The organism is Egbenema bharatensis FJBBOT/2019, assembly GCF_048077055.1.
In the GTDB taxonomy this organism is placed as follows: Bacteria; Cyanobacteriota; Cyanobacteriia; order Elainellales; family Elainellaceae; genus Egbenema; species Egbenema bharatensis.
Genome location: NZ_CP182236.1, coordinates 173,014 through 260,000 on the forward strand (window position 1 = coordinate 173,014; position 86,987 = coordinate 260,000).

At 50.4% G+C, this 86,987-nt stretch carries 91 protein-coding genes, 1 tRNA gene, 2 rRNA genes and 6 pseudogenes (2 of these 100 only partly in view); 55 read left to right on the forward strand and 45 right to left on the reverse strand.

Going from position 1 to position 86,987, the window contains the following annotated elements:
- The 3 genes in view from ACM1PF_RS00695 to ACM1PF_RS00705 are tightly spaced (at most 31 nt apart) and all read left to right on the forward strand, a layout consistent with a single transcriptional unit that may run on beyond the window.
- Nucleotides 1-326, forward strand: partial view of a hypothetical protein gene (locus ACM1PF_RS00695; RefSeq protein WP_416671524.1) — the end only. 802 nt of this gene lie to the left of the window's left edge; 326 of the gene's 1,128 nt are visible here — the last part of the coding sequence; its start codon lies beyond the left edge, outside the window; the stop codon is at nt 324-326.
- 29 nt (nt 327-355) lie between these two features.
- Complete coding sequence (locus tag ACM1PF_RS00700) at nt 356-895, forward strand: hypothetical protein (protein ID WP_416671526.1); 540 nt, start codon at nt 356-358, stop codon at nt 893-895.
- 31 nt (nt 896-926) lie between these two features.
- A complete protein-coding gene (locus ACM1PF_RS00705; RefSeq protein ID WP_416671527.1) occupies nt 927-1,352 on the forward strand; it encodes a hypothetical protein in 426 nt (141 codons plus the stop codon).
- A gap of 72 nt (nt 1,353-1,424) precedes the next feature.
- Here ACM1PF_RS00705 and ACM1PF_RS00710 read toward each other — a convergent pair whose 3' ends face one another.
- The 9 genes from ACM1PF_RS00710 to ACM1PF_RS00750 all read right to left on the reverse strand — a co-directional run bounded on the left by ACM1PF_RS00710 (nt 1,425) and on the right by ACM1PF_RS00750 (nt 9,594).
- Nucleotides 1,425-1,727: a hypothetical protein gene (locus ACM1PF_RS00710; RefSeq protein ID WP_416671529.1), complete on the reverse strand. Its 303-nt coding sequence runs from the start codon at nt 1,725-1,727 to the stop codon at nt 1,425-1,427.
- A 599-nt stretch (nt 1,728-2,326) separates the two neighbouring features.
- The gene (locus tag ACM1PF_RS00715) at nt 2,327-2,491 is read right to left on the reverse strand and encodes a hypothetical protein (RefSeq protein ID WP_416671532.1); all 165 of its coding nucleotides are present in this window, start codon (nt 2,489-2,491) and stop codon (nt 2,327-2,329) included.
- A 31-nt stretch (nt 2,492-2,522) separates the two neighbouring features.
- Nucleotides 2,523-3,677, reverse strand: coding sequence for an Arm DNA-binding domain-containing protein (locus ACM1PF_RS00720; protein ID WP_416671534.1), 1,155 nt, complete (start codon nt 3,675-3,677; stop codon nt 2,523-2,525).
- 423 nt (nt 3,678-4,100) lie between these two features.
- A complete protein-coding gene (locus tag ACM1PF_RS00725) occupies nt 4,101-4,619 on the reverse strand; it encodes a hypothetical protein (protein ID WP_416671536.1) in 519 nt (172 codons plus the stop codon).
- The gene (locus ACM1PF_RS00730; protein WP_416671537.1) at nt 4,616-5,239 is read right to left on the reverse strand and encodes a hypothetical protein; all 624 of its coding nucleotides are present in this window, start codon (nt 5,237-5,239) and stop codon (nt 4,616-4,618) included. The genes ACM1PF_RS00725 and ACM1PF_RS00730 overlap by 4 nt, the downstream gene beginning before the upstream one ends.
- Nucleotides 5,240-5,241: 2 nt before the next feature.
- Complete coding sequence (locus ACM1PF_RS00735; RefSeq protein WP_416671539.1) at nt 5,242-6,780, reverse strand: hypothetical protein; 1,539 nt, start codon at nt 6,778-6,780, stop codon at nt 5,242-5,244.
- Nucleotides 6,780-8,591 carry a hypothetical protein gene (locus ACM1PF_RS00740; RefSeq protein ID WP_416671540.1) on the reverse strand — a complete coding sequence of 604 codons (1,812 nt, stop codon included), beginning with the start codon at nt 8,589-8,591 and terminating at the stop codon, nt 6,780-6,782. Before ACM1PF_RS00740 ends, ACM1PF_RS00735 begins: the two co-directional genes overlap by 1 nt.
- Nucleotides 8,588-8,785 (reverse strand): hypothetical protein, encoded by a 198-nt coding sequence (locus tag ACM1PF_RS00745; protein ID WP_416671542.1) that lies wholly within the window; start codon nt 8,783-8,785, stop codon nt 8,588-8,590. Before ACM1PF_RS00745 ends, ACM1PF_RS00740 begins: the two co-directional genes overlap by 4 nt.
- Complete coding sequence (locus ACM1PF_RS00750) at nt 8,785-9,594, reverse strand: hypothetical protein (protein ID WP_416671545.1); 810 nt, start codon at nt 9,592-9,594, stop codon at nt 8,785-8,787. Before ACM1PF_RS00750 ends, ACM1PF_RS00745 begins: the two co-directional genes overlap by 1 nt.
- 170 nt (nt 9,595-9,764) lie before the next feature.
- Here ACM1PF_RS00750 and ACM1PF_RS00755 point away from each other — a divergent pair, with 170 nt between their 5' ends.
- From ACM1PF_RS00755 to ACM1PF_RS00785, 7 genes are all read left to right on the forward strand, one after another.
- Nucleotides 9,765-10,118, forward strand: a complete 354-nt coding sequence (locus ACM1PF_RS00755; protein ID WP_416671546.1) for a hypothetical protein — start codon at nt 9,765-9,767, stop codon at nt 10,116-10,118.
- Nucleotides 10,119-10,192: 74 nt separating this feature from the next.
- Nucleotides 10,193-10,774, forward strand: coding sequence for a hypothetical protein (locus ACM1PF_RS00760; RefSeq protein WP_416671548.1), 582 nt, complete (start codon nt 10,193-10,195; stop codon nt 10,772-10,774).
- Between the two features lies 1 nt (nt 10,775).
- Nucleotides 10,776-11,081 carry a hypothetical protein gene (locus ACM1PF_RS00765; RefSeq protein ID WP_416671549.1) on the forward strand — a complete coding sequence of 102 codons (306 nt, stop codon included), beginning with the start codon at nt 10,776-10,778 and terminating at the stop codon, nt 11,079-11,081.
- Nucleotides 11,035-11,376, forward strand: coding sequence for a hypothetical protein (locus ACM1PF_RS00770; RefSeq protein ID WP_416671551.1), 342 nt, complete (start codon nt 11,035-11,037; stop codon nt 11,374-11,376). The genes ACM1PF_RS00765 and ACM1PF_RS00770 overlap by 47 nt, the downstream gene beginning before the upstream one ends.
- A complete protein-coding gene (locus tag ACM1PF_RS00775) occupies nt 11,373-11,612 on the forward strand; it encodes a hypothetical protein (protein ID WP_416671552.1) in 240 nt (79 codons plus the stop codon). Before ACM1PF_RS00770 ends, ACM1PF_RS00775 begins: the two co-directional genes overlap by 4 nt.
- A 52-nt stretch (nt 11,613-11,664) precedes the next feature.
- Complete coding sequence (locus tag ACM1PF_RS00780) at nt 11,665-12,336, forward strand: hypothetical protein (protein ID WP_416671554.1); 672 nt, start codon at nt 11,665-11,667, stop codon at nt 12,334-12,336.
- A gap of 21 nt (nt 12,337-12,357) precedes the next feature.
- Nucleotides 12,358-13,071: a D-Ala-D-Ala carboxypeptidase family metallohydrolase gene (locus ACM1PF_RS00785; RefSeq protein ID WP_416671556.1), complete on the forward strand. Its 714-nt coding sequence runs from the start codon at nt 12,358-12,360 to the stop codon at nt 13,069-13,071.
- Here the strand turns inward: ACM1PF_RS00785 and ACM1PF_RS00790 are convergent.
- Nucleotides 13,068-13,523 (reverse strand): hypothetical protein, encoded by a 456-nt coding sequence (locus ACM1PF_RS00790; RefSeq protein WP_416671559.1) that lies wholly within the window; start codon nt 13,521-13,523, stop codon nt 13,068-13,070. The genes ACM1PF_RS00785 and ACM1PF_RS00790 overlap by 4 nt on opposite strands.
- A gap of 128 nt (nt 13,524-13,651) precedes the next feature.
- On the opposite strand from ACM1PF_RS00790, the gene ACM1PF_RS00795 reads away from it, so the two are divergent.
- Complete coding sequence (locus ACM1PF_RS00795) at nt 13,652-13,813, forward strand: hypothetical protein (RefSeq protein WP_416671561.1); 162 nt, start codon at nt 13,652-13,654, stop codon at nt 13,811-13,813.
- On the opposite strand, the gene ACM1PF_RS00800 is transcribed toward ACM1PF_RS00795, so the two are convergent.
- Nucleotides 13,814-14,056: a hypothetical protein gene (locus tag ACM1PF_RS00800; protein ID WP_416671563.1), complete on the reverse strand. Its 243-nt coding sequence runs from the start codon at nt 14,054-14,056 to the stop codon at nt 13,814-13,816.
- A gap of 160 nt (nt 14,057-14,216) precedes the next feature.
- Here ACM1PF_RS00800 and ACM1PF_RS00805 point away from each other — a divergent pair, with 160 nt between their 5' ends.
- Genes ACM1PF_RS00805 through ACM1PF_RS00825 form a run of 5 tightly spaced genes read left to right on the forward strand, consistent with a single transcriptional unit; the run spans nt 14,217 to nt 17,610 of the window.
- Nucleotides 14,217-14,729, forward strand: a complete 513-nt coding sequence (locus ACM1PF_RS00805; RefSeq protein WP_416671564.1) for a hypothetical protein — start codon at nt 14,217-14,219, stop codon at nt 14,727-14,729.
- Between the two features lie 41 nt (nt 14,730-14,770).
- Nucleotides 14,771-15,112 (forward strand): hypothetical protein, encoded by a 342-nt coding sequence (locus ACM1PF_RS00810; RefSeq protein ID WP_416671566.1) that lies wholly within the window; start codon nt 14,771-14,773, stop codon nt 15,110-15,112.
- Nucleotides 15,109-15,615 (forward strand): hypothetical protein, encoded by a 507-nt coding sequence (locus tag ACM1PF_RS00815; protein ID WP_416671567.1) that lies wholly within the window; start codon nt 15,109-15,111, stop codon nt 15,613-15,615. The genes ACM1PF_RS00810 and ACM1PF_RS00815 overlap by 4 nt, the downstream gene beginning before the upstream one ends.
- Nucleotides 15,612-15,971: a hypothetical protein gene (locus ACM1PF_RS00820; protein ID WP_416671569.1), complete on the forward strand. Its 360-nt coding sequence runs from the start codon at nt 15,612-15,614 to the stop codon at nt 15,969-15,971. Before ACM1PF_RS00815 ends, ACM1PF_RS00820 begins: the two co-directional genes overlap by 4 nt.
- A 10-nt stretch (nt 15,972-15,981) precedes the next feature.
- Nucleotides 15,982-17,610, forward strand: a complete 1,629-nt coding sequence (locus tag ACM1PF_RS00825) for a hypothetical protein (RefSeq protein WP_416671570.1) — start codon at nt 15,982-15,984, stop codon at nt 17,608-17,610.
- Between the two features lie 377 nt (nt 17,611-17,987).
- Here ACM1PF_RS00825 and ACM1PF_RS00830 read toward each other — a convergent pair whose 3' ends face one another.
- A complete protein-coding gene (locus ACM1PF_RS00830) occupies nt 17,988-18,185 on the reverse strand; it encodes a ribbon-helix-helix domain-containing protein (RefSeq protein WP_416671571.1) in 198 nt (65 codons plus the stop codon).
- A gap of 192 nt (nt 18,186-18,377) precedes the next feature.
- On the opposite strand from ACM1PF_RS00830, the gene ACM1PF_RS00835 reads away from it, so the two are divergent.
- The 7 genes from ACM1PF_RS00835 (at nt 18,378) to ACM1PF_RS00865 (ending at nt 21,698) form a co-directional block, all read left to right on the forward strand.
- The gene (locus ACM1PF_RS00835) at nt 18,378-18,593 is read left to right on the forward strand and encodes a hypothetical protein (protein WP_416671572.1); all 216 of its coding nucleotides are present in this window, start codon (nt 18,378-18,380) and stop codon (nt 18,591-18,593) included.
- A 16-nt stretch (nt 18,594-18,609) separates the two neighbouring features.
- A complete protein-coding gene (locus tag ACM1PF_RS00840; protein WP_416671574.1) occupies nt 18,610-18,939 on the forward strand; it encodes a hypothetical protein in 330 nt (109 codons plus the stop codon).
- Nucleotides 18,940-19,010: 71 nt separating this feature from the next.
- A complete protein-coding gene (locus tag ACM1PF_RS00845; RefSeq protein ID WP_416671575.1) occupies nt 19,011-19,295 on the forward strand; it encodes a hypothetical protein in 285 nt (94 codons plus the stop codon).
- A gap of 58 nt (nt 19,296-19,353) precedes the next feature.
- Complete coding sequence (locus tag ACM1PF_RS00850; RefSeq protein ID WP_416671576.1) at nt 19,354-21,021, forward strand: hypothetical protein; 1,668 nt, start codon at nt 19,354-19,356, stop codon at nt 21,019-21,021.
- Nucleotides 21,021-21,209, forward strand: a complete 189-nt coding sequence (locus ACM1PF_RS00855; protein ID WP_416671578.1) for a hypothetical protein — start codon at nt 21,021-21,023, stop codon at nt 21,207-21,209. The genes ACM1PF_RS00850 and ACM1PF_RS00855 overlap by 1 nt, the downstream gene beginning before the upstream one ends.
- Nucleotides 21,206-21,385, forward strand: coding sequence for a hypothetical protein (locus ACM1PF_RS00860; RefSeq protein WP_416671579.1), 180 nt, complete (start codon nt 21,206-21,208; stop codon nt 21,383-21,385). Before ACM1PF_RS00855 ends, ACM1PF_RS00860 begins: the two co-directional genes overlap by 4 nt.
- A complete protein-coding gene (locus ACM1PF_RS00865; RefSeq protein ID WP_416671580.1) occupies nt 21,378-21,698 on the forward strand; it encodes a hypothetical protein in 321 nt (106 codons plus the stop codon). The genes ACM1PF_RS00860 and ACM1PF_RS00865 overlap by 8 nt, the downstream gene beginning before the upstream one ends.
- On the opposite strand, the gene ACM1PF_RS00870 is transcribed toward ACM1PF_RS00865, so the two are convergent.
- The 3 genes from ACM1PF_RS00870 to ACM1PF_RS00880 form a co-directional block, all read right to left on the reverse strand.
- The gene (locus ACM1PF_RS00870) at nt 21,622-22,713 is read right to left on the reverse strand and encodes a site-specific integrase (RefSeq protein ID WP_416671582.1); all 1,092 of its coding nucleotides are present in this window, start codon (nt 22,711-22,713) and stop codon (nt 21,622-21,624) included. The genes ACM1PF_RS00865 and ACM1PF_RS00870 overlap by 77 nt on opposite strands.
- Nucleotides 22,714-22,932: 219 nt before the next feature.
- Nucleotides 22,933-23,232, reverse strand: coding sequence for a hypothetical protein (locus ACM1PF_RS00875; protein ID WP_416671585.1), 300 nt, complete (start codon nt 23,230-23,232; stop codon nt 22,933-22,935).
- Nucleotides 23,225-23,515 carry a hypothetical protein gene (locus ACM1PF_RS00880; protein ID WP_416671588.1) on the reverse strand — a complete coding sequence of 97 codons (291 nt, stop codon included), beginning with the start codon at nt 23,513-23,515 and terminating at the stop codon, nt 23,225-23,227. Before ACM1PF_RS00880 ends, ACM1PF_RS00875 begins: the two co-directional genes overlap by 8 nt.
- Before the next feature lie 281 nt (nt 23,516-23,796).
- Here ACM1PF_RS00880 and ACM1PF_RS00885 point away from each other — a divergent pair, with 281 nt between their 5' ends.
- The 6 genes from ACM1PF_RS00885 (at nt 23,797) to ACM1PF_RS00910 (ending at nt 28,299) form a co-directional block, all read left to right on the forward strand.
- A complete protein-coding gene (locus tag ACM1PF_RS00885) occupies nt 23,797-24,027 on the forward strand; it encodes a hypothetical protein (protein WP_416671591.1) in 231 nt (76 codons plus the stop codon).
- Nucleotides 24,028-24,064: 37 nt separating this feature from the next.
- Nucleotides 24,065-24,544 carry a hypothetical protein gene (locus ACM1PF_RS00890; protein WP_416671592.1) on the forward strand — a complete coding sequence of 160 codons (480 nt, stop codon included), beginning with the start codon at nt 24,065-24,067 and terminating at the stop codon, nt 24,542-24,544.
- Between the two features lie 3 nt (nt 24,545-24,547).
- Nucleotides 24,548-24,997 (forward strand): hypothetical protein, encoded by a 450-nt coding sequence (locus ACM1PF_RS00895; RefSeq protein ID WP_416671594.1) that lies wholly within the window; start codon nt 24,548-24,550, stop codon nt 24,995-24,997.
- Nucleotides 24,994-25,311 carry a hypothetical protein gene (locus ACM1PF_RS00900; RefSeq protein WP_416671597.1) on the forward strand — a complete coding sequence of 106 codons (318 nt, stop codon included), beginning with the start codon at nt 24,994-24,996 and terminating at the stop codon, nt 25,309-25,311. The genes ACM1PF_RS00895 and ACM1PF_RS00900 overlap by 4 nt, the downstream gene beginning before the upstream one ends.
- Before the next feature lie 276 nt (nt 25,312-25,587).
- Nucleotides 25,588-25,893, forward strand: coding sequence for a glucose-6-phosphate dehydrogenase (locus tag ACM1PF_RS00905; protein ID WP_416671599.1), 306 nt, complete (start codon nt 25,588-25,590; stop codon nt 25,891-25,893).
- A 171-nt stretch (nt 25,894-26,064) separates the two neighbouring features.
- Complete coding sequence (locus ACM1PF_RS00910; protein ID WP_416671601.1) at nt 26,065-28,299, forward strand: hypothetical protein; 2,235 nt, start codon at nt 26,065-26,067, stop codon at nt 28,297-28,299.
- On the opposite strand, the gene ACM1PF_RS00915 is transcribed toward ACM1PF_RS00910, so the two are convergent.
- Nucleotides 28,296-28,583 (reverse strand): hypothetical protein, encoded by a 288-nt coding sequence (locus ACM1PF_RS00915; RefSeq protein ID WP_416671603.1) that lies wholly within the window; start codon nt 28,581-28,583, stop codon nt 28,296-28,298. The two genes, ACM1PF_RS00910 and ACM1PF_RS00915, sit on opposite strands and share 4 nt — an antisense overlap.
- A gap of 91 nt (nt 28,584-28,674) precedes the next feature.
- Nucleotides 28,675-29,040, reverse strand: a complete 366-nt coding sequence (locus tag ACM1PF_RS00920) for a hypothetical protein (protein ID WP_416671606.1) — start codon at nt 29,038-29,040, stop codon at nt 28,675-28,677.
- A gap of 155 nt (nt 29,041-29,195) precedes the next feature.
- On the opposite strand from ACM1PF_RS00920, the gene ACM1PF_RS00925 reads away from it, so the two are divergent.
- Together ACM1PF_RS00925 and ACM1PF_RS00930 are read left to right on the forward strand one after the other, a co-directional pair.
- Nucleotides 29,196-29,609: a hypothetical protein gene (locus tag ACM1PF_RS00925; protein WP_416671609.1), complete on the forward strand. Its 414-nt coding sequence runs from the start codon at nt 29,196-29,198 to the stop codon at nt 29,607-29,609.
- Nucleotides 29,610-29,661: 52 nt separating this feature from the next.
- Entirely contained in the window at nt 29,662-29,901 is a 240-nt protein-coding gene (locus tag ACM1PF_RS00930) for a hypothetical protein (RefSeq protein WP_416671612.1), read from the forward strand.
- Here ACM1PF_RS00930 and ACM1PF_RS00935 read toward each other — a convergent pair.
- Nucleotides 29,880-30,104 carry a hypothetical protein gene (locus ACM1PF_RS00935; RefSeq protein ID WP_416671615.1) on the reverse strand — a complete coding sequence of 75 codons (225 nt, stop codon included), beginning with the start codon at nt 30,102-30,104 and terminating at the stop codon, nt 29,880-29,882. The genes ACM1PF_RS00930 and ACM1PF_RS00935 overlap by 22 nt on opposite strands.
- A gap of 187 nt (nt 30,105-30,291) precedes the next feature.
- Between ACM1PF_RS00935 and ACM1PF_RS00940 the strand changes: the two genes are divergently transcribed.
- A complete protein-coding gene (locus tag ACM1PF_RS00940; RefSeq protein WP_416671618.1) occupies nt 30,292-31,206 on the forward strand; it encodes a hypothetical protein in 915 nt (304 codons plus the stop codon).
- 26 nt (nt 31,207-31,232) lie between these two features.
- On the forward strand, nt 31,233-32,129 hold the full coding sequence (locus ACM1PF_RS00945; protein WP_416671619.1) for a tyrosine-type recombinase/integrase: 897 nt from the start codon (nt 31,233-31,235) through the stop codon (nt 32,127-32,129).
- A 168-nt stretch (nt 32,130-32,297) separates the two neighbouring features.
- On the opposite strand, the gene ACM1PF_RS00950 is transcribed toward ACM1PF_RS00945, so the two are convergent.
- The 7 genes and pseudogenes from ACM1PF_RS00950 to ACM1PF_RS00980 all read right to left on the reverse strand — a co-directional run bounded on the left by ACM1PF_RS00950 (nt 32,298) and on the right by ACM1PF_RS00980 (nt 40,252).
- A tRNA-Phe gene (locus tag ACM1PF_RS00950) sits at nt 32,298-32,370 on the reverse strand.
- Between the two features lie 206 nt (nt 32,371-32,576).
- On the reverse strand, nt 32,577-32,996 hold the full coding sequence (locus ACM1PF_RS00955; RefSeq protein WP_416671620.1) for a peptidase: 420 nt from the start codon (nt 32,994-32,996) through the stop codon (nt 32,577-32,579).
- A gap of 250 nt (nt 32,997-33,246) precedes the next feature.
- The gene (sat, locus tag ACM1PF_RS00960; RefSeq protein ID WP_416671622.1) at nt 33,247-34,434 is read right to left on the reverse strand and encodes a sulfate adenylyltransferase; all 1,188 of its coding nucleotides are present in this window, start codon (nt 34,432-34,434) and stop codon (nt 33,247-33,249) included.
- Between the two features lie 198 nt (nt 34,435-34,632).
- Nucleotides 34,633-37,451: pseudogene (locus tag ACM1PF_RS00965) on the reverse strand (cation-translocating P-type ATPase).
- Nucleotides 37,452-37,544: 93 nt separating this feature from the next.
- The gene (locus ACM1PF_RS00970; protein WP_416671626.1) at nt 37,545-37,811 is read right to left on the reverse strand and encodes a TIGR03643 family protein; all 267 of its coding nucleotides are present in this window, start codon (nt 37,809-37,811) and stop codon (nt 37,545-37,547) included.
- A gap of 118 nt (nt 37,812-37,929) precedes the next feature.
- Entirely contained in the window at nt 37,930-38,991 is a 1,062-nt protein-coding gene (gene psbA, locus ACM1PF_RS00975; protein WP_416671627.1) for a photosystem II q(b) protein, read from the reverse strand.
- Between the two features lie 226 nt (nt 38,992-39,217).
- Nucleotides 39,218-40,252: an adenosine deaminase gene (locus ACM1PF_RS00980; protein ID WP_416671628.1), complete on the reverse strand. Its 1,035-nt coding sequence runs from the start codon at nt 40,250-40,252 to the stop codon at nt 39,218-39,220.
- A 290-nt stretch (nt 40,253-40,542) separates the two neighbouring features.
- On the opposite strand from ACM1PF_RS00980, the gene ACM1PF_RS00985 reads away from it, so the two are divergent.
- The 3 genes and pseudogenes from ACM1PF_RS00985 (at nt 40,543) to ACM1PF_RS00995 (ending at nt 42,478) form a co-directional block, all read left to right on the forward strand.
- Nucleotides 40,543-41,364, forward strand: coding sequence for a tetratricopeptide repeat protein (locus ACM1PF_RS00985; RefSeq protein WP_416671629.1), 822 nt, complete (start codon nt 40,543-40,545; stop codon nt 41,362-41,364).
- A gap of 342 nt (nt 41,365-41,706) precedes the next feature.
- Nucleotides 41,707-41,955: a hypothetical protein gene (locus ACM1PF_RS00990; RefSeq protein ID WP_416671630.1), complete on the forward strand. Its 249-nt coding sequence runs from the start codon at nt 41,707-41,709 to the stop codon at nt 41,953-41,955.
- Between the two features lie 116 nt (nt 41,956-42,071).
- Nucleotides 42,072-42,478: pseudogene (locus ACM1PF_RS00995) on the forward strand (Fur family transcriptional regulator).
- Between the two features lie 169 nt (nt 42,479-42,647).
- Here ACM1PF_RS00995 and ACM1PF_RS01000 read toward each other — a convergent pair.
- Nucleotides 42,648-43,169, reverse strand: a complete 522-nt coding sequence (locus tag ACM1PF_RS01000) for a thylakoid membrane photosystem I accumulation factor (protein WP_416676528.1) — start codon at nt 43,167-43,169, stop codon at nt 42,648-42,650.
- A gap of 286 nt (nt 43,170-43,455) precedes the next feature.
- On the opposite strand from ACM1PF_RS01000, the gene ACM1PF_RS01005 reads away from it, so the two are divergent.
- Nucleotides 43,456-45,063: a M16 family metallopeptidase gene (locus tag ACM1PF_RS01005; RefSeq protein ID WP_416671632.1), complete on the forward strand. Its 1,608-nt coding sequence runs from the start codon at nt 43,456-43,458 to the stop codon at nt 45,061-45,063.
- Between the two features lie 77 nt (nt 45,064-45,140).
- Nucleotides 45,141-46,645 (forward strand): annotated as a pseudogene (locus tag ACM1PF_RS01010) (M16 family metallopeptidase).
- 84 nt (nt 46,646-46,729) lie between these two features.
- On the opposite strand, the gene ACM1PF_RS01015 reads toward ACM1PF_RS01010, so the two are convergent.
- From ACM1PF_RS01015 to ACM1PF_RS01055, 9 genes and pseudogenes are all read right to left on the reverse strand, one after another.
- Nucleotides 46,730-47,584, reverse strand: a complete 855-nt coding sequence (locus tag ACM1PF_RS01015; RefSeq protein WP_416671635.1) for a manganese catalase family protein — start codon at nt 47,582-47,584, stop codon at nt 46,730-46,732.
- A gap of 340 nt (nt 47,585-47,924) precedes the next feature.
- Nucleotides 47,925-49,027 (reverse strand): annotated as a pseudogene (aroB, locus tag ACM1PF_RS01020) (3-dehydroquinate synthase).
- Nucleotides 49,028-49,142: 115 nt separating this feature from the next.
- Entirely contained in the window at nt 49,143-49,487 is a 345-nt protein-coding gene (locus ACM1PF_RS01025; RefSeq protein WP_416671637.1) for a hypothetical protein, read from the reverse strand.
- A 309-nt stretch (nt 49,488-49,796) separates the two neighbouring features.
- A complete protein-coding gene (petE, locus tag ACM1PF_RS01030) occupies nt 49,797-50,177 on the reverse strand; it encodes a plastocyanin (protein ID WP_416671639.1) in 381 nt (126 codons plus the stop codon).
- 110 nt (nt 50,178-50,287) lie between these two features.
- A complete protein-coding gene (psbV2, locus tag ACM1PF_RS01035) occupies nt 50,288-50,734 on the reverse strand; it encodes a photosystem II cytochrome PsbV2 (RefSeq protein WP_416671642.1) in 447 nt (148 codons plus the stop codon).
- A gap of 137 nt (nt 50,735-50,871) precedes the next feature.
- Nucleotides 50,872-51,303 carry a lactoylglutathione lyase gene (gene gloA, locus ACM1PF_RS01040; protein WP_416671645.1) on the reverse strand — a complete coding sequence of 144 codons (432 nt, stop codon included), beginning with the start codon at nt 51,301-51,303 and terminating at the stop codon, nt 50,872-50,874.
- A 186-nt stretch (nt 51,304-51,489) separates the two neighbouring features.
- The gene (locus tag ACM1PF_RS01045; RefSeq protein WP_416671648.1) at nt 51,490-51,882 is read right to left on the reverse strand and encodes a hypothetical protein; all 393 of its coding nucleotides are present in this window, start codon (nt 51,880-51,882) and stop codon (nt 51,490-51,492) included.
- A 267-nt stretch (nt 51,883-52,149) separates the two neighbouring features.
- Nucleotides 52,150-52,713, reverse strand: coding sequence for a hypothetical protein (locus tag ACM1PF_RS01050; protein WP_416671651.1), 564 nt, complete (start codon nt 52,711-52,713; stop codon nt 52,150-52,152).
- Nucleotides 52,710-53,413 (reverse strand): IS1 family transposase gene (locus ACM1PF_RS01055; RefSeq protein ID WP_416665731.1). Its coding sequence is split into 2 segments (ribosomal slippage): nt 52,710-53,075 and nt 53,078-53,413, totalling 702 coding nucleotides; the frame shifts between segments, so codons are not numbered across the junction. Before ACM1PF_RS01055 ends, ACM1PF_RS01050 begins: the two co-directional genes overlap by 4 nt.
- A gap of 212 nt (nt 53,414-53,625) precedes the next feature.
- Between ACM1PF_RS01055 and ACM1PF_RS01060 the strand changes: the two genes are divergently transcribed.
- Together ACM1PF_RS01060 and ACM1PF_RS01065 are read left to right on the forward strand one after the other, a co-directional pair.
- Complete coding sequence (locus tag ACM1PF_RS01060; RefSeq protein WP_416671654.1) at nt 53,626-53,817, forward strand: hypothetical protein; 192 nt, start codon at nt 53,626-53,628, stop codon at nt 53,815-53,817.
- 368 nt (nt 53,818-54,185) lie between these two features.
- The gene (locus tag ACM1PF_RS01065) at nt 54,186-54,386 is read left to right on the forward strand and encodes a hypothetical protein (protein WP_416671656.1); all 201 of its coding nucleotides are present in this window, start codon (nt 54,186-54,188) and stop codon (nt 54,384-54,386) included.
- Between the two features lie 180 nt (nt 54,387-54,566).
- On the opposite strand, the gene nadA is transcribed toward ACM1PF_RS01065, so the two are convergent.
- Entirely contained in the window at nt 54,567-55,535 is a 969-nt protein-coding gene (nadA, locus tag ACM1PF_RS01070; protein ID WP_416671659.1) for a quinolinate synthase NadA, read from the reverse strand.
- Nucleotides 55,536-55,740: 205 nt separating this feature from the next.
- On the opposite strand from nadA, the gene ACM1PF_RS01075 reads away from it, so the two are divergent.
- Nucleotides 55,741-55,983, forward strand: a complete 243-nt coding sequence (locus tag ACM1PF_RS01075) for a hypothetical protein (protein WP_416671661.1) — start codon at nt 55,741-55,743, stop codon at nt 55,981-55,983.
- A 127-nt stretch (nt 55,984-56,110) separates the two neighbouring features.
- Here the strand turns inward: ACM1PF_RS01075 and ACM1PF_RS01080 are convergent, their stop codons facing one another.
- Nucleotides 56,111-56,329: an NfeD family protein gene (locus tag ACM1PF_RS01080; protein WP_416671664.1), complete on the reverse strand. Its 219-nt coding sequence runs from the start codon at nt 56,327-56,329 to the stop codon at nt 56,111-56,113.
- Nucleotides 56,330-56,781: 452 nt separating this feature from the next.
- Between ACM1PF_RS01080 and ACM1PF_RS01085 the strand changes: the two genes are divergently transcribed.
- From ACM1PF_RS01085 to ACM1PF_RS01105, 5 genes are all read left to right on the forward strand, one after another.
- Nucleotides 56,782-60,393: an NB-ARC domain-containing protein gene (locus tag ACM1PF_RS01085; protein ID WP_416671667.1), complete on the forward strand. Its 3,612-nt coding sequence runs from the start codon at nt 56,782-56,784 to the stop codon at nt 60,391-60,393.
- A gap of 96 nt (nt 60,394-60,489) precedes the next feature.
- Nucleotides 60,490-61,215 carry a Uma2 family endonuclease gene (locus tag ACM1PF_RS01090; RefSeq protein WP_416671669.1) on the forward strand — a complete coding sequence of 242 codons (726 nt, stop codon included), beginning with the start codon at nt 60,490-60,492 and terminating at the stop codon, nt 61,213-61,215.
- A gap of 136 nt (nt 61,216-61,351) precedes the next feature.
- Complete coding sequence (locus ACM1PF_RS01095) at nt 61,352-61,903, forward strand: L,D-transpeptidase (protein WP_416671671.1); 552 nt, start codon at nt 61,352-61,354, stop codon at nt 61,901-61,903.
- Nucleotides 61,904-62,067: 164 nt separating this feature from the next.
- A complete protein-coding gene (locus tag ACM1PF_RS01100) occupies nt 62,068-62,970 on the forward strand; it encodes a cell division protein FtsX (protein WP_416671672.1) in 903 nt (300 codons plus the stop codon).
- 260 nt (nt 62,971-63,230) lie between these two features.
- Nucleotides 63,231-63,782, forward strand: a complete 552-nt coding sequence (locus tag ACM1PF_RS01105; RefSeq protein ID WP_416671675.1) for a late competence development ComFB family protein — start codon at nt 63,231-63,233, stop codon at nt 63,780-63,782.
- 148 nt (nt 63,783-63,930) lie between these two features.
- Here the strand turns inward: ACM1PF_RS01105 and abc-f are convergent, their stop codons facing one another.
- Complete coding sequence (abc-f, locus tag ACM1PF_RS01110; protein WP_416671677.1) at nt 63,931-65,541, reverse strand: ribosomal protection-like ABC-F family protein; 1,611 nt, start codon at nt 65,539-65,541, stop codon at nt 63,931-63,933.
- A gap of 887 nt (nt 65,542-66,428) precedes the next feature.
- On the opposite strand from abc-f, the gene ptsP reads away from it, so the two are divergent.
- The 8 genes and pseudogenes from ptsP (at nt 66,429) to ACM1PF_RS01150 (ending at nt 77,414) form a co-directional block, all read left to right on the forward strand.
- A complete protein-coding gene (gene ptsP, locus ACM1PF_RS01115) occupies nt 66,429-68,993 on the forward strand; it encodes a phosphoenolpyruvate--protein phosphotransferase (RefSeq protein ID WP_416671678.1) in 2,565 nt (854 codons plus the stop codon).
- 97 nt (nt 68,994-69,090) lie between these two features.
- Nucleotides 69,091-69,870: pseudogene (nagB, locus tag ACM1PF_RS01120) on the forward strand (glucosamine-6-phosphate deaminase); the annotation flags it as partial.
- 186 nt (nt 69,871-70,056) lie between these two features.
- Nucleotides 70,057-71,235, forward strand: a complete 1,179-nt coding sequence (nagA, locus tag ACM1PF_RS01125; protein WP_416671680.1) for an N-acetylglucosamine-6-phosphate deacetylase — start codon at nt 70,057-70,059, stop codon at nt 71,233-71,235.
- A 447-nt stretch (nt 71,236-71,682) separates the two neighbouring features.
- On the forward strand, nt 71,683-73,158 hold the full coding sequence (gene ptsG, locus ACM1PF_RS01130) for a glucose-specific PTS transporter subunit IIBC (protein WP_416671681.1): 1,476 nt from the start codon (nt 71,683-71,685) through the stop codon (nt 73,156-73,158).
- 8 nt (nt 73,159-73,166) lie between these two features.
- Nucleotides 73,167-73,544: a PTS transporter subunit EIIB gene (locus ACM1PF_RS01135; protein ID WP_416671683.1), complete on the forward strand. Its 378-nt coding sequence runs from the start codon at nt 73,167-73,169 to the stop codon at nt 73,542-73,544.
- Between the two features lie 143 nt (nt 73,545-73,687).
- Nucleotides 73,688-74,374, forward strand: coding sequence for an urease accessory protein UreF (locus ACM1PF_RS01140; protein ID WP_416671684.1), 687 nt, complete (start codon nt 73,688-73,690; stop codon nt 74,372-74,374).
- A gap of 246 nt (nt 74,375-74,620) precedes the next feature.
- Nucleotides 74,621-75,748: a serine/threonine protein kinase gene (locus tag ACM1PF_RS01145; RefSeq protein WP_416671685.1), complete on the forward strand. Its 1,128-nt coding sequence runs from the start codon at nt 74,621-74,623 to the stop codon at nt 75,746-75,748.
- 217 nt (nt 75,749-75,965) lie between these two features.
- Nucleotides 75,966-77,414, forward strand: a complete 1,449-nt coding sequence (locus tag ACM1PF_RS01150) for a serine/threonine protein kinase (protein ID WP_416671687.1) — start codon at nt 75,966-75,968, stop codon at nt 77,412-77,414.
- On the opposite strand, the gene ACM1PF_RS01155 is transcribed toward ACM1PF_RS01150, so the two are convergent.
- The 4 genes from ACM1PF_RS01155 to ACM1PF_RS01170 all read right to left on the reverse strand — a co-directional run bounded on the left by ACM1PF_RS01155 (nt 77,379) and on the right by ACM1PF_RS01170 (nt 82,734).
- Nucleotides 77,379-80,012, reverse strand: coding sequence for a GAF domain-containing protein (locus ACM1PF_RS01155; protein ID WP_416671688.1), 2,634 nt, complete (start codon nt 80,010-80,012; stop codon nt 77,379-77,381). The two genes, ACM1PF_RS01150 and ACM1PF_RS01155, sit on opposite strands and share 36 nt — an antisense overlap.
- 147 nt (nt 80,013-80,159) lie before the next feature.
- A complete protein-coding gene (locus tag ACM1PF_RS01160) occupies nt 80,160-81,842 on the reverse strand; it encodes a glycoside hydrolase family 3 N-terminal domain-containing protein (RefSeq protein WP_416671690.1) in 1,683 nt (560 codons plus the stop codon).
- Between the two features lie 131 nt (nt 81,843-81,973).
- Nucleotides 81,974-82,459 (reverse strand): 30S ribosome-binding factor RbfA, encoded by a 486-nt coding sequence (gene rbfA, locus ACM1PF_RS01165; protein WP_416671692.1) that lies wholly within the window; start codon nt 82,457-82,459, stop codon nt 81,974-81,976.
- Between the two features lie 71 nt (nt 82,460-82,530).
- Nucleotides 82,531-82,734: a DUF751 family protein gene (locus ACM1PF_RS01170; protein ID WP_416671694.1), complete on the reverse strand. Its 204-nt coding sequence runs from the start codon at nt 82,732-82,734 to the stop codon at nt 82,531-82,533.
- Between the two features lie 121 nt (nt 82,735-82,855).
- Between ACM1PF_RS01170 and ACM1PF_RS01175 the strand changes: the two are divergent.
- Nucleotides 82,856-83,703, forward strand: a pseudogene (locus ACM1PF_RS01175) (DNA adenine methylase).
- Nucleotides 83,704-83,749: 46 nt separating this feature from the next.
- Here the strand turns inward: ACM1PF_RS01175 and ACM1PF_RS01180 are convergent.
- From ACM1PF_RS01180 to ACM1PF_RS01190, 3 genes are all read right to left on the reverse strand, one after another.
- Nucleotides 83,750-85,342 (reverse strand): hypothetical protein, encoded by a 1,593-nt coding sequence (locus ACM1PF_RS01180; RefSeq protein ID WP_416671695.1) that lies wholly within the window; start codon nt 85,340-85,342, stop codon nt 83,750-83,752.
- 96 nt (nt 85,343-85,438) lie between these two features.
- Nucleotides 85,439-85,555 (reverse strand): 5S ribosomal RNA (gene rrf / locus ACM1PF_RS01185).
- Nucleotides 85,556-85,629: 74 nt separating this feature from the next.
- Nucleotides 85,630-86,987 (reverse strand): 23S ribosomal RNA (locus tag ACM1PF_RS01190); it runs 1,525 nt beyond the window's last position.

An 86,987-nucleotide genomic window follows, 5' to 3' on the forward strand; every position in this document is an offset into this window, starting at 1 on the left:
TGGCTGAGGCAGTCCGGCAGACCTATTGGCAGGCGGTCAGCATCTACCTGCAAGATAATCTGCTCAAGCAGCTTGCTGAGCGTTCGGTTGATATTATCGTCAGTGGTGGGGCTGCCTCGGTGCTGCGGCAAACGATTCATCAGTACTTTGAGCAGTTGGGACTGGGCCAACAAGTCTACTTTGCTGACCAAATGCAGGAACGGCTCGCAGAGGTGGTCAGCCAACTGCCAGAAGCCAATTTCAACCCCACGTTGCCGCTACGCATGGCAGATGGTTACGGCTTGTTTCAGGGATTGATGGGCAAGTCGAGTCAGATTGCGGTGTAGTTGTTTTGTATTGTAAGGAGCCAGGATAGATGCCTCGTAAACCCCAGCCGCCCAAAGAGGAACGTCAACGGATTCAGTTTGCCTACAATGCCGATGTCGATTCTCCCACGGGCGTGCTTTTCCAATATCTGATCAAGAACGAACGGGCCCGCAGCCGCGAGGGCAAACACAAGGGGATCGATGCCATCAGTGCCTTCTGGAAGCCGTTCGCCTATCAAGAACAAGGACAACTGAGTGAGGAAGAACTCAAGGCGATCGCCCGTGAGTCGATCGAGCTGTTGAACCGTCAGATGATCTTGATCAGCGATACCTTTGAGATCGCCTCTCCTACTGCGGCTGCAATGGACCTCAAACAAGAGATCCGCCAAGCCGTCACTCAGGCGGTGACAGAAACCGTTCAGCAGTTGGCAGCGAGTGGCAAGCTGGTGAGCGGGGCAGCCGCAGAGTCAGCCGGGACACCGCCCGGACGGATACCAACAGGCAGTGATCTGGACGACAGCGAAGGGGTAGACTTTGATGAGGATGCCCTGCTGGGAACCCTACTGGATGATGCCACCATTGCCGCATAAGTCGGAACGAATTCTTTGACAGAACTAGTCTATGGCAGCAGCAAAACCGAAAGAACCCGAAAACGAAGCAGGCAAGCACGCCCGACAGCAGTACCTGGAGCAGGCACGGCGCGTCATCGGTGAAGCGAACCTCGATTACTCTGCCCTCTACCAACGCTTTGCCCAGAATGATTGGGCAGCCATTAAGCTGGATGACACCGTTGCACTGACCGCACTGAAGGCAGGATACTCACCGAAAGAAGTGGTAGGTATCCTGCATCAGAGTCCCTATTTACAGCATCAGGTGCATGTCAACAAAGTGCCCTTAGCACCCATGAGCCAGTATGTGCGATCGACTGTGATGAAGGCGGTGCAGCGATTGGAGAAGGTTCAGGGAGTGCAGAAGACTCAGGGGCGTTCACGTAGTGTTCCCGATGGGAAATCAACTCAACGGAAACCTGGAATGGAAGTAGAGTAAATCCGCTTGAATATATCCCTTTGAGAAATAGCGATTGGTTCCCGTCCATCTGCCAACCTGAATTGATGAGTGTCAGCTACGGCGTACTTTCTTGTTGGAGAGCAGCATGGCTTGATAAGCTTCGATCGCTCTGTGATGTGCTTGTGGATCATTGATATTCTGAAGCCAATCCATAATCAAGGGAACGTTGTAGAGAACAACTTTGGAATTGACTCTAATCCAATGAATATCTTCGCATAGGATTCCTGAAAGGCGATATTTCTTGAGGGTGTCTCCAGAGAGACCTGTTAGCTTTGAAATCTCCCGCTTCTTGACAAAGTGAAATGGCTCACGACTTTGTGATGAATGTCCTGCCGATTGATTAGATGGACGCATAAAGCCTCTGTTTCAGTTGCTTAATTTCTGTCAGTTGAGCGCAGCAAAAAATTAATGAGATTTAGCCTGTAGCTTGCTCGTGCTCTGTAATAAAACTAAATTGACTGTCTCTATTCCTTTTCTACAAACTGATAGAATGCAACCTGCTTAATTTTTTGGCACTAGCTTGACAATTTATCCTTACTCTCACAGCTCTTGGCACTAACCTTGAATCTAAGAACTACAGCTTATTTTTAAAGTGGATAAAATTGGTTAAAATTTAATCCATTTGGTTATAGAAAGATGGTATCAATCAACTATCGCAACGTCAACTCGTTGAGGGTTAAGTTTTTGAACCGAAAGCTCTATCAATTAAGAAGGTTCTTGTACCAGAGCTTGTTCTGGTTGCTTATTTCTAACCAGCCAGAATTATTTCTAACCAAATTTATCCTTTGATCTCGGTTCTCACGATCACCAATAGAGTCATAGTTTCCGGAATTCACACCAGTCCGAGCAATTGCAGTAGGGCGAGTGATTGATTAGCTATTGGAGCGAACGCAAAGCTACAGCCTACAGCTAGGAGAACTACTAAGGAGAACGATCGCCCCTTAATAAGTTGACTATGAACGTCGCTGCCAATGTTGAATTTCAGATAAGGCTCTCGCAATCTGCTCTGAACTGACTTTGGGTAGCCGATTGCTGATGTAGTCCTCGAAGATTCCGGTTTGTTCACTGAAATCTTCGTCCGTTGCACCCCCATTGCAGGACAGCGAGAAAGGAAGCACTGCTCCCTTTCCCTACCAGTAGATGATTCTATCAGGAGAGGTCAGGTGGTCTCAGATTCGTGAAGTTCGTTGCCCCATAGTGCTTGTCAATCATCTTCGCACTCGTGCCAGTCCATCGACCGATCGCTGTGCTGTTGATTCCTGCTTCAATACAAAGGCTGATGAAGGTATGGCGGGTCTGATAGCTCTTGCGATACTCAATCCCACATTTCTTCAAAATTGCCTTCCAAGCCCGATTCAAGAAATTATGCTGGTCGAGGAATTTCCCTCTCGGACTTTTAAAGAGAGAGGCATCGGGGTTGACTTGGGCAGGTTTGATAGTGTCGAGGATGGCTTGGAGTTCTGGTGAGATCGGAAAGTCACGCCTTTTCTGGGTCTTCAACCCTTCCTTCCGAACTAAGCCATCCTCAGAAATCACCACTGATTCTCGAAACTTAACGGCACTGCTGGTGATGTGTTTCCACTTGAGGGCAATCGCCTCTGAAGGGCGGCATCCTGTAAAAAACAGGAACCGAACGTAGTTGGTGTAATGGCGATAGTAGCGATCGGTCTCAAACGCCTGAATAATGCGATCGCGTTCCTCTTTGGTAAAGGGATTGATATCCTCATCTTCACTCAAGCCTTTGGGAGCCTTGATCTTCATGCTGACGAAAGGATTCGTATCAATTAGCCCATCTTCTACTGCCCAGTTGCAGCAGGCTTTCAAGTAATTCAGGCAGCGTTTTGCCGCATCCAGCGTGAGATTTTCGAGTAGGTAGTCGCGGATCAGCAAAGCGTCATTCAAAGAACGAGCGGGCAGGCGGTTAATGTGGTTACGGCACTTGATGTAGTCCTTGACATAGGTGCTAGGACTGATCTGGGGCTTCTTAAACTCGCTGTACTTTGCCCAAAGCTCGTCTAACTGCGGCTTGGCTTTGGTAGTAGGTGTAGTGGGTGTAACTGTACTGAGAGCAGATTGGGGTTTGTACTTTTCGAGGGTGGGATCAAGCCGCTCGTAAAGGATATCCTTTTCGATTTCCGCTGCTTTCAATTCAGCCAGTTTTCGATTGGCAACGGTATCAGGCAGTCCCAGCGTTACATAGTGACGCTTGCCACCATAGCTGAAGCGAAGCTGGAGGCGATCGTGGGTGTTGATGATAGAGACAGAACCTTTGGAGGCTCGACCCGTAGGCGTTCTGGAGAACATCGTCCTCTCCTTTTCCTAGTGGCTAGTTACGTTATAGCACCTCCACCACTTCCACCAGTTTTCCACCAGTTTTTGCCCCAAAGTCCCCCAAAAGCCCCCAAAAAATTGACCCAAGATCTCCGGCAAGGAAATCTTGGGTAAGCTAAAACCCTTGCTAGCCGTAGCTTTTCTTGATTTGCTTTGAATGCCAGGAGGCGGACTTGAACCGCCGACACGAGGATTTTCAGACCTATGCACATAAAAACAGAATCCTCAACAGAAAAGGAATTCAGCCATTATGCCAAAGCCCTTGCTTAAAGCTTGCTTAAAACTGCTGATTGATTAGAAAAAATCTGAGTAGAGAAAATGCACTTTTTACCGAAAATCGATCGGCTCACCCTGGTAAACCGATCGACTCGTAAACTCTTTCACTGCAACAGAGAGTTACCCCTGTAGGATGCCCGCATTTGCCGTCAGCGTTCCCTCTGAGGAGAGGGTGAGGGGTAAGTGGTAGGTTTGGATGCCCTGCTGTAGGGTGGCAATTGTGGGGGCATTCAGGAGGGATGCGATCGATAAATTCCAGAAGGCAACCAGATCGCCGGTTTCTCTGGAGAAGTCTGGATCGCGTCGTCTACCGAACAACGTCATGAGAGCGGTGGCGATCGTCGTATTCTGGGATTGCCCAATCAGTCCGAGCAACAGCATTTGATGAGCCTGGTAGAAGGCATCCCACTGGGCAGCGGGTCGAGGCGGTTGGGGCGTGTGAGCCTGAGCAGTGGTTTGAATTTGGCTGACGATTTCAGAGGGTAACTCAGTTTGAGTTGAAATTTGCACAAAGTTACTGTTTCCCTGAATCACTAAGGGTTGCCATTCATCTGTAGGGCGAATGGCAGGAATTTGGGCGATCAACTCGTCATAAAGTTGATTGATGTTTGTTGGGGTTTCTGATTCAAAAACAATCATAGGAATAGTTGAGAAACAGCAAGGCTTGTGCCAGATGTAATTGATAAAGAAGCACCGCTATTTTGAAAGGCTGCCAATTCAATAAAATCACCATTGAAACAGCGATGAATCGCAGCACAGCATAAAGCTGGCGCAATCATTGCCGGTAGTCTAGATTCTGCCAATCGTGTCGTAGTGCTTCCTGATGTGCGATTAATTCGGGCAAGTCTCGCTGTCCCATTGCTGTTGTCCTGCCAGTATACCTGGGCAACAATTAAATAAATTCCATCGTGGCGAATGGTGATTCTAGCAGGTGTAGAAACGTTTAACATGAATAGTTCACTACTCACCAGAGGGTGATGAGCTGTTTCACTCCAATTGATTGGAGTTACAACATTATTTGGAATTGCTTGGTCAGATCCTCTAAGTCCTTTAGCGTGAAAAAATCGTGGCTTGTAATCAAACCCATTTTTAGCATCGTTGATGATGACTTCAGGGTTTTGTGAATTCGTGTCAGTGGGAATGGTGGCAAACCCTAACATCGGTAAGACTGAAGCACCATTTGGCTGTGTGATAAGCGATCGTCCAAAGGCAGAAGTTTCAAGCTGTGGTGGAATTGGTGGAGGGTTGCTGATTGGCATAATTAAATTCCTGCTAACGGTGACAGTTGACGAACGATCTCAAACTCCTCTGGCTCCTCGTCAGTCCAGAGATCAAAACGGATGCTCTGCTCATCCCAGGTGTTCCCGTCAATATCGACTCGCCCTTCCCGATCGCGTGAGGGAATGCGAATCAGCATAGAGCCGGTTGCAGGGTAGAGCATTGTGGGGGACTTCCTTAAGCGTGGGTCTCGTTCCTTTTCCTCAGATACGCTCAACGTTACCAGTTCAGCGGTAGAGAGGTCTAAGAGGTCTTTGAGCTTCAGCTCTGCCTCTTGGGGAGTAGCTCCATAGACCGCCATCTGACGGCCGTTATCGAGGTTTGCTGTGGCTCTAAATTTGCCCCAGGTGTAGAACTTGGCAGCCCGCTTGATTTGGTTCCAGCTCAGGTTGGGTTTGGGGTCAGGGATGGCATAGGTGGCTGATTTGATTGGGCCTTCCCGGCGATAGAAGGGAGGGCGTTCAACGCTCTTAAAGATGATAGTGAGTTTACGGCGCTGGGTCTTAGCTCTGACCCAATCGGTTTCTGGGGCCCCCACAATTTGCCCTACATCGCGGTTCTGAATTGTGCGATAGCTGTTGAGGTAGGTTTGGATCTCGGTTTGTACCTCTTCCTCTGCCCCGGCAAAGGTTGCCACCTCACCCTCAACCCGACTATCGGGCTGGATGGTAACGACGCGCTCTTGTCCAGCGGCCAGCTTGTTTCCTGCCTTCGCCTGGGCAATGGCTGAATCGAACTCAGACGCGATTAGATAACCTGCCTCGGTGAAGCTATCCCACGCCTCATCAAAAAATTCTTCCCAGAATGCCTGAGCGGTGGGAGGGAGTTCTTCCAGTGCATTCTCAAACTGTTCAGCAAAGGAGATATTTGGTTCTCCCTCATTCCCCCAATAATGCTTAATAAATTTGGCTGTTTCTTCTCCGAATACTGTTCTCAACATTGATTCAGGCGCATTCTTTAAGAATCGCCTTGTCCCCATGTAAGCGTTAATCACAGCCCGGTTTGCTAGTGAGCCAAGGGTGACGCGAACCGCGCTCTGAAAGTAACTACCAATCTCCTCCAATGCCTCTGGGAGGACGTTGGATGCGATCGCCTTTGCCAGGGCCGCTCCCCCAATCACTGGGCAGATGTAGGCGATACCATAGCCAACGGCGATGGTAGAGAGCCAGCCAAACGTTCCCCCAAACGCCCCCCCCCAGGCGGCGGCGATGCCAATATTTTGGGCTGAGATTGCGGCCAGTAGTTGTTCGTCTGTAGCATTCCAGTTGAAGTTCCAGACCTGTTGCCACCGGGCAATCAGCCAGCCAAACACGGCGGACACAGAAAAGGATACTCCCCCCACGATCGCAGATAGAAAGCCCAGTAATCGCCCCCCCAGGTTGAGGATTCTGTTAATAATCCCCCCACTCTCCTGGGATTGAGACAGGTTCCTGAGATTGATTTTCCTGACTCCGTTCTGCACAAGGCCGCTACGAGTGGCACGGCTGATTAAATTATTGGCAGCAATTGTAATCCCAGCCATTATCCATTCCCCTGTGTGGTGTTGTTGGGGTTTGTGGGGAAGTTCTCTTCCTGAGATAGGGAATAGTCGGTGACAACCGGAAATGTAAACGAATCTCGGTTAAATCCACTTTCAGGGTTATTCAGTTCATTGATAAATTCTCGCCATCGTTCCTGTTGCTGCTGTCTTTCCGGGCTGTTTGGATCGGTTAGGTCTGCGATTTCACTAATCAAGTCTTCTGCCTGGTCACGTCTCCGCATGAATACCGCTTTAATGATTCCAGCGGAAAACATAATTTTCTGAAGGAAGTCTACAACCGATTCTTTATCATCGTTTTGCCAGCCGATTACCTTCTTTTTAGATTCCCGCAAAATTTTATCTAAACTCTCTACACCTTCCGGGTCAAACGCATAATCAATCTCTCTCGCCTTTGGATTCCCGCGATACCCTAAAAAGGATGCGTTAGCCCGTGCATAATCCTGGGTGACAATGGCAGCGTTTTTAGTAGAAATTACCTCGCTGGCAAGGCGGGTCAAAAAGTTAATTGCAATATCACTATTGACGCTGTTCTTAACAGTAAGCCCGTACAATTCTGCTAAAGTCTCAGCCAAATTAGGAAGCTTAACTTGTTGCTCCTGATTGCCCTCCGTTAGCGGGTCAATATCCTCTATGGTGATATCAATTGGGAACTGTCCAAATAGTCCATCCATCTGCTTGACGAACCAGGCAGTTAATTCAGTTAACGACTCGTGAGTTTCCTCTGACTCATCATCAACCATCAACCATTTTGGGGTTTGAACCGGATAGGAATCAGTCCCCAGGCGACGGGCGATCAGGCGCAATAACTCTTCATTTTCAGCACAGCAGCTCATATCGTCGTCTCCGGTGGGTGGTGGTGGTGGGATGGGGCGGGGGTCTTCTATGATGCAGGCCCGCTGGTCTGCTTCCTCTTCAGATATCCAGATTGAGGAAATCCGAGGCGGGGGAATAGATGCAGCAATTGCGGCCCGCTGCTCTGGGGTGTAATTCCCCTGAATCGTTGCACCCCACAGCAAATAGTTCGCCAGAGATAGTCCTTGCGGGGTTTGGCGATAGGTCGCTGCTTCCCAGGTTGTGGAGCCGGGGAAACGGAAAGCTCGCAGTCCGATCGGTCGTCCAGAGACTCTCATGGGATTTCGCTCAATCCACTCGATCGAGCCATCTTCTCTCCGCACATGAACAAAGCTGACGGTGTAGAAGTAAACGCAGCCGGGGGCAAAGTTCCTGGAGTCAGCCGGAACCCAGACGGATTCACGCCCTGGGTCATCCGGTAGATCCGGCACGGGTGGATCCGGTTGCCGGGGACGGGCCCAGGGCGCACGGTAGCAGACATCAAGCTGGGGCGTGGAGACCCCAAACAGGCTCATTCCGGTTGAGACACAGAATTCTGAAAGGTCTGGGTTTGTGGCAAACGTGGGGGTGATGCCGATCGGTGAAGCATTGGAAGCGGCGATCGGGTCAAATCCACTGCCCCCACAGTAGGGACTATTGGCAAACCGGCTGCAATCAGTTGGGTCTACTGCTTCATTAGGAGAGATGTAGAACCCACTGCCCCCAATTGGCTCCATCCAATCAGGGATGATGTGATCCTCGCGTGGGATGCTGGCTCTGCCAGTCAATTGATCGCCTATATCCAGGGCCCATTGAGCTGGGCCCATTGCCCCCACCGGACGAGCAAAATTTTGAGAACCTGGACGGCGATCATTACCGTATTTCAAGGCTCGATTGCCGGGGGAACCGTTGAGGATTTCCGGTGAAGCAACATCAGGCGGGGGCGTTCGACGGAAGCTCATGGCAGCAATCCCCCCATTGTGGGCTGGAGAAGCCAGTAACTTTCCTGGGGTTGCCAGCGATCGTGGGCAACCTGCAACGCCTCTTCCTCAGCCTGGCCCCGCTGCCATCGATGGGGCTGGATGATGGAGCCATAAAGCTGTTGCCTGACCTGGTTTTCCTGTTCAATCATCAGCCATTGTTTGAATGCAAACATTAGACACACTCCAAGCCAGCGAGTAGGGTTCCCGATGCGGTGGCGATCGCGCTGATGACTCCCTCGTAGGGGTTGGTCAAATTGATCTCATAACTCCCACCAGGTAACAAAGCGATGCCCTGTCCGGCTACAGCGGTATTGCCGTAATTGATAAAAACCGTAGCGGTGGTGGAGCGGTTAACCAGGGTGGTTTGGAGCCGGTTGGGGTTGCTGGGCAGGATTTGTAGAGACGTAGTTCCGATCGTCCAGCTATGGGGCTGGCAATACTGGATCGTGCGCTCATTCTCTGGCAGGGTGGTCACTTCCTCTTTAACGCTGCCAAAGCAGACAACCTCATCGTTGGACTGTAGCAGTCCCCATCCAGCATTCACGATTCTCCCCAGGATGCGACAGTCGCTTGAAATGTTCAAAATCCCGTTATCGGTGAAGTAGGGCAGCAAGTTGATGTGATAGTACGGCTGACGATTCAATAGGCTGATGCTGGCCACATGGACTGATGACTGAGTGGAGGTCTCTAGAAATAGCTGAAATTCCTTGCGGGGGCTGTTCCATTCCATGTTTCGGACGGCTGCTAATCGCTCTGCCCTGGAGGAGGTGATATCCAGGTTGGGGATCTGGGATTCAGCAATGGAGCTGATCTGAACCTTGAGGCGGAAGTCGGACACAAAGCCGTAGTAGCGCGTGGTTGCCACCAAGTCCCAGGGCGTGACCGCCGATGGCTCGTAGAGAAGGATCATGGTGTTGCCAGATTGAGAGGAGAACCGTTTAAGAATGTTGGCTGAACGGCTGTAGATCGCTTGGTTTGGCATGGGTTGTAAAACTTTACAAAAACTTTATGGAGGGGGCTTATAGATGCAAATCGGTTTAAGAACCCTATGGATTTATCAGTGCATTCTTAGTCATTTTTCCCCCCTGTGAGCCATCCCAAACATTTGGGAAGTGTAGTTTTACACAAGGTTATTACTGAGCTTTTTCAACTATGGCTGATTTATCTCCTGCAAATGTATTAGCAAAGCTGCCGGCAAACTCAATCATCGAAGACCTGGCGAACAACGATGTGAGAATTTCGATGAAAGCTGTGATGGGCGAGGCTTCTGTAGATTTAGATGATGAAAAAATCGGTGAATTCATCACTAAGTTCCTGGATGCTTGCGCTGCGGCCCAGGTGGAATACAACCAATCCCCTGATCCTGATCTGCGGTCTTACCCCAACCCCACTGCATCGGCTCCGATTCGCAACGCCACGACGGGTGAGTACGCCTCTACCTTCACCTATACCGTCTCTCTCGCCATTCCCCTGGATAAGAGCGTGGTGACGGCTCTGCAAATCTAACGGACGCTTGGTTTGGCATGGAAATTCAGGGGGTTTTTACACCCCCTTACTACTAACTAGGATGATTTTAAGCAATGGCAGAACGTAAACGGGTATCGGTTAAACCTTCGCAACGAACCAACTTTGGGTATGGGTTTTACACTTCCCTCGATAACGCAGAACAACAAGTGCTGGGACATGCTCCGATTACAGGGGCATTGTCTGAAGGCGTTGTTTGGGGGGCAAACAGTCCTAAGCCTGGTCGGATGCGGCGAGTTCGAGACACAGGACGCTCTACGTCCAGCTTTGTAAGCCATGACGCTCGCGCTAACGCGATCGCTAATGGCTGGAGAATTGTTAAGCCTGCACGGGCTTCCACCGGCCGCGGTGGAGCCTTTACAAAGGCGGTCTATGTTCGCCTTAGCGTTGGCTCTGTCGTGATTCAGTATGCCTGGAGAATGCCCCTGACCACCTACAACGCGATCGGCGGTGAACGAACTGTATTGGGGGTTCGGGACGTTACCGCTACGGAAGATCCGTTTGATCTGGTGTTTGGTTCTACACCGAAGCCACCTCGGGCCCAAAAGGTGATTGCTGGGGGCACGGTTAGCACCTTCTTTGACCCTGATGTCGATCTACCGGCTGGCTGGAATGCTGTGGGCGGGATAATCGACTAATATGCTGATTCTTCCCGGTGATCCTGAATTCGATCGGACGCTGGCTTCTCCGCCTCCCAACTGGCGAGAAGTGGCAGCGCGGAACTCTGGGGAATACGCATTTGTGGCGCGATCTGGCTCTGGGCTACTGGAGCCAGTTTCCTTCAGAGAATTAGATGACTACCTGGAGGGGGGCGAATACGCTCAACGGCTTCAGGAATCTGATCAAACGGACTGTTATTGGGATGCCTTTGGCGATGAAGATGAGATAGAGGGTTACTATGCTGACCTGGAGGACACTGGGGACGATTACCCCAGCGACGTTTAACTGGCAGCTCTACGATCAGCCCACAGCCGCATCCGTTTTCCGCTTCACGTTTCAAGGAAATTTGAACCGGGTCTGGTACTACGCCAGGGTTCGTCAATACTTTTACGCTGGCGATGTTGGGGTTTCTCAACGGCTCTACCCCAAGTCTGAAAGCGTGATTTTAGAGATGCCCATTCCTGCTGAGTTGCTTGACGCGGGGATGGTGATTCGCTATCTCGGAATTGCTAAATTTCCCCTGCGGCGGCGAACGGTGGCGGATGGTGACTGGTCGGTGCGGATTGAGGAGCTGCTATGAATTCTGACGATGAGAAAGGGGACTCTCCCAGCCATTCGGGGGCTGTGCATCAAGGCAAGGTAGCCGCCTATGCGTTTTCGCTGCTGTGTGCGGTGTTTCTGGCGTTCCAGTGTGTGAGTTACGAGCGCAAAGGGAGAGAGGTTCCCGCGACGGTTTGGATGCCCGTATTGGTGCTGTGTGGGGTGGGATTAGGGGTGCAGATTGATCCAAAAAATCTGGTGGGATGGCTGAAATAATGTGCGAAAGGTACACCGATGGGTTAAGCGATTCGTGCGATGGGTGCAGGGATTGCTTGGATCCCCGCAACTTAACCAACGACGAATCATTGAAGAATACTACTCCGATCGCTGTGCCCTGCAACGCCTGGACGATACCCGGATCCCTGGATGCGTGGACTACTGGCGAGTTCGACACCTTGACGGACGGGGAACGTTCTTCATTATCCTGCTCAGTAAGTCCCAGTTGGCTGAGGAGCTGGGAGGGGCAAGTCGCAACGGCGATCGCCTCGAACCTGAGTTCAGAGGTCTCGCCAGAGATTTGGAATCTCAGCTCCAAAGCCAGTCCCATATCGAAGCAACCCACTACTGGGTTACGGGCTGGCTCTATCCTACGAACCGCGTTGATTCAAAGGGTAGACCTTACCAGGCTTTGGATACTCGCAGGCTTAATCTGCTGGCTTGCGATTTACAGGGGGCATCTGGGCCATGGATGGGCAATGCTTACGCCCTCCGCATCATCAGAAAGGTTGCCCTTCGCCTCGCCACGAGCGTTGATAACCGATCGTATTTCTCCTATAAGTCGCCCCAGGACTGGGAAGCCGTGATTCAGGGGATTGACTGGGTGAAGTGGCTAGAGGGCTACACGCGATCGGAGAAGGGGGGCATCTATCCTGACCACGTTTTGCAGCCGCTCAAACCAGACAGACGGAAGCTGGGGGGCAAGTATCGCTTAGATGGCTGAATTTTATTAAAAGGTGGACTAATGACTGTTCTAAAGATTTTGAGTGATACGGTGCTAAAACAGCAGCCGGTGCAGTCTTCTACGTTGAAGGATGCTCAGAAGGCTACTATCCTTGCAGGGCGTGAGTTTAAGCTTCATTCCCATGCCCTCGATCGGGTGAGTAACCATGTGCGGGTTGCCTTCGCCGGCGAGTTCATCAACGGGCGAAATACCTGGTGGGCTTACATTCCCCACGTTCAAATCATTGAAGCTATCCCTCGTCAGCCAGAAGCTCAACCGACGATTAGCTTTAACCCGCAATTCCGGGAAGCAACGCTGGGTAAAAGCTTTACAGCGGCGGGTCAGACGTTTTACGCCAATCAGCCGATCGGTAGAAGTAAAAATTTCTTCTGGTACGAGGCAACGCACGGGTTGTCTCGACTGCCTCAGACCCAGACTGAGGTTGCTGGCATTATTCGCATCGCAGAGGCGGCCCAGGAAGCCCGCGATCGCATTGGTCTACCCTTCCGGATCACGAGCTGGTTTAGACCACCTCACATTAACCGGGCTGTGGGGGGAGCCAGCCAGAGCCGGCATATTGTGGGGGATGCGATCGATTTTTATATTGGCGATTGGAGTCCCTGGGCAATGTATCAGGCGTTTAACCCCTGGTGGCGTGGTGGGTTGGGCAAGTATGCCCATAATGAAATTTGCCACCTCGATGCCAGAGGGTGGAACGCTCGCTGGTATGACTAAACCCCAAGTTTACGACGGAGCCGGCGCTGCCTGACCCAGGCATCGTAGTGGTAGAGGTAGGCTGCAACGGTGATGGAAATTACGGTGTACCAGTGGGTCTGGGTCTGAATGCTGAAGTAGGCTGGCTCAGTCAACGCCAGGGGGAGGACGATCGCCACTGCAACCCCAACGGAAATCAGGCTAACGATGAACGCATTCAGGGCAGTTTTCCAGCTTGCCCATCTGGGGAGCCAATGGGGGGCGATTTCTTTACCTAATAGAATGTGATGGGCAACTGCAATCAAGAGAAATGGGCATACTAAGCCCAGAGCAGCCGGAATAATGCTGAGGGAGAATCCACTTCCCATCACTCCCCAAAACAGCGTTATCCGTATGCAAAAACCCAAGTAAATCAGCAAACTAATTGCCTTCAGCCACGCGCTGGGGTAAGGAAACCACTTAGGATATTTCATTGAATTCTTGCACCTTATTACCTATTTTTCAGACTGCCTATGTCAAGGGGCAGTCTTTTTTTAGAATTCCCTTTTCCCAGGATTTTTAGATTTCCTCTCTACACTGGAAACACGATCGGGGACTGACTATGCGCTTCACTGAATTGATGAACAAGCCCGACAAAACAGAGACGGAGCTAGCGTTGGTGCAATGTATCGCTGCACTATTGCTAACTCCGACGTACTCGAAACTTTCAGCGGATGACCTATTTGAAATGATGAAGCGATCGGGCTACCAGACAGGGTGGTGATCACTCGCTGAGGTCATCAGATAGCCACTCAGTAGTCAATTCATCTAGCGTTTTGCCCTGATATTTGGCAATGGCTTCTAACTCTCTCTCTATCTCATTCCAATTTGCTTCAATACGAGATTGGATAATGTTTGAACTTAAAGTAGCCCGATTTGTGCCCTTGAGTTTTGCCCATAGCAGCAACTTTCGATAGTACCAGTCGGGTAAAGAGACAGAGAATCGAGCCATTTCGGGGAAAGCCATACATCCATCCAATCCTATCTGTATTGATTCACTAGAGCATCAAGTTAGCACAATTGATTCACAGATGATTCACTGCTGAATCAATTGTGCTATAGTCTTTTGTCATAGGCTTCCCCGAAGCCTTCCGAGAAACTTCTACGAACCTTCTCAGAAATTTGTCATGCCAAAAACCACAGAGGATTTGGCGACAGAGCTTTGTGTCTCTGCTCGTCAGGTTTTGAATTACAAATCCGCAGTCGAAGCCCATCTGCAACGACCGATTACCTTCCGTCAAGGCAAGCAGCACTTTTACCACGATAAATACGTGCCCCTGGTGGTCATGTATGCCAAAGGTGAACCGCTGCCCCCCGTCGAAGAACAGACCACCCTCTCACCTGCGAACCCGTTCCATTTGGAGGAGGAAAGTCGGGGGGGTGGTCGTATCGTGTTGCAAACTGAGGTTCTCTCCGCTCCCCAGCCGATCGACCTGGTGCCCGTGCAGCTCCGCACCGTGGACACCGCAGCCCTCGACACCACTACTGACCAAAACTGGGAACGCCTGGACACTTTCAAACAGAACATTCGCAGCAAGGTGTTGTCCGAGGCTGAGGCGTTTGGCAACGAATTGGCCGCTGAGGTAAAGCATCTCGTCTCTCGCAAGGTTGCAGGGGCATATCGGGAGGTGATTCGCTGAGTGGCACGGTGCAACAAACCCTGATTTTTTGAGGATGCTTTATGACTGGAATTGCACTTTTAGAACCCGATGATGAGTTCGAGCGGTTCTCCTCCCAATTCACCAACCTGGGCATTGATGACGATCGCGCTAATGCTCTGGGGCGAATCTTTGTTAGGGAATCAAAAGATCCCTTGTCCGTGTTAGAGCGATCGGATGAGGACTGGGATCTAATCTCAGGCGTGGTGGACGACCTGGCGGCTCTGCTGCCTAATGAGAATGTCTTACCCTCAGAGCCAGATTTCTTGGAGTTCGACTCTCCCTCAGTCTCAGGCAACTTGCTGGGGACAGACCCAGAACTCGATCGGATTTTGTGGGGTGTTCCCTGGGAGGGCGAGCTATGACAGGAATCGTAGGACTATTTCAAGGCAATCAATCCAGCCGTGATACCGGAACTGCGAACGAATTAATGAACGCAGCCCAACAAACCGATATTGTCAGCACGGCAAAGCCTGTTACCAAGTATCGGAATATTGAAGATGGGGAGGTGAAGCAGGCAGAGGAGCAACTGAAACGAGAGCAGAAGTGGACAAAAAACTGGGCTAAGTTTTTGCAACTCAACCTCAGACACCAACAGCTCGACACCCAAAGAACCCAGGATTGGGCCCAATGGCGGGTTGGCACGACCAATGAGCTGGCCAACAAGGCCCTCATCATTGCCAAACAGGGCAGCCAGCAAGCGGTGATCGCGGCTAAATACGCCTCTGGTGTGCAAACGATCGGGGCACAAACCCAGGCTCAGATCGGGCTGATTCAGGCAGGCACTCAGAGCCGAATTCAGCAAATTCAGCAGCGGGCCAATGAAGCGCGATCGAAACTGCAATCGAGGGGAGGGGGCGATCGATGAATTTCTTCAATCAGTCCGAAGTGCGATCGCAGGATAACGAACAGTTGGTGCAGAAGTTTGACTTTGCCCCTCCTAAGCTGGTGGTCTACGCCATTGCAGGGCTATGGGCCAGCATCATGCACGGCTATCTCCTGTGTGCGTTCCAGTTCACCAAAATCGTGATCTGGGGGCTGTGGGCAATCTGGGGAATTGTGCTGCTGTTTGCCTTCCTCTCAATGTGGGGGAATGCCCAGGCGGGTAGACCTCCGATCGGAGCCTCTGAAGCGCGAGTTGTCTTTGTCCTATTGGCTCTACTGGTTGCCACCGCCGTTGGGTTTGGGCTGGAAACCGTTCGTGGACACTTTTGTTTGAACTGAGGAGGAATTAATGCTGAATAGTCTCCGCCTGGTTGCCATCAATGCCCTGAAAACCAAAGCCTTCTGGTATCTCGCCTCTGTTTCGGCGGGGGCTGCCCTCACGATCGCCCCAGTGGGATTGCGCTGGGGCAATCGAGCAGCGGGGTGGAGCTACCTGGGGGCTGGAGTGTCGTTAGCCGTTGCCTATCCCCTGTCCAGATCCGTTTCTAAAGATGTGACCGCTCTATCAGTCACTCGCCATATGGGATGGCTGGCAGAGGTGGAAGATACGGTAAGCGCGTACAACACGCTGAAAGCCTGCAACGCTGCCATGATTCGCCAGATCAGCGGCAATCTCACCCTGGCAGAGCTGCAAGAGCAGATGAATTCCAGCATGGTGCAGATGACCGGGGCGATGTCCTTGCTCACAGGACAGCCCCCCCGCGATGCCCTCCCCGCTGCGACTTCCCTCCCAGTAGTAGACGTGGCAGAGCTGGCGGCCAACTGCCTGTTGGACTCTGAAAGCGGTGGGTCTGTTCTCGCAGCCGCCCCCAGGCGAACGGGGAAGAGTGCCCTGCAACGGGCCACCATTCGCCGCATTCACCATAAAACTCAAGGCTTGGTCGATTTCAAGGTGTTTGCTGGCAAGTATGGCGAAAAGTTCTGTGGGTTGGAAAAATCGCCCCAGGACTACATCTTCAGTGGCAGCGTCTCCGCCGTCCCTGAAGTGTGCGATCGGCTGTCTGTCTATGCAAACCTGGTGGAGCGTCGAAATGGAGAGGGTTTGCCCACGATTCTATTCTCGGATGAGCACAACAATTTACTGGGAGCTGCTGGGAGCCTGAAGGATAACCCAGAGGCAGACCAGAAGCTAAAGAAGGCATCCAACCTCGTCAACTACCAGACCGCAAGGATTGTCACTCAAGGTCCATCCAAGCGGGTGAATTCTTTCCTCACCAGCCATTCCCCCCTGGTGACAGACATCGGACTCAATACCCAGTTGCAATACTCCATCAAAACGCTGATCCTCGCATCCCACCTGAACGCTGAAGCATTGGAGGGGGTTCTGTTTGGCACGGGCACAAAGACGCTCATCAGTGATAAACAAATCCGAGATGGGTTAGCAGAGCGATATAAGGGCTTCACCCAGAATGCTCCCAAACAGTGGTTTGTTTGCCTGCACAACTTTGGGGGAGACTGGCAGCTCTGCCAACTGCCCGACTATGGCAAGGAAGAGAAAGCAGCCCCGCCGATCGCCTGGTCGTTCTGCAACCGCGACAACTGGGAGGAGGACTCTCCCCAACCAGACCCGATCGATTCTCTCCCCACAGAGGAGCAAATTGCTGATTGGTTTTCGGCTGAGGACACAAAGCGACAGGAGCAGATCCGATCGCTCGAATCACTGCTGAAAGCTGACCCAACAGAGCAGCTATCTCCCCCAGCCAGGGCAATCCTCGATAAGTACGTCCAAAAGGAAATGTTTGGGGTTTGGATCGATGCCAAATGGGTTAAAAACTATGTGTTTTATACAAAGGAGCTAAAAGACTTTTCACCTGCCCAGGTTCGCGGTTTTTTGAAAGAGCTTGCGGCAACGGGTAGAGGATTCCTGGAGGGCGACGGCGAGGCGGTTTGCTGGTATATGGAGGCAAATCAGGCTTAACCTCTACTGACCCTCTACCGTATACAGGGCAATCGGTAGAGGGTTCTACCAAAATCCTCTACTGACCCTCTACTGGTAGAGGATCCTCTACCAATCCTCTACCAGCCCAAAAAAGCAAAAAGACCAGGAATAAATTCCCGGTCTAACTGTTAGGAGAATGAAACATAAGCTTTAAACGTAAAAGCCCAACGCTAAAACGCTGGACTGTCAGTTCCTTGAGTCTGACCCTAACTCTGAATCTAAAGACTTACTACTCTCTTGCCACTCTCTCAGGACTTCTTCTAATCCGTTCTTTTCAGACTCCAATTCGTTAGCGATTTCTAAATTCCTCTGAGATTCTTCCCTATATCTGGCTATCTGACGGGCAAGTGAATTTATCAGATAGCCGAGAGTTTTTCCGTCAACACGCTGTCGGAGTTGTCCTCGATCAATCCCCTTGCGAACTGTTCGACCAACTCGGAACGGCTGACCCCCATCCTCTCCGCCAGGCGATCGAGACTCGTGATCGCTGTTTTGGTTAGCGAGAGATTCACCTTCTGGGTGAGTTCGTCGTACTTTGTTTTTCTCCCCATCATTTCCCTCCATAATGCCAGTCCCCTGATTTTATCCGCATAGTATGCACTAATTTTATACGCAAAAAAATGTAAATATCTGTTTTGTGTATCGTAAACGATTTATGATTGCAGAAAGCTAAAAAGCAGTCCTCACCGCTAAGTAAGAGACTGCCTTTAGTTCAAATGTATTGAAATTACCCAGAGGATATCACAATGCAAACCCTGAAGGTTGGCGATCGAGCAATTGAGCTGGAGGGTCTTGCCTCTCAGCGATGTGGCACGGTTGTTGAGTTCAAGCCGTTGTCTGGATGCCCAGAAATCTATTACCCGATTGTTCGTTGGGATAGTGGAGCGTTGAGCTATTCCAGCCCAGATTTAGGAATTCGCCCACTTGAGCCAGTCGAGCAACTTTCTTTGTTTACTTACTAGTTCTCAGGAGGAAACTTTGACCCACTGTAGAGACTGCAAATTCTTCTCAATCGAGGGCTGTGCTGTTGCCCCCGGTTACTGGCAAGCTCAAAAGCTCCTCAGCACAACAGATGAGAGCTTTCGGAAGAAGCTAGCCCCTGCCATTCAACCCTGTCCAGAGTGGCAGCAATCAGAGCAGCAAACCTTAAGTCTCACTCTGTCTGAGACCTGGTGGAAGCTCTCCGTCGATCGCCGATGCCCTGATTCACTTTCACGAAAAATCCTGGAGGAGATGGAACGTCAAATCCGATCGCAATTGGGCTTACCAGAGTCCCAATGCTCCAAATCCGATGACCTTCCTTTCTAAAAAGAGCAGCCCCCACCGCCAAGTAGAGACTGCCCTAATTTGTATTTTTTTACCAACCAGAGGATATCACAATGCCAACGCTTACTCAGACCAATCTGATTCTGGATTTGACCGATCGCTATGGGGTCTACCTCGACACCCTCAGCAGACAGCAAAAGCTGTTCATCATCTCCTGTCTATCAGAACATCTGCGAACCCAGTCCCCCCTGGAAGACCTGTTCGACGCTTTAGACCCTAACGCCCTGATTCCAAACCACCTAACTGATGCCCTCAGCCGGTCGATCGAACTTTGCCCAACCAGGAAAGTTCTAGAAACCATGCTGTACAGCGTCATGGCGGTTCTCTCAGAAGGCTAACCGTAAACAAGGCGTAGCAGTTTTGCCCTTTGCTACGCCTTACTCAATTAGTTGTGCCATGAATGTAGCACCTTCTTTTACTCCTGTCTCATCGAAATTTACATTCATTCCAGAGTGGGATGAGTTCCTATCGCTTTTTCCCCATCGTGGCTCCTACCTCTGGGCCCCCAAGCCCTCCCCCGGTAAGTCCCCTGAATGGCATACCGAAACCCGCCATTTGTTGAGCGATCGCCTCATCAACCAGAGCAGCTATCTCTATGGAGTCCGGTTTGGCAAACAAACCAACTACCTGATGCTGGACATCGATCGCAAGAGTCACTATCACCCCTACCGTGACCCATTCGCCATTTGCAGAATATTGGAAGCCCTGGAGCCACTGGGCTTAGTTTCCTTTGTCTCCATCACCAGCTCCTACAGCGGCGGGCTTCACCTGTACTTTCCCTTTATCCAGGCTCAACCCTCCTGGAAGATTGCCCATGCCGCCAAAGTCCTGCTGGAGAATCGGGGCTTCAAGTGCGATCGCGGTCAACTCGAACTCTTCCCCAACGCCAGGCGGTGTGATGGAGCTGAGTACAACGGCCACCGGCTCCCGTTGCAGGATGGTTCTTATCTGTTAGATGAGGACTGGCAACCGATGTACAGCACCCCTGAGCTATTTGTCCAGCACTGGAACCACTCCAGCTACAGAAACGATTGCACTGAAGCAGCGATCGACCTGGCTCTGAGAAAGAACGAACGACGGCTGGTGAAGAAACTGCCCCAGAAGGCTCAAAAATTTCTGGCTGACCTCAACGCTGAAATTGAACCCGGCTGGACAGGCTACGGGCAAACCAACCACCTGCTCGGTCGCATTGCCATGAGAGAGTACATCTTCCATCACGCCCTCTACGGCGGCCACCCCCTGACCGGAATTGCCTTGCAGATGAGAATCCTGGAGGTTGCCACCCAGCTCCCCGGCTACCTCGATTGGTGCAGGCATCAGCATGACATCCACAACCTGGCGGTCTACTGGGCCCGGTCGATCGAACTCCACGACCGCTACTACCCCTATGGAGGAAACGCTGTGCTAGACCCACCACAGAAAACAACCCTACCCTCTCCCAACGAACAGAGGGCGATCGATGCCAGGGAAAGAATCAGGCAAGCCGTGCAGGAACTTAGTGAATTAGGGCAGTTCCCTAAGCTCTCTACACACCGGTTTAAAGCCCTCAAACAGAAAGGCATAGGAAGTGACACTTTATACAAAAACAAAGACTTGTGGTACGCAGGAAATAGCGTCAAACCCTTGCAGGATGAAGAGTTCCGCGCAGTCGGTGAGGAGGGGGGTGATCAGCGATCGCCAGAACCCTTGAAAAATGAAGAGTTCCGAGCGATCGCTCCAATAAGCTTTGTGACTCCCTCCGTATGCCCTCCCCAAGAGGGCGATACGGAGAGTCAAAGTGATCTGGCTGTTGGGGGAGCGCGAGGGGGTTTTCCACAGCCCACAGCCCCGACTCCCCACTCCCCACTCCCGACTCCCCCCGAAAACGCTGCTGAACCCCCTTCCACTCTCCCTAAGGAGCTGGACATGGTGAAAGAGGTCTTAAAGCGCATCAGGGAGGAAAAGAAGCAGCAGAGACAGGAAATTTTTAGCAGCCCTCCCCCCGATCAGCACTGGTGGAGGCAAATGCAAATTGAGCTGGAAATGGAGCAAATGGAGCAAGCGTACCTGATGGAGGACGGGTGATGCCTCTCAGTGGCAACCAGCTATCGCTTCAAGAAGCGATAGCTCCCTATCCCATTGCCAACCCACCCCCCAAACCATGCACCCATCCCCGCTTCATGCCCGGACTGGATGCCCACTACTGCCCCGATTGTGGCAAGTCCATTAACGCCACAACCACTGAATACAAAGAGCTTTTGAGAAGAAGATGATGCCCCCCAGTAAATATTATTTTGGCGACCTGGTGAGAGTCCCCGGCGGGGAAGTCGGGGAAGTGGTTGGAATTTGGTATCGCTGCGATGTTTGGCTGTACAGGCTCTCTGGATTGAGCCGTATGGGTGCTGCCTGGTGGAACGAAGGACAGTTATTGAGGTTGAGTGATGACTAAAACTAAAAAACGAGGGCGATCGCCCTCCCCAGATGGCTTTGTTCCTACCAGCGAAATTTGTGCAAAGCTCTACATTTCCCGCTACACATTGCAGCGGTTGAGAGAGCAAAAGGTGCTGAAAAATGGTGAGCATTGGATTGATATCAATCCTTATTCTGCCCCTCGCTATCGCTACCACCTGGAGAACTGTAAAACACGGTTGATTGAGCTGCGAGAGGAAAACGAACCGTCTCACATCAAACAGGGGGAGGTTGGGGACGATCGCCCCTCAGCATCAACACATCAAAGGCCCGCTGGTGAGTCTCAGCCGTAATCCAATGGTGGTAAATCTTCTCATGCACCGTCACACTATGCCCCATCTGCTTGGCAGCATGGGAATCAGGCAAACCGAATTCCAGAGTCCTCACTGCCCATCGATGCCGCAAATCATAGGGGCTAAAGGGCACTTCATAACGGCTAAATTGATTCGTGACACGATGCCCATACGCTGCATGGCTACCACTCTCCCCTGGTGGGAGCTGCCCATCGCGTAGCCCAAACTGTTCTACCCACTCTGGGTAAAACGCCCAAACCAAATGCTTACATGACTTGCTGGACTGTACCTCAACCCAAAATTTTCCCCGCTTCAGTGGTTCTGTATCGAGAAAGAATGCCTCATGATTCCTTAGCCCAAACGTAGCCAGCAGCCCATAGACATATCGCCATTGTGGGTTAGGAACCTTGTAAAACCACTCTGCCACCTCTCGATCGGTGGGCAGAGTTCGCGGGTCTACCTCGGTGTAAGAGTAGTTGCCCTTCAAGGGCTTCACGTTTAATTCAATCCCGGCAAACTGGGCTAACCGTGCAAGGGTTGTGCAGTACCGCTTCCGGTTGCGAGTATGGTTCTCCGTTTGGGCGATCGCCTCCAATAGCACATCAGCACTTAGCACCTGGTCGCTGGGCAATCGGCTGAAAACCTGCTGGTATTCAGTCCTCCAGGTTGTTTCGCTAACTGTAGTCCTGACCTCGGTTTCAAATCGCCTAATCCATTCCCCGACTGAATCGCTAGAGCCGGTTGCAGTTTTAAGGTAAGGCATCCAGTCAAACTCACCACAATCTCTCAGGGCCCCAACCTTGCGGGCCTCCTGTTCTGCCATCTGCACTCCCCTCGGATGGGCCCCAATGCCTAAAGCAATTCGCTGTTGGTGTGGCTTCGATTTGTGGCTACCTGGTTTAGCGGGGAGAGTGGCTTGTAAATAAAGCTTCTCTCCCATTTGCTCAATCCTCACGCCCACACGATGCGCTTTGAGCCGTCCGTTAGCCTGTGCCAGTTTTCCGGTAATATCCACTTGCTTAAATCTTGCCTAAAAAGTGAGCCTCAATTATCAACAACTAGCAACAACTAGCGACAATAAGTAAATATGCTCTAACAACAAAAACCTTGATTTCTCAAGGTTTCGAGACGTTTTTAGACATTAAAAATATGCCAGGAGGCGGACTTGAACCGCCGACACGAGGATTTTCAGTCCTCCTGATATACTCTGACTAGAGATAAATACAGCCTATCCCTACCCGACAACCTCAAACTTTAGCGACTCTCCCAAGTTGCGATAGGCCAGCATGGGATTGTTGGTCAGCAACTCTTTGATCAGGAGTAGGGACTGCTCGATCGCGTCAATCTGCTGAGATAGGTTGTTCACCTCATGGGCTTTTTCTGGGGATAGTTGCCCCTGGAGACTCTCAAACGTTAGCTGATCCCGTGCGCGAGATAGCATCGTGAAGGCATCCTCGATCGTTTCAAATGACTCGCTGAAATCATCGATGGCGATGGCCGTCCTGGCAGATTGGCGGTAGCGTTCCTTAAGCATGGGTCTGACTCCAGGTGGTGAAGGCATCTAAAAACATAGACAACAGCCGATCCTGTTGGGTCATACCCAGTTTTGTGAACACCGAGGTTCCCAAGAACGCTGCAACGTAATCAGCCCGATAAACGATCTTCAATGGGATGGGTTGTTCACTCTTCCCCATCCCTTCGATCCTACCAAGTTTTCGCACGGTGTAGCCCTCTTCCGTCAGCATTTGAGGGTGAAGCGTTTGCCGATAAGGATTGCCTAAAATCTCTTTCCAGGATACTTCTTTTTCAGGTTGCATTGTCTTAGTTAGGTGTGTGCTGAACAAACTAACTGTAGAGCTTCAAAAGGGTTTTTCGTATAAGTATTGCTGAGTATTTTTAGACAAGAACAAAACCCTACAAGCGGTGATTTTACATAGGTCTGGAGTTTTTGAATAAACTTTATCGGATAACTATCTAAGCATAGCTGACTGTTCTTGGGCCTTAGGGTCGAAGGAGAGTTTTCGCCACAAACTATTGGCAGTTATTCAATAAGGTTTTTATCAATGAGATATCCAGTTTTTTTACACAGGAACTCATTATGGCTTCTCCCGTTACCCTTACCTCTACTAGCCTTGAAGGTCAAGTTTTAGAAGTTGCGGCCGCAATGCAGGTGGCTGAAGCGTCCACTCCGATCGAAACTCGGCAAAACCTGATCAGCATCACCCCTAACCCGGATGGCGGATTTGTAACCATCGTTGCCAACATTCCCGCTACGATCGCTGTTTCCGGCAACGGGTTCACGATCGCCGCTACTCCCTACGCTTCGTAGTCTCTAGGAAATCTTGGAACCATAGGAGACTAAAACAATGGCAAACCTACCGATCGGTAGTGATGGCGGAAACAACCAGGGCGGAGGGGGCAACGAATTCCGTCGCCGGGAACGCAAAAATTATTACGTTGCCCTCAACATTGGACGGACGGGCACTGGGGAAGGGCCAGCGTCCGCCGGGGGTGGACTGCTCAAGATTCCCTTCCGAGGTGTTGAAGCTCTCTACGGTAGCATTAAGGACAAGTTGGGAGTGCAACTCGTTGCAGAAAACGATAACGTTCTGTCTGACCTCTATGGGCTGGCTGGAAAGACCCTTCCTAAGTTGCGGTTGGGGCTGTCTGGAGGTGGACTGAACACGGGCACGGGCAACCAAGCACAGCAGGACAGTTCAAAGTCAGCAACCTGTTTTGTCAACCCTGACAAAATCTCCTCAGCTCTGCGAGATTTGCAAGGGTCAACCGCTTACGGTATGCGGATCACTACGGTGAGAATCCCACGCCGGCGCGTCTACATCTAACTGATGGATCGGCAATTTCCCCAACTATCAGAGGGGATTGAGTGGAACCTGGTAGCTCGTAGGGATCTAGAGGGAACACAGGTAAACGGCAATTTTCTGTACCCTCCACAGTCCTTTCTGATTGATAGCTACGTTTGCCAGATTGGCCTACGCAATCCCCGTTCTCCTGGCCACTGGTTTTTAGGTGGTTGGGCTAGTGCATTGCTTCCCTTCTCTCCCAGTTCCACCACTGAATTTGTTTCAGCCGTTGCGGTCGAAAACAGGCGGCTTCGCTTGGGAGTGTTGAACTTGTTCATCGTTCCCAAGCTGATCAAGCCTTGGATTTTAGAAATTAAATTCCCACGATGGCACGAGCAGATGTATCTAGAGGTGTGGCAATACGATGGTGAGGATATTGATCTGTTTCAGCGTATCGATCAACTACAACCCACAATTCCTGATGGTGATATGTGAACGTACCCAATGAAGTTATCGCGTTTGCTTCTTTTTCCGTGCCTATCCTGCTTTGGGTATGGAAGGCAAGCAATTCAGTTTCTAGAGTGCAATACAACCTTGAAAGTGCAATCAATGAACTGAATCACAAATTAGATAAAAAGGATCTGCAATTGCAAGCTTTACAGGATAAAGCGATCCTTGCAATCAATGGCTTATCTGAGAAAAATAATCACTTAGCAACTCGCTACAAAACAGATGTGAAGGATCTAGATAGCAGGTTGGATCAGATTGAGAATTTTTTAGCGAAAGAGTCAGGGTTTATTCGTCGCTAATCGTTTTTCTCTACAATCCACCATACCCCAGCGTGTTTAAACGCTTTCACTTGATGATTCCTGATCCAATATCTCACAGTTGCGGGTGAAACGTATTTCAACGATGCGTATTGCTTTACAGAGTAGTGGATCAGGTTTTCCGCTTCAGCCGTTTGTTTTGAAATGATCGTCTGAGTCAGTGTAGGCAGATAGATCCGGGTTTTTCCCATAAGTTGACAGTTAAAGAACAAGGTGAATAGAACCATTCTATTCACCTTACTTTGAATCCTCAACGAAATGACTGCAATCAATTTAGCTACAGACATCCCATCACAAATTAACACGCTCGAAAAACTGACAGCGTGGTGTCAGCTAACATTGCAACACATTAACCCACAGATGAGAGCGATCGAAGGTGTGGGATATGAAGAACGAGTTGCACAAGCTGGGATCTTCTATGTTGCAGCAGATAACAAGTATCGCTTGCTCGGTCGGACATCAATTCAAATCTCTGCTGACTACTTAGCAGGCGGGATGAAGCAATGGCAATATGCACAGGAGTTAAGCACTACTGCCATTCCCGCAACATTTAGAAGTAATTAGTTTTCAGGTTGGGTAGTGTGGGCACTGATCATCAGTGCCTTTTTTTTTGATCTGAGGCTGTGAGCATGGATTACGGATTTCAGGAAGCCCAAACGGGTTTTCAGAGCATTGATATTGATTTTGGGCAAACAGGGGGGAACTCTTCCGGCCCCTGGGAGCGTTCCCGCGCGCGTGTTCGATCCGACAACTGGCAGTGTGGATGCCCTGACCGACACGATGGCTGAGTATGCGGTGAAGTCTCAGGCTGCATTTGAGGCCAGAGCTTGGGTTGATGGAATGTACCAGAATCATCCCCATTTACGGAATGTGGGGATATCTGTCGATGCTGAAGTGCTTGCCCCTGAAACTTTTGATGAGATGTTGGCGAATCGGGGAATGCGATCCGCACGTCCGATCGATGAAATGCCCCCAGACTTGAGTGATGTGTTTAGCCGTCGCCCGTCGTCTAACAATGGTCTGAATCGTGGGGCCGCGGCTGCCAGTGATGATGTGATCGATGTAGTGGCAACGCCCGTCAGGAGGGGAACTACAGCATCTCGTCAACTGCCTACACCTCTGCGAGTGTTGCGGCATCCCCTCACAGGCGGGCTGATTGATTTTGGGGCCGGCATTGCATCGGGGGACTCTGTCCCCAGGGCAGCAGCCGGGGCGATCGGTTCTACAGCCGGGGGAATGCTCGGAGGGCACATTGGAGGGCAGTTAGGAGGGGCTGTAGGGTCAGCCATTCCGGTTGTGGGTACGATCGCCGGTGCAGGGGTTGGGGCCGCCATAGGAGGGGTTGTAGGTGGGATGTTAGGAGGGGATCTCGGACGAGCGGCCTATGATGCCATGTTCCCTGATGCTCCTCAAGCCCTGAGAGATGGCTTGAATCCTGAGCCAAATTACCTACCTTTCAGAGGTGGGCAAATGGCAGGGGTATCCTATCGGATCGATGTCAATTACCGTTATTTTGGCTCAAGTACGGGTTCAACCTCAATAACTGGAGTCTGGGGGCCAATTCGGACGATCGCCATGAGGCTGACCACTTCCAGTGGTGGCACTCAAGGATATCAAATCTACGCGATTGGCTCTACCTCAGCCAGTAATTTAGAGCCGCGAGAGTATCACATTGCAGGGGGATCAGGGAATGGGGCCCATGATTCAGCCCTGCTCGGATCGAACATCACCCGTTCTGGAGGTTTGCCTGACACTGGGGGCAATCCCCCAGCTCTCCCCACTCGACCGATCGCCCCTGGCAACCCACGCTTAAGGCATCCTGGAAACAGCCCGTACAACGATTACTACCCCAGCTCATCTCCACAGGCTCAACCGAGGGGCGATAGCCCTTACCATGCCCCCTCAGCCCGTCCAGCACCAGGGCGTACCCCTGTGATGGATCGGCCACCCGTCGCAACCTTACCCGCATTGAGTGATCCGAAAACTGGCAGTCCAGCAACACCGACACCGACACCTCGAATCCCCCCCCAAAATCAAATCACCCCTGATCCTGAGTTGGGATGGGTTCCCATGATCGCCCCTGGAGTGGGAGTCGGTCTAGCTCCTGCTCCCAATGCTCCACCGACGCGGATTCGTTTCCCCCCCCTGGTGAGTGCCCCTGGTTTGCCACTGACCCAAACGAACACCGATAATGATACACCAACAGGAACAAGGCGAACACCAATAGCTATTCCCGCTACTGGGTTAGGAACAGGAACAGGAACACAAACTGGAATTACAACAACTATTCCTACTACCGTATTAGATTGTGAAGCATTAAAGGAATGCTTAGGGGATTGTGACTGTGCAGATACTAACAAACGATTGAAGCGAATAGAGGATGCTTTATTACAAATCACTACGCTCAAACTTCAATACAATCCTTGTGAAGGTGAAGCGGAAAACATTGTGATTGAGCAACCGAGAATTATTGCAATAGCGAGAGGGATAGAAGAGGCTGACAAGCTGAATGATAAACGCGCTCATCATGCTTGTGATGTTTCATCTGCTATCCCTGAGAGTTGGGCAAGAAAAGTACATCATATACCACAATTAGTTGTACAATTTGCAGAGGATGTAACACCTAAGAAATCCTCACGATGGAGCTTTTCTATCCCTCATTATAAGTATGACTCAACCCATGAACCGGATATTCCTAAATACACACGTGGGAATCTAATGGGAACACTTATTCTGAATGATAATTCACAGTTTATTGCAAACTGCAAGGATGAGGAGGAGTGGCAAAACTTACTCAGGAAAATACTGCTTTTGATTGATAGAGACTATCTACAGGGTGCATATGATAAGACCACAAAACGGAATGGTCACGAGATTGAATCGAAGAAGGTCAAGCCTGTTTATGGGAAGTTTTTTGGAACGGGTCAAAAGGATGTTGTCCCCGACTGGATCATCACCTTCCCCGACTAATGCCCTCTGTCTCGCTTGATGTCCCCGATCGCCTTCTCATAGTGGTAGTCGATCGGCTTGCCGGGTTCCCTGCTCTGAGATAGTGCCACCAGCCGATCGGCTGCTCCTCTGTCACCATTGAGCAATTTCATTAACTGCTTAACCAAGTCTGGAGAGGGGATAGAGGCTGAGGAGGGCTGAGGGGTGAAAGTTTGAGCCGATGGAGCCGGGGAAGCTGTAGCCGGGGAGGTGGGGTGAAAGTCGCTACTGGGGAGAGTTTCTTTAGTGAAGCGGTAGACAGACATGGGCATAATCCTATAAACACTACAAAACCCCTGTGGACTTGCTCCATAGGGGTTATTTCTAGATTGCCCAATTAGATTTATCGGATAACTTCTACTCTTCAGATGGTTCAATTTGTGGCGGGTCTGATTGTTGCCTCAATGCCTGTAGCTGCTTGAGGTTGTTCAGCCGTTCCTGATGCTTTTCCCGTTCTCGCTCGTACCACTCGATGCACTCTACTGAGCTTTGCAACTGATCCTCAGCATCTTGAATCAGTTGCTCTAGGATTCCCCCAGTGATAGCTGAATCTGCTTCCTTCCCAGCCGCTCCAGCAATTCCGACACCGAAATTCCCATCTGTTGGGCTAGTTCCTCCAGTCCCTCCTTCCCATCTGGAGTAATTCGAGTCCTCAGCCACTCCGACTTGTTCTGTCCGTGTTGACCGTGTTTTGCCTTCGGCATTTTTCGCTTTAGTACCCATGAAACTTGCTCCTATTGTATCCTCAATAATCACCAAATATTGTTTTCACAATAGGGTTATTTTAACTAAATTGGCAATACAATACTGAAAGATGAATAACCTTTGAGGGAAGCAAAGCAGGGCAATTCAACGGTGAGCCTTGCCGACGGCTTGCGGTGCAACGCCGCATTCCCTCACCCCAGGGCGATCGTTTCCCCTGGCAGGGCGATCGTCCTCTCTCACCCACTAAGGAGGAAATTTTGAACCACTGTAGAGACTGCAATGTTTTCTCACCGGAAGGCTGTGCTGTAAATCCTGGTTACTGGAAAGCTCAACACCTTTTGAGCAAGGCTGACAAAGATTTTAGACAGGCTATGGTTCCAGCTATCAAACCTTGTCCAGATTGGGAACTGTCAGAACCCAAAACATTGAGCTTGACCCTACCGGAAACCTCATGGCGGCTATCGGTCGATCGCAACTGTCCAAGCGAGATTGCAAAAACAATTCTTTATGAGATTGAGAAGCAAATCCGATCGCAATTAGGACTACCTCCAGGGATGGATTCTGACTACGACGATATTCCTTTCTAGCTAAGAGAGGACTGTTCAAACTCTCAGAAAGCCCTTCTTAAAGGAGTCATGAATGCACATCACTGACTATCGCACCTTGCCAACAGACGTAAAGCGAGAACTGGTTTTCGACTATTTGAAGTTCAACAAAGCTTGCGTCGCCCTGGCTGCAACAGACAACACCTCACCAGAGCAGTGGTCACAAACGATCGGCTGCCTTGCCCTTCAGCAACTAAAGGAGATGCACCCATCTGACATCGAAACCGTAATCAACCTGATTTACCAAGCCCGTTACAGACAGGAGAATTCATGAATCAAGACGCGATTTGGAACATTTACCGAGATGATTGCCTCTGCGCTACAGCCCCCAGCAGGCGATCGGCTGACAGCATCATCAAGCAGTTGCAACGGCTGCATCCCAGCAGCCAGTTCAAAGCACGCTACACAGGAAAGGATCTCGGAATTAGGAGGGCTGAAGAGTGCATCGGGTAAACCATTGGGAGATCGTTGGAGCATTCCCAGATTGTGTAAACAAAAGCTTCGGCTGTTATAGCAGCAGAGGCGAAGCCGAAAACGATGCTCAGAAGTATCGGCTACTTCTGAGCAAGACCCAAATTCACATTCATGTGGTCTGGAATCCACCTCAAATGTAGTCGTTTCTAGGAAAAGGAGGGGACTGACCCCTCCTTAATTGTGAATAAATATGTCTGAATCTAGTTTCATCCAAATCCCGTTTGAAGTCCTCCACTATGTCAGAAAGTGCAACCTCACCGCAACTCAATATTCCCTGTGGCTATACCTCTATGAGCTTGAACCCTATGGGCAAAAGTGGATTGATCTGGACATAAATGATGCTGCTAAGGAATTGAACGTTGATCCTCTCACCATCAAACGGGCCGTCAAGCGACTTGAAGATCTAGCCCTGTTTCATTTTGAACCTAAGGCCTGGAGGATACGGAACACCGTAGAACAGGAGTACACTGGACTATTTTTCTCTCGACGGAGTGATCTTTCTGATGACAGAAAGATCTTTCTGTCATCAGAAAGATCATTTGATCATCAGAAAGATCTTTCTGTCACTGAAAAAGAACGATTTGACAAGGGTTCCAGCGACTTGTACAATAACAAACAAGAAATTGTTAGAAAGACAATAAACAACGTTCCCGCCCCCCGCCCTGTGGAAAACTTTGACAGGGAGAGTAGTACAACAGTGTTGGACACGGTGGTAGAAGCTGGATTCCAACCCAACAAAACCATCCGTAAGATGGTGTCTGAGTACCCTCCAGATCGGATAAAAACAGCACTTCGTGCAGCGATCGAATACTTAGACAAGCTGGAGAAACCGCTACAAAAACAGCCAGAGGCGATCCTCACAAAGGCAATTGTGCAGGGATGGCGACCGCGCAACAATTCGCAAAAATCGAAAACTCCTACAGGGTTTGATGAGTGGTTCAACGCTGCAAAGTCGGTGCGAGTCGTTGAAGCCAGCCGCATGGAGGGCGATCGGCTGATGGTTCTCACCCCGTCCGGCTGGCAAACCTATGAGGAGGTGTCGGCCGCGTTCACCCTCCGCAAACTCCAGGACATGAACACTCAACTCAATGGGCTGACTCGATAGGGCCATGCTGAAGCGAGAGAGACACCTTGACCCGTAAACAACGACGGATCAAGCCTTGCCGATTGCGTGACCTCTGGAACCAGTACACCGAATTTCAACGCTCACAGTTGGCCCCTTCCACCATTGCCAGGGACTACCGCAAGGTGGCACGGCTGCTCGTCAAGATGCCCGACTATCTCGACACGGCAATTGAAATTCGTGATTGGCTCCTCAAACACTATGCGGCTGAAACAACCCGCCGCTATTTGATGCAGCTAAACGCTTGCTGCAATTGGGCTGTAGAATCTGATTTGCTCACCCTCAATCCCTTTCAAGGTTTGGGGAAACAATTCAGGCAGAAGGTGAATGATCTCGCCTATGTCGGATTCACTGCGATCGAACGTGACACTATCATCGCTACCATTGAGGCTGAGTACCCAGTTTATGCATCTTGGGTCAAATTTCTGTTTTGGACAGGTTGCAGGCCGGAGGAAGCAGCCGCGCTGAAGTGGGAACACATGACACCCACTTACACTCAGATCCGGTTCAGCCAGGCGGCCCCAGTGGATACCAAGAAAGTGCAGGCTACCAAAACATGGAAAAGTCGCACGTTCCCCACTAACCAGCGGCTGCAAACCCTGCTCACCACGTTGCACCAGTCCAACAGCCCGTCCTCAGATTTTGTTTTGCAGGGCTTAGAGGGCGACTCGTTCGACTATCACAACTTTCAAACTCGCTATTGGAAACCAACTGTGAAAAGGCTTGTTAATAGAGGTGAAGTTTCGATCTATTTGCCTCAGTCCCATGCGCGGCATACCTTCATCACGTTAGCATTGGAGCATCTGCCAGTGAAGGATGTCGCCTACCTGGTGGGCAACACCCCAACCGTGATTTACAAATATTACGTCAGCCGATCGCGTGATTTGCAGGTTCCTGAGTTCTGAGGTGTTGCTTGGGAATGCAACTAAGCAAACTGAAAACCCTGTTTTTTGGTGATCTGACTCACTCAATGGCAACGAGAGAATGAGGCTTACAGAACATCACCGATCGGTGATTTAAGCCAAATTCAGTCCAAGGCTTTTCCTTTACTGGAAGTATGAACGCTGAAACAATGCCAGGAGGCGGACTTGAACCGCCGACACGAGGATTTTCAGTCCTCTGCTCTACCAACTGAGCTATCCCGGCGAGGCATTTATCTGTGCTTGACTAAGATAGCAAAATACTGGAAACCTTGGCAAGCAATTTTTGAAACTAAAGCCAGATGATTTGCAAACGGGTTAGAGAAACTGATTTGGATCCGCCAGAGATGGCAGGTGAGGGTCAAGAGCTGAGGTGGATCGGCGTTTAACCGCTGGTTCATGCCTGAGGGCAACCGCCGATCGCCCCATTCCCTAATCGACAGGCTGCAAACGGATCACATTCAAAGTAAACGTTCCTGCGCCTCGCCCGGCATAAGGACTGACGCGAATAATATAGTCTCCCCCCTGCACAATCCGGGTAAACAGGAGTGAGTTTGTCGTGCCGTCTGGGCCATCGTCGTTTTCACCCACTGTGCTGCCATCTGGTGCAATCAGCGTCACAATCGTGTCGAATTCTTCCGATCGCAAATCCATCAGCACCATATCCCCCTCCGAAAAAGATACGGTGTAGTCCCGGTAGAACCCGCCATATCCTGTAGGAATATCATTTTCTGAAAGCACATCCGTCACTTCACTGCCTGCATCCAGAGGCACAGGATTATAGATTGAGGCAGGTTGAGCCGCAGCAGATAGCACATTCACACCAACCGTAAATACAGTGGCCGGAATCATCAGGGGGAGGCTGAATCTAGAAAACAAAGACTTTCTCATAACAGAATGCAGTACCCTGCAAAAACGACAGAAACTCTCAATTACGCCTCACCATGCTAGCTAGGCTTGACTCAGTCTGCCAGTCATTCAGCTTTACGTTTGTTTGAGAGTGGCGATATTCTACAAAAATAGGGGCATTGATCTGAAATGCCCCTGAGAGTCTTAAGATTTGCAGTGCGCGTGTCTAATGTCTTTGTGTCCAGATAAAAGCCTAGATATCATAACTGGGTTCTTTAATTTGCATCGCCTTTGCCAGTTCTGCGGCTACTTCTGGACGCGAGAATTCTGGAGGCGGCAGTTCGCCCCGGCGCAGCATCTCCCGCACCTTCGTGCCTGAGAGATGAATCCGTTCCTCTGGTAGGCTGGGACTGGTTTTGGTTGTTGCCATCGACTGGGTACGGGTGCAGTAGAAAGCGTGCTCAAACTTCATGGGTGTAATGCCCAGGGCGGAGGCGGCAAACTCATCAAAAATATGTTGAGCATCATAGGTGCCGTAGTAGTCACCCACCCCAGCATGATCGCGCCCCACAATGAAATGGGTACAGCCATAATTCTTGCGCACTAATGCATGGAAAATTGCCTCACGGGGGCCTGCATACCGCATGGCGGCTGGATTAATGGCTAGAATCACCCGATCGCGTGGAAAGTAGTTTTCCATCATGATTTCGTAGCAGCGCATCCGGACATCCGCTGGAATATCATCGGATTTGGTCGCTCCCACAAGCGGGTGCAAAAACAGTCCATCTACTGTTTCCAGAGCGCACTTTTGAATGTATTCGTGAGCGCGGTGAATGGGGTTGCGGGTTTGGAAGCCGACGACCGTTTTCCAGCCTTTGTCCCGGAAAAGGGCCCGTGATTCAGCCGGATCAATTTGATAGGTGGGAAACCGGGGATCGGAATCCCGCTGAAGCAACCAGACTGGGCCTGCCAGATTGATGCTCCCCTGGTTGTAAATCACGCGCACCCCTGGATGCTGTTCCTCATTAGTGCGATAAACGTGCAGAGCTTCATGCATTTTATCGTAGGCGTATTTCTGGGTCAGTTGCAGAACGCCGACAAATCGACCCAGAGGGTCATCCAGCCGAATCAGGCTTCCTTCTTGCAGCGGCGCAGCGACTTCTTCTGTCACCGATAGCGTCACCGGAATTGACCAGGGCAAACCGTTGGCCAGATGCATTTCATCCACAACCCGATCGTAGTCTGCCTTTTCCATAAATCCAGTCAGAGGGCTGAACCCGCCGATCGCAATCATGGCCAGATCAGAAAAAGTGCGATCGTCCAACTGCACCACTGGCAAGTAATCCGCCTTGTCCAAAAATTCTGCTCGTTGCTCCGATGTGCAAATGCGGTTAATCAATTGCCCACCGTGAGCCGGAATTGTATCAACGTGAAGACTCAAGATAATCCCCTCTTTTCTTTGATTGCAACTGCCGTGATGGTGACGACCCTACAAAAAATATTAAATGATTCTGAAAATATCCTATTACAGGAAATGTCGTCTACCTGTTTTTTTCTGTGGCTTTTACGATCACTTTCAAGGAATGGGGGAATCTGCTTGACAGTTGACTCTTTTTAGGGAACCAGATTGGCTTTGCCATCACCGTCGCTGGGAACCCAACTGCCCCTGCCGAGGACTCCGTCGTAAGAACCACTTTTCCATTTCAACGGCCCAAAAGCCGATCGTGCTGGTGACCAGGCAAATGAGTAATTCCTGGGCCGTTAAGGGATGGGTGCGGAAGATGGGTTCAATCCAGGGGATATAGATCACCGCTAATTGCAGGATAAAAGTGAACAGTACAGCCGCCAGCATCGGACGATTACTCAGCAGTCCATACTTATAGAGGGCATCTCGCTCCGATCGCATGGCCAGGCCAAACTAATCCGGGAGAAGGCCAGTGTGGCAAAGACCATCGTTTGCCAGTTGTCCCAATCCATCATCCACACCCAATAGCCCATGCCCAGGAAGGTAATCCCCATCAGCAGTCCGACCCAGATAATATCTCGTCCCACCCCACGGCTAAAGACACTTTCATTAGGAGGGTAGGGCGGCCGACGCATCACATTGTCTTCCGCAGGTTCAACACTGAGGGCGAGGGCTAACAAACCATCGGCGAGCAGGTTAATCCAGAGAATCTGAATCGGTTCCAATGGCAGCGGCATCGCCAGGAGCGGTGCAAACAGCATGATCACCACGCCACCCACGTTGCCCGTCAGGGTATAGCGAATGAATTTGCGGATATTGTCGTAAATCACCCGCCCTTCTTCAACCGCAGCAACGATCGTGGCGAAATTATCATTCAGCAGCACCATATCCGCAGCTTCCTTGGCCACATCGGTTCCGGTAATGCCCATGGCTACACCAATGTCGGCTTTGCTGAGGGCGGGGGCATCATTCACGCCATCCCCCGTCATGGACACGATATGTCCCCGATTTTTCAACGCCTCGATAATCTTCAGTTTTTGTTGAGGGGATACCCGTGCATAAACAGATACCGATTCCACTTGGTTTTCCAGGTCAGCCGTTGAAAGTTGATTTAAATCCTGCCCCGTTAAGTACTGGCTGTTTTGAGAGATCCCCAACTCCTCCGCAATATGCTTTGCCATCAGAGGATGATCTCCGGTAATCATCACCGTGCGGACTCCGGCGTGGGTACAGGTTTCTACAGCAGCTTTAGCTTCTGGACGGGCTGGATCCAGCATGCCAATCAGTCCAACAAAGATCAAATCCTGCTCCACCTGAAGCTCTTGATTGTGTTCTGGCAATTTCTCCAAGGCGCGAAAGGCAACTCCCAGCACCCGGGTTCCCGAAGCAGCAAGCCGATCGTTGCTTTGTTGAATAATTTGTTGCCAGGTTTCATCCATTGGTTCCATGCGATCGCTTTTCCAGATATGGCTAGAGATCTGGATGAGTCCATCGACTGCCCCTTTCGTAAAAGCAATGTAGGTGGATGCCGGAAATTCTGCCAGAGGGGGGAGTAGCGCCACAGAGGGATTGTGCTTTTTCCAATGCCCGTTGTCTTGCTCAACTCTGTGGATCGTGGTCATGCGCTTGCGATCGGAATCAAAGGGAGCTTCAGTGACCCGTGGCAGGAGTTCTTCCAACTCATCCTTGTCTAAACCCAGGCGATCGGCGGCGACGACCAGGGCAATTTCCGTTGGATCCCCCAGAGCTTTCTGTTCGTTCGCTGCTTCGGAATCAGGTGCGTCAGAAGCAGACTTCTGTTCGTCTGGAACCAGGGCATTGTTGCAAAGCGCGCTTCCTACCAGCGTCACTGCCATGGAAGACGGTAGAGGAACTCCTTCACCGGGCTTAAAAATCGATTTTTTGCCATCCAGCCGAGAGGTGATTTGAGCAAAAGACTCCCGCATATCTACCCGCTCACCCGCCAGGGAGAGAATCGTCACCGTCATCCGATTTTCAGTGAGCGTTCCGGTTTTGTCAGAACAAATCGTGGTGACAGACCCCAGAGTTTCTACGGCGGGGAGTTTGCGGATCAGGGCTTGCCGTTTCAACATTCGTTGGGAGCCGATCGCCAGGGCAATGGTCACGACTGCGGGCAATCCTTCTGGAATAATGGCAACCGCCAGACTGATAGAGGTGAGAAATAAATCGTCAAATTCCCCACCGCGCAAGATGCCAATCAAGAAAATGACGGCAACCAGCAGGACTGCGGCTAAGGCTAATCGTTGCCCTAAGTACTCTAATCGTCGCTGGAGGGGCGTTTGCTCCTGCTCAACTGCCTGCATGGAGGAAGCAATTTTACCAAGCTCCGTTTCCATGCCCGTTGCAGTCACCACTGCCTTGGCTCGACCATAGGTGACGGTGGTTCCCATATACACCATATTGTGGCGATCGGCGATGGGAAGCTCACTGATATCAATAGGCGCAGTGGTTTTTTCCACTGATTCGGACTCGCCAGTAAAGGCAGATTCCTGGGTACGGAAATTCATACTCTTCAGCAAGCGACAGTCTGCTGGAACCTGATCCCCATCTTCCAGTTGAACAATATCTCCTGGAACCAGTTCTCGGGCCGTAATTAAATGCCATTCTTTGTTGCGCCAAACCCTGGCCCTGGGAACCGCCATGCGCTTCAGGGCGGCAAATTCTTTTCCAGCTCTATACTCCTGAAAAAAGCCCAACAGGGCATTAAACAGCACGATCGCCAAAATCGCAGCGGTATCAACCCAATCCCCAAAGATGGCTGAAGCAATGGCTGCTCCAAGTAGAACCAGAACCATGGTTGCGGTAAACTGCTCCCACAGCATCCGCCAGGGACTTTTGGGAGGACGCTCAACTAGTTCATTCAAACCGTATTCAGCCAAACGTTGCTTTGCCTGGGCCTGGCTAAAACCAGTTGCCAGATCTACGCCTAATTGATGTAGAACTTGCTGAGTATCCAGTTGGTACCAAGTCATATGTTAAGAGAGAGGCGGGAGAAAAAACTGCTTCATCCGTTACCCCGATTAAACCATGCTGGACTGGAATTCCTCATCTATCCTTATTACTAATTATTTTTGGTTTTGAGATCTAAATCTGCCCTCAACAAAGCCTCGCTTTTGCAGGTGTTTGGTTTTGCGACCCGTAACCCGTTTCCGCCACATTTTGAAGCTGGAGGCTTTCATTTCCCGCCGCATCAGGGCAATGACCTGCTTTTCCTTCAGCCCATACTGGATTTCGATCGCCGCAAAGGGAGTGCGGTCTTCCCATGCCATTTCAATAATGCGATCGACGGTTGCAGAATCCAGGGTTGTTAGTTCAGGCTCTTGTTTTGCCATTTGTCCTGGGTTTTAAACATTCGACATAAAAAGAAGTGCCCCACAGGGGGCACTCCATCAAACCAGTTCAGACCTAATAATGATCAGATACTAGTCAGCTCAAACATTAGTCAGCTACCTAGCCAACAATCTCAGGAGCCTTCACCGTTGCCAGGTCGAGAGGGAAGTTGTGCGCATTCCGCTCGTGCATCACTTCCATCCCCAGGTTCGCACGGTTCAACACATCCGCCCAAGTACCGATCACTCGTCCCTGAGAATCAATGATGCTCTGGTTGAAGTTGAACCCGTTCAGGTTGAACGCCATCGTGCTGATACCCAATGCCGTGAACCAGATGCCGACCACAGGCCATGCACCCAGGAAGAAGTGCAAGCTACGGGAGTTGTTGAAGCTCGCATATTGGAAGATCAACCGTCCAAAGTAGCCGTGCGCTGCCACGATGTTGTAGGTCTCTTCTTCTTGTCCGAACTTGTAACCATAGTTCTGAGACTCGTTCTCGGTCGTCTCACGCACTAAGCTGGAAGTCACCAACGAACCGTGCATCGCACTGAACAAGCTACCGCCGAACACGCCAGCTACGCCCAGCATGTGGAACGGGTGCATCAGAATGTTGTGCTCTGCCTGGAACACAAACATGAAATTGAACGTACCGCTAATACCCAACGGCATCCCGTCTGAGAAGGAACCCTGTCCGATCGGGTAGATCAAGAACACTGCAGTCGCTGCTGCTACAGGCGCAGAGTAGGCGACGCAGATCCACGGACGCATCCCCAAGCGGTAGCTCAGTTCCCATTCCCGTCCCATGTAGCAGAACACGCCAATCAGGAAGTGGAACACGATGAACTGGTAAGGACCACCGTTGTAGAGCCATTCGTCTAAGCTAGCGGCTTCCCAAATCGGGTAGAAGTGCAGTCCAATGGCGTTGGAGGAGGGGACTACTGCGCCGGAGATGATGTTGTTGCCGTACATCAGGGAACCTGCAACAGGCTCACGGATGCCATCAATGTCCACAGGAGGAGCAGCGATGAAGGCGATGATGAAGCAGGTGGTGGCAGCCAGCAGGGTGGGAATCATCAGTACGCCGAACCAGCCAATGTAGAGGCGGTTTTCGGTGCTGGTCACCCAGTTGCAGAACTGCTCCCACAGATTTGCGCTTTCGCGTCTCTGTAAGGTTGTTGTCATAATTCCAATGAGTGCTTAATTAACTGCTAGGAATGCGGCAAGTTGTTTAACTCACCGTGATAAACATCCTAGGATATTTATTGATTTTTGTAAAGTTCCTGGAGTAGATGCTCATAATTTTGTTTCTGTTCTTTAAGAGAGCCTGGAAAAAGCACCTGCGGGGTCGAGGTGCTTTAAGGGTTGATGGGATTCAGTTTGACGAAGGTTTGCGTGACCCAATCAGGGCTCAGGCCACTGGATCAAATTCGGGATGTAGCAAGATGTTACTCAGAATCGAAGCGGGTCTTTCCTTATGCTTCCAGGCGAATGCATGGCGGAAAGCCGCATCCTGACAAGCTTGCAGCTCCTCAAACCCGATGATGTCATGGGTGAGTAAGCTCTCATACTCGAACGGGAGACGAACATTGTGCAGCCCAGCATTGTCTGTGCAAATGGCAATATCGACCCCCGCCTCGAAGCACCGATCGAACACGACTTTCAACTGATGCAAATGCTCCAGGGTTCCAGTTTTGAGGTAAGTGGTGGGGCAAACCTCCAGGCATTGACCGCGCCGGGCTAGTTCTGGCAGCAGTTCGGGGAATTGCAACGGAATTTGAATGCCATGACCAATCCGCATCAAGAAGGGCAACAGTTCGGGATAACACCCTTCCTCCGTTTCGTACAAATGTCCCGTGGTATTTAAGCCCAGGGAGCGCGCATACTCGTACAGGTCAATGAATTCATCCAGCCGATCGCGGTAGTGGGCATCTCCTCCTGCCAGATCAATGGCACAGACATACTGAGGCATCTGTGCAGCCAAGTCTACAATCGCCCGATTTACTTCATAGGGCAACCGGGAGTGCATACAAAGAATCTGACTGGTCACGATCGGATATTCAATCATCTCGCTTGACTTGCCGACGATTTCGACAATTTGAGTCATGCGATCAATCCGCTCAGTTTGACTTAATGTGTCGGGTGTTCGCAGGTAGGGCGTGTAGCGCAACTCCAGGTAAGCCAGGTTCTCAAACACATACGCCCCTCGCATCAGTCGATAGATAAAGTACGGCAGGGTTTCGTCCGTCTGCACTTTTTCCACCAACGTATGCAGTTCCAGATATTCATCTAGCGTTTTGCGAGGGCGAGTGTAAAAATCCTCAAAGACTTCGTATCCTTCAAACGATCCTGCTAAGTCAGTATGGTTTCGTTGAAAATACCGCCAGAGGACGCGAGGCACGACCGACCCCCCTAGATGCCGATGCAATTCTGCATATAAAGCCATAACCACCTCATGATCTAATTTGGGATGTGCTGAATCCTGAATGAAAATCAAAAGCGACGAACCCACCCTGGCGTAGTACAGGATGCTAGCAAGACATGACTCTGCTCAACGATGGGAACATCGGGGGGCAAGAGCAGAGTTAACTCAGAGCCTTTGGATTCTTAATATAACTTTGGAACCAGAGAACCGTGTGTCTCACAGATGACTCATTACCGACCTGAGCCTGCGGATGGAGGCAGGTTTTCCCTACCTATTTGCTCGAAACTCCAAGACCTGTCATGATTTAGGCTATGTTGAAATCCCTCTCTACACTGCTACTCATCCTCTTACTCTGGCTGGGAATCGTCAGCCCGTCCCAAGCAAACATTGCTTTGGCTGACACAGTTCCAGACTTTTCCGCTGAACAGGTAGAGTCCATTGCAGAATGGCGCGATCGAGCTTTCACCGCAACGAATGCCGGAGATTTTGCCACTGCTGAAACCTACTGGACAAAGCTGATCAAAGCCCTTCCCGACGAACCAGCCATCTGGAGCAATCGAGGCAATGCCAGGGTGAGCCAGAACAAGTTACAGGAGGCGATCGAAGACTATAATTATGCGATTGAACTGGCTCCTGAAGCTCCAGATCCTTATCTAAATCGGGGTGCGGCTTTAGAAGGGTTGGCTCGATGGCAAGAGGCGATTGCTGACTACAACCACGTTTTGCAACTTGATGCAAACGATCCTGCTGCTTACAACAATCGCGGCAACGCTGAGGCAGGCTTTGGGGAATGGGAAAAGGCGATCGCGGATTACTACCATGCGGCTGAACTGGCTCCAGACTTTGCCTTCGCCCGAGCAAACTATGCCCTTGCGCTCTATCAGGTTGGCCGGACGAGAGAAGCAGTTCGAGAAATGCGGAATTTAGTCCGTAAATATCCTCAATTTCCAGATGTCCGAGCGGCGTTAACCGCTGCCTTGTGGTCTCAGGGAAATCAGGGAGAAGCGGAAAGCAATTGGGTCGCAGTGATGGGATTGGATACCCGCTACAAGGATCTGGAATGGGTGGCAAACGTTCGCCGCTGGCCGCCTGCGGCAGTAAATGCGCTGGAAAAATTCCTGAACCTCAATTAAAAGTTTGAGAAAAATTCTTGCCAGACCTTGCCAAATTTATCCTGATTCCCCCGACAGATTTGGATGAATATAAAGTACGTCTAAAGTACAGCTAACTACCTTCACAAAATCTTGTTATTGGAGTGTGGTCAGATCACACCCGAACTGCCTCAGGTTGAAGGTATCATCAGGATGCTTCGCTGATTGTCTCAATCATCAAAATATATTGCTTCTCTACCAAGTTTCTCTACCAAAATTTTTTAGGGTGAATGCTCAGTTGAGCAGTGTTAAATTTCATGCAAAAGGGAACACTAATAAAGCAGACCTAATAGTATAGAATCATACGCTCCGGGAGCCTGGGTAATGCAAGTCAGTCTTTTGCTAATGATCTACGTTGCGAATGCGCTAATCGTCGCATTGATCATGATGACATCCTTCCTATCCGATCGCACCACCTCGAAGAAGCATACTCTGTCGTGGGTTGTGGTGGCGATCGCTTCACTGTTTTGGTTTATTGCCATACCCCTCTCATTCATTGAGATTTTGCGTAAATCGCTTCACCGTCGGCGTGTTCTGCGAGATCAGGTGCTTCCTAGCAAAACGCTGAGTTAGGGCAGTTTCACCAACACCCAGCTTTAATCGCTTTCATCCCCCGAATTCGATCGCCAAACAGTTGGGATTCTGCTGCTGCTTTGGGAGAATGGAAAGTAGATTAAAATAGCTCAATGATGAAGTCTCCCCGCACCCGCAGCCAAGAGCGCATTCTCAATCTTTTGCAAACGCTCGATCGGGCCATCTCGCCCAGGATATCTATGTGGAGCTACGCAGCCGCAACCAAACTATGGGGTTAGCTACGGTTTATCGGGCCCTGGATGCGCTCAAGCTAGAGGGTTCCGTGCAGGTACGAACCTTAGGCAATGGCGAATCGCTCTACAGTCTGGTTAAAGAAGATCGACACCATTTAACTTGCCTTCAGTGTGGTGCTTCGATTCCGATCGAAGAGTGCCCGGTTCACGACCTGGAGGATCAGCTCCATCAGTCCTATCAATTTAAGATTTTCTATCACACGCTGGAGTTTTTTGGGCTGTGTACCCAATGTCAGCTTGCCCATGCGAGTGGTCAGCGATCGGATTGAGTTAAAGAACGGGTTGGGGGAATGGGCGGGCAAGATGCCCACCCCACAAGAATTATGGATTGAGTTAGAGAATAGGTTGGGGGAATGGGCGGGCAAGATGCCCACCCCACAAGAGTTGGGAACTGGGCAGGCAAGATGCCCACCCCACAAGAATTATGGTTTTACCCCCTTATGGTTTTACCAGTTCTGTGTTTAACTCATTGATTGGACGACGCTTAAGTTCTACGGATTCCGATCGCGGCAGCAAATCAAACACCTCACGGAACACATCGTCTATTTGTTCAAAGGCGATCGAGCCTACTTCATTCAGCACAACTTTACCTGATTGATCTAAAAGCACAGTCTGGGGAACAAATCCTTTGTAGTAGTAACCCGGTTCAGTGGAGCTGTAGCCGTCTTTCGGGGGAATCGCATCCACGTTGACCGGAATGATGTTGGCCGCCCGACCGTAGAAGGCATCCAGTTGAGAGACGACCGTTGCATATTCCTTGCTGTCGCGGCTGTCGTCTACAAAAAATACGAGCAGCACCGGCTTGTCGCGCTGGAGGGCTTCTGCCAGGTTGACTCTGGAGGGAAATAGCGACCCATTTCCAGCGTACAGGGCGAAAATATTGCCATCGTAGTGGTCATCGGTTAACCCTGCCCAGGCGGGGGAAATGCCGATGATCAGGATGCTCATTGTCACCACCATCAGTCCGCTCAGGAAACGCGCCACAAAAGGGCCGATCGCCGGTCTGCTCTGCCTGAAACTCTTGAAACGACCCCACCACTGCTTATCCATCTGATTCATCAAATTCATCCCTTCGGCACAATCACACTAACTACCATCATTGCATCCCATGAGTTCGATGATTCCATTCAACCTGCGCTTTGGTCACTCAAAATTGCCTCTCAAAATCTAAAGTTTCAAACTGTTACGGGCAATTTTTTGAAAAAGTCCTTATCCTGGTTTATTGGTGTTGCGTATTGCGGCTTCCATGCAACGACTCGATCGATTCACATCAAATCAGATCTCGCTAAATCAGATCTCGCTGGATCAAATCTTTTCACAAATTCAATGGCGCTGGCGGCGTTGGGTTGCCTGCTGGCTGGTCATGCTCCTATTCTGGGCAGGCTTTTCTCCAGTGGCGCTGGCCCAGGCTGAACCTCGCTCCGAAATGAACATTCAGCCCTACATTGACGGGGTGATAAACCGAATTACGGATTTCACCCTGGACAACGGACTGCGGTTTATTGTCATGGAGCGGCATCAGGCTCCAGTGATTTCCTTCATGACCTATGTGAATGTAGGGGCGGCGGAGGAAGAGGATGGAAAAACGGGGATTGCTCACTATCTGGAGCATTTAGCCTTTAAGGGCACGACGCGAATTGGTACAACTGACTATCAGGCGGAGGCTCCTTTACTCGATCGCCTGGATGAGCTGTTTGAGGAAATACAAACCGCAGAGCAGGCAGGTCAGGCAGATAAGGTGGTGGAACTTCAGCAAGAGTTTCTGCAAATTCAGGCGGAAGCGGAGCAATACGTCAAACAAAATGAGTATGGGCAAATTGTTGATCAATCCGGTGGTGTGGGGTTGAATGCGACCACCTCTGCTGATGCCACCCGCTACTTCTACAGCTTTCCGTCTAATAAATTAGAACTCTGGATGTCGCTGGAGTCGGAGCGATTTTTAGATCCGGTGTTTCGGGGTTTCCATGAAGAACGGGAAGTGATTTTGGAGGAGCGGCGCACCCGGACTGATAACTCTCCGATCGGCAAAATGATTGAGGAGTTTCTGGGAGAATCGTTGCAGGGGCAGCCCTACAGCCGTCCGGTGATCGGTTATGAAGCGGACATTCGCAACATTACTCGCCCCGATATCCAGGCGTTTTTTGACACCTACTACACGCCGGACAATATGATTGTGGCGATCGTGGGAGATGTAGATCCCAACCAGGTTCGAGAATTTGCAGAGGCTTACTTTGGTCGTTACCAGGCGCGATCGCCTGTGCCTCCCCTGGAGGTGGTTCCCCCGGAACGCACAGAACCGCGAGAAGTCATTGTTGAATTTCCTTCTCAGCCCTGGTACATGGAGGGTTATCAGCGACCGCCCATTACCAGCCTCGACAACCAGATCTACAACGTCATTAGCAGCATCCTCACCAGTGGGCGAACTTCTCGGCTATATCGCAGTTTGATTGACACTCAAATGGCCCTCAGCGTCAATATTTCTCCGACATTTCCTGGTAATCGCTTCACTAATTTGATGCTGGTTTATGCCCTCACTGCGCCCAATCACACCGTTGATGAAGTGGCTACTGTAATGCAGACCGAATTCGATCGCCTCAGAACCGAATCGATCGCCCCGGAAGAACTCGATCGGGTCAAAGCCCAAACTCGTGCCAGCTTGCTGCAAACCCTAGCTTCAAATCAGGGTATGGCCAGTCTGCTGCCAGAGTACGAAGCGAAAACGGGGAGCTGGCGGAATCTATTTGAGGATTTGAAACGGCTGGATGCAGTAACGGCGGAGGATGTGCAACGGGTTGCCCAGGAGCTTTTTCAACCTCAGAATTTGACGGTGGGTAAGTTGCTCCCAGCTGGTTAGGTTGCAATCAACAACAATCTTTCAGCTGATTCAAACCGATCGGCTGTTCAGAACATAAACTATGCGGTGGTTAAATGATGTGGGAATCTAACGGAAGTCAGAAGCTGCTGAAGTACGGCTTGATTATGCTGACCGTCGTGCTGTGGGTGGGACTTGGATGGGGGCGATCGCCTGCCCTGGCCATCACGCCTCACCACTATACAGATTTAGAATTACCACCCGCCCCGGAACTGACGATTCCAGACTACAGCCAGTTTGAACTCAGTAATGGCATGAGGGTGTATCTCCTGGAGGATCATGAGCTGCCCCTGGTGAGTGGTTCTGCCATGATTCGCACGGGTAGCCGTCTGGAGCCATCGGAGAAAACGGGGCTGGCCAGTATCGTAGGGGACGTGATGCGGAGTGGGGGAACGCTGAGCCATCCTGCCGATGAGCTGAATCAGCTTTTAGAACAGCGAGCGGCTGCGGTTGAAACCAGCATTGATGTGGCCAACGGCAGTGCTGGGTTTAGTGCCCTCAGTGAAGATTTACCGGAGGTGATGCAGCTTTTTGCTGAGGTTCTGCGCCAGCCAGCCTTGCCTCAAGATCGTATTGATCTGGTTAAAAACCAGTGGCGGGGTTCGATCGCCCGTCGCAATGATGACCCCAGGGAGATCGCCAATCGAGAATTTCAAAAGTTAATCTACGGCGAAGAGAGTCCCTATGCTCGAACCGTGGAATACAGTACGTTGGATAATATTACCCGTGCCGATGTGCTGAATTTTTATCGACAAACGATTCAACCGCAGAATGTGCTTCTGGGCATCACCGGGGATTTTGATTCGGCTGCCATTCGTCCCCTGATTGAGCAGACCTTTGGAGACTGGCAGGCTCCGGAGGACATTCAGACACAGTTGGTATCTGCCCAAACGACGACGGTACAGGAAGTGGCTCAGGTCAGACAGGGGGAATATTTCTGGTGGATCAACCCCAGTTGACCCAGAGTAATGTCCAGATCGGTCATTTGGGTGGACAGTTGAACCAGGAGGGGTATCCGGCCCTGTCGGTGATGAATGAGGTGCTCAATGGGCTGGGGGGCAAGCTGGTGAACGAAGTGCGATCGCGTCAGGGACTAGCCTATTCTGTCTATGCCCTCTGGTCGCCCCGGTTTGATTATCCTGGACTGTTTGTTGGGGGAGGGCAAACGCGATCGGAGTCCACCGTGCCCTTTATTCAATCCACAAAGGAGCAAATTCGGGCGATTCGTACAGCTCCCATCGCTGAAGAGCAATTAAACAGAGCCAAGGATTCGGTGTTAAATGCCTTTATCTTCAACTTCCAGACTCCCTCTCAGGTTTTGGCGCGGGTGATACGTTACGACTACTACGGTTATCCCCAGGACTTTATTTTCCAGTATCAGCAGGCGGTGGAAGCAACGACAACCGATGATGTCCTGCAAGCGGCCCAGGCGAATCTGAAGCCGGAAAACCTGGTGACGCTGGTGGTGGGCAGTGCAGCCCAAATCAATCCACCGCTGGACAGTCTGAATCCAAATACACAAGTGACTCGAATTGATGTGTCCATTCCCCAACCCCAGGGTTAGGGCGATCGACCGGATCAGTTAAACGGGGGCAAAACCCCCGTTCTGGCAATCTGAACTTAAATTACTAACCCAACTCATTCAGTTCTACTTTTTGGGAGTCGCATACAGCTTGGGATTAGGAGTGGGAGCTTCTGCGATCGGCCCTTGAGGTTCTGGGTTTTCCAGATACTCAAATTGTCCTTTCCCATCCGGGCTTTCGCCTTTTGCCCAGCCGCCTTCCTTACTTTCGATTCCTTCGGACAGGTTCCAGAACTGATAGGACGCTTCCTGCTTCTCCAGTTCACGGGGGAATCGGCTGGGAACCGGAAGATCTTCCAGACCATCCGCCTTCAACTCTTCGATCGCCGCTAACCACTGATTTTGGTGCATGGTATCGCGGGCGATCATATAGCTGAGAGTATCCTTTACGCCTGGATCAGTGGACATTTCGTACAGCCGCACCGCCTGCAAACGACCCTGAGCTTCTGCCTGCACGTTAGAGAGGAAATCAGCCATCAGGTTTCCCGAAGCAACGATGTAATTCCCGTTCCAGGGATAACCGACACTATCCGTTGGTGCAGCTCCACCACCCGTCATCACAGCGTGCTTAGGATTCATGCTGGCGGTGATGATATCTTCAGCTTTCATGCCTCCCATTACGCCTTTGACAATGGGGTCAGTTGCAGCTTTCTCCTGAACATCCGCAGGTGCTTTATCGACCAGATGGGCAATCAAATTGGCCAGCATTTCAATATGCCCAATTTCTTCAGTACCAATATCCAGCATCATATCCTTGTACTTGGCAGGTTCACGACAGTTCCAGCCCTGGAACAAGTACTGCATCATGACGGACATTTCCCCAAAGGGCCCACCAATCAGCTCTTGCAGTTGTTTTGCATAAATTGGGTCAGGACTTTCGGGTTTGGTAAAGTATTGCAGTCGTTTCTTGTGGTAAAACATATATTTGTTATGTTGAGCGGCAACGAAAAAGTGAAGTCAGCTTCAACCTTTTCTCTCTCTATTCTTCATAAATTTCAGCCGTTCTTCATCCTTCAAATTCATGAGTTTAGAAAAGCTGTAATTACCTCTAGAGTTTGAGTAAATATCTCACGAGGTAAATTTCCCTAAAGCTGTTCTGGTAAGGCTTTGAGTGGAAATTGCAAATTTATTTTTATGAGTTTAATGTGGTTTACATCACATTGAGAATGAGGGAGTTTCTCTGCTTTATAAGGCTATTTAAGTGAGTCTTAGGTATGACTCTGCGAGTAGAAGTTTTGTATTGAATCCAACTTGGAGTTCTCTACTCCTCACTTCTCATTCCTCGCAAAACTTGCCGAATTGTATCAGCCGGAACCTGATCGGTGACTTTGACTGAACCCATTTCGGTGGGCAGCACAAACCGCACCTTGCCCGCCTCGACTTTCTTATCGGTTTGTAAGGCATCTACGATCGCCTCAATATCTAATCCTGGCGGCAGTTGGGTGGGTAATCCCGTTTTCTGGATCAAAGCTTCCTGGCGTTCCGTCTCGGCTGCACCCCACATCTCCAAATTCACGGCAATCCGTCCGGCGGCCACCATGCCGATCGCCACTGCTTCCCCGTGATTGACCACGCGATAGCCCGTCAAGCTTTCCACCGCATGACCGATCGTATGGCCATAGTTTAAAATAGCCCGGAGTCCGGCTTCCTTCTCATCCTGGCGGACGACGTGGGCCTTGCCTGGCAAGAACAGGTCAGAATGGTTTGCATCAACTCATCGCTGACATAGCGTTGTTGATCTAACCGTTTGGCAGACTCAAGCTGAGCAAACAACTCTGCATCCCAAATCACGCCATACTTAATCACCTCCGCCATCCCAGCTCGAAACTCTCTGGCGGGTAGAGTTTGCAGAACCTGGGGATCAATCAGCACCAAACGCGGCTGATGGAATGCCCCAATTAAGTTCTTCCCCTGGGGATGATTTACGCCCGTCTTACCGCCGATCGCTGCATCCACCATTGCCAGCAGGGAGGTTGGCACCTGGACAAAGTGAATCCCCCGGAGCCAGGTTGCTGCTGCAAATCCAGTCATGTCTCCCACCACGCCACCCCCCAGAGCCACCAGGGTAGACGATCGCTCCAGACGATGTTCCAGGGCACAGTCATAGACTTTTTGGATGGAGTTCAGCGTTTTGTAGCGTTCGCCTGCGGGAATCAAATGGTGCGCCACCTGAAAGCCCGCCTGCTGCAATGATGCGATCGCCCGTTCTCCATACCGTCGGAAGACCATTGGATTGGACACCAGCAAAACTTTTTTGCCTAACTTCAGGGGCTGCATCCACGCCCCCAGGTGATCAAGCCCTCCAGGCGCAATGGAAATCTCGTAGGATTGCTGCGGTAACTCAACGGTAATAACTGACTTCATGGGCTGGGTTCACAAATTCGGGTTTGATAAAGGGCTGTCCGCCGATTGTACTCTACCTGATTGGGGGTTTGGATCAATTCTGAGCTAGTTCGGAGTCAGCAGCAAGGCACCAGACTCATGCACTCCCCTGATCCTCGCCCAAATGACGGGCAATCACGATCGCCTCTTCCGGGGTGAAACGAATGGGAATACCCGGATCCCAGGATTCGACATAGGTTTTGAGGAAGACTCCTTCACAGGTAAAACTATAGGTTTGATGAACTCGCCACTGGGCAATGCCTCGATAACGCGATCGAACCAGAGCCATCACTGCCAGCTCTAAAGACGGATCGAGCGGTAAATCTCCTTGAATCGGCGAAAAGTCTTCCAAACCGGTTAAACCCTTTTCTTCACGCCATTGCCACTGCTGTAAGTCCTGCAACTGTCGCAGCACATCCTCGGATTGATATGAGTCACCCATGTCTCAAACCAACGATTAGTACATAAATACTATATCAGAAAACAGAATTTTCCAGCGATTTTTATTGGGTTGAGAGATTGCACATCTCGGTAAGGGCGCACAGTGCGCCCCTACAGGCAATCTATCTGCCGTGCAAATGATTTGAATCGGTATGACTCCTCACTCCCCACGCCTCACTCCCTGGAAAAAGTTGTTGAACCCATGCCAGGGGCTACAAACAAAAAATTAGGGGCAGCCCAAAGACTACCCCATCTAGTAATTTATGCAATTGAATGCAGTAATCGACTTGTCACAAGCCAATTAAGTGGACTATTGCACAACAACTTTGCCGGCCATACCCGCACCCCGGTGAGGCGCGCAGAAGTAGCTGTAGGTTCCTGGCTCATCGAAGGTGGCTTCGTAGGACTCACCAGGAGAGAACATAAGCTGTTGGTGGGATTTGTTTGCCATAGCACCCTCAAACACGATGTTGTGGGGAGGGAGTTTATTGTTGACCCACTTGACAGTGTCGCCAGATTTGATCGTTACGGTAGAAGGCTCAAACGCCAGCATACCGCTGTCTGTACCCATTTTGACCGTAACCGTTTCAGCAGCAGCAGGGGAAACCGCCATCAAAAAGCTGCCAACCACCAGGGCGATCGTACAAAGGGCAAGACTTAAACTCCGCGAAAAGGAAGTAAACAGTTTCATGAAATACCTCTGGAGATTTAAGTTGGATTCCATTCTCATTAGAGATTCTATCCTGAATATTTGACGAAATACGTTCCTATTCGGGATTTTGGAATATTCTATTCGGCATTTTAGAAAGAGCGCGTTCCCCAGCCCGGTGCCTTTTCGGCTGCCCTTAACACAAAGGCCGCTAAATTTTCAACCTCCGGTTGGGAGAGCCAGCTTTCCGGAACCTGCCGACATAGATAAGCCTCTTTACTGCCGTCGTAGGACATGGGTTGCCGGATAAATGCCACCAATTCCTCCAGGGTGTCGCGGGGAGGAACGGCTCCCTTCAGAGCCTCCAGGGACAGAGGGACGGAGGGATCGGGCAGCGTTGCCCCTCCCACATGGCAGTTCAGGCAATTCTCTGAAAACAACTGCTGTCCTGCTGACAGGTCTTCTGCCGAAAATAGTTGCATCTCTCCCTGGGAATTCACTAACACCGAAACCGGCTCTTTGGCATCCAGGTATCGCAAAACATAGGGTTCGATCGCCCCTGCTTCAGCCGCCTGAGTCACCAGACCAAAACTCAGCATCCAACTTATCCAACCTATCAAGAGGCTCAAGAGACAATCGGAAAGCAGACGAGGGACGATCGACATAATTCATCTAGACCAATTCCTACGGGCCCAGGGGCAAGTTAGTTCACATCACCGCCCACAAGGCATCCAGATTATACCGTTTGCGCTGTGGCAGTTGGCGGTTTCGAGGCAGTTCCCTGCGTCCCCAGTTGAATTAATTCCACCTTATAGCCGCTGGGGTCTTGTACAAAGGCAATCACCGTAGAGCCATGCTTCATGGGGCCAGGTTCCCGCACCACATTTCCGCCCTGCTGCTTAATTCGATCGCAGGTGGCATAGATATCATCCACGCCGATCGCAATATGGCCATAGGCATCGCCCAGATCGTACTGGCTGGTTCCCCAGTTGTAGGTGAGTTCCAGTACCGTATGATCCGACTCATCCCCATACCCCACAAATGCCAGGGTAAATTCACCACCCGGATAATCTTTCTGCCGCAGGAGCTTCATCCCCAGAACATCGCAGTAAAACTTGAGGGACTCTTCCAGGTTGCCGACGCGCAGCATGGTGTGTAGTAGTCGCATAGGTTAACTCCTGTTACAACATCTTTATTTTAGTGAGGAGTGAGGAGTGAGGAGTGAGGAGGAGACAGGAGATGGCTTTCGTGGCACAGGCATCTTGCCTGCCAGTAAAACAACTGAGGGAGAGGAGGGAGGAGGGGGAGAAGGGAAAGAGAGGATATGTCAAACAGATTGTGTCAGGGAGCAAAGTTAAAGCGGAAACCTATCTTCAAACTCGATGGCAAAACGGTTGAGTGCCGCCTTCCAATCTTTCGCCCCACTTTCTGAATCATCAACCGGATCGATCGCGGCATAAGTTCGCCCCAGATTCACTAACTCATGCAAAAAGGTGGCATCGTTGTGTTGGCTTTCCAGTCCAGGGGTATGTTTCGCCACCTTAATCAGGCGACGAGCATAGGCGATCATCGCATTGGGATCAGCAAAGCCCGCAATAAATGCCGTTAGTTCCTGCGCCCCTTTCTCAATGGCAGCTTCATCTTGTCCATTCCATAAAGTGTTGAGAAAGAATTGCGGATCATCCGCTGGACAGTCTGCGGGATTTACTGAGGTATATGCCTGTGCCAGGGTAATCAGTTCATGCAAGAAACGTCGATCGCCCTTGAGTGCATCCGAGATATCAGCTTGCTGGACTGCTTCCAGGAGCGATCGGTGCTGCTACGTAAGCCGATCGGTTGTAGCTGGTGATGATAAGGGAGGTAGAGGGAGTCATGCAGGGTATTCGTCAAAGCTACCCTTAAGGTGCCCAGCTTCGAAAATCTTGGCAACGATGTAATTGCTAGTTTGTCAAGTCTGTGAAGTGAACCAGATCCGACAGCCAAAAGTTTTACTAACAGCACAGTTCCGTAGACTTTAATGTTCCAATAAATCAAATTCATCATACTTCCAGGCATTCAAACTCATATCGGGAAATACCTCTGGGCAATTAGATTCATGCCTCGGAAATGTTATTTGATTGTTTCTTATGTAGACGTTACCGCAACTTAAATATCGTCCCTTCTCAATTGCTTGGTCATCTGTAATCTCTACAATACTGTGAATATAGTATCCCCCAGAACCTCCATTATGTGCTCGCGTTAAAAAGTAAATTCTGCCATGTAACTGAATAACATTAATACAACTATCACAAACTAATCCTTCCAAAGTACGACGAAAAGAGAAATGGGCTGGAATACGAAAATGAGTGTTTGTCTTTTGGTTTACAAGATATATTTCTGTCCTCCTAAGCGGTTTTCCATTTGGTAGGTCAACCTCAATTTCTTGGAAGTCATACACATAATCTGTTTCTTGGACAGCTTGACCATCCCTTATTTCTTCAAAATTCAAATAATTAGTCAATAGTCGATGAAAACTAAAAACAGTACCAAATACAACTGGCAAACCAAACAATAAAGGTTTAAGGCGTTGCTGAATCAAGAGATGAACCTCGGAGGAACTGGAACATCGTCAAACCTGAGGTAGTGAAGTAACAACCGAATAGAGTGAGCCAGCATTTCTACGGCTTTGGAGTAGCACAGCGTTTTGCGATGCAGTCGAGCCAGATAGTGCCGCAAGCGAGTGTTCTCACTTTCAACTCGAGTCATATACGTTTTGCTGACAATCTGATCGCCATCGGGAATGAAACCGGGATACACCGACCACCCATCAGTGACGTAGAAATAGCAGTTCCAGTCCGCCACAGTCTGCCAGAGTGGGACAAAGGTTTCAGCACTATGGTCACCCAGAACCCAGCCTAAAATTCCCTTTTTGAAGTGGTCAACGGCTGTCCATAGCCAAATCTTGTTTTTTTTGAGCCGACAAAGGTTTCCAATTCGTCGAGTTCTCCAACTTCGGGGGGCGTTTCCGGTGCATAGGCGTCCGGCAGGCGCGTTGCGACCTGCTGCACCCAGGTAATGACCGTGGTATGGTGTACTCCTTTGACCCGTTCGATCGCTCGAAACCCAGAGCCGTTGAGATACATCTTGATGCATTCGCGTCTGAACTCGTCTGAGTACCCTCGATGCGGGTCGTAGGTATCAATGAACTGACGACCACAAGCGACACAAATGTGATTTTGCTTACCTTTCCTCTTACCGTTTTTACGGATATGAGTAGCCCCACACTCTGGACATTGCATTGCAGATTACCCTAAATCATCTTTCAATTATGCAACGCCAGGTTTAATTCTCATTACCCAATATTAGCAAGCGATTCTTGTGATGTCTCCTAAAAAACCAGATTTAATAAGCATAAATACTCATCTAGTAAATCTAGTGCGATCGCCCTCGTAGGTTGGGTTGACGGAGGAAACCCAACATTTCTCTCTCAACAATTCATCATTCATATCCAATGGTATCTTTGGGCAAATACGCAGAAACCCGATTTGAGCAGGGAAGCTGGCAATTTCACCAACTGATCGTCAGCGTCAATGGACAACCCAATCCGATCGCCCTGATTACCCCCGCACCTAACCAACCGCAGCCCCTCTGTCCAGACTTCGATCGAGATGACTCCAGAGAAATTCCAGCCACACCCATCTAACCCGCTTATCTCCAGTCTGCCCCTGCCAAAAATTCACCAAAAAGTAGTTGAACACGCTTGATCTTCCCAGGCGTATCCCTTATGCTGTTGCGATGCTGGTTTTTTCTTCCCAGAATGAGCCAGTGACCAATCCGGCTTAAGGTGAGGTGTAACGCTGATTAGGGAAGGGGTCAACAACCCTAACCAGCTAACCTAACTCTCTGAACATCCCAGAGTGCAAGGCTGTTTGATTGTAGATCATTCCTGTTTGTGGTGGGTCTGCGATCGGCAGTCTCGCTGATGCATGACGGAGCTTGGGGATAGTTTCTCGTAAACGCTTTCCCACACCTTAAGCTTTTCTTCCTAAAATCATCAGCGAGGAACAGAATATGTCTTCAGAGTTCAACGAACTGCTGCCCGTTGTGCAAGATGAGCGGGTGCAAATTTGGATTATCGGTACACGCGATCAGGTGATCTTCACCATGAACGAATGCTATGTCAGAAAGCTGGCAACCGATCGAGTTCAGTTCACCCCGATCATCCCTGCCCCCTTTGCTACCGGAAAATACATGACGGTTTTGGTGCGGTAATTTTTATTCCTGGATAATTCCAACACAAGGGCGATTCACGAATCGCCCCTACTCTTGTGGGGTGGGCATCTTGCCCGCCCAGTTCTACACCTCTTGTGGGGTGGGCATCTTGCCCGCCCAGTCAAAGAAGCAGAACCATAGACAGATTATTTAATCCCCGTTTCTTAGGGTTGAATCCCTTTAACTCAACTCCAACATGCGCTGAATCGGTCGTAATGCAGCCAGGCGGGTGGATTCCGGTAGGGTGATTTCTGGCGATCGGTTTTTCATAGCCAGGTATAGTTTCTCCAGCGTGTTAAGCCGCATATGGGGACACTCATTGCAGGCACAGTGATTCGTCGGAGGAGCAGGAATGAACTGCTTGTGGGGAGCCTGTTTCTGCATTTGATGGATAATGCCTGGTTCCGTGACCACAATGAAGGTAGAACTGTCGCTCTCCAGAGAATATTTCAGCAGGGCAGTGGTTGAGCCAATATAACGAGCGTGGCGTAAGACCGCAGGTTCACATTCAGGGTGGGCAATAATCTCGGCATCAGGATGGGCCACTTGAAGCTGCACCATCCGCTTCTCTGAAAACGTTTCATGCACCATACAACTACCCTGCCACAGCAGCAGAGCTCGCCCGGTTTGCTCCATCACGTATCGCCCCAGGTTGCGATCGGGGGCAAAAATAATCGGTTGCTCGGTTGGGATCTGCTCCACAATCTTGACGGCATTAGAGCTAGTGCAAATAATGTCGCTCATTGCCTTAATTTCAGCCGTACAGTTAATGTAGGACACCACCAGATGATCGGGATGGGCCGCTTTAAAGTCTGCAAAAGCCGCAGGTGGACAACTATCCGCCAGAGAGCATCCTGCCTCCAGATCGGGCAAAAGGACTAGCTTATCTGGGTTTAAAATCTTGGCGGTTTCTGCCATAAAGTGAACCCCAGCAAACACAATCACAGCCGCATCGGTGTCCGCCGCCTGCCGTGACAAACCTAAAGAATCTCCAATGTAATCAGCAATATCCTGAATATCGGGATCCTGGTAGTAGTGCGCCAGAATCACCGCATTCATTTCGCGCTTCAAATCCTGAATGGCGGAAAACAGATCATTGGGTAGGGCTGCCTGAGTCGGGTTTGGGTGGGAAAGGGTGGTTGCAAACACAGTAAGCTGCTCAATCCTATAGGTTCTGTAAGGACAAATAAAGGTGTAATTGAATTATAGTTGTTTTCACCAAAATTGTGGGGATCTCAGGCATCACCCCTCATTAGGTTGAGCAGTTTCCGGTAAACCTCCTGTAAAGTATCTTTAGAAGGTTATAACAACCTTAATAAATTCTGTTTGTTGCGTTTGAGATAGGAGGAAACCAATGGAAGCGATTGTGACATTCTTGTGTGACAGTGCGATCGTTGCCAGTCTTGGTTATTTGGGGATTGGATTAGTTCTGCATTTGGTGGATTGCTGGAACCGCACAGCCCTACCCACCGAGGCCAAAGCACTGCCCGGTAAAACCCCGCTGAGTCTACCCGAAGCGACTTCGTCTCCTGTCGTGGTCAGAGCCACGCGCACTGAAAAGCAGCCCGTTCCAGTTCAGGTGAATGCAGCCGACTAGAGACGCAGGATCGTTGAAGTCTTTCTGGTTTTATCTATTCGTTTTGCCCAGTGAGGGCAGGCTTGAGGAGTCTGCCCAATTTACATATTTTGATGGTTGGTTATTTTGAGCGACTGGTTATTTTGAGCTACTCATCTGGAATAACTACCAGCGTAATACCCTGAACTCCCAGCACCTTGACAGAATCTCCAGGTTCTACAGGTTTGTAGTGGGATTCAGCAAATTTTGCTTTCCAGATGCTGCCTTGAAACCGCACTCTGCCCATGTGTTCAGGTGCGATCGACTGTTCAACGTGACCCTGAGCGGGTTGAGGGAACAACTTAATTGATTTGTCTATAGCCTTCATGTTTCCTGAGTCACACCCAGTAATAAAGAACGGTAGATGGGTTCATGGAATGAACGTTACCCCTGATGGTTAGGAGACAAGAAGACCATCCGCAAAGGGTAGTCGTCTTTGGTGTAACCTCTAGCACAACCTTTCGCACGGTAGATTGACTGAAATACCGTCTCCTCAATTAGTAGATACGTGACACCCAACGCAAGTTTCGGAGACTGCGAAAGTTTTATACACCTATAGCTTTAATTCTATAGCCGATCGCTTTTTTCTAGGGTAGTCCGGCTGGATGCTGTTAGTGAACCGTTTCTTTAAGAAAATTTGATTAAAATTCCTGGAATCTTCATCAAAGTTGGTGAAGCTGATTCTATAAAGCTCAGTGATTCCCATCACTGCCAAGACGTTTCACGACCGCATTGACCGCCCCCTGTCTACATCGTCACTTTACTGAGCGTCCTGAAATCATGTCCAGGTCTCTTCGAGTTCGTCCTAACTATATCGATCGAGTTAGGTTTGCCCTGCGTCGCAACGGATTTCCTACCCAGCGTGCCCTTGCAGAAGAAATGGGATTGTCCTTAGATACCGTCGGCAAATTTGTGCGAGGAAAACCCATCGATCGCGCCATTTTTGAAGAACTTTGCGATCGATTATCCTTAGACAGTCAAGAAGTTGCTACCTTTAACGGTGATTCTTTTGACAGTGCCATTTCCTCCAAAAGTTTGCCATTCGATTCCCGTCCGCATTCCCTCCATTATTCTGCAACTCATGTTGCTGCAACTTCAGAAATTAGTCTGGATCGTCAGGACTGGGGAGATGCCCCCAGCATAGCCAGCTTTCACGGTCGCACTCAGGAATTAGCAACCTTGCACCAGTGGCTTCAGCAGGAACAGTGCCGACTGGTGGCAATTCTGGGCATGGGCGGGATGGGCAAAACGACATTGGCCATTCGGCTGGCAGATCTCATGATCAACGGTGATCAAACAGTGTTCAAATATGTCATCTGGCGATCGCTGCTGAATGCTCCGCCCATTGAAGAAATTTTGACGGATTTGATTCAATTTGTTTCCAACCATCAGGATGTACATTTGCCGGATTCATTAGATGGAAAAATCGCTCGCTTACTCCACTATCTGCGTCAGCATCGCTGTCTCTTGATCCTGGACAATGTGGAATCGGTCTTGCAGGGAGAAATGCAGGTGGGTCGCTATCTACCCGGTTATGAAGGTTACGGGCATTTGTTTCAGCAAATTGGCGAATTTCAACACCAGAGCTGCTTAATTTTGACTAGCCGCGAAAAACCCAGAGAAGTGGCGCTGTTGGCAGGAGATACCCTGCCTGTGCGATCGTTTCATCTGCGGGGATTGTCGCAGCCAGAGGGATGGGAAATTTTTAAAGCCAAAGGATGTTACGGGCCGGGCGATCGATTGCAGGATGTGCTGGATCACTATGCGGGAAACCCTCTGGCTTTGCGGATTGTGGCTTCTGCCATTCAAGAACTGGTAGATGGAGACATGACCGAACTGTTGCCAAGATTGCAGGAAGGACGGTTCCAATTTGGGGACATTAGCGATCTACTGGAACAGCAATTTGAGCGATTGTCGGCAGTTGAGCAGCAGGTGATGTACTGGTTGGCGATTAACCGCGATCCAGTTTCCCTCTCTGACCTGGAAACAGATGTGGTTGCCGAACCGACCAAACGCCAACTATTAGGAGCAGTACAGTCCTTAGTGCGTCGGTGTCTGGTGGAAACCAATCACAAACAGGTTTTACTTCAGCCCGTCGTGATGGAATACGTCACTTGCCGACTGGTCATGCAGGTTTGCCAGGAAATTGTTCAGCACCAGAGAAACTTTCTGCGAGACTATGCCCTCCTTAAAGCTCAAAGCAAAGACTATGTGCGCCATGCTCAAACTCGCCTGATTTTACAACCGTTGTTAGATGGATTGCAGCTTATTCTGGGCAGCCCCAGGCAAGTTGAATACCACCTGAAGACCATGCTGATGAAATTGCGAGCCGAAGCTCCCCTCCAGGCGGGCTATGTTGGGGGTAATCTTTTGAACCTGTTACGGGAATTGCAGGCTGATTTCAGCGGGTTGGATTGCTCGAATCTAACTCTATGGCAGGCGTATCTGGTCGGAGTGCCGCTGCATGGAGTCAATTTTTCCGGTTCTGATCTATCTAAATCAGTGTTCACAGATACGCTAACGGCAACTCTGTCCGTTCAATTTAGCCCGGATGGCACTCTGTTTGCAGCCGGAAATGCCGATGGACTGGTGCGAATATGGTCTACGTTGAATGGACAAAAACGATCGACTTGCAAAGGGCATACCAGTTGGGTGTGCTCCGTCGCCTTCAGTCCCACACAACCGATTCTAGCAACCGGTAGCTTTGATCAAACTATCAAACTGTGGGATGTGCGAACCGGAGCCTGTCTGCAAACTTTGACCGGCCACAGCAGTTGGGTCTGGTCAGTTACCTTCAGCCCCGATGGAAACTGGCTGGCCAGCAGCAGCAGCGATCGCACCACGAGGCTCTGGTCAGTTGCAACGGGCAAATGTATTCGGGTTTTGCAGGGCCACAGGGGGGCGGTGAATTCTGCGGTTTTCAGTCCTGATGGGCAACTTCTCGCCACCAGCAGTGACGGTGGAGCAGACTACACCATTCGCCTATGGGAGGTGCAAACTGGGAAGTTACTCAACATCTTTGAAGGGCATAGCGACTGGGTACGGGCGATCGCCTTTAGCCAGGATGGGCACACCCTGGTCAGCGGCAGCTATGATCACAGCCTGCGTGCCTGGGATATTGCCTCTGGTCAATGCCTTTACACGCTTCGGGGCCATGTTCACACCGTTTTGTCGATCGCTTTCAGTTCAGATGGTCGCACAGTTGCCAGCAGCAGTCACGATACCACGATTCGCATTTGGGATCTGGAGCAGGGACGCTGCCTGAAGGTGTTAACGGGACACCAGAATGGAGTCTGGTCAGTGGACTTTCACCCGGATGGACGCACCCTGGTCAGCGGCAGTAATGACAGTATGGTGAAGCTGTGGGATACCAAAACGGGGCAATCCCTGAAAACGTTGCAGGGCTATAGTCCTGGAATTCGATCGGTGGCATTCAGTCCAGACGGTCAATGGCTGGCTAGCGGTAGTGACAATAACACCGTCAAGTTGTGGAATCCGCAGCTCCAGGCGTGCGAGCGTACCCTAGCAGGGCACAGTAGTTGGGTCTGGAGCGTAGCGTTTAGCCACGATAGTCAAACCCTGGCCAGCGGCAGTAGTGACGGTACGATTCGGGTCTGGCAACCCCAAACGGGTCAACTCACCCGGATTTTGAGGGGTCATACGAATCTGGTCATGTCCATCGCCTTTAACCCAGACAGCACGATCTTAGCCAGTGGCAGCGTCGATCGCACCATTCGATTCTGGAATCTGGCAACGGGGGAATGCCTCAGGGTGATCACGCGCACCGGGCGCATCTGGTCGGTTGCCTTCAGCCCCGATGGTCGCACCCTGGCCAGCAGCAGTGAGGATACCACCCTTCGATTGTGGGATGTGCAGACAGGGGAATGCTTTCAGGAACTCAAAGGCCACAATGGTTTGGTCTTTTCCGCAGTATTCAGTCCCGATGGACAGATGATTGCCAGCGGCAGTAGTGATCAGTCGGTAAAACTGTGGGATCTGCGATCGGGGAACTGTTTGCAGACTTTTTCCCATCAAGGGCGGGTTTGGTCTGTTGCCTTCAGTCCCGATGGCAAAACCCTGGTCAGCAGTGGCGAAGATTGTACGGTGAAACTGTGGGATCTGCGATCGGGAAACTGTTTGAGAACCTTGAGCGGACATCAAAGCGAAGTTTGGGCAACAGCTTTTAGCCCAGCGGGAGATCAGATCGCTAGCGGTAGTCAGGATGGTGAAATCAAGCTCTGGCGAACGGAATCTGGAACGCAAATCGCCTCCCTTAGAAGCAAGCGTCCCTATGAAAATCTGAATATTTCTCAGATCATTGGCTTAACTGAAGCGCAGAAAGAATCCCTTAAGATTCTGGGAGCCGTTGAATTCGCAGCTTTAGACTTGTGATAGCGTATAGTTACCCGAGCGCTCGATCGTGAACTGGTTTGAATGAGCTTGTTCGAATGTCCCGTTCTACTGATTTAGAGTCACTGATTTAAGATCATGGTTTCTCAGTCGCCTCCTCAATCCCACCAAATTTATCCTGACAGTGACGGTAAACCGATGGCAGACAACACAGAGCAGTTCCGTTGGATTGTAACGATTCAACAGAACCTGGACTGGTTGTTTGCAGAGGATCCAAATGTCTTTGTGGCAGGAGATTTGCTCTGGTATCCCGTAGAAGGGCATCGAGAAATCTGTACTGCACCTGATACGCTGGTTGTTTTGGGTCGTCCGAAGGGAAAACGGGGATCCTACAAGCAATGGGAAGAGGCAGGCATTGCACCCCAGGTTGTCTTTGAGATTCTCTCGCCGAGCAATACCCTCACCGAAATGAACAAAAAGCAGGTCTTCTACGATCGCTACAACGTGGAGGAATATTATCTTTATGACCCTGATAAAAACGATTTGAGCGGCTGGCTACGAGTCGATCGCAATTTTGATGTGATTGATCCGATCGATCAGTGGGTGAGTCCACGGTTGGGAATTCGGTTTAGTTTGAACGAAACGCTACAGATTTACCGTCCTGATGGGCGGCTTTTCTTGAGCTACATCGAAATTGCCCAGCAGGTAGAACAGGAACGCCAGCGAGCCGAACAGGAACGACAACGAGCCGAGCAAGAAAGCTTGAGGGCAGAACAGGAACGACAACGAGCCGAACAGGAACGACAACGAGCCGATCGGTTGGCTGAACAACTGCGACGTATGGGCATCAATCCAGAGGAGTAAATGGTATTGCCAGCTCCCTACAGCTAGCTGAAGATTTACTACTGTTTTTAACAAGACGTAACAGTCTTCTGAATCCATCACGGTAATGCTGTTATACCTGAGATAGAAGCAATCGTCACAAGTCAATACCAGTATCATGAACAGCCAAAATCGTTCTCGGTTTCAGCACTACTTGAGTCAGGGTGCGCGAGCAGGATTGGGCTTATGGTTCGGTTTTCTGAGCTTATCTTTAGGGCTTGCTTTTAGCGGATCGATCGCCAGTCTGGGTCTCTTGCCGCAACCCGTTCAGGCCCAGGATTGGTTACACAACCGCATGACAGAATTGCAGCATTCCAACACTCGCTGGATTCAGGTGAATTTGTCTACCCAACGCCTGATCGCCTGGGAGGGCGGAACGCCGGTTTACGCCATTATTGTCTCCACTGGAACCACGAATCATCCCACCCTGTCTGGCTCCTTTGCCGTCCAATCTAAGCACCGCATTGCTCGGATGCAGGGGGATACCTATGATGTGCCCGATGTCCCCTTTGTGATGTATTACGATGGCAACTACGGCATCCACGGCACATACTGGCATAATCGGTTCGGCACACCCATGAGTCACGGCTGCGTTAATGTTGCGGTCGATCATGCGGAATGGTTATACAATTGGGCAGCGATCGGCACTCCGGTAGTGGTGCATTACTAGTAGGGCATTACTAGTAGAAGCGGGCGTGAATTTAGCAACCGTAGAGCGGGCATCTTGTCCGCGCAGGCTGGAAGCCTGCACTACGAAAGGTAGGGCTAGAGGGCAGGACTCCATTCAGTAGGGTCGATCGCATGATCAGCTAAGAAATTAGGAGCGCGTCAACGGTGTTGCAGTTCATCACAAAATCCGATTACCTGCTGCGAGAAACGCTGTTAGGACTGAAGCGAGGCGGATGGATGAATTGGGCCGCAGTCAGTACGGTGACAGTGCTGCTGTTTTTGTTTGGCATCAGTCTACAGGCATCGTGGCAACTGGATAAGCTGTTGAATCAGTTTGGCAGTCAGTTAGAAGTCTCTGTGTATTTGGACACTGGCGTACAGGCAGCCGATGTTTCCCCTTTCATTGCAGCGATGCCTGAAGTGGAGCATGCAACTCCCGTCACCAAGGAGGAAGCCTGGTCAGTTTTAGTTCAGGATTTGGGACTATCGGACATTCAGGGAGCAACCGAACAACTGAATGGGAATCCCCTGGTGGATGAAGTGAAGGTCAAAGCAAAAAATTCAGAGCAAGTTCCTTCCCTGGCGGAGAAAATCAAGCAGGTGCAGGGAGTGGATCAGGTGCAGTACATCGATGAAGCCGTTCAGCGCATCACAGAATTAAATCAAGGACTGAACTGGCTAAGTCTTGGAATTACTACAATGCTCAGTCTAACGGCGATCGCAGTCATTACCACCACGATTCGGCTGATTGTGATGGCGCGGCGGCGGGAAATTGAGGTGATGCAATTAGTTGGAGCAACCACAAGCTGGATTTACTTACCCTTTATCCTCCAGGGATTGACCCTGGGCATGGTCGGAGCCGTTGTCGCCTGGGGCTTGATTACAGGGGTGCAGCAGTTTGTGGGTAGGTTACTGTCCCAACAGCCAGAATTCGTGCAGTTTTTGATTAGCGGCTTACAGCCGACTCCCCAGGAAGCCTTACTGTTGCCGATCGCGCTGCTCCTCCTGGGGGGTTCAGTCGGACTCATTGGTAGTTTGTTTGCTGTGAAACGGTTTGCAACGCGGTAAGTTAAATTGACTGTCCGCCAGATCCCTGCAAGATCCCTGCAAGATCACGGAGCAATCTGGGAATCCTACGGATGGTGTCCAGCTAAACTTAACCTGATTTTCATTTAATCTAGGCAACGATACGGTGGCTACTTGTGCAGAGATTGCATACGCGCAAGTAACAAGTTATACTGCGTAAATCGTGTTTTTACTGAATTAATTCTATTAGGGTCGTCGCGTGGCTGGATGCGTCGATTTGAAGAAGATAGCGAGAATGAATCATGGGCATATACAAAAATGTGATGGAATTACTGGTGGAAGAGGAGGTCGTGCGGCAATCCAAGGCACTCCCTCCCCGAATGGCATCCTATGTCAATCAGGTCGAACTGGTGGCCTATGCCTTGAACCAACTTCCTGCCTTGTATGCGACGACTGAGGTTGGGTTGGAACATCAACTGAAACGAGGACGAGAGCGACACGGGCAAACCATCACTCAAGCTGTGAGACGGGCCTTAGCTGCCGTGAGTCGGGATCCACTTCGCACCCATGTTCCATTGCAAGATGCCCAAAAGATGCCGTTGCGAGAAGTGCTGCACCAAATGCGGTTGTTGTTGCGTAATGATAAGGTGAACTGGGAGAACTTGCCCACAGCGGTTGAGCATGCTCTGGTCAAAGCTTCCAGGGGAAAAAACGGGTCTGACTGGGAAGCCTATGCGGTCGCTCCTCCACCCCGTACTAGTTTTCAACGCAAAGCCGCTCGTCCAACTGCTCCCCGCCCCCAAGATACTCCAGCAGATCAATACGGTTGGGATGATCCGTATCATTCTCGTTAATGCCATGAGCGCATTGTAGGGGCAGATTGTAGGGGCAGATTGTAGGGGCAGATTGTAGGGGCAGATTGTAGGGGCAGATTGTAGGGGCAGATTGTAGGGGCAGATTGTAGGGGCAGATTGTAGGGGCGCACAGCAGTGCGCCCCTCCTTCAATTACCCACCAGTTCACGATAGTAGGATTGGGATTCCCTGGGTAAATAGGTCGTGGGTTGCAAGCTCCGATCCTTGATTTGGAAAGAACGGGTAATCTGGATATGGCTCAGGAAGTCCAGATCATGGGAAATAACCCAGAGTGCTCCCTGATAATCCTTTACGGCATTCACCAGTTGATCCACAGTTGGAACATCCAAATTGTTCGTCGGTTCATCAAGAATGAGTAAATCAATCTCTGCGATCGTGATCATGGCAATGGCAAGGCGAGCTAATTCACCCCCACTCAGCCTAGAGGCTAACTTGTATACATCCTGGTTAAAAAACAGAAAATGACCGAGCTGCTGACGAATCTGCTGATAGGGTAAATTTTTATTCACGGTTTGCATATTTTCCAGAATCGTTTTAGTGCGATCGATCAGGGCATAGGTTTGATCCAGATAAACCACATTCATAGCTGCAACGGTTTGAATTCGTCCTCCCTCTAGCGTGGCTGCATCGGACAGTCTCAACACCGCCTTGGCTAAACTCGATTTACCCGATCCGTTCGCTCCTGCAATAGCGAGTCGATCGCCGATCGCCAGATGGAGTTGCAGGTTTTGAATCAACCAGCGGTCATCAATCCGCAAACTAGCTCCCTGAATTTCAACCAGGGTACGTCGTTTCAGGTTCCGTTCCTCTAGCTGAATTTTTGCGGCTTTGGAAGTGCGGATCTTCGTCTCCGCCATTTTTTCAGTCGCTTCTGCGATCGCCGCTTCATGTTTTTGTTTCAGCTTCCCAGATGTTAATTCAGCACTATTTTTCAGCCTTCCAGCCGTCAACTTATCCACCTTGCCCCGCAAGACACTTTGCTGACCAGTTTTGCGCGATTGGGCCACTCGCTTCTGTTCCTGCAACGCAGCCGTTTTAGCCCGTTTTAGTTCTTTTCGGGCCACCTCATGGGATCGAAGCTGGGCTTCCCGATCTCGCTGTTTTTGTTCTCGATACAGGGAGAAATTGCCACCGTATACGGTGAGTCCACTGGAAGAGAGTTCCCAGGTTGTATGAACCACCTGATCTAAAAAGAACGGTTTGTGGGAGACAATCACGAACGCACCATTGAACGAAACGAGGAACTGTCGTAACTCCTCTAACGCTAAATAGTCCATATGATTGGTCGGTTCGTCCAGCAGTAATACATTGGGCTGCTGGGCCAGACCCATCGCCAGGAACAACTTCGTGAGTTCTCCCCCGCTTAAGGTGGCGATCGGCAAGGTCAAATCGATCGAGGTATTGAACGTTGATTCCAGTACATGGGTGACAGTCCACCACTCGTCGAGAGCTGTACTTAAAACATCCAGCACAGTCCTGGTTTGCAGTTGCTGATGTAAAGTGCTGATCTGCGGCAAATAGTAAATCGTGCCATTGGAATACACCGAGCCAGAGGTGGGAGAAATTTGACCAGACAGAATTTTCAGTAAGGTTGATTTCCCAGCTCCATTGGGGCCAACCAAGGCAATGCGATCGGTAGGAGCAATACTCAAGTGAACATTTTGAAATAACCGCTGGGTTGGGGTGATGTCATAGGCTAATTGTTCAGCCAACAGACAGGGCTGGGAATGATTTGACATAGTAGCTCCGATGGGGTTCCTAAATGCATTTGCGAACAAAATGCTCGCGTTGTAGACACAGCTTCTATGAGCAGGATGCATTTACTCAGGAAAGTTTTCTTTTCAGCGAGTTAGCAGTACAGCAAGTCAACATTTTTTAATAAATGATTTGCAATGATTTGCAATGATTTGCACTAATTTTGCAGAACCTGGGGGAGCATCCATTGATGCAAATTGATTAACTTCCGTAACGCAATCATCTGGACTGCCAGTGAAAGATGGGTCATGCAATGGCAAAATGGGGATACACCCCGCATCAGCGATATTAACCTGACTGACAAAACTCCTGAAACTCCGATGCTCCTGTAGCTTGGGTAAAGCCGTTCCGGCATACCAGCAAAGCGATAGCGTAACCTAACAGAACATAGGCTGGCGTTGGGTTTTACGTTGTTCAACCCAACCTACGGGAAAAGATTTGTCAGTCACCTCGCCAAAAGCAGCCAACTCTCAAACGGCTCCAATTACTCCAGTTAAACGCAAGAAGTAATCATCTGAGGTTGATCTTCTAAATGGAGAGTGATTTGAAAATACTTAATTTTTCACTTCATTAATTGCTTCAGCAAAATTAAAAATCATTTCGTTTTTTTACATTTGTGAAAAATGATCCCTTAAATCATGCTACATCATCCTACGGGTCAATTCCGGAATGCAGAGTCAAACCGATAGACTTTAAATAAATTGCCCCCAAGTCATGAGCGTCATTCGTTAAAACGTTAAATTTTAGCGGGAAATGAATTGGGTTATCTTAATCCTCATTGAAAATAACCCTATCAGTCATAGCCGCATTGATGTTCCCAAAGCTGCTTTTATAGTGCTGCGACAGATTAATAAAAATTTAGGAGATTCCGATGGCTTATACTGCTGCATCGCCTCAGTCTCGTGTTGGTACACGGCTGATTGCACCGTTGTCTGGACATCTAGTGCCGATCGAGCAGGTTCCTGATCCGGTGTTTGCCCAAAAAATGGTGGGGGACGGGATTTCAATTGACCCTATCAGTCAACAACTCCTCGCGCCCTGTGATGGCGAAGTGATTCAGCTTCATCCATCTAATCATGCAGTCAGCATCAAAACTATGGATGGGTTAGAGGTGCTGATGCACATTGGACTGGATACAGTCACTCTGCGAGGAGAAGGATTTTCACCCAGGGTGAAGGTGGGCGATCGGGTCCAGACGGGAGATGTTTTGATCGAATTTGATGCAGATTATGTCGCACTCCATGCCCGCAGTTTGTTAACTCAAGTTGTGATTACTAATAGCGATCAAGTTGCCAGCTTTTCCCCCTACCTGGGCATTGTCAGAGCGGGCGAGGATGTGGCTTTGGAGCTAACGATGGCAGGGGACGGACAAACTGCCGCGGGAACTCCATCGGGGAAGCTCGTGACCTCTGAGGCGATCGTCATTCCCAATCCTACGGGGCTACACGCCCGTCCAGCAGCCGTCCTGGCCAATTTGGCGAAAAAATATCAGTCGGATATTCGGGTCAGATTAGGGGAGCAAAAGACCAATGCTCGGAGTGTGGTTGGGCTAATGGGTTTGTCCATCGACAATGGGGACACCGTTTTCCTGGAGGCGATCGGCCCAGATGCAGAAGCGGCCATTGCCGACCTGAGTGAAGCGGTGCGATCGGGATTGGGGGAAGAAGGCTCGAAGCCCGTCTCTGCTCCCGCCAGTATGGCACTAACGGATATGGCGGCTCCCCCACCCCGGCTGCGCTCAGAAGATCCTAATATTCTCCTGGGAGTCTCGGCTTCTCCCGGCGTGGCGGTGGGTTATTTGCGGCAGGTGAAACGCCAGGAGATCCACGTAGACGAACGGGGGGACAATCCCAATACTGAGCGGCGCAAGCTGGAACAGGCGATCGGTCAGGCCAAGCTAGAGATCGAAGCCCTGCGGGCAAAGGTACACGGCCAGGGCAATCCCCAGAAGGCAGCGATTTTTGCCGCCCACCAGGAATTACTGGAGGATCCAGAACTGGAGAGTACGACCCATAGTGCGATCGACAAGGGCAAGAGTGCGGCCTATGCCTGGAAACAAACCTTTACCGCCCAGGCAGATCAACTGGCTCAATTAAAGAATGAGTTGCTGGCCCAACGGGCAAACGATTTACGGGATGTGGGCGAGCGGGTGCTGCGCATCTTGACGGGAGTTTCCACTGAAGCCGTCCGCTACCCGGAAAACACAATCCTGGTGGCGGAAGACCTGACTCCGTCTGATATGGCTACCCTCGATCGCTCCAGAGTGGTAGGCTTTTGTACCGTTGCAGGGGGGGCAACTTCCCATGTGGCGATTCTGGCCCGCTCGATGGACATTCCCGCCATTGCTGGTACTGAGCCAGGGGTTTTAGATTTGTCCGATGAGACCCCCGCCATTCTAGATGGCAGCAAAGGCAAACTCCGCCTGAATCCGTCTCCAGATGAGATGGAGCAGGTTCGGCAGCGGCTCGTTCGGATCCAGGACAAGCGGGAACGGGATTTCGCCTCTAAGGATCAACCTGCCATCACCACCGATGGCCATCGGATGGAGGTCGTTGCCAATATCGGCAGCCTGGAGGATGCCCGGAAAACGATCGAAATGGGGGGTGAAGGAGTCGGACTATTGCGATCGGAGTTTGTGTTTATGGATCGGCCGTCAGCCCCCACCGAAGATGAACAGGCGGATCTCTATTCCGAAATTGCGGAAACGCTGGGAGCCGATCGCCCTCTGATTATCCGCACCCTGGATGTGGGTGGCGACAAACCCCTTTCCTACCTGCCGATTCCCCATGAAGAAAACCCCTTCCTGGGCGAACGCGGGATTCGGATTGGATTCGATCGTCCAGAAATTCTGCGAACTCAGCTGCGGGCCATTCTGCGCGCTTCTAAATGGGGCAATGTCCGGGTCATGTTTCCGATGATTGCGCGGTTGGAGGAATTCCGGATGGCAAAGGCCATGCTGGAGGAAGAACGGGAAAAGCTAGGGGTGAGTCCAATTCCAGTCGGCATCATGGTCGAGATTCCGGCAACGGCCGTGATTGCGGATCAGTTTGCTAAAGAAGTGGATTTCTTCTCCGTGGGCACCAACGACCTGACCCAATACACCCTGGCGATGGATCGCGGTCATCCCAAACTGGCTCCCTACTGCGATGGGTTGGATCCGGCGGTGCTAACCCTGATTGGCGTGGCGGCCCGGGCGGCAAATCACCACGGGAAATGGTGCGGCATCTGCGGCGGGATTGGCAGCGATCCCCAGGCGGTTCCGCTGCTGATGGGATTGGGGGTGAAGGAACTCAGCGTCAGCATTCCCACCATTCCCAGCATCAAGGCTCAGATCCGAGAACTCAGCTATACCGAATGTCAAAGATTGGCAGAACAGGCGGTACTGACAGATTCAGCGGCAGCCGTGCGGGAGTTGTATCAGGTGAGTGAGGAGTGAGGAGTGAGGAGTCGGGAGTCGGGAGTCGGGAGTCGGGAGTCGGGAGTGAGTGGGCATTGCCCACTATTTGACCCGTATTGATTAACCAGAGAGGGATATGCGCCTGATTATTTGCGAAGACGAAGTAGCAACCTGGGCCGCCCGGTATGTTTGCCAACGGATTCGAGGGTTCGCACCGACCGCAGAACGTCCTTTTGTCTTAGGATTGCCCACAGGTGGCACCCCTCTGGGAATGTATCAAAAGCTGATTGAGTTTCACGATCGCAGCGAACTCAGCTTTCAGCACGTCATCACCTTCAACATGGATGAATATGTGGGGCTACCCGAAGATCATCCGCAGAGCTATCACGCTTATATGTTCAACCATTTCTTTAACCGCATTGATATTCCTCGTGAGAACATTCACATCCTCGATGGCAATGCAGCCGATCTGGAAGCCGAATGTCAGAAGTACGAAAACGCGATCGCAGCGTTTGGCGGGATTGAACTGTTTGTCGGGGGCGTGGGGGAAGACGGTCATATTGCCTTTAATGAACCGGCATCTTCTCTCAAATCACGCACCCGCAAAATTGCCCTGACCTACAGTACTCGCCTGGCCAACGCTCGCTTCTTTGGTGATGACCCCGATCGCGTTCCCAAATTTGCCCTGACGGTGGGAGTGGGAACCATCATGGATGCCCGCGAAGTGATGATTTTGGTGCAGGGCTACCACAAGTCCAATGCCCTGGCCCATGCGATCGAGGAGGGGGTGAATCATATGTGGACGGTTTCCGCACTGCAACTGCATCCCTGCTGTCTGATGGTCAGCAATGAGGATGCCACGATGGAACTCAAAGTGAAAACGGTGCGGTATTTTAAGCAACTTGAACGGGAGTCATCAACGTTAGGAGGGGAATGGGGAGTAGGGGCGAATCGTGATTCGCCCATGCAAGGAGTAGGGAGTAGGGGCGAATCGTGATTCGCCCATGCAAGGAGTAGGGAGTAGGGGCAAATCGTGATTCGCCCACGCAAGAAGTAGGGAGTAGGGGCAAATCGTAGTTCGCCCACGCAAGGAGTAGGAATAATGTATGCGTTGACGAATGGTCGGATTTATACAGGACAGGAGGAGCTGACCGATCGCGCTCTGTTGATTCAGGACGATCAAATTGTGGGTTGGGTAGATGCTGCTGCGGTAGATGCAGATTGTCCGGTGGTGGATTTGCAGGGAGATGCGATCGCGCCTGGTTTTATCGATCTGCAACTGAATGGGTGTGGAGGGGTGATGTTCAATGATGCCATTACGACGGAAACGCTGGAGGTGATGCACTGGACAAATTTAAGGAGCGGGACAACCAGTTTTTTGCCGACTTTGATTACGGCCCCTGATGCCGACATGCTGGCGGCTTTAGCAGTGGTTCACCAGTATCGCCAATCCTCTCCCTACAATGTGCTGGGCTTACATTTGGAAGGGCCCTACCTCAACCCCAAGCGCAAAGGGATCCACAACGAGGCGTATATTCGACCCGCCGATCGCACCATGCTTCAGCAGATCGTTGATTATGGACAAGAAACAGTGAAGCTGATCACCCTGGCTCCAGAGCAGGTGAATCCAGAGGAAATTCGCCAACTGGTAGCCGCTGGAATTCTGGTATCGGCGGGTCACACCAATGCCACTTTTGAGCAGGCGATCGCCGGGTTTGAAGCCGGGGTGGGCATGGTGACGCATTTGTTTAATGCCATGTCTCCCTGGCAGGGGCGGAGTCCGGGCATGGTGGGAGCGGTCTTCCGTCAAGGCGTTTACGCAGGCATCATTGCCGATGGGCAGCACGTTCACTATGAGTCGATTCGTCTGTCCCATCAAATCTTGCAGGATAAGCTGCTGTTAGTGACCGATGCGACTCCTCCGGTGGGCACTCAGATGGATTCCTTCTGGATTGGGGGACAGGAGGTGTTTTATCGGGATGGTAAATGCGTATCGGCAGAGGGAACCCTGGGAGGATCGGCCCTCAGCATGATGGAAGCCGTGACGAACTGTGTTCATCAGGTCGGCTTACCCCTGGCGGAGGCACTACGGATGGCTTCCACCTACCCGGCCCAGACGATCGGCGTGGATGATCAGCTCGGTAAAATTGCTCCGGGCTACATCGCAAATCTGGTGATATTTGATTCTGATTTACAAATTACTGGCATGGTCGATCGGGGTCAGTATTTATCCAAAAACGATCTATTGCCTCGATACTTACCTGATCTCAAAACCGTCTGATTTCAAAACTGCTGATTCTAAAATTGCTGATTCCAAAACTGATCAGAATCTATCTCTCCAAAATCCCATCTTCTCGTAACTTGATCTCGTTCGCACCTTGATTTATCTCGTAACCTGATTTATCTCGTAACTTCATTCAAATTAATCTCAAACCAACGTTACTCCAATGTACACTAACCTTTCTTTTAATCGAACCAGTAATCTGACGAACGTTGCTCCAATGTACACTAACTTTTCTTTTAATCAAACTACTGATCTAAGCAATGATCTAACCAGTCATCTGACTAACAATCTGTTTAAGGCTATACCTCAAACGGCTCACAGTCCACCCTGGCTTAGTTCTCAATCGACAGCAAATTCTGCAAAATTTCGATCGTTTTTTCGTCCTGAATCAGAGTAACCCACCGTTGTCTGATCAGTTCCTTTATTCATTCATTAACACAAACCATGTGGAAAAAAGCATTTGCCATTTTGCAACAACTTGGGAAAGCCCTCATGCTTCCCGTTTCTGTCTTACCTGTGGCAGGAATACTCCTGGGATTGGGGAGTGCCCGCCTGATTGAAATTGAAAACTTAGAAACCGGAGTGATTGAAAACGCCAGGTTCTGGTGGTTACCCGAAGGACTGGCAGGCATTATGAAAGCTTCGGGAGATGCCATCTTCGGTAATTTGGCAGTCATTTTTGCCATTGCTGTGGTGATTGGCTTCACCGCTAACGATGGAGCGGCGGCTGTAGCGGTGATCGTGGGTTTCGTCGTCTTCCTCGCTACGATGGGGATTGCTGCAACCACATTTCTGGGCGTTGATCCAGAAAGCCTCTCTAGCGTGATGGGTATCAGCACCCTGGACACGGGGGTATTTGGGGGGCTGATTATCGGGGGGCTGGCAGCTTACCTGTTCAACAAGTTTTTCCGAATTCAGTTGCCCCAATATCTCGGATTCTTTGCTGGGAAGCGATCGGTTCCCATCATTACCGCAGTGGGAGCAATCCTAGTCGGCATCCTCATGAGTATTATCTGGCCGCCGATCGGGAATGGTATTGATGCAGCTGCAACTGCGGCTGCCGCTGGAGACAATACAGCCATCACCGCTTCCATCTACGGGTTCGTTGAACGATTACTCTTACCCTTTGGGTTGCACCACATTTGGAACGTTCCCTTCTTCTTCCAGATTGGTTCTTTCACTGACCCAATCACGGGACAAATTGTGCGGGGAGATATCAATCGTTTCTTTGCAGGTGACCCAACCGCAGGCATCCTGGGAGGGGCCTACTGGTTCAAGATGTTCGGTTTACCCGCAGCGGCGATCGCCATGTGGAGAGCTGCTTATCCGAAGAATCGGGGTCGAGTCAGCGGTTTGATGCTTTCAGCCGCCTTTACCTCATTCCTGACGGGGATCACCGAACCGATCGAATTCTCCTTTTTGTTTGTGGCTCCACCGCTCTACTTCGTTCATGCTTTGATCGCTGGATTCTGTCAGTGGTTATTCCGAATCCTGGGTGGTCACATGGGCTTTACTTTCTCCCAAGGCGGCATTGACTTTATCCTATTTAGTGGTTTGCCCAATGCGCAACGCACCTGGTTAATTCCCCTATTGGGTTTGTTAGTCTTCGCACCGCTTTACTATGCCGTGTTCTACTTCGGGATTCGTCGGTTCGACTTCAAAACTCCCGGACGGGATGATGAGGTTGAAGATGCAGTCACTGAAACGGGTACAAGTTCTGAACTGTCCAGAGAACTGGTCAAAGCGTTTGGTGGACGCGGCAATATTGCCAACCTGGATGCTTGTATTACTCGACTTCGGGTCAGCGTCAATGACAAGAGTAAAGTCAGCAAGCCTCGGCTGAAGCAACTGGGAGCATCCGGTGTGTTGGAGATCGGCAACAGCGTTCAAGCCATTTTTGGCCCCGGTCTGAAAACCTGAAAACCGACATGGCAGAATATTTGAGAGGAGCGGGCGCTGAAGCCGATGAAGCCTACACCCCCCATCCAGAAGATGTGGCCGCAGGCAATGGGGCAGCAACGGATGACGTGCTCCCAACTGTAGAACCAGATATTCATGCCCCCGAAAAGGTGGAAAACATCATCATTGCCCTGGGTGGACGGCGCAATATTCACAAAGTTGATGCGATTGCACTGACCCGTCTGCGGTTGGAAGTTGCCAATGATCAGGCGATCGATGAATCGGCACTGCAAGCATCGGGGGTAGATGGAGTGATGCGATTGGCTGACCACAAATATCATCTGCTGGTTGGATTAAACGCTGAGCAGTATGCCAACGAAATGAAGCGACAACTGACGAAGGCCTAACCAATAAAATTGCTGTAAGGGCGCACAGCAGTGTGCCCCTGACGGGTATTGTGATTTGCCGCATCCCCCTTAATTCACTGTACTCTGATAGGGTGGGCATCGTGCTCGCCCTTTTTTCTGTCACTACTGCGGGATTAGCCCCCATGAGCCATCCACAGACCTCCCTGCTGCATCTGTTGCAACTCGTTAGCCCCGCTTTACCCGTCGGAGCCTACAGCTATTCTGAAGGGCTAGAAACCCTGGTTCAGACCGATCGAGTGATAGATTTGTCTACGTTAAAAGCTTGGCTGACGCAGGAATTACGCTATGGAGCGATTCGCCTCGAAGCCGCCGTCTTACTGCGAATCTATGATGCAGCCCAGGCAAACCAACTCGATCGCCTTGCTGTCTGGAATCAGTGGCTATCTGCCTTCCGGGAAACTGAAGAAATGCGGGAACAAAGCTGGCAAATGGGGCGATCCTTAGGGCGGTTGTTGCAGGAGTTAGAGCCGAGGGAGTCCGTGAAGCAGGGATTGATGGCCTGTGGAGAGCCGTGTAATTTTGCGGCAGCGTTTGCGTTGGCGGCCGTAGATGGAAAGATCGATCGGGAAATTGCTGTTTTGGGGTATCTCTACAGTTGGGTCGCTAACTTAATCAATGCTGGCGTTCGATTAATTCCCCTCGGCCAAACTCAGGGGCAGCAGGGTTTACTTCATCTTTATCCCCAACTGGAACAAACCACGCAAGCGGTTCTATCCCTGACGGACGATCGGCTGTGGAGCTGTGGATGGGGAATGTCGATCGCCAGCATGAATCATGAAACCCTCTACTCACGCCTATTTCGCAGTTAGCCGATATCAATTCACCAAATTGCTGCTTTCTAGGGATCGTGAATCAAATAACCTGTAAATTGTTCTACTTCGTCGACTGGGCGGGCAAGATGCCCACCCCACAAGAATTTCAGTTGATTTAATTCGCATTCCTAAGCGATGGTTTCACGAAGTTGACCAAGATCACATACCTCCAAGGCGGCAATGCTGGTAGAACGATAAAAGCCTGTGCCAGAATGGACTGGAAATTCTTGACCCTTCATCACAATGATCTGGCAACCAGGACGGCCGTTGCAAAAAGGTAAATACACCATCCAGGAAATCCTCAGTGTAGGGCACTTGAATGTAACATACCTGGCCAAAACTCCGGATGGACAATTGGTTGTCATCAAAGCACCGAACGATGAAGCGATGCAACAGGCAGACTTCGATCGCCTTCAGCAAGTCTTTGTTCAGGAAGCCTTCAAGTTGGCGAAATGTCAACATCCCCACATTGTTCAGGCTGAAGCCCCTTTTCAGGAAGAGGGGATTTGGTGTATCCCCATGGAATATATTGCTGGATTCACACTGGATAAGCGCGATCGATCGATTCTGCCAGAACCAGAAGCCCTGAAATATATCTGGCAAATCGGTGATGCCTTAGGAGTGGTGCATCAGGCTGAATTACTCCACCGCAATATTAATCCCGCCAATATACTGATCCGTACCCGCAACGGTGAGGCAGAAGCCGTTTTAATTGACTTTGGTTTAGCGCGAAAGTTTGATCAAGACTTTACCCAAACCCGATCGGAAGAAATTACACCCGGCTACACCCCCCTTGAACTCTATTCCAGCCAGGCCGATCGCGGAGCCTATACCGATCTCTACTCGCTAGGCGCAACGCTTTACAATCTTTTAACCGGCAACCAACCCCCAGCCGCTGATGAACGCAAGCTGGAAGGGCTTCCCCTGTATTTTCCGGACAGCATTAGTCCGACGACCAAGCAAGCGATCGAATCAGCCATGCAGCTTAAAGCAGCCGATCGCCCATCTTCAGTCGCTGAATGGCTCCAGTCCCTTAATCTCCCCCCCGATCTTCAGTCCCCCGATCTTCAGTCTCCCGATCTTCAGTCTCCCGATCTTCAGTCTTCTAAATCTCATCCCAGACCGCCCGCCTCACAACCCAATTCCGGACAAAACTCCCGCCAGAACTCCAGCCAGGGCGACGATCGCGCCTTCGATTGGGAACAGAGAATTCAACTGCTCAAAGCCATTGCGGCTGTACTGGGCGGACTGGCAGGATTAGCCGCCCTCATCGCCACCCTCCATCAAATCTTCACACCTTCTGAATCTCCCCAATCCCATCTACCGACCCTCAGTTCCCCGCATCCCCAAAACCGCCCGCATCAACACTAAGATTTCAATATTCCATTAAGATTTCGCCATTCCCTCATCAATCCCTACCAGTCATCGGCTCAACTAAGTTATTGATTACACAATAGCGTTCGTAGGGATGGAGATTTGATGACAATTTTGCAACCTGTAGCGTATCAAAATAGTCGATCAAAGCAGTAGTTTCAAAGGCGATCGTCTTTCGCTGCTTCAACCATACGTTTTGATGGGTTAAACCCTCATGATTTGGACACCAGGGCAACATTTACGAAGTGGTAAATACGAAATCCAGGATGTTTTAGGACAGGGAGGTTTCGGTATTACCTACATCGCACGGCATTTCCCTTTGCAGGAACCTGCCTTAGAGGAATCTGTGGTCATTAAAACCCCCAACGAACATCTCAAACATGATCCAGACTATGAGAAATATGTGCAGCGTTTTATCAAAGAAGGGCAAACTCTAGCCTGGTTATCTCAGGAATCTCACCCTCATATTGTCCGGTTTTGGGATTTTTTTGAGGAAGAGGGTATTCCTTGCCTGGTCATGGATTTTGTACCCGGAGAAAACTTGTTTCAGTTGGTGCGGCAACGGGGAGCCTTACCCGAAGATGAGATCGTGCCCTACATCCGTCAGATTGGGGAGGCTTTATCAACCATTCATGAAGCAGGGCTGGTTCATCGGGATGCCCACCCTGGAAATATCATTATTCGTCCTCACGGTAAGGCCGTGTTAATTGACTTCGGCATTGCCAAAGAGCTAGTACCATCTACCCAAAGTTCCACCGGGGAAGCCGGAAATCGGGGATTTGCTCCCTATGAACAAATTTCTAGAGGTAGCCGAGAACCCGTCGTAGATGTTTACTGCCTCGCTGCCACCTTATACTATGCGGTCACTGGGCAACGTCCCGTCACGTCCCTCGATCGCAAACTCCATGATGCAGTTTTGACAACCCCTCGCCAAATTCAACCTGCTTTGAGCAAACATTTGAATTGGGCAATTTTGGAAGGGATGGCCCTGGAAGCCGATGAACGACCCCAATCGATGCCTGAGTGGCTAAAGCTGTTGGAAGAACCCCGAATTGCCAGTCCACCCCCGCATCAAAATCCAGCTCATGTCACCTATTCCGCCCATTCAGGCTATTCCGCCCACTCCTCCCATTCCGCTCAGTCCAGCCATCCAACTCAGGCAACGCCCTACCCCATCCCACCTGGCTCTCGCTATCCCCGCACTTACCGTAAAAAATCAGCTCAAACCGCTTCTGCCCCTTTGGGATGGCTGATTCTTACTTTTACCATCCTGGCAGCTCTGGGGATTGCGCTTAACATCTACTCCAAACCCCTACTATCTGAACCATTGCTGCTAGCTTGGGCTTTGATTTTAGCCGGTGCTGGAATCGGAACGTTGGCAAAGGCTAAGACGGGTGTGATGATTGGCTCTGTGGTCTGGGGTTTGACTTTAGCGGCGGCTGGCATTGGCTACGAAGCTGGGGCACTACCTGGAACCGTAGTTTGGACTTTAGCTTGGGCTGGAGTTGGGGCCTGGGCTGGTGCTTTGATTTTGATCATGGCTATGGTTTTGGCTGGCGTGGAACTCTCAAAATCCTTCAGCAACTTTCAAACGTTCTTGATTCTACTCAGTACTTCTCTGGCAGGATTATGGGTGGGTTGGACGATCGGGATGTCGATTTAGATGTCCATTTAGATGCCCGTTTAGATGGCCGTTTAACTGTTCGATCGGTAGTTTGAGGACAAAGCAGGTCATACCGTTTTGGCTTTCCACCTGAATGCTGCCCCCCAAATATTCCGCCATCTGTTTAACCAACGCCAGTCCTAAACCTGTCCCACCATAACGCCAGGGATCATTACTGGGAATGCGATAGAACTTATCGAAAACGTGTGGCAGTTCATTTTCTGGAATTTCAATTCCTGTATTACTCACACGAATTTGAACCCCTGGAATCAGAGAATTTGCCGCCGAACAGGCACCCTCATCTGCCTGACTTGGAACTTGAACAGACTGAGCAGATACAGTAATACAGCCTCCCCAGGGTGTGTATTTGAAAGCATTATTGAGCAGCTCGATCATAATTCGCTCTAAAATTGCAAAATCCGTCATCAATACTGGCAGAGATTCGGAGAACTCAAACTGGAGAGATTGATGATGTTCAGTCCCTTGCTGCTCAAAAGTTTCTGCCAAATGAAGCAACCAACCTTGAAGCGGAATTGACGCAACCATCAATGGTTCAGCCCCCGCATTTAGCCGAGTTAGATCCAACAAATCATCAATCAACTTGGCTTCACGACGACATTCTCTTTCCAGAACATGGAAATATTCATGAACCTGGTGATAATTATCCTTGAGAGAGTTATTGTGTAGTGGCTGAAGCACATCATTTTTTTGTACGAAATCATTCCAAAGCGAACCCAATTCGCTGCCTTTTCGGTCTCTCTCCAGTCCATAGACTTCATCCTGCTCAGACACCGAGTAGCTTTCGTTGGTTTGCTTCAGGTTACTGATTTGCTCAAACAACATCTCTAAAGTCTGAAGCGTCATTTGAATGCTGGCGATCGGTGTTCGCAGCTCATGAGAAATTGTACTCAAAAAGTCATCTTTCAGGCGGTTCAGATGGGCTAATTCTTCAACACGGGTTTGCGCAGCGTTGTATAGTTGGGCCTGACGAATGGCGATCGCGCACTGATTCGCTACTTGTTCCACCAAGCGGATTTCTAAATCACTAAAGCTGGATGCCATCGATTTAAACAGCCATAGCTCCCCTAAAACTTCTCGCTCATGGATAATGGGACAAGCCAAAATCGCGGAATTCCGTACCGCTTCCTCCATCATCCCTTCCGCAATTGGAAGTGGACAAAACGAAACACTATCGCCTTGAACAAGCTGTTGATCGACTTCAGGAAATTGAGCGATCGGAATCTGCGTCATGGTTTCAGTTTGCCCAGCAATTTCTTCATCACTGGAGTGATGCATCAAAGAAACTGGGGCAGGGTACAGCAACGTATCACAGTGACGCACTTCCAGAGCTTGAGTCAGTTCCCGAACCACCGTCTGCAAAATCTGTTGCTCATCCAAAGAATCCCGCACTTTATCTGTAATCCGCTTTAATGTCGCCTCCAGGGTCAGTGCTTGCTGAAACTCCAGGGTACGAGCATGAACCTGGCGTTCCAAGAGCATGTTCAATTGCTGCACTTGTTGATGCAGCTCAGACTGATGGATGGCCACAGCAAGCTGACTTTCTAAATATTTGAGAAAATAAATCTCTTCATCCGTCCACTGCCTTGCTGTCTGGCAGTCATGGACAATCAACCAACCCCACAAATTCAACTGTTCAAACTGATTCTCACCGATCGCTGAAAACCTGGCAGATTGGATCGGGTTAAACCTGGAGCTAAAAATTGGCACACAAAGCCTTGCTTTAACAGAAAACTTTTGTAAGAACTGGACGTAGGCTGGACATAGTTGCGTCGTGTCGTCCATCGTCCACATTTGCTGTTGTTGATGCAGTTGAAGATATTTGCCATACTCTAACTGCCCCAAAGCAGTATTTTGCTGCGCCCAATCTAAAATTGATGAAACTTCAGACCGACAAGCTTCCGCAATGACTCGCCCTCCACTTTCCGTTGAGTCAAGACGATAAATCAGCACGCGATCGACGTACAAAAATTTTTGGATTTCGCTAACTGCTGTTTGCAAAACTTCCTTTAAGTTTAAGGATTGGCGAATCCGCTGCGCAATTCGATCGATGGCTCGATCCAGCCTACAGGCTGAACCATTGTCTCCATCATTTGATGCATCATCAAATCCATAATTTTTGATTGTTTTTTGCTGAAACCGTTCATCCTGGGATAAAGTCACCAAACAGGTCATATTTTGAATAGACAACAGCACGTCATAGCCCGTCCCATACAAGGTGGGTATTGATGTAACGGTTGCGCATTGAGCGGATGGTGGGGAAACGGTTAGTCCCCTGGAAATACTCAGTGGGCAAATGGACGAAAAGGTAAAGGAAGTACCCCGCTCAAAGGTTTCCCGAAGGTGATGTAATACCCTAGATTTCCGAAAGGCTGGAAATACGCATTCAATTTTTTTCCCAATCACCTGTGTTCTGGATAGATTTGTCCACCGTTCTAAACAAGCGTTCCAGAATAAAATCGTGCCGTCTTGCTGTAAGATGCACTCTCCGACAGGCACATAATCCAAAACGTTCCATTGCGGTTGTAAAGGCGGTTGTAAAGGCTGCTGTAAAGATGTATCTCTTTGATCATCGCTCATACATCGCTCATACATCACTGATCCATGCCTCATTGGCTGAAAGGGATGTCCCAATCTACTTTATTGATAGGATTCCATTCTCTAAACTCTTCTAACTGTTTGAGGTAAATTTGCAACTAACCTTAATTAAGCTCCCTATAATCCCATCTAATCCGTAAACCGGCGATCGTCTCCCACAGTAGCGATTAAATCTGCGGTTGGATGAAACAACGCATCCAGGGCCAACTGCTGGGCTGCATCCATCTGGCCATAGGTAAACACGTAGGGAACATCGGTCGGTAATTCAGATAACCACGCTTCCAGGAGGTAAGGACTGCCGTAAAGCACCAAAGCCTGGAGTTGAGCCGTTTCAATCAAATACCGTAACCAATCATGGGCCGTTTGGGTCAATCCACTCCCCCGAAATGGATTCCCGCGAATGAAAAGCTGTAGTAGAGTCGGTTGAGGTGCAACTGCCCCTGAATCCCCAGGAGTTCCTCCTGTATGGCGATCGACCCATTGCAGCGCATATCCCAGTTTACGCGGCAGGACGATCGCTGGAGAATGCTTTTCTAGAAACGGACTGTTGAGCATATCATCCACCACCACCAGATTACGGCAGGGCATTGCCGCAGTCGCCCTTAAGCGGGAACCCACAACGGGCTGATAAACTCGCATCGCCGCTTGCAGAATTTTAGTCGCCGTAGCGATCGATTCCGGTTGGGCCAGTTGAGTGGTTAAAGATTTAAACTCCAGTGCGGGAGGTGGAATTTGCTCCCAGGCATGAGGTGTATTCCCCGTTGGCGTAACGGAGCAAACCTTTTGTTTGGCGTACCAAATTCTTTCCAGGGAAGCATGAATCTGCTCTAACGTAATTCTGCCAGTTTCCACCGCCTGACAAATGGCCTGAATCGCCCCTTCAGGATCCACGGGCATCAGCACAATATCCGCTCCCGCTTCGATCGCCAGTACCGGAGCTTCGTTGGCTCCATATCGCTGCGTAATTGCCCCCATCACCAGCGCATCAGTTACAATCAAGCCTTCAAATGCCAGGTCTTTGCGCAGTAAGTTAGAGACGATCGCAGCAGACAACGTGGCCGGATGCTCCGTATCCAGCAGCGGAATTTGTAAGTGGGCCGTCATTACCGCATCAACTCCGGCAGCCATAGCAGCTTCAAACGGAGGGAACTCAACTGCTTGTAAGCGAAGCTCAGAATGGGGAATGACTGGCAATTCTAAGTGGGAATCGATCGCTGTATCACCATGACCCGGAAAATGCTTGGCAGTTGTAAGAACCGGATAGGGATTGGTTCCCCGTAAAAATGCCGTCGCCAACTGACTCACCTGTTGCGGTGTCTCCCCTAACGCCCGCACATTAATCACAGGATTCAGTGGATTATTGTTCACATCAACCACTGGAGCCAGCAACCAGTTAATGCCAATGGCAAGACTTTCCTGGGCGATCGTTGCTCCCATCTGTTCAGCATAGGCCTCAGCCTGCGCCGGATCAGCCCGGCTAATTGCCCCTAACGCCATGGGCGGTGGAAACCAGGTCGCTCCCGCAAACCGTTGCCCCACCCCTTCCTCAATATCTGCACAAATCAGTAGGGGAACGATCGCCCATTCCTGTAACTGCTGGGTTCGCAATCCAACCTCCGCCGCACTGCCTCCCAACAGCAGCACCCCACCCACACCCAACTCCTGCACCCAACGCTGCAACACTCGGCTGGGTGGTTCCCACTGCGGATACTCAATTTGCTGATCGAATAAATGCCCAGATGCCCGCACCACAATCATTTGGGCAACTTGTTCAGCCAAAGGCAACTGCCTCCATTCTGGCAATCCTTCCATCCTTCCCACCTTTCAACGAACAAGTTTACGAACAAGCCCTCAGGCGATTGATCCTGATCAAACAGTACTCCAGCAGTTCTGCACCCGATCGCCATAGTCTCACTCCGATAGGCAGTGTCGCTCGCCCTCAACTAATCTTCCTCCGCACCGGGCAGATCGGTATCATCCAGACCAGAATCATCCAGACCAGAATCATCCAGACCAGAATCATCCAGACCAGAGCCTAATTCCCCGAATTCTCCTTCCGGCTCATCCAAATCCTTGCGCTCCTGACTCAACTGATTCAACAACGACAACACTTTTGTGCCCCGTTCAAACGATCGATCTTCCAGAAAGATGATTTCGGGAGTTCGCCTCAGCCGCACCCGTTGACCGAGTTCACTCCGCACATATCCCGTAGCAGACTTTAAACCCGCCATCGTTTCCGCTCTGGTTTCATCGTTGCCATAAATGCTGACAAAAACCTTGGCATGTTGCAAATCCCCCGATACATCCACATCGGTGACACTCACCATACCCAGTCCAACGCGCTCATCCTTAATGCCAGAGTAGAGGAGTTGGCTCACTTCTCGCTTAATCAACTCTGCAACACGGGCAACCCGACGACTAGTAGCCATGACACTCCTCCAATTCACTCAGCGTAAGCACATTCCAACCCACAATTACACAATCAATATTCAACAGGAGGCTATCCCACATCTAACCCCAACATAGCGCGCAGGGTAAAGGTGATGCAGACAAAGGCCGCCACCAGAACAGAAATTGCCATAACCGCAGTGGTTGGCCGTTTGAACAGAGGTAAAAGTGGGCTAATGGCCGTTAGAAAAATGCCTAACGTAAAGCTGATCAGATAACGGGGATAACGAGAAACGTTTTGAAAAAATTCCTGCATCGTCTTCCTCAACAATGCTTTTACAGCAAATAAAACAGTACAGTGGTATTAGATAGAAATTTTATCTCTATACCCTGTCCCATTTTACGGGACAAATCCCTAGGCAGGTTGACCCAGACTCATGCCAACGCTGATTTCTTCCCCAAATTCATCCTCAGTTTCTTCATCCACCCCGGCACGTCCCTTTCTCAAATGGGCAGGCGGAAAAGGGCAACTGATCCAACAATATTTGCCCTACTTCCCCCGAAGGTTCGACACATATTATGAACCATTTCTCGGCGGTGGAGCGATCTTTTTTATTTACGTCCAGAACGGGCTGTCCTGGCTGATCTAAATCCAGAGTTAGTGAATGTGTATTGCTGCATCCGCGATCGCGTGGAAGCCGTCATCACCTTGCTGGAACACCATCAGCGCCAACACTGCCGGGAGTATTACTATCAGATGCGATCGAACCCTGGTAACACTGCGGTGGAGCGCGCCGCCCGCCTGATCTATCTCAACAAAACTTGTTTTAACGGTCTGTACCGTGAAAATTCTAAAGGGCAGTTTAATGTACCGATGGGCAGTTACAAATCGCCCAAAATTTGTCACCCTGACCTGCTTTATGCGGTTGCAAACACCCTACAGCATACCCAAATCGAAGTGCAACCCTTTGATACCGTGCTAACGCGGGCAACGCATCGAGATTTTATCTACTTCGATCCCCCTTATCACCCCATCAGTCCAACCAGCCGCTTTACATCTTACAGCCGCTATTCTTTTCACGCCGATGATCAGATTCGGTTAAGAGATACTTTTGCAGCCCTTGCCGATCGCGGAGTCAAAGTCATGTTGTCCAACTCAGACTGTCCGTTTGTGCGAGAACTGTATCAAGGATTCAAAATTCGCACCATTTACGCTGGGCGATCGATCAACTCCAACGCTCAACGGCGCGGCAAGATTGCTGAAGTGCTGGTCACATCCTACTAATTCTCAGCCCCTTGCCCTTGCATTCACAAATTTTTAATTCATGCCCCTACAGCTCTCGTTTGACCACCAATGCATCACTTAATCCCAGTTTCTGTACCCGATCGGTCAGATCCAGCCACCCCTGAAGCTGCCCCACTTGATAGGTACGGCTCATCACCACATAAATTGAGGTTTGGTCGCAGCCAATCCCCGCCGCAATCACATTCTCCCAGGTATTCGCTTTCAATTCATCCGTAATCTGCCATCGCCCATTTTGCCATTGCAGTTGACGGCTAAACTGAAACGGCGCGTCTGCTTTTCCCACAATCAAAATTTTCTGTAAAAGCGATCGAATCAGGTTCGGGAAAAATCGTCCAACAGTCAGCATCACCATTCGCAAAATCATTAAATTCAACGGGGTCATTTGCTTTTGCTTGGCCCAACCCAGTTGTCCCCGAATCAAAATCTCATCTAAACCAACTTCCACGGTATAGTCACTCACCAGATGCCCAACCGCATTTTTGATCTTCCCGCCTTCCCGTACCTGCAAAGAGAAATGGGTATCTGAGGCAATCAGCTGATTATTGCGAAACAGCTTAAAGACTCCACCTTTGTTCAGTGCCAGATACAGTTCGGTTTGCTCACGACGATCGATAATCATCCGAGCTTTTTGCAGCCAGATCTGCTCATTCCGGCGAGGCTGCACAACAGGACGAATCTCCACAAAATCCTGCCAGGCTAACAGATAGTTCCAGGTGTGATGCCCAATGATGTGATCATCGGCATAGCAGGGTGCTTTACCGTTCTCCAACCCATTCAGGAAGCGATCGTTGATTGCCAAAGCATCTGGCATCCACCGTCCTACCAATTCAAACCCGTGGGGAAAGAAGTTATAAGTATTGCGACTCGTGTATTCTCCACCAAAGGAACCGTCTGGATGGACAAAATAGTCTGCAAGCTGCACCGCTTTGACCAGAGATTCCCGTAACCGGATCTCCGGATTAAGCTGATAAATTCTTGCTAAACAGGAAATCGTCAGCGTCTGATAGCCCGGATCACACCCCTCATACTCTTGAAACCATCCCTCTTCATCCTGCCAGGACAATACTTGCTCTAATCGCTGTGCCTTTGCCCGATTCCAGCGATCGGTTTTTAGGAGGCGAGAAAGCAGCTCCAAACACAGCACAATTAAAGCTTGATGATTGGTCAAACGACCACTCTCTTGATGATGGGCCAACCAATCAGCACGCAGGGTAAAAAAATCCAGCATTTGTGAACTAGACAAACCCAACTGCAAATAGCTCTCAATCCCTGCTAATAAAGAAAAAGCCGCAGCTCCACCTGCCCGTTCATAGGGAAAATAATCATCGCACGATCCATCCGGGTGAGAACTCTTCGCCGCATACAAAATCCCAGCTTCCACCCACTGCTGAACCACAGGTTGCTGATAGAAGGGATTATCCGCAAAGTTAGTCTGATACGCTAATGCCAAGGGCAACACAAATTCCTGAGACATCCCACTGGGAAAATCAATAATCTTGTAATGCCAGAAGTTGCGATCGAAACATCCGTAGGTGGGGCTGTGAGGATTGCGATCGAGTAAAGTCAAAATTTTAGGAATTTGAGCAAGTGCCTCCACAGCAAACAGATCTTTGCGCATAACAAGCACCACCTACCGTAAGAGATCAAATCATTAAAAACAAAAACCTTCATGATCCTACTTGAAATAGAACGCATGAAGGCTTTTTGATTAACACCCTGGCATCGAGCTATTTTTGCGGGAGGCGACCCTCCGACTATCTTCGCCGCGGGAGCGTTTCACAACTCAGTTCGAGATGGATGAGCGTGGTTCCACCCCGCCATAGACACCAGGAATACGGTTTGGGTTAGTAAAACCCAGAAGGCTGCATAGCTTGTCAGATAGATAAAACAGAAATGATTCACCTTGAGGTCAAGCCCTCGGTCTGTTAGTACGCCTCAGCTTCACATGTTGCCACGCTTCCACTTAACGCCTATCAACGGGTCGTCTTCCCGTGACCTTACTGGCTTAACGCCATGAGAGCACTCATCTTGAGGTGGGCTTCCCACTTAGATGCTTTCAGCGGTTATCCGCTCCGCACTTGGCTACCCTGCGTTTACCGTTGGCACGATAACAGGTACACCAGCGGTGCGTTCCTCCCGGTCCTCTCGTACTAAGGAGGACTCCTCTCAATGCTCTTACGCCTGCACCGGATATGGACCGAACTGTCTCACGACGTTCTGAACCCAGCTCACGTACCGCTTTAATGGGCGAACAGCCCAACCCTTGGGACGTACTACCGCCCCAGGTTGCGATGAGCCGACATCGAGGTGCCAAACCTCCGCGTCGATGTGAACTCTTGGCGGAGATCAGCCTGTTATCCCTAGAGTAACTTTTATCCGTTGAGCGACGGCACTTCCACTCATAGCCGTCGGATCACTAAGACCGTGTTTCCACCCTGCTCGAGTTGTCACTCTCACAGTCAAGCTCCCTTATGCCTTTACACTCTCAGGCTGATTTCCAACCAGCCGGAGGGAACCTTTGTGCGCCTCCGTTACCTTTTGGGAGGCGACCGCCCCAGTCAAACTGCCCACCTGATACTGTCCCTCGACCGGATAACGGTACGAAGTTAGAATTCTAGCCTTGCTAGAGTGGTATCTCACCGTTGACTCCACACCTCCCACAAGAGATGCTTCAACGTCTCCCACCTATCCTGCGCAAGCAAAGCCCGAACCCAATACCAGGCTACAGTAAAGCTTCATAGGGTCTTTCTGTCCAGGTGCAGGTAGTCCGTATCTTCACAGACAATCCTATTTCGCCGAGCCTCTCTCCGAGACAGCATCCAGATCGTTACGCCTTTCGTGCGGGTCGGAACTTACCCGACAAGGAATTTCGCTACCTTAGGACCGTTATAGTTACGGCCGCCGTTCACCGGGGCTTCAGTCGCCAGCTTCGCCGAAGCTAACCGACTTCCTTAACCTTCCGGCACTGGGCAGGCGTCAGCCCCCATACTTCGTCTTGCGACTTCGCGGAGACCTGTGTTTTTGGTAAACAGTCGCCTGGATCTCTTCACTGCGACCCCCCTTGCGAGGGGCACCCCTTCTTGCGAACTTACGGGGCCATTTTGCCGAGTTCCTTAGAGAGAGTTATCTCGCGCCCTTTAGTATTCTCAACCATCCCACCTGTGTCGGTTTCGGGTACGGGCAATTTAACGTTATCGTGGTTAGAGCTTTTCTTGGAAGCTTGACCTCACACACTTCGGGGACGTATCCCCTCGTACTCACGC

What these genes read in the sequence shown, in the direction of transcription:
- ACM1PF_RS00700 (WP_416671526.1), top strand. Translation starts at nt 356, where the DNA reads ATGCCTCGTAAACCCCAGCCGCCCAAAGAGGAACGTCAACGGATTCAG.
- ACM1PF_RS00705 (WP_416671527.1), top strand. Translation starts at nt 927, where the DNA reads ATGGCAGCAGCAAAACCGAAAGAACCCGAAAACGAAGCAGGCAAGCAC.
- ACM1PF_RS00710 (WP_416671529.1), bottom strand. Translation starts at nt 1,727, where the DNA reads ATGCGTCCATCTAATCAATCGGCAGGACATTCATCACAAAGTCGTGAG.
- ACM1PF_RS00720 (WP_416671534.1), bottom strand. Translation starts at nt 3,677, where the DNA reads ATGTTCTCCAGAACGCCTACGGGTCGAGCCTCCAAAGGTTCTGTCTCT.
- ACM1PF_RS00725 (WP_416671536.1), bottom strand. Translation starts at nt 4,619, where the DNA reads ATGATTGTTTTTGAATCAGAAACCCCAACAAACATCAATCAACTTTAT.
- ACM1PF_RS00730 (WP_416671537.1), bottom strand. Translation starts at nt 5,239, where the DNA reads ATGCCAATCAGCAACCCTCCACCAATTCCACCACAGCTTGAAACTTCT.
- ACM1PF_RS00735 (WP_416671539.1), bottom strand. Translation starts at nt 6,780, where the DNA reads ATGGCTGGGATTACAATTGCTGCCAATAATTTAATCAGCCGTGCCACT.
- ACM1PF_RS00740 (WP_416671540.1), bottom strand. Translation starts at nt 8,591, where the DNA reads ATGAGCTTCCGTCGAACGCCCCCGCCTGATGTTGCTTCACCGGAAATC.
- ACM1PF_RS00745 (WP_416671542.1), bottom strand. Translation starts at nt 8,785, where the DNA reads ATGTTTGCATTCAAACAATGGCTGATGATTGAACAGGAAAACCAGGTC.
- ACM1PF_RS00750 (WP_416671545.1), bottom strand. Translation starts at nt 9,594, where the DNA reads ATGCCAAACCAAGCGATCTACAGCCGTTCAGCCAACATTCTTAAACGG.
- ACM1PF_RS00755 (WP_416671546.1), top strand. Translation starts at nt 9,765, where the DNA reads ATGGCTGATTTATCTCCTGCAAATGTATTAGCAAAGCTGCCGGCAAAC.
- ACM1PF_RS00760 (WP_416671548.1), top strand. Translation starts at nt 10,193, where the DNA reads ATGGCAGAACGTAAACGGGTATCGGTTAAACCTTCGCAACGAACCAAC.
- ACM1PF_RS00765 (WP_416671549.1), top strand. Translation starts at nt 10,776, where the DNA reads ATGCTGATTCTTCCCGGTGATCCTGAATTCGATCGGACGCTGGCTTCT.
- ACM1PF_RS00770 (WP_416671551.1), top strand. Translation starts at nt 11,035, where the DNA reads ATGCTGACCTGGAGGACACTGGGGACGATTACCCCAGCGACGTTTAAC.
- ACM1PF_RS00775 (WP_416671552.1), top strand. Translation starts at nt 11,373, where the DNA reads ATGAATTCTGACGATGAGAAAGGGGACTCTCCCAGCCATTCGGGGGCT.
- ACM1PF_RS00785 (WP_416671556.1), top strand. Translation starts at nt 12,358, where the DNA reads ATGACTGTTCTAAAGATTTTGAGTGATACGGTGCTAAAACAGCAGCCG.
- ACM1PF_RS00790 (WP_416671559.1), bottom strand. Translation starts at nt 13,523, where the DNA reads ATGAAATATCCTAAGTGGTTTCCTTACCCCAGCGCGTGGCTGAAGGCA.
- ACM1PF_RS00795 (WP_416671561.1), top strand. Translation starts at nt 13,652, where the DNA reads ATGCGCTTCACTGAATTGATGAACAAGCCCGACAAAACAGAGACGGAG.
- ACM1PF_RS00800 (WP_416671563.1), bottom strand. Translation starts at nt 14,056, where the DNA reads ATGGCTTTCCCCGAAATGGCTCGATTCTCTGTCTCTTTACCCGACTGG.
- ACM1PF_RS00805 (WP_416671564.1), top strand. Translation starts at nt 14,217, where the DNA reads ATGCCAAAAACCACAGAGGATTTGGCGACAGAGCTTTGTGTCTCTGCT.
- ACM1PF_RS00810 (WP_416671566.1), top strand. Translation starts at nt 14,771, where the DNA reads ATGACTGGAATTGCACTTTTAGAACCCGATGATGAGTTCGAGCGGTTC.
- ACM1PF_RS00815 (WP_416671567.1), top strand. Translation starts at nt 15,109, where the DNA reads ATGACAGGAATCGTAGGACTATTTCAAGGCAATCAATCCAGCCGTGAT.
- ACM1PF_RS00820 (WP_416671569.1), top strand. Translation starts at nt 15,612, where the DNA reads ATGAATTTCTTCAATCAGTCCGAAGTGCGATCGCAGGATAACGAACAG.
- ACM1PF_RS00825 (WP_416671570.1), top strand. Translation starts at nt 15,982, where the DNA reads ATGCTGAATAGTCTCCGCCTGGTTGCCATCAATGCCCTGAAAACCAAA.
- ACM1PF_RS00830 (WP_416671571.1), bottom strand. Translation starts at nt 18,185, where the DNA reads ATGATGGGGAGAAAAACAAAGTACGACGAACTCACCCAGAAGGTGAAT.
- ACM1PF_RS00835 (WP_416671572.1), top strand. Translation starts at nt 18,378, where the DNA reads ATGCAAACCCTGAAGGTTGGCGATCGAGCAATTGAGCTGGAGGGTCTT.
- ACM1PF_RS00845 (WP_416671575.1), top strand. Translation starts at nt 19,011, where the DNA reads ATGCCAACGCTTACTCAGACCAATCTGATTCTGGATTTGACCGATCGC.
- ACM1PF_RS00850 (WP_416671576.1), top strand. Translation starts at nt 19,354, where the DNA reads ATGAATGTAGCACCTTCTTTTACTCCTGTCTCATCGAAATTTACATTC.
- ACM1PF_RS00855 (WP_416671578.1), top strand. Translation starts at nt 21,021, where the DNA reads ATGCCTCTCAGTGGCAACCAGCTATCGCTTCAAGAAGCGATAGCTCCC.
- ACM1PF_RS00860 (WP_416671579.1), top strand. Translation starts at nt 21,206, where the DNA reads ATGATGCCCCCCAGTAAATATTATTTTGGCGACCTGGTGAGAGTCCCC.
- ACM1PF_RS00865 (WP_416671580.1), top strand. Translation starts at nt 21,378, where the DNA reads ATGACTAAAACTAAAAAACGAGGGCGATCGCCCTCCCCAGATGGCTTT.
- ACM1PF_RS00875 (WP_416671585.1), bottom strand. Translation starts at nt 23,232, where the DNA reads ATGCTTAAGGAACGCTACCGCCAATCTGCCAGGACGGCCATCGCCATC.
- ACM1PF_RS00880 (WP_416671588.1), bottom strand. Translation starts at nt 23,515, where the DNA reads ATGCAACCTGAAAAAGAAGTATCCTGGAAAGAGATTTTAGGCAATCCT.
- ACM1PF_RS00885 (WP_416671591.1), top strand. Translation starts at nt 23,797, where the DNA reads ATGGCTTCTCCCGTTACCCTTACCTCTACTAGCCTTGAAGGTCAAGTT.
- ACM1PF_RS00890 (WP_416671592.1), top strand. Translation starts at nt 24,065, where the DNA reads ATGGCAAACCTACCGATCGGTAGTGATGGCGGAAACAACCAGGGCGGA.
- ACM1PF_RS00895 (WP_416671594.1), top strand. Translation starts at nt 24,548, where the DNA reads ATGGATCGGCAATTTCCCCAACTATCAGAGGGGATTGAGTGGAACCTG.
- ACM1PF_RS00905 (WP_416671599.1), top strand. Translation starts at nt 25,588, where the DNA reads ATGACTGCAATCAATTTAGCTACAGACATCCCATCACAAATTAACACG.
- ACM1PF_RS00915 (WP_416671603.1), bottom strand. Translation starts at nt 28,583, where the DNA reads ATGTCTGTCTACCGCTTCACTAAAGAAACTCTCCCCAGTAGCGACTTT.
- ACM1PF_RS00920 (WP_416671606.1), bottom strand. Translation starts at nt 29,040, where the DNA reads ATGGGTACTAAAGCGAAAAATGCCGAAGGCAAAACACGGTCAACACGG.
- ACM1PF_RS00930 (WP_416671612.1), top strand. Translation starts at nt 29,662, where the DNA reads ATGCACATCACTGACTATCGCACCTTGCCAACAGACGTAAAGCGAGAA.
- ACM1PF_RS00935 (WP_416671615.1), bottom strand. Translation starts at nt 30,104, where the DNA reads ATGCTCCAACGATCTCCCAATGGTTTACCCGATGCACTCTTCAGCCCT.
- ACM1PF_RS00940 (WP_416671618.1), top strand. Translation starts at nt 30,292, where the DNA reads ATGTCTGAATCTAGTTTCATCCAAATCCCGTTTGAAGTCCTCCACTAT.
- ACM1PF_RS00955 (WP_416671620.1), bottom strand. Translation starts at nt 32,996, where the DNA reads ATGATTCCGGCCACTGTATTTACGGTTGGTGTGAATGTGCTATCTGCT.
- ACM1PF_RS00970 (WP_416671626.1), bottom strand. Translation starts at nt 37,811, where the DNA reads ATGGCAAAACAAGAGCCTGAACTAACAACCCTGGATTCTGCAACCGTC.
- psbA (WP_416671627.1), bottom strand. Translation starts at nt 38,991, where the DNA reads ATGACAACAACCTTACAGAGACGCGAAAGCGCAAATCTGTGGGAGCAG.
- ACM1PF_RS00980 (WP_416671628.1), bottom strand. Translation starts at nt 40,252, where the DNA reads ATGGCTTTATATGCAGAATTGCATCGGCATCTAGGGGGGTCGGTCGTG.
- ACM1PF_RS00985 (WP_416671629.1), top strand. Translation starts at nt 40,543, where the DNA reads ATGTTGAAATCCCTCTCTACACTGCTACTCATCCTCTTACTCTGGCTG.
- ACM1PF_RS00990 (WP_416671630.1), top strand. Translation starts at nt 41,707, where the DNA reads ATGCAAGTCAGTCTTTTGCTAATGATCTACGTTGCGAATGCGCTAATC.
- ACM1PF_RS01000 (WP_416676528.1), bottom strand. Translation starts at nt 43,169, where the DNA reads ATGGTGGTGACAATGAGCATCCTGATCATCGGCATTTCCCCCGCCTGG.
- ACM1PF_RS01005 (WP_416671632.1), top strand. Translation starts at nt 43,456, where the DNA reads ATGCAACGACTCGATCGATTCACATCAAATCAGATCTCGCTAAATCAG.
- ACM1PF_RS01015 (WP_416671635.1), bottom strand. Translation starts at nt 47,584, where the DNA reads ATGTTTTACCACAAGAAACGACTGCAATACTTTACCAAACCCGAAAGT.
- ACM1PF_RS01025 (WP_416671637.1), bottom strand. Translation starts at nt 49,487, where the DNA reads ATGGGTGACTCATATCAATCCGAGGATGTGCTGCGACAGTTGCAGGAC.
- petE (WP_416671639.1), bottom strand. Translation starts at nt 50,177, where the DNA reads ATGAAACTGTTTACTTCCTTTTCGCGGAGTTTAAGTCTTGCCCTTTGT.
- psbV2 (WP_416671642.1), bottom strand. Translation starts at nt 50,734, where the DNA reads ATGCTGAGTTTTGGTCTGGTGACTCAGGCGGCTGAAGCAGGGGCGATC.
- gloA (WP_416671645.1), bottom strand. Translation starts at nt 51,303, where the DNA reads ATGCGACTACTACACACCATGCTGCGCGTCGGCAACCTGGAAGAGTCC.
- ACM1PF_RS01060 (WP_416671654.1), top strand. Translation starts at nt 53,626, where the DNA reads ATGGTATCTTTGGGCAAATACGCAGAAACCCGATTTGAGCAGGGAAGC.
- ACM1PF_RS01065 (WP_416671656.1), top strand. Translation starts at nt 54,186, where the DNA reads ATGTCTTCAGAGTTCAACGAACTGCTGCCCGTTGTGCAAGATGAGCGG.
- ACM1PF_RS01075 (WP_416671661.1), top strand. Translation starts at nt 55,741, where the DNA reads ATGGAAGCGATTGTGACATTCTTGTGTGACAGTGCGATCGTTGCCAGT.
- ACM1PF_RS01080 (WP_416671664.1), bottom strand. Translation starts at nt 56,329, where the DNA reads ATGAAGGCTATAGACAAATCAATTAAGTTGTTCCCTCAACCCGCTCAG.
- ACM1PF_RS01085 (WP_416671667.1), top strand. Translation starts at nt 56,782, where the DNA reads ATGTCCAGGTCTCTTCGAGTTCGTCCTAACTATATCGATCGAGTTAGG.
- ACM1PF_RS01090 (WP_416671669.1), top strand. Translation starts at nt 60,490, where the DNA reads ATGGTTTCTCAGTCGCCTCCTCAATCCCACCAAATTTATCCTGACAGT.
- ACM1PF_RS01095 (WP_416671671.1), top strand. Translation starts at nt 61,352, where the DNA reads ATGAACAGCCAAAATCGTTCTCGGTTTCAGCACTACTTGAGTCAGGGT.
- ACM1PF_RS01105 (WP_416671675.1), top strand. Translation starts at nt 63,231, where the DNA reads ATGGGCATATACAAAAATGTGATGGAATTACTGGTGGAAGAGGAGGTC.
- abc-f (WP_416671677.1), bottom strand. Translation starts at nt 65,541, where the DNA reads ATGTCAAATCATTCCCAGCCCTGTCTGTTGGCTGAACAATTAGCCTAT.
- ptsP (WP_416671678.1), top strand. Translation starts at nt 66,429, where the DNA reads ATGGCTTATACTGCTGCATCGCCTCAGTCTCGTGTTGGTACACGGCTG.
- nagA (WP_416671680.1), top strand. Translation starts at nt 70,057, where the DNA reads ATGTATGCGTTGACGAATGGTCGGATTTATACAGGACAGGAGGAGCTG.
- ptsG (WP_416671681.1), top strand. Translation starts at nt 71,683, where the DNA reads ATGTGGAAAAAAGCATTTGCCATTTTGCAACAACTTGGGAAAGCCCTC.
- ACM1PF_RS01135 (WP_416671683.1), top strand. Translation starts at nt 73,167, where the DNA reads ATGGCAGAATATTTGAGAGGAGCGGGCGCTGAAGCCGATGAAGCCTAC.
- ACM1PF_RS01140 (WP_416671684.1), top strand. Translation starts at nt 73,688, where the DNA reads ATGAGCCATCCACAGACCTCCCTGCTGCATCTGTTGCAACTCGTTAGC.
- ACM1PF_RS01145 (WP_416671685.1), top strand. Translation starts at nt 74,621, where the DNA reads ATGATCTGGCAACCAGGACGGCCGTTGCAAAAAGGTAAATACACCATC.
- ACM1PF_RS01150 (WP_416671687.1), top strand. Translation starts at nt 75,966, where the DNA reads ATGATTTGGACACCAGGGCAACATTTACGAAGTGGTAAATACGAAATC.
- ACM1PF_RS01155 (WP_416671688.1), bottom strand. Translation starts at nt 80,012, where the DNA reads ATGAGCGATGATCAAAGAGATACATCTTTACAGCAGCCTTTACAACCG.
- ACM1PF_RS01160 (WP_416671690.1), bottom strand. Translation starts at nt 81,842, where the DNA reads ATGGAAGGATTGCCAGAATGGAGGCAGTTGCCTTTGGCTGAACAAGTT.
- rbfA (WP_416671692.1), bottom strand. Translation starts at nt 82,459, where the DNA reads ATGGCTACTAGTCGTCGGGTTGCCCGTGTTGCAGAGTTGATTAAGCGA.
- ACM1PF_RS01170 (WP_416671694.1), bottom strand. Translation starts at nt 82,734, where the DNA reads ATGCAGGAATTTTTTCAAAACGTTTCTCGTTATCCCCGTTATCTGATC.
- ACM1PF_RS01180 (WP_416671695.1), bottom strand. Translation starts at nt 85,342, where the DNA reads ATGCGCAAAGATCTGTTTGCTGTGGAGGCACTTGCTCAAATTCCTAAA.